This is a genomic window from Streptomyces sp. NPDC004031, assembly GCF_053604375.1.
Genome location: NZ_JBSGHL010000026.1, coordinates 1 through 103,967 on the forward strand (window position 1 = coordinate 1; position 103,967 = coordinate 103,967).

General features: G+C 72.7%; 85 protein-coding genes, 1 tRNA gene and 2 pseudogenes. 52 read left to right on the top strand and 36 right to left on the bottom strand.

What is annotated here, in order from left to right; all coding sequences use genetic code 11:
- The 8 genes from ACWERV_RS18495 to ACWERV_RS18530 form a co-directional block, all read right to left on the bottom strand.
- Positions 1-449 (bottom strand): 3'-5' exonuclease (locus tag ACWERV_RS18495; RefSeq protein ID WP_452934095.1); only part of this gene is annotated, 449 nt, incomplete at its 3' end.
- A complete protein-coding gene (locus ACWERV_RS18500; RefSeq protein ID WP_452934097.1) occupies positions 446-679 on the bottom strand; it encodes a hypothetical protein in 234 nt (77 codons plus the stop codon). The genes ACWERV_RS18495 and ACWERV_RS18500, both read right to left, overlap by 4 nt.
- A 291-nt stretch (positions 680-970) precedes the next feature.
- Positions 971-2,023, bottom strand: a complete 1,053-nt coding sequence (locus ACWERV_RS18505) for a serine hydrolase domain-containing protein (RefSeq protein WP_452934100.1) — start codon at positions 2,021-2,023, stop codon at positions 971-973.
- Between the two features lie 83 nt (positions 2,024-2,106).
- Positions 2,107-3,201, bottom strand: a complete 1,095-nt coding sequence (locus tag ACWERV_RS18510; protein ID WP_452934102.1) for a glycosyltransferase family 4 protein — start codon at positions 3,199-3,201, stop codon at positions 2,107-2,109.
- Positions 3,198-3,734, bottom strand: coding sequence for a dCTP deaminase (locus ACWERV_RS18515; RefSeq protein WP_452934104.1), 537 nt, complete (start codon positions 3,732-3,734; stop codon positions 3,198-3,200). Before ACWERV_RS18515 ends, ACWERV_RS18510 begins: the two co-directional genes overlap by 4 nt.
- Complete coding sequence (gene dcd / locus ACWERV_RS18520) at positions 3,731-4,270, bottom strand: dCTP deaminase (RefSeq protein ID WP_452934106.1); 540 nt, start codon at positions 4,268-4,270, stop codon at positions 3,731-3,733. Before dcd (ACWERV_RS18520) ends, ACWERV_RS18515 begins: the two co-directional genes overlap by 4 nt.
- A complete protein-coding gene (locus tag ACWERV_RS18525) occupies positions 4,251-5,471 on the bottom strand; it encodes a metallophosphoesterase (protein WP_452934108.1) in 1,221 nt (406 codons plus the stop codon). The genes dcd (ACWERV_RS18520) and ACWERV_RS18525 overlap by 20 nt, the downstream gene beginning before the upstream one ends.
- Entirely contained in the window at positions 5,468-6,808 is a 1,341-nt protein-coding gene (locus ACWERV_RS18530; protein ID WP_452934111.1) for a UDP-N-acetylglucosamine 1-carboxyvinyltransferase, read from the bottom strand. Before ACWERV_RS18530 ends, ACWERV_RS18525 begins: the two co-directional genes overlap by 4 nt.
- 172 nt (positions 6,809-6,980) lie before the next feature.
- Between ACWERV_RS18530 and ACWERV_RS18535 the strand changes: the two genes are divergently transcribed.
- From ACWERV_RS18535 to ACWERV_RS18560, 6 genes are all read left to right on the top strand, one after another.
- Positions 6,981-8,246 carry a helix-turn-helix domain-containing protein gene (locus ACWERV_RS18535; protein ID WP_452934114.1) on the top strand — a complete coding sequence of 422 codons (1,266 nt, stop codon included), beginning with the start codon at positions 6,981-6,983 and terminating at the stop codon, positions 8,244-8,246.
- Positions 8,243-8,788: a flavoprotein gene (locus ACWERV_RS18540; protein WP_452934116.1), complete on the top strand. Its 546-nt coding sequence runs from the start codon at positions 8,243-8,245 to the stop codon at positions 8,786-8,788. The genes ACWERV_RS18535 and ACWERV_RS18540 overlap by 4 nt, the downstream gene beginning before the upstream one ends.
- A gap of 48 nt (positions 8,789-8,836) precedes the next feature.
- Positions 8,837-9,403, top strand: coding sequence for an ATP-binding protein (locus ACWERV_RS18545; protein ID WP_452934119.1), 567 nt, complete (start codon positions 8,837-8,839; stop codon positions 9,401-9,403).
- Positions 9,400-9,675 carry a helix-turn-helix domain-containing protein gene (locus ACWERV_RS18550; protein ID WP_452934122.1) on the top strand — a complete coding sequence of 92 codons (276 nt, stop codon included), beginning with the start codon at positions 9,400-9,402 and terminating at the stop codon, positions 9,673-9,675. Before ACWERV_RS18545 ends, ACWERV_RS18550 begins: the two co-directional genes overlap by 4 nt.
- A 456-nt stretch (positions 9,676-10,131) precedes the next feature.
- Entirely contained in the window at positions 10,132-10,551 is a 420-nt protein-coding gene (locus ACWERV_RS18555) for a hypothetical protein (protein ID WP_452934124.1), read from the top strand.
- Positions 10,535-11,215 (top strand): hypothetical protein, encoded by a 681-nt coding sequence (locus ACWERV_RS18560; protein WP_452934127.1) that lies wholly within the window; start codon positions 10,535-10,537, stop codon positions 11,213-11,215. The genes ACWERV_RS18555 and ACWERV_RS18560 overlap by 17 nt, the downstream gene beginning before the upstream one ends.
- Positions 11,216-11,323: 108 nt before the next feature.
- On the opposite strand, the gene ACWERV_RS18565 is transcribed toward ACWERV_RS18560, so the two are convergent.
- The 5 genes from ACWERV_RS18565 to ACWERV_RS18585 form a co-directional block, all read right to left on the bottom strand.
- A complete protein-coding gene (locus ACWERV_RS18565) occupies positions 11,324-13,018 on the bottom strand; it encodes a relaxase/mobilization nuclease domain-containing protein (RefSeq protein ID WP_452934129.1) in 1,695 nt (564 codons plus the stop codon).
- Positions 13,015-13,683, bottom strand: coding sequence for a plasmid mobilization protein (locus tag ACWERV_RS18570; RefSeq protein ID WP_452934132.1), 669 nt, complete (start codon positions 13,681-13,683; stop codon positions 13,015-13,017). The genes ACWERV_RS18565 and ACWERV_RS18570 overlap by 4 nt, the downstream gene beginning before the upstream one ends.
- A 331-nt stretch (positions 13,684-14,014) precedes the next feature.
- Complete coding sequence (locus ACWERV_RS18575) at positions 14,015-14,779, bottom strand: DUF2637 domain-containing protein (protein WP_452934135.1); 765 nt, start codon at positions 14,777-14,779, stop codon at positions 14,015-14,017.
- Between the two features lie 102 nt (positions 14,780-14,881).
- Positions 14,882-15,577, bottom strand: coding sequence for an ATP-binding protein (locus tag ACWERV_RS18580; RefSeq protein WP_452934137.1), 696 nt, complete (start codon positions 15,575-15,577; stop codon positions 14,882-14,884).
- The gene (locus ACWERV_RS18585; protein ID WP_452934140.1) at positions 15,574-16,500 is read right to left on the bottom strand and encodes a hypothetical protein; all 927 of its coding nucleotides are present in this window, start codon (positions 16,498-16,500) and stop codon (positions 15,574-15,576) included. Before ACWERV_RS18585 ends, ACWERV_RS18580 begins: the two co-directional genes overlap by 4 nt.
- A gap of 690 nt (positions 16,501-17,190) precedes the next feature.
- On the opposite strand from ACWERV_RS18585, the gene ACWERV_RS18590 reads away from it, so the two are divergent.
- Together ACWERV_RS18590 and ACWERV_RS18595 are read left to right on the top strand one after the other, a co-directional pair.
- Positions 17,191-17,409 (top strand): excisionase family DNA-binding protein, encoded by a 219-nt coding sequence (locus ACWERV_RS18590; RefSeq protein WP_452934142.1) that lies wholly within the window; start codon positions 17,191-17,193, stop codon positions 17,407-17,409.
- Complete coding sequence (locus ACWERV_RS18595) at positions 17,409-18,614, top strand: tyrosine-type recombinase/integrase (RefSeq protein ID WP_452934145.1); 1,206 nt, start codon at positions 17,409-17,411, stop codon at positions 18,612-18,614. The genes ACWERV_RS18590 and ACWERV_RS18595 overlap by 1 nt, the downstream gene beginning before the upstream one ends.
- A gap of 395 nt (positions 18,615-19,009) precedes the next feature.
- Here the strand turns inward: ACWERV_RS18595 and ACWERV_RS18600 are convergent.
- Positions 19,010-19,083, bottom strand: a tRNA-Gly gene (locus ACWERV_RS18600).
- Between the two features lie 382 nt (positions 19,084-19,465).
- On the opposite strand from ACWERV_RS18600, the gene dcd (ACWERV_RS18605) reads away from it, so the two are divergent.
- On the top strand, positions 19,466-20,041 hold the full coding sequence (gene dcd / locus ACWERV_RS18605; protein WP_398173890.1) for a dCTP deaminase: 576 nt from the start codon (positions 19,466-19,468) through the stop codon (positions 20,039-20,041).
- 7 nt (positions 20,042-20,048) lie between these two features.
- Here dcd (ACWERV_RS18605) and ACWERV_RS18610 read toward each other — a convergent pair whose 3' ends face one another.
- On the bottom strand, positions 20,049-21,014 hold the full coding sequence (locus ACWERV_RS18610; RefSeq protein ID WP_452934148.1) for a Yip1 family protein: 966 nt from the start codon (positions 21,012-21,014) through the stop codon (positions 20,049-20,051).
- 97 nt (positions 21,015-21,111) lie between these two features.
- The gene (locus tag ACWERV_RS18615; protein WP_452934151.1) at positions 21,112-23,382 is read right to left on the bottom strand and encodes a (Fe-S)-binding protein; all 2,271 of its coding nucleotides are present in this window, start codon (positions 23,380-23,382) and stop codon (positions 21,112-21,114) included.
- Positions 23,383-23,775: 393 nt separating this feature from the next.
- On the opposite strand from ACWERV_RS18615, the gene dnaK reads away from it, so the two are divergent.
- From dnaK to ACWERV_RS18645, 6 genes are all read left to right on the top strand, one after another.
- The gene (gene dnaK, locus ACWERV_RS18620) at positions 23,776-25,644 is read left to right on the top strand and encodes a molecular chaperone DnaK (RefSeq protein WP_452934153.1); all 1,869 of its coding nucleotides are present in this window, start codon (positions 23,776-23,778) and stop codon (positions 25,642-25,644) included.
- Positions 25,641-26,333, top strand: a complete 693-nt coding sequence (gene grpE / locus ACWERV_RS18625) for a nucleotide exchange factor GrpE (protein ID WP_398173881.1) — start codon at positions 25,641-25,643, stop codon at positions 26,331-26,333. Before dnaK ends, grpE begins: the two co-directional genes overlap by 4 nt.
- A 44-nt stretch (positions 26,334-26,377) precedes the next feature.
- Complete coding sequence (dnaJ, locus tag ACWERV_RS18630; protein ID WP_398173878.1) at positions 26,378-27,568, top strand: molecular chaperone DnaJ; 1,191 nt, start codon at positions 26,378-26,380, stop codon at positions 27,566-27,568.
- A gap of 4 nt (positions 27,569-27,572) precedes the next feature.
- On the top strand, positions 27,573-28,106 hold the full coding sequence (locus tag ACWERV_RS18635; protein ID WP_452934157.1) for a heat shock protein transcriptional repressor HspR: 534 nt from the start codon (positions 27,573-27,575) through the stop codon (positions 28,104-28,106).
- 348 nt (positions 28,107-28,454) lie between these two features.
- Positions 28,455-31,070, top strand: a complete 2,616-nt coding sequence (gene clpB / locus ACWERV_RS18640) for an ATP-dependent chaperone ClpB (RefSeq protein ID WP_452934161.1) — start codon at positions 28,455-28,457, stop codon at positions 31,068-31,070.
- A gap of 198 nt (positions 31,071-31,268) precedes the next feature.
- Positions 31,269-31,814: a type III secretion system chaperone family protein gene (locus tag ACWERV_RS18645; protein ID WP_398173868.1), complete on the top strand. Its 546-nt coding sequence runs from the start codon at positions 31,269-31,271 to the stop codon at positions 31,812-31,814.
- A gap of 123 nt (positions 31,815-31,937) precedes the next feature.
- Here the strand turns inward: ACWERV_RS18645 and ACWERV_RS18650 are convergent, their stop codons facing one another.
- Positions 31,938-32,312 (bottom strand): VOC family protein, encoded by a 375-nt coding sequence (locus ACWERV_RS18650; RefSeq protein WP_452934163.1) that lies wholly within the window; start codon positions 32,310-32,312, stop codon positions 31,938-31,940.
- 148 nt (positions 32,313-32,460) lie between these two features.
- Here ACWERV_RS18650 and ACWERV_RS18655 point away from each other — a divergent pair, with 148 nt between their 5' ends.
- Positions 32,461-33,252: a vWA domain-containing protein gene (locus ACWERV_RS18655; RefSeq protein WP_452934166.1), complete on the top strand. Its 792-nt coding sequence runs from the start codon at positions 32,461-32,463 to the stop codon at positions 33,250-33,252.
- Positions 33,253-33,290: 38 nt separating this feature from the next.
- Here ACWERV_RS18655 and ACWERV_RS18660 read toward each other — a convergent pair whose 3' ends face one another.
- From ACWERV_RS18660 to ACWERV_RS18670, 3 genes are all read right to left on the bottom strand, one after another.
- A complete protein-coding gene (locus tag ACWERV_RS18660; RefSeq protein ID WP_452934169.1) occupies positions 33,291-33,689 on the bottom strand; it encodes a DMT family transporter in 399 nt (132 codons plus the stop codon).
- A 75-nt stretch (positions 33,690-33,764) separates the two neighbouring features.
- On the bottom strand, positions 33,765-34,085 hold the full coding sequence (locus ACWERV_RS18665; protein ID WP_398173855.1) for a DMT family transporter: 321 nt from the start codon (positions 34,083-34,085) through the stop codon (positions 33,765-33,767).
- Positions 34,086-34,211: 126 nt separating this feature from the next.
- Complete coding sequence (locus tag ACWERV_RS18670; RefSeq protein WP_398173852.1) at positions 34,212-34,658, bottom strand: MarR family winged helix-turn-helix transcriptional regulator; 447 nt, start codon at positions 34,656-34,658, stop codon at positions 34,212-34,214.
- A gap of 223 nt (positions 34,659-34,881) precedes the next feature.
- Between ACWERV_RS18670 and argG the strand changes: the two genes are divergently transcribed.
- Positions 34,882-36,336 (top strand): argininosuccinate synthase, encoded by a 1,455-nt coding sequence (argG, locus tag ACWERV_RS18675; protein ID WP_452934171.1) that lies wholly within the window; start codon positions 34,882-34,884, stop codon positions 36,334-36,336.
- A 102-nt stretch (positions 36,337-36,438) separates the two neighbouring features.
- On the opposite strand, the gene ACWERV_RS18680 is transcribed toward argG, so the two are convergent.
- Both ACWERV_RS18680 and ACWERV_RS18685 read right to left on the bottom strand, forming a co-directional pair.
- Positions 36,439-37,788: a YncE family protein gene (locus ACWERV_RS18680; RefSeq protein ID WP_452934174.1), complete on the bottom strand. Its 1,350-nt coding sequence runs from the start codon at positions 37,786-37,788 to the stop codon at positions 36,439-36,441.
- A 90-nt stretch (positions 37,789-37,878) separates the two neighbouring features.
- Positions 37,879-39,051 (bottom strand): pyridoxal phosphate-dependent aminotransferase, encoded by a 1,173-nt coding sequence (locus tag ACWERV_RS18685; protein ID WP_452934176.1) that lies wholly within the window; start codon positions 39,049-39,051, stop codon positions 37,879-37,881.
- Between the two features lie 469 nt (positions 39,052-39,520).
- Between ACWERV_RS18685 and ACWERV_RS18690 the strand changes: the two genes are divergently transcribed.
- From ACWERV_RS18690 to ACWERV_RS18740, 11 genes are all read left to right on the top strand, one after another.
- Positions 39,521-40,042 (top strand): DUF2617 family protein, encoded by a 522-nt coding sequence (locus tag ACWERV_RS18690; protein ID WP_398173840.1) that lies wholly within the window; start codon positions 39,521-39,523, stop codon positions 40,040-40,042.
- A 91-nt stretch (positions 40,043-40,133) separates the two neighbouring features.
- Positions 40,134-41,726, top strand: coding sequence for a polyamine aminopropyltransferase (locus ACWERV_RS18695; RefSeq protein ID WP_452934179.1), 1,593 nt, complete (start codon positions 40,134-40,136; stop codon positions 41,724-41,726).
- A 78-nt stretch (positions 41,727-41,804) separates the two neighbouring features.
- Positions 41,805-42,698, top strand: coding sequence for an SRPBCC domain-containing protein (locus ACWERV_RS18700; protein ID WP_452934181.1), 894 nt, complete (start codon positions 41,805-41,807; stop codon positions 42,696-42,698).
- Between the two features lie 97 nt (positions 42,699-42,795).
- Positions 42,796-43,599, top strand: a complete 804-nt coding sequence (locus ACWERV_RS18705; protein WP_398173831.1) for an aldose epimerase family protein — start codon at positions 42,796-42,798, stop codon at positions 43,597-43,599.
- Positions 43,600-43,662: 63 nt separating this feature from the next.
- On the top strand, positions 43,663-44,205 hold the full coding sequence (gene pyrE / locus ACWERV_RS18710) for an orotate phosphoribosyltransferase (protein ID WP_452934183.1): 543 nt from the start codon (positions 43,663-43,665) through the stop codon (positions 44,203-44,205).
- A gap of 245 nt (positions 44,206-44,450) precedes the next feature.
- Entirely contained in the window at positions 44,451-45,473 is a 1,023-nt protein-coding gene (fbaA, locus tag ACWERV_RS18715) for a class II fructose-bisphosphate aldolase (RefSeq protein ID WP_398173825.1), read from the top strand.
- 106 nt (positions 45,474-45,579) lie between these two features.
- Positions 45,580-45,993, top strand: a complete 414-nt coding sequence (locus tag ACWERV_RS18720; RefSeq protein WP_398173822.1) for a DUF3151 domain-containing protein — start codon at positions 45,580-45,582, stop codon at positions 45,991-45,993.
- A 288-nt stretch (positions 45,994-46,281) separates the two neighbouring features.
- Positions 46,282-47,169: a DUF3152 domain-containing protein gene (locus tag ACWERV_RS18725; protein ID WP_452934185.1), complete on the top strand. Its 888-nt coding sequence runs from the start codon at positions 46,282-46,284 to the stop codon at positions 47,167-47,169.
- 109 nt (positions 47,170-47,278) lie between these two features.
- On the top strand, positions 47,279-48,115 hold the full coding sequence (locus tag ACWERV_RS18730; RefSeq protein ID WP_398173816.1) for a tryptophan 2,3-dioxygenase family protein: 837 nt from the start codon (positions 47,279-47,281) through the stop codon (positions 48,113-48,115).
- Positions 48,108-49,361, top strand: coding sequence for a kynureninase (kynU, locus tag ACWERV_RS18735; RefSeq protein ID WP_452934187.1), 1,254 nt, complete (start codon positions 48,108-48,110; stop codon positions 49,359-49,361). Before ACWERV_RS18730 ends, kynU begins: the two co-directional genes overlap by 8 nt.
- A 3-nt stretch (positions 49,362-49,364) precedes the next feature.
- Positions 49,365-50,294 (top strand): alpha/beta hydrolase family protein, encoded by a 930-nt coding sequence (locus ACWERV_RS18740; RefSeq protein WP_452934189.1) that lies wholly within the window; start codon positions 49,365-49,367, stop codon positions 50,292-50,294.
- 347 nt (positions 50,295-50,641) lie between these two features.
- Here ACWERV_RS18740 and ACWERV_RS18745 read toward each other — a convergent pair whose 3' ends face one another.
- On the bottom strand, positions 50,642-51,316 hold the full coding sequence (locus tag ACWERV_RS18745) for a Crp/Fnr family transcriptional regulator (protein ID WP_031520125.1): 675 nt from the start codon (positions 51,314-51,316) through the stop codon (positions 50,642-50,644).
- A gap of 306 nt (positions 51,317-51,622) precedes the next feature.
- Here ACWERV_RS18745 and nth point away from each other — a divergent pair, with 306 nt between their 5' ends.
- From nth to ACWERV_RS18760, 3 genes are all read left to right on the top strand, one after another.
- The gene (nth, locus tag ACWERV_RS18750) at positions 51,623-52,459 is read left to right on the top strand and encodes an endonuclease III (RefSeq protein WP_398173805.1); all 837 of its coding nucleotides are present in this window, start codon (positions 51,623-51,625) and stop codon (positions 52,457-52,459) included.
- Positions 52,456-53,145: an NUDIX hydrolase gene (locus ACWERV_RS18755; RefSeq protein WP_452934192.1), complete on the top strand. Its 690-nt coding sequence runs from the start codon at positions 52,456-52,458 to the stop codon at positions 53,143-53,145. Before nth ends, ACWERV_RS18755 begins: the two co-directional genes overlap by 4 nt.
- Positions 53,146-53,274: 129 nt before the next feature.
- Entirely contained in the window at positions 53,275-54,474 is a 1,200-nt protein-coding gene (locus tag ACWERV_RS18760; protein ID WP_398175989.1) for a MarP family serine protease, read from the top strand.
- Positions 54,475-54,540: 66 nt separating this feature from the next.
- On the opposite strand, the gene ACWERV_RS18765 is transcribed toward ACWERV_RS18760, so the two are convergent.
- The 6 genes from ACWERV_RS18765 to ACWERV_RS18790 form a co-directional block, all read right to left on the bottom strand.
- Positions 54,541-54,720 carry a hypothetical protein gene (locus tag ACWERV_RS18765; RefSeq protein ID WP_398173799.1) on the bottom strand — a complete coding sequence of 60 codons (180 nt, stop codon included), beginning with the start codon at positions 54,718-54,720 and terminating at the stop codon, positions 54,541-54,543.
- 214 nt (positions 54,721-54,934) lie between these two features.
- Entirely contained in the window at positions 54,935-55,891 is a 957-nt protein-coding gene (locus ACWERV_RS18770; protein WP_452934194.1) for an alpha/beta fold hydrolase, read from the bottom strand.
- 13 nt (positions 55,892-55,904) lie between these two features.
- On the bottom strand, positions 55,905-56,411 hold the full coding sequence (locus ACWERV_RS18775) for a phage holin family protein (protein WP_452934197.1): 507 nt from the start codon (positions 56,409-56,411) through the stop codon (positions 55,905-55,907).
- Between the two features lie 83 nt (positions 56,412-56,494).
- Positions 56,495-58,015 (bottom strand): Na+/H+ antiporter NhaA, encoded by a 1,521-nt coding sequence (gene nhaA / locus ACWERV_RS18780; RefSeq protein WP_452934199.1) that lies wholly within the window; start codon positions 58,013-58,015, stop codon positions 56,495-56,497.
- Positions 58,016-58,324: 309 nt separating this feature from the next.
- Positions 58,325-60,283 carry an acetate--CoA ligase gene (gene acs, locus ACWERV_RS18785; RefSeq protein WP_452934201.1) on the bottom strand — a complete coding sequence of 653 codons (1,959 nt, stop codon included), beginning with the start codon at positions 60,281-60,283 and terminating at the stop codon, positions 58,325-58,327.
- Between the two features lie 88 nt (positions 60,284-60,371).
- The gene (locus ACWERV_RS18790; RefSeq protein WP_452934204.1) at positions 60,372-62,981 is read right to left on the bottom strand and encodes a bifunctional SulP family inorganic anion transporter/carbonic anhydrase; all 2,610 of its coding nucleotides are present in this window, start codon (positions 62,979-62,981) and stop codon (positions 60,372-60,374) included.
- 210 nt (positions 62,982-63,191) lie between these two features.
- Here ACWERV_RS18790 and ACWERV_RS18795 point away from each other — a divergent pair, with 210 nt between their 5' ends.
- Positions 63,192-64,757 carry a hypothetical protein gene (locus tag ACWERV_RS18795; protein ID WP_452934206.1) on the top strand — a complete coding sequence of 522 codons (1,566 nt, stop codon included), beginning with the start codon at positions 63,192-63,194 and terminating at the stop codon, positions 64,755-64,757.
- Here the strand turns inward: ACWERV_RS18795 and ACWERV_RS18800 are convergent.
- Positions 64,738-65,766 carry an ATP-binding protein gene (locus tag ACWERV_RS18800; protein ID WP_452934209.1) on the bottom strand — a complete coding sequence of 343 codons (1,029 nt, stop codon included), beginning with the start codon at positions 65,764-65,766 and terminating at the stop codon, positions 64,738-64,740. The two genes, ACWERV_RS18795 and ACWERV_RS18800, sit on opposite strands and share 20 nt — an antisense overlap.
- A gap of 106 nt (positions 65,767-65,872) precedes the next feature.
- On the opposite strand from ACWERV_RS18800, the gene ACWERV_RS18805 reads away from it, so the two are divergent.
- Positions 65,873-66,736 carry a Fic family protein gene (locus tag ACWERV_RS18805; RefSeq protein ID WP_398173775.1) on the top strand — a complete coding sequence of 288 codons (864 nt, stop codon included), beginning with the start codon at positions 65,873-65,875 and terminating at the stop codon, positions 66,734-66,736.
- Between the two features lie 398 nt (positions 66,737-67,134).
- Here ACWERV_RS18805 and ACWERV_RS18810 read toward each other — a convergent pair whose 3' ends face one another.
- Positions 67,135-67,980 carry an HAD family hydrolase gene (locus ACWERV_RS18810; RefSeq protein ID WP_398173772.1) on the bottom strand — a complete coding sequence of 282 codons (846 nt, stop codon included), beginning with the start codon at positions 67,978-67,980 and terminating at the stop codon, positions 67,135-67,137.
- Positions 67,981-68,418: 438 nt separating this feature from the next.
- Between ACWERV_RS18810 and ssd the strand changes: the two genes are divergently transcribed.
- From ssd to ACWERV_RS18845, 7 genes and pseudogenes are all read left to right on the top strand, one after another.
- Positions 68,419-69,525 carry a septum site-determining protein Ssd gene (gene ssd, locus ACWERV_RS18815; protein WP_452934212.1) on the top strand — a complete coding sequence of 369 codons (1,107 nt, stop codon included), beginning with the start codon at positions 68,419-68,421 and terminating at the stop codon, positions 69,523-69,525.
- The gene (locus tag ACWERV_RS18820; protein ID WP_452934214.1) at positions 69,522-70,673 is read left to right on the top strand and encodes a TadA family conjugal transfer-associated ATPase; all 1,152 of its coding nucleotides are present in this window, start codon (positions 69,522-69,524) and stop codon (positions 70,671-70,673) included. The genes ssd and ACWERV_RS18820 overlap by 4 nt, the downstream gene beginning before the upstream one ends.
- Positions 70,670-70,993 carry a hypothetical protein gene (locus tag ACWERV_RS18825; protein WP_452934216.1) on the top strand — a complete coding sequence of 108 codons (324 nt, stop codon included), beginning with the start codon at positions 70,670-70,672 and terminating at the stop codon, positions 70,991-70,993. Before ACWERV_RS18820 ends, ACWERV_RS18825 begins: the two co-directional genes overlap by 4 nt.
- The gene (locus tag ACWERV_RS18830; protein WP_452934219.1) at positions 70,983-72,815 is read left to right on the top strand and encodes a type II secretion system F family protein; all 1,833 of its coding nucleotides are present in this window, start codon (positions 70,983-70,985) and stop codon (positions 72,813-72,815) included. The genes ACWERV_RS18825 and ACWERV_RS18830 overlap by 11 nt, the downstream gene beginning before the upstream one ends.
- Before the next feature lie 108 nt (positions 72,816-72,923).
- Positions 72,924-73,184 (top strand): DUF4244 domain-containing protein, encoded by a 261-nt coding sequence (locus ACWERV_RS18835; RefSeq protein WP_452934221.1) that lies wholly within the window; start codon positions 72,924-72,926, stop codon positions 73,182-73,184.
- Between the two features lie 277 nt (positions 73,185-73,461).
- A complete protein-coding gene (locus tag ACWERV_RS18840; protein ID WP_398173757.1) occupies positions 73,462-73,788 on the top strand; it encodes a TadE family type IV pilus minor pilin in 327 nt (108 codons plus the stop codon).
- A gap of 56 nt (positions 73,789-73,844) precedes the next feature.
- A pseudogene (locus tag ACWERV_RS18845) lies at positions 73,845-74,051 on the top strand (Rv3654c family TadE-like protein); the annotation flags it as partial.
- A 183-nt stretch (positions 74,052-74,234) separates the two neighbouring features.
- Here ACWERV_RS18845 and ACWERV_RS18850 read toward each other — a convergent pair.
- Positions 74,235-76,709: a DEAD/DEAH box helicase gene (locus ACWERV_RS18850; protein WP_452934224.1), complete on the bottom strand. Its 2,475-nt coding sequence runs from the start codon at positions 76,707-76,709 to the stop codon at positions 74,235-74,237.
- A 184-nt stretch (positions 76,710-76,893) separates the two neighbouring features.
- On the opposite strand from ACWERV_RS18850, the gene bldG reads away from it, so the two are divergent.
- The 5 genes from bldG (at position 76,894) to ACWERV_RS18875 (ending at position 82,931) form a co-directional block, all read left to right on the top strand.
- Complete coding sequence (bldG, locus tag ACWERV_RS18855; RefSeq protein WP_031520166.1) at positions 76,894-77,235, top strand: anti-sigma factor antagonist BldG; 342 nt, start codon at positions 76,894-76,896, stop codon at positions 77,233-77,235.
- Between the two features lie 94 nt (positions 77,236-77,329).
- A complete protein-coding gene (locus tag ACWERV_RS18860) occupies positions 77,330-77,743 on the top strand; it encodes an ATP-binding protein (RefSeq protein WP_398173750.1) in 414 nt (137 codons plus the stop codon).
- Positions 77,744-77,993: 250 nt separating this feature from the next.
- Complete coding sequence (locus ACWERV_RS18865; protein WP_452934229.1) at positions 77,994-80,387, top strand: sodium-translocating pyrophosphatase; 2,394 nt, start codon at positions 77,994-77,996, stop codon at positions 80,385-80,387.
- Positions 80,388-80,662: 275 nt separating this feature from the next.
- Positions 80,663-81,256 (top strand): small secreted protein, encoded by a 594-nt coding sequence (locus ACWERV_RS18870; protein ID WP_452934232.1) that lies wholly within the window; start codon positions 80,663-80,665, stop codon positions 81,254-81,256.
- Positions 81,257-81,389: 133 nt separating this feature from the next.
- Positions 81,390-82,931: a DUF7059 domain-containing protein gene (locus ACWERV_RS18875; RefSeq protein ID WP_452934235.1), complete on the top strand. Its 1,542-nt coding sequence runs from the start codon at positions 81,390-81,392 to the stop codon at positions 82,929-82,931.
- A gap of 147 nt (positions 82,932-83,078) precedes the next feature.
- Here the strand turns inward: ACWERV_RS18875 and ACWERV_RS18880 are convergent, their stop codons facing one another.
- Positions 83,079-83,522, bottom strand: a complete 444-nt coding sequence (locus tag ACWERV_RS18880; protein WP_452934237.1) for a DUF2752 domain-containing protein — start codon at positions 83,520-83,522, stop codon at positions 83,079-83,081.
- Between the two features lie 247 nt (positions 83,523-83,769).
- Between ACWERV_RS18880 and topA the strand changes: the two genes are divergently transcribed.
- The 4 genes and pseudogenes from topA to ACWERV_RS18900 all read left to right on the top strand — a co-directional run.
- The gene (gene topA / locus ACWERV_RS18885) at positions 83,770-86,580 is read left to right on the top strand and encodes a type I DNA topoisomerase (RefSeq protein WP_452934239.1); all 2,811 of its coding nucleotides are present in this window, start codon (positions 83,770-83,772) and stop codon (positions 86,578-86,580) included.
- Positions 86,581-86,745: 165 nt separating this feature from the next.
- Entirely contained in the window at positions 86,746-89,892 is a 3,147-nt protein-coding gene (gene tmk / locus ACWERV_RS18890) for a dTMP kinase (RefSeq protein WP_452934242.1), read from the top strand.
- Positions 89,893-90,303: 411 nt separating this feature from the next.
- Positions 90,304-93,675, top strand: coding sequence for a BTAD domain-containing putative transcriptional regulator (locus ACWERV_RS18895; RefSeq protein WP_452934244.1), 3,372 nt, complete (start codon positions 90,304-90,306; stop codon positions 93,673-93,675).
- Between the two features lie 78 nt (positions 93,676-93,753).
- Positions 93,754-94,476, top strand: a pseudogene (locus tag ACWERV_RS18900) (DsbA family oxidoreductase); the annotation flags it as partial.
- 37 nt (positions 94,477-94,513) lie between these two features.
- Here the strand turns inward: ACWERV_RS18900 and ACWERV_RS18905 are convergent.
- A complete protein-coding gene (locus ACWERV_RS18905) occupies positions 94,514-96,439 on the bottom strand; it encodes a sigma-70 family RNA polymerase sigma factor (RefSeq protein WP_452934247.1) in 1,926 nt (641 codons plus the stop codon).
- 532 nt (positions 96,440-96,971) lie between these two features.
- Positions 96,972-97,766, bottom strand: coding sequence for a TetR/AcrR family transcriptional regulator (locus tag ACWERV_RS18910; RefSeq protein WP_452934249.1), 795 nt, complete (start codon positions 97,764-97,766; stop codon positions 96,972-96,974).
- Positions 97,767-98,076: 310 nt separating this feature from the next.
- Between ACWERV_RS18910 and ACWERV_RS18915 the strand changes: the two genes are divergently transcribed.
- Together ACWERV_RS18915 and ACWERV_RS18920 are read left to right on the top strand one after the other, a co-directional pair.
- Positions 98,077-99,528 (top strand): NAD(P)/FAD-dependent oxidoreductase, encoded by a 1,452-nt coding sequence (locus tag ACWERV_RS18915; RefSeq protein ID WP_452934251.1) that lies wholly within the window; start codon positions 98,077-98,079, stop codon positions 99,526-99,528.
- A 127-nt stretch (positions 99,529-99,655) separates the two neighbouring features.
- Positions 99,656-101,395, top strand: coding sequence for an ATP-binding SpoIIE family protein phosphatase (locus ACWERV_RS18920; protein WP_452934254.1), 1,740 nt, complete (start codon positions 99,656-99,658; stop codon positions 101,393-101,395).
- 149 nt (positions 101,396-101,544) lie between these two features.
- Here the strand turns inward: ACWERV_RS18920 and ACWERV_RS18925 are convergent, their stop codons facing one another.
- On the bottom strand, positions 101,545-102,834 hold the full coding sequence (locus ACWERV_RS18925) for an MFS transporter (RefSeq protein ID WP_452934255.1): 1,290 nt from the start codon (positions 102,832-102,834) through the stop codon (positions 101,545-101,547).
- Between the two features lie 126 nt (positions 102,835-102,960).
- On the opposite strand from ACWERV_RS18925, the gene ACWERV_RS18930 reads away from it, so the two are divergent.
- Positions 102,961-103,521 carry a MarR family winged helix-turn-helix transcriptional regulator gene (locus ACWERV_RS18930; RefSeq protein ID WP_452934258.1) on the top strand — a complete coding sequence of 187 codons (561 nt, stop codon included), beginning with the start codon at positions 102,961-102,963 and terminating at the stop codon, positions 103,519-103,521.
- Positions 103,522-103,967: the final 446 nt, after the last annotated feature.

The following is a 103,967-nucleotide window of genomic DNA, read 5'->3' on the forward strand; positions in this document are numbered from 1 at the left end:
GCCGCGGGCGCGGCGCTCAGGTCGGGGGTGAGGTGGGTGATGAGGGCGTCGAGGCTGTAACTGGGCAGGTCGGGGTGCGTGGTCTTGGCCAGGCGGAGGGTGTCCAGGACGCTGGTGGGGTGCCAGTCGGGGAGGTGGGCGGTCAGGACGCGGTGGTCGGTGTGGGCGTTGTGGGCGCAGATCCATGCGGTGCCGAGCAGGTCGTGGACGGCGCCGGAGACGTCGTCCCACGGGGGTGCGGTGGCGAGGCGGTCGTTGGTCAGGCCGTGAACGTGGGCGGCGCGGGGGGTGACGGGCCGGGGTGGGCGGATCAGCCAGGCCCCGGCGGCGGAGGTGTCGGGGCGGCCGTTGCGGATGGGGAGGGCGGCGACTTCGACCAGGTCGGGCGGGCTGGCGCCGTTTCCCTCGACGTCCACGACGAACAGGGGCGGCCAGGCGCTGTAGTTCACGGGGTGGTTCCGTTCTCCGCCGGGCCGGGCCATCCGATGGGGGCGCGTCCGTGCAGGCGGTGGTGGTGCGGCTTGCTGCGGTCGTGGCACTGGTAGCCGTAGCCGTGCTGGACGAAGTAGCAAGGCGGTTCGTCCAGGCCTTCGACGATGATGGCGCGTTCGTCGATCTCGACGGGGCCGGTTGTCCCGAGCGCCGCGTCGGCGGTCACCTGGGCGAGGTCCGGTCGCACCCAGTCGCCGGCGCAGCGCGCGATCTGTTCGGGTGGGCAGATGTCGCAGAGCTCGCGATGCCGAGTGACCGTTGTAGGCCGCCTCGCCATGCGCGTACGCCACCGCGCAGCTGGTCTTGCGGAACAGGGCTCCCCACAGAGCAGCGGCCTCCGAGGTGTGGAAATAAGCCAGGATCCGCTGCTCCGCCTGCTTGGACATGATCTTCCGGCGCGCGGTGTCGTTGTACGGCAACGGCAAGCCATTCGCGCCCAGATAATTCCCGACCCGGGCTGCGTAGTTGGGAGGGCGCGCTACCCGGCCCGGCGCTGAACCGGAAGCGCCAGCTCCCGGAACACATTGCGGATTTGCGTTAGGGGGGCGCGGTCGCGTGTGTGGAAGAGCTTGTTGGTGAGGAGGACGGCCCACTCTTGGTGGGTGGGGGAGACCCACAACGCCGTGCCGGTGAAACCGTAGTGGACCCAGGTGTCTTCGACCAGTGGGTCTGTGCCGGGGGCGGGGTGCCAGAAGAGGCCGCGGGCGGGGGTCAGGCCGCCGGTGTGGATGCGGAGGGAGTTCGTGATCCACGTCGGGCCGAAGGCCGCCTGTGTGGGCTTGAGCATGTGGCGGGCGAAGGTGGCCAGGTCGGTGGCGGTGGAGAAGACGCCGGCGATGCCGCAGACACCGCCCAGGAGGCGGGCGGAGAAGTCGTGGGCTGTGCCCTTGAGGTGGTTGCCGGTCTCGTCGTTCAGCTCGGTGGGGGCGCTGCGAGCCACTGACTCCGGTGAGAGTGGACCGAAAGTGGTCTCTGTCATGCCGAGGGGCTGCCAGATACGGGTCAGCGCGATGCGGTCGAGCGGGTCTCCTGAGAGGTATTCCGCCAGGTAGCCGAGGATGAGGGCTGCGCGGTCGGTGTACTCGACGGCTTCGCCGGGTTGGCGGTGGAGGGCTTCGTGGAGGACACCGTCGCGGACATCCTGGGGGTCGGTGCCGTAGAGGTTGCGCAGGTTGGCCCGTAGGGGGAGGCCGGCGGTGTGGGTCAGCAGGTGGTGGGCCGTGACTGGGCCGAGGGGGTGGCCCTTGACCTCAGGCCAGAAGGTACCGAGCGGGGCGTCGAGCTGGAGCTTGCCCGCTTCGACGAGAGTGCCGATGGTGGACCAGACGGCGAGGATCTTGGTGAGACTGGCGATGTCGAAGACGGTGTCCAGCCGCATCGGCTCGCCCGGCTCGGCCGGGTCGAGGAGACCGACCGCTCCGCTGGCCGTGGTGCCGTCGGCGTCGCCGACGGCCCAGACGGCGCCTGGGTAGACCTTGTCGCGTACGCCGTCGTCCAGGAGCTGGTGGATGCGGTCGGTATCGAGCGTCATGGTCTCCCCGTCGAGTGCTGGAGGTTGCCCTCCGGCCAGCGTAGTGAGACCGCGGAAGGCGGGTGGGCACGCCACGGCGGCAGTCAGTTCAGTTGCTTGCCAAGGTCGGTCAGGGCGGTAGCCGTGGCGCTGAGTGGGTAGCGGGCGGCGTTGGCGCGGCCCGCGGTGCGGAGGGCGTCGAGCAGACCGGGTGTCGTACGGAGTCGGGTGAGATCGCGCGTGAGGGTGGTGGGGCTGGTGAAGTCGGTCGCCATGCCGGTGGAGGCCAGGGTCTCGTCTAGGCCGGGAACGGGTTGGTAGAGGACGGGCAGCCCGCAGGCCTGGGCTTCGAGGGCGACCAGGCCCATGGCCTCGAACGTGGTCGAGGGCATGACCAGTACGTCGTGGTCGGCGAAGGCTTTCCACAGCTGTGGACGGCGGAGCCACCCGAGGTAGTGAACGTGCACTCCCAGGCGGTGCAGCAGCGGCGCCAGGGCCTGGAACTGGGTGGGCGGGGCCGCGATGCTCAGTTCTACCGTGGGCGTGGAGACGAGGGAGTGGACGAGAGCCTCGACGCCTTTCTCGGAGGTGAGGCGGCCGGCGTACAGCAGCCGTAGGTGGTCAGTGCGGCGCGGGCGTGGGCTCGCTGCCGAGGACAGGAGCTGGTCCGGGATGCCCCAGGGGATGAGTTCGATCTTTCGGCGGGCGATTCCCGGGGCGAGCGTGAGGAGTCGATCGGCCATCGCCTTGGTGGGGACCACGATGGCGTCCGCTGCTCTGGCGCAGTGCTGGAGGGCGCCGTGCTGGTCCCGGTACATCTCGGCGTAGAGGAGATCGGTGCCGTGGACCAGGGCGATCCGGCGGGCTGCGGGCAGCGCTCGGAGGAGGGCAGGGGAGGCTCCGAACGCGAGGTGGTGAAGGTGGAGCGTGCTCACGTCTGCCGGTTGAATAGCGCTCGCGATTGCGGCCCGCAGCCTCTCGACGTACGCGTCGAACGCCCTGCCTTGCAGACACTTGCCAGGGACGTTGAGGACGTTCAGCCCCTGCGGCAGCAAGGGTTGCTTCCCGCCTGACGCCAGCATGAAGGCGGCGGCAGGAACGAGGGGCTGGGTCCCCGTGTAGAGGTCGAGGAAGAGCTCGACACTTCCACCGGGGCTGGGGAAGGGCAGGTCCAGGAGAGTGGCCACCCTGGGGGTCATGACCGCCCCCCTGCGAGTTCCTCGTACAGCCGGGAGGTCTCGGCGCCCTTGCTGGCCGCGTACTTCAGGCCGTGCTGCCGGTAGCTCGCCGCAGCGCCGAGCGTGTGGAGGAAGGCCAGCTTGCCGAAGGTCATCCGGGGATAGACGCGCACCGGCACGGCCGCGCGGATCTCCAAGGTCCACCGGATGGCGTGGCCCTGGTGTCCGAGGGGTGCCGAGACGTGGACCCAGATGCCGAGGGAGCCGATGGTGCGGTTGCCGTTGAGCAACTGTGCGTATCGTTCCGAGCGGGTCTTCTCGTACGTGTCGCCGAGGTAGAGCACCCCTGGCCGCAGGACGAATCCGGAGGCCCCCAGGGGGATTTCAGTGAAGGCCGTGGGCCGCGCGGCGTCGAGAGGGCCATCGCAGGCGTGCAGGGTCTCGCCGAGCCGCCAGTCGTAGGCGTTCGGGGAGAGACGCATCGGGTCGAAGGGCTCGATGGCGATCTCACCCGCCGCGAGGGCCGCGGCAATTGCGGCCCCCGTGAGGATCACGAGGCGGCCCTCGGAGCAGGGACGAGGTCTCGCCAGTAGGCGGACGCCTGCGGACCGTCGGCGGACTGGTACTTACCCGCGTACGGGGTGATCGGGCCGACGGCGACGAAGAACATGATCTGCCCGATCTTCATGCCGGCGTAGACCCGCAGCGGCCTGATCGGGGACAGCATCAGTGTCCACTGACCATGGAAGCCGATATCCCCGATCGGGGCGGTGATCTCCACGAACAGGCCGAGGCGTCCGACCGAGGAGCGGCCGAAGAGCAACGGGACGAAGGTGTCCGAGCCGACTCGTTCGACGGTGTGGCCGAGGTAGAGCTGCCCGGGTTCCAGCACGTGTCCCTCGCTGCTGATCTCGACGTGGCGTGTGGGGTTGGGGCGGTGAGCGTCGAGGATGCCCTCGGCGTAGACGAGCAGGGTTGACCCGAGACGGACGTTGTAGCTGTTGGGATTGACCTGGGCGTGGTCGAAAGGTGAGATGCGTAAGCGTCCGTCGCCTGCGGCAAGGGCGATTTCAGGGCCGGTGAGGATCAAGGGAGGTCCCTTCGGTGAGGGCGTGCCGCACGGCCTGGGCGAGTGGAATGCCGGTCGCATCCGCGGGGGTGGCCAGGGCGTCGGCGAGGTAGCCGGTGGTCAGGATGGTTTGCGGGCGCTGTGGGAGCGGGACCGGGGCCGTGACGATCGGGCCTGCGTACGCCGTGATGTGGGCTGCGAGGGAATCCGGGTTGTCCTGAAAGTGATCGGGGACGGTCGCGCGTACGAGTTGGTTGTCGAACGGCTCGACGGCGAGGAGGTCGCCGCGCGTCAGGGTGTCGCTGAGCGTGGCGGTCCGCAGGGCGGTTTCGTTGAGCAGCACCGCGTCCGTCGTGGCCCCCACGCGGAGACGGTTCACCACGTCAGTCAGCAGCGCTCGACGGTCCAGGGCGGTGTGCCGGTACGGCGCGCTCACCGGACCCAGCGCCACGGAGAGCTGTCGCCCGGCAGCGCGGATCCAGGCTCGTACCGGTTCCAGTTCGTCCGAGAGCTGGGACGGTCCGGTGTCGGGGAATCGGGAGACCCGCGTGGCCCAGCCACGGTCGGACGGCTCGGCGCAGGCGTATCCGGCGCCGAGTTCGTATCCCTTGAGGACGGTCGTGTCGCCTACGCGGACGGGTCCGTACTGACTGTCGTGGCAGTGGCCGGCGAAGATGACGTCGATGAACGGGCACACGTGGGCGAGACGCAGATCCTCCTCGAAGCCGGAGTGGCTCAGCACGATCCAGGAGTCCACCTCCCCGTGCGCGAGCTGCAGTTCGCGGAGCGCGTGGGCCGGGTCGACCACGCGCTGGCCGACGCGTTGGGCGTACGGGATGGCGTTGAACGCCTGGGGGCCGAGTACGCCGGTCACAGCCGTCGTTCGGCCGCCGACGCGGCGGATGTCCACCGGGCGGAAGAGCCGCCGCCCGCCCGCCTCGTATGCGTTGGCGCAGACGGTGATGCGGTGCAGGTCGGATTCGAAGTAGTGCCGCCAGCCGTGGTTGCCGGGTGCGATCACGTCGTACAGACCGAGCAAGGTGGCCCGTTCAAGTGCGCCGCCGCCGAGCCGGTAGTAGCCGGTCCCCTCGAAGAAGTCGCCGCTGTCCACGATGAGGGCGTTCGGGCGGGTGGCGGACAGGTGGCGCAGCAGCGGTGTCACGTCGTCGAAGGCGGAGTGGAAGTCGGTGGTGGCGATCACGCATCGGAGCCGTCGCGTCATGGCGCGACCTCGCAGATGTCCGCGCCGAGCGACCGTAGTTTGCCCGGCAGGTCGGCATGACCGCGGCGGAGCTGTTCGAGGCCGCCGAGGGTGGTGATGCCGTGGGCGGTCAGTCCCGCGATGAGAAGAGCGGCTCCGGTGCGGATATCGGTGGTCTCCACACCGGCGCCTGTCAGCTGTTGCGGACCGGAGAACCGGCACTGCGTAGGCGAGAGCTCTTGGATGTCCGCGCCCATGCTGCGCAGCTGAGGGATCAGGTTGGCGTGGCGGCCGGGGTTGATCGTGTCCGCGAAGGCGTGGTGCCCGGGTACGCCGAGCGCCAGGGCCAGCAGGGAGGGTTCGAAGTCGGCGTCGAGGCCGTCAGGGGACAAGGATGCCGAAGCGTGCAACGGGCGCTCGACGAGGCTGATCTCCCGTGCGTCCACGACGAACGCGTCGGGCTCCTCCGTGATCGTGATGCCGGCTCGGCGCAGTTGTGCCACCGCGGGGGCGACGTCACGGCTCCGGATGCCCTCGATGCGGGCAACACCGCCGGTGGCGGCAACCGCGCAGGCCAGGGTTCCGGCCTCGATCTTGTCGCCCGGCACGGACCACGAGCTGGAGCCCTCCACCAAGTGGCGTGGCGGGACGAGCACGAGGAGTTCCCTGTGTGCGTCGCGGGTCCAGCCGATGGTCCCCAACGCGTCGAGTACGCCGAGCACCTCGGGTGAGAGGTTCGGCCTGGCCAGCCGCAGCTCGGTTCCGGAGACAACCGCGCGCAGGATCGCTGCAACCGTCGCTCCCCGGGAGCGGAACGGCAGGGCCACGGACACGGTGCCGCGATGGGCACGGGCCATTTCGACGCCGTAGCCCTGCTGATGACTCGTACACCGGTCGCCATACGCCTCATAGACCCGGAAGTGCTGCTCCATCCCGCGGTCGCCGATACGGCAGCCGCCGGGCCAGGGCAGACGTGCCTTCCCGTAGAGGGCGAGGAGAGCGGGGACCAGGTAGTACGAGGCCCGGATACGGCCTGCGGCGGTGAAGAGTTCGGAAGTCGTCCGCCTGATGCTGCCCGGCGCAATCAGCGCAGCGTTCCCCGGGGCCGGGCACCCGCCCACGTCGAGGCCGGCTTCTCGGAGGAGCGCGATCATGACGTGCACGTCCGTGCTATCGGGGAGATTGCTCAGACGTACAGGCGAGCGGAGCACGGCCGCCGCGGCCAGCAGCGGCAAGGCAGCGTTCTTCGAGCCGTCGACGGTCACTGTGCCGGTGAGCGGCGGGCCAGGGCGGATGGCGATGACTTCGGCGGCCGTGGTCGGCGCTGTGCCCCGGGAATTGAGGCGCTGCGGTTCCATGCGGGACCTCCAGGATGGGTATGGCTCACCACGAAACCGTCGCCCGTACCCGCCGCTCCACCTGACCTGCTGGTGCTGCATGGGTTATGCAGACCCCGCATGGGAGGTAGGCGGGGTGTTCCCGGGCTCTGTTCAAGGGGCAGGATCGGCGACGGCGGAGGGAGCCGCGCGCATGGTCGCAGAGCAGGACGAGGCGAAGAAGACCGGCGAGATCATCCGGCATGCGCGTGTGCTCGCGAGACGTTCCCAGACCGATGTTGCGGCTGCGCTGGGATACCACCAGTCAAAGGTCAGTCGCCTCGAACAAGGCAGAGGCACGGAGGATTTACGCGTGCTGCGTGCCGTCGCCATGGAGCTCCGCATCCCCTTGGAGATGCTGGGACTGGCGACTGCTCCCATCGCCGACAACGCTGATCGAGAGACCACAGAGGACATGCACCGTCGCACATTCCTTGCCGCGGGCGTCGCCACGCTCGCCGCACCTGCACCGTCCGCGATTCCGTACGGGGAACTCGTCCAGTCGCTTCTTCCTGGTGCCGTGCCGACGGTGAGCACCGACGAGGAGGGCCTACCTGAGCTGGCCAGCAGGATGAAGAGTTTGCGTGCCCTGTTCCTCGCCTGCGACTACGCCCGCCTCGAACTCCAGCTGCCCGCTCTCATCGGCGACCTCCGCCGTGCTGCCGTCGGCTCGTCGGAGGCGACTGGCATGCTGGCCGCCGCCTATCAGACCACCGCGAGCCTTCTCCTCAAGCACGGCGATCACGGCCACGCTTGGCTCGCGGTGGGTCGTGCGATGGCAGAGGCTGAGCGGTCAGGCGACCCGGTCGTGCTGGCTTCCAGCGTGCGCTTGCACGCCCATCTGCTGGCCAGGGAGCATCACACCGCCCAAGCAGTCACCTTGGTCCGGCACACCGTGGACCACATGTCGGGCTCGTACGACCGCCGGTCTCCCCGGCACCTTGCTGTCCTCGGGATGCTTCTCCTGCGGGGGGTGACGGCTGCAGGACTGGGCGGCGACCGCAGCTCCGTAAAGGACTTCCTCACCGAGGCACGTGAGGTCGCCGAGACGATGCCGGGCAGCGAGCCCGACAGGTGGTCCAACTTCAGCCTGACCAACGTCGAACTGCACGCGGTGAACGCGTCCGTTCTCCTCGGCGACGCCGGGCTGGCGCTCCAGGCCGCACGGCCGCTCATGCGCCGCCACATTCCGGTCCCGGAGCGACGGGCTGCGTTGTGGACGGATGCTGCCCGCGCGTACAGCCAGCAGGGCCGTCTCGCCGACGGCTATCAGGCGCTGCGGATCGCCGAGAGCTGCGCCGCCCAGGACGTACGCCGACCTGCCGTGCGGGAGCTGGTCGCCGACATGGCTGCGCGCGACCGGCGTCGTACGCTGCCGGAACTGCATCACTTCGCCCGTCGGTTGGGAGTGCCCGCGTGAGCGATTCGCCGAAGAGGCCGTTCCTTTACGTTGTCGTGTGCGCGGCCGGTGTGGCACCGGACGTGGGCACGCTGATCTCGGCAGCGCAGGACCGTGGCTGGGATGTGGGCGTTGTCGCCACGCCGCTCGGGCTCGGCTTCATCGATCAGGCGGTGGTCGAGGCAGAGACGGGGTACCCGATCCGGTCGGCGTGGCGGAAGCCCGGTGACGTCCGCCCGCTGCCGCCGGCCGATGCGATCGCGGTGGCGCCAGCGACCTACAACACGATCAACAAGTGGGCGGCCGGTATCTCCGACACGCTCGCGCTCGGCATCCTGTGCGAGGCCTACGGGATGGGCATTCCCACGGCCGTACTGCCCTACGTAAACAGCGCGATGGCCGCCCACCCCGCATACGGCGAGAGCCTGGCGCGGCTGCGCACGATGGGTGTCCTGATCAGCGGTTACGAACCGCACCCGCCGAAGTCGGGTGGGGGCGCGGACCGGTTCCGGTGGGAAGAGGCGCTGGAACTGCTCGCGCCGAGCGTCGCCGTCAGGGACTGACTCCCGGCGCAGGGGCGGCTCGCTCTGCGCTGCTTATGCACAGCGTGCATGGCCGACAGCTCTGTGTGCATGACGCGTGGTCCGCGGTACGGCTTCACCGCTTTGGTCTTCCTGAGACACGTCGATGGATACCAAGTGGGGAGAGACCTGGTGACATATTCGGGAAGCGGTGACGAGGCCCCGATCCTGGTGAGGCGGTGGCCGCGCAGCGCTCGGTGCGTGGGCGCGGCCCGGCAGGAATTGCGGCAGGAACTGGAAGCCTGGGGCCTGAGTCGGCTCGCGGCGACCGCTGAGTTGGTCCTTTCGGAACTCTTCGGTAACGCGGTCCGGCACGCGTGCCCTCCTCGTGGGCGCCAGATCGAGACGCGTTACGAGCGGGCGCTCGGCGGTGTGCGCATCGAGGTGCACGACGCCAACGAGAACTGGCCGGAGCTCCGGAAAGCGACCGCGGATGAGGAATGCGGACGCGGACTTCTTCTCGTGGACGTGCTCACCGGCTCGCGGTGGGGTGTGAGCGAGCGTGATGGCGTGGGGAAGCGGGTATGGGCTGTCGTTGCCGACGATGACGCCGACCCCATCGATTCCCCGGACGCTCAGCAGCGAGCGTCCCGGTGACCGAGAACAGCGCTGAGCGCACCGCGAGGAGACGGGTCCGGCCGCGGAGTCTGCACCAAGAGCCGGAAGCGGTGACATGGGCGAGGGAGAAGGCCGGGCTGACGAAACGGGCGCTCGCTGGCGAAATCGGCATCTCCGAGCAGTTGATGGGGGAGATCGAGTCTGGGTGGCGCAGCGCGACCCCCGCGAATCTGGCAAGGCTCGCAACAGCGTTGAACTGCCCGCTGGTGGTGCTGGAACGCAGGCGCCAATCTGCCGAGAGTGATCACTGATTTGAGCCTCGATTGGTCGGCGGCTGACGGAGGAGGTGGGTGGCGTCGTGGCCCGCAGCTCTGGGATGGGTGATGTTGGTCGCGAGGGTGGACTAGGGTATCGGCGACCGCGTGTGCGGCCTCCGCGCTGCGTTGCGTGCGAATGTCAATCACAAGCGGCAGACGTACCGGACGCGACGATCTTGGGCGCGGTGGTGGACACCATAGACACTCGCGCGTGAACCCGACGAAGAACAGCAGGTCGGCACACTGTGCGACTTGCGCAGCCTTCTACCCAGCGATGCCCGTGGGGCACGATAGTCCAACAGTGAGGCGGAGCACTCACTAACACATCTTGCGAAGTGCTGAGTTGCGCCTCCGAACTGAGCCCAGATCCAGAGAGCGGGATGAAGCGTTCCGGCTGTCGCCCCCCAGCACGCGGGACTACAGTACTGCGATCAGTTGGGGGGAAATGAAGTGGACGAAATGACGTTCGCGGCCACCACCGTGGCAGCGACCTTCCTCACCCAGGCATCCGAGGAGGGGTATCGGCGCGTCCGGGAGGCTGTTGGCCGCCTGATCCGGCGCAGCGTGCAAGAGCCCGAGGTAGCAGTTCATCTAGAGTATCTGGACCAACATCGGGCCGCCGTGGGGCAGGCCACAGCGAGTGATCGCGAGGCCGTCACCCAGGCCGCCGCCCTCGTATGGGCTCCGCTACTCGCACAGCTCGCTGAGTCAGAACCGGCAGCGTATGCAGAGCTGTTAGCTCTGGCCCGGCAAGACCGCAGGATCTCGGTGGTCAACCAGCACAACCATGGATCGGGCGCGTTCATTAGCGGACACGTCGAAGGCGGCCTCACTATCAACCATGGCGCAGGGCATGGCAGAGACGACTGACCCCCAGAGAAACGGCGCGCAGCACAACCACGGGCCTGGCGTGTTTATCGCCGGGGACGTTTACGGTGGAGTCAAAAACTACCAGTCGGGCGAAGACTATCGGGAAGCTGACGAATCCCAGGCGTCCCAGGAACATCAGCTTCACGAGAGCGAAGGCCCAAACGGGTATCGACTCGACGAAACAGAGCAGACGGGGCCAGGTGAGGCTTTGATCGGCTGGATCTTGCTCACTGCCTCACTGTTAGGGGGGTCCGGTTACTGCCTAGCGGCAGCTCTGCTTACGGACCGACTATCGATGGGTGACCGTGTCAGCGGTGTTATTGCCGCCCTGGGTTGCGCCTTCGGTGGGGTGATGACCTCGGCATTCGTCTTCGTCGCGCTCGCAGAAGTATGCGCCACGGGCACGGCCAATGCGACCGACTCGGCGAGGAAACGATGGGCGCAAGGACAGCGAACCGCGGCCCGTATGAACCTTCGGTACGCTGTTAAAACCGCCCGTGTCGCGGGCTTCAGTGCCGTCTTGGTCGGGTTCATCACGGGCCTCTTCGGATTCCTAGCCGTTGGAAAGAAGGCCGCAGACCGCGCCTATAGCGCTCGCGAGCTCGCGGCATCTCATATTTCCAAAGCGCGCTCCGCGCTGAGGGAGAACCCCGGCAGGGAGTGATTAGGTCCCGCCGGGGTTCATGCCACATCGGCCAACATGGGCGAAATCACCGACGCATGAACTGCCCGTTTGTTCTACTGGAGCGCAAACGGTGGGGGAAGCTGCCCATCAACGGTGACGGGAATATGGTGGTGGTTGGTGCGCGGGCATCGTCGGCTGCGCGGTCTCCGCGAGCGGACTCGAACCCGTCGGGATGGTGCTGCGGGCTTGAGCGGCGCGGGCTCGGGGGCTGAGTACGGGGCGTTGGGTGAGGCGTTGGAGGCGCCAGGTGAGGACTTGGGCAGGGGATCGGGCGTCGTCGAGTGCTCGTTGGTCGGCTGCTTGGCGGAGGAGATGGGCGGGGTCGTGGCCGGCGGTCCGGGCGTCGCTGAGGGCGGTGGCGAGGGCCGGCCAGGTGGGGTCGTTGAGGATCTGGTCGGCGTGGGTGGGGATGAATTCGCGTACTTGTTGGGCGTGGCGTTCAGCGGCTGCTCGTGGTGGACGACGGTCGGAGAGGGTGGCCAGGGGTACGGCTGAGGCCTGGGCGTAGGCGGTCTGCAGGTCGGTGAGGGTGCGGCGGGTGGCTGCGACTTGCTGGTCGTGGTGGTGGGCGGCGTGCCAGCGGCGGATGGCGATCAGGGCGAGGACGGCACTGTCGAGGAACATGGCGACGGCCGCTCCGTCGCTGGTCACGGGTTGCCTGGCGATGGCGTGGATGGCGCTTCGTAGGGCTCGGGCGTGTTGGTGGTCGGCTTGGATACGGGAGCGGCTGGCGCGTTCGAAGTCGAGGGCGGCCTGGCGGAGCTGGGGTCGCAGGTCTTCGGGTGCGTAGAAAGGGAGGGCGTCGAGGGCTTCGGCGAAGGCGGTGATGTGGGCTTGGGAGGCTGGGTCGTCGGGTTGGTCGAGGTGGTGGGGGATGCGTTCGGTGGCGGCGGTGGCCTGGTGCCAGGGGTTGGGCCTGCGGGTGCCGGTCGGTGGCGGTTCGGTTGCGGTGAGGCGGTTGCGGATCTGGGGGTAGGACAGGTCGGGGGCGAGGGTGGAGCCGGCGAACCAGATGGGATGGCCGTCGGCGTTGGTGTCGCCGTCGAGGGCGACTTTGTAGCCGCGGATGTCGCCGGAGGGCATCCGCAGGATCTCGGTCGTGATGCCGCTGGCGGTAAGCAGGTGGAAGAACTCCTCGGGGCTGGTGGAGACGGCGATGACGGTGCGGATCGTGGCGCGGAGCTGCTCGCGCGGCGTGCTCTGTCGGCCGGTGCGGTGGGCTTTCTCGGTTTCGGCGCGGGTGGGGCGTTTGGCGGCGGTGCCGTCGCCGGAGGTGACACGGCGCAGCCCGTAGTCGATCTCGATGCGGCGGGCTTCGGCTTGGGCGCGTTTGTAGGAGTAGGAGTCACGGGGTTTGCCGCCGTCTTGGCGGACCTTGGTGGCGAGGATGTGGATGTGGTCGTCGGCGTGTCGGACGGCGATCCACCGGCAGGCGCCGTCGTCGTCTGTCGGAGCGATGCCGGTGGCGGCGGTCATGCGGCGGGCGATGTCTGCCCACTGGGAGTCGGTGAGGACGGGATCTTCGGGAGCGGCGCGGACTGAGCAGTGCCAGACAGGCTTGTTGGGACGTTCGGCCGGATCGATGGCCTTGACTGGCAGGTCGAGGTAGGCGGCCAGTTGCTTGAACGTCGCTGCGGGGTTCCTGCCGGGGTCGGGCGCCAGGCCGTCGAAGGAGGCGACGAGGTGGGGGTCGGTGTGGGCCTCGTGGCCGCGGCCGGTTCGGTAGAGGTAGCCGATCGCACCGGCCGAGTTCGAGCCCGGCTTGTGGATGGAGGGGATCACGTGCGCTCGGTCAGAGCCTGGGCGGCCGCTTCGAGTCGGTCGGCGGCGTGTCGGACGGCGAGGAGCGTGGCCTCGGCGCCGATCGGGTCGCCGCCGGCGTTGACCGTGCGGGCGATCTGGTTGACGTTGTTGCCGACGCGGGCCAGGTCGGTTCGTGCGGCGACGAGTTCGCGGATGGTGCCGCGCAGGTCGAGGAGGTTCGCCGCTACGCGGTTGACGTCGTGGGCTGCGGCCAGGGCCGCCTGGGCCATGAACTTGGCGAGACTCGCGCCGGTGTGGTCGGCAGCGGCTTTCAGAAGGGCGCGCTCTGTGGCGCTGAGTCGGACGCTGACGGCTGCGCGCTGCTTGTTCTGACGCGTGCGGGTACGACGCTGCGGACTCGTACGCGGTGGGCTCGTCCTTGGTGTGGGGCTGCCTTCGGGCCCACGCTCTGCATCGGTCGCCCCCCGGCGGCCGGTGTCCTGCGCCACCCCCGGGGCGGAGGCTGCGGCGCGGGACGCTCCCCCGACGGGGGAGTGTCCCAGCGCACAACTTGCTCCGCCGGAGGCTGGGCGTTCAGTGCTGTACGGGCTGTTGAGGGGGCGGGCGGAGGCGGTACCGGTCTCGTCGCGGACAGGGCGGGTGACTGGGATGGGGATGGCGGGGGTTTCGTGGCGGAGGGGCATCGGGGCGCTCGTTTCGGCGAGGGAGGGTGTGTGGGTGGGTCGGGCCGGACGCTGCTGCGTCCCGGCCTCGTGCTGAGGGGTTGGGGCGCTGTGTTCCGTGGCGGAACGAGGCGAGGGGCGTCCGTTCAGTTTCAGAACACGGCTTCTGTTCAGTTACTGAACGGCCCGCCTGTTCAGTAACTGAACAGGGTGAGCTCCCCGCAGGCCGGGTTGAGAGGGCCCGTGGGCGGCGGTCCGGGGGTTTTCGCGCGGGGGACCGCCGCTTCGGGTGTTGACCGGTTGAGCGGACCAGGTGGGGCTGGTTCGCGGGTTGACCTGGAGAGACTTCCGGTCAGTGGCTGTCGCGTTCGCGGCGGAGTGTGGTGAGGAGCTGGGTGAGGCGGTCCTCACTGATGGTGTGGCCGGCGGCGCGGATGGTCTCGCGGACCACGGCGCGGGTGGGAGTTTCGTGCAAATGGAAGGCGGGGCAGGCGAGGACGAGGAGCTCGTCGAGTTCCGCGCTGGGCGGCCTGCCGATGCGGTGGACCGGGTGGGCTGTTTCGTGGCGTGTCGGGGTGAGTTCGGGGCGGGTGTGCTGGATCTCCTGCTCGGGGCCGACTGGAGTCTCGTGCTGATGCTCGGCGGTTTCGGGCTGGGTGACGGTGCCGGTCGTCGGCGGGGCGTTGTCGGCGCGGGTGATGAGGATGTGGAGGTGGACGGCTCCTGCGAGGGCGAGCGGGGCGATGGTGGACAGGATGCCGACGGTGGTGTCGTCCAGGTGCAGGCCGGTGGTGGGGGTCTGCTGGTTGAGGCGGATGGCATGGAGTGCGTTGGCCCAGACGCTTGCTGTGGTGGCGGTGGCGAAGAGGGTCCAGATGTAGAGGCGGGCGCGGAAGGGTGCGTCGCGCAGGACAAGGAGGGCGCGGACGCCGTAGGCGATGAAGCCGTCGATGATCAGGGGGAAGAGGTAGGTCAGGGTGGGGCGGACGTGGATGGCGAAGGCGATCTGCTGGAGGGCGTCGTAGGACAGGGTGCAGCCGGCGGCGCCGAGGAGCGTGACGGCTGCGCGGTCCCAGGCGGTTGCCTGGTGGGCTGTGGCGGGGGTGTTCGGGGGCATGCGGGGACTCCGGGTGTGGGCTGTGCTTCCGCGCGCGGGCAGGCGTCAGCGGAGGAGCGAGGCGGGGGCGTGAAGTGAAGGCGGGCTGCGGCCCGGGGCCGCTTACGAGGCGGCGGTGTGCCTTCTGCGGTCGTGGCCGGTGAGGATGACGCGGTCGGTCATCTCTGCGAGGCGGGAGGCGACGCGGTCGCCGACGGCGTCGCGCAGCTCGGCGACGGGCAGGTTGGTGGTGACCAGGGTCGGCAGGAGCTGGTTGTAGCGGTGGTTGACCAGGCGGTAGGTCAGCTCCTCCGTCCACGGGGACTGCTTGGCTGCGCCGAGGTCGTCCAGCAGCAGGAGCGGGCTACGCGCCAGGCGCCAGAGCTGCTGTTCGGCGTCGTTGCCCTGCTGGGGGCGTTGTGCGGCGTACAGGTCGGCTGCGGTGGTCGCCTCCCAGCGCAGCCGCACCCCGGCGGCGAGGAGGGCACGGACGGCCCCGTACGCCTGGTGGGTCTTGCCGGTGCCAGTGGGGCCGGCGATCAGCAGCGAAGGGCCGGTGCCGATCCCGCGCGTGCCGCCGGGGCCGGGCCTGCTCGCGGCGGTGACCTCGGCGACCCAGGCGGTGACGCGCGGGTGGTCGGCCATGGCGCCCTGGTAGCGGGGCGGGATGCGGGCGTCGGCCAGCTCCAGCGCGGTCACCGGCGCCGGGACCGGTGGCGCGGGCGCCGTGTCCGGGGCGATGCCCCGTGCGGTGAGGATCGCGGCGAGGCGGTTCACTGCGCCTGCGGCGGTGCTCGGTTCGCGGGTAGCGGTGGTCACAGGTCACCGCCGTAGGCGGCCTCGACATCGGCGGGGTTGGTCCACGCGCGGTGCGGCGGGCACGGGTTGCCCTGCGCGGGTGCGGCGTTCATGGCCTCGTTGACCAGGCTCGGCAGCACGCTCGGGCTCAGGCCCTTGATGCGGAGCCGCTCCAGAGCCGGGCGGATGTGGTCCGGGGAGATGCCTTCGCCTACGAGCTGGTTGACCGTCCGGCCCAGGTGCCCGAGGAACTGCCTCGGCGGGCGGTGCGCGCACGCGGCGACGTACTCGTCAAGGAGCTGCTTCGCCGAGACGGAAGGGCTGGGCGCGGGGGCGCTCGCGCCCCCCGAAGGAACAGATCCTAGATCCACGATCCTAGGTCCTAGATCCGGACGACGAGGACTCACGGAGGGCTCGGTGAGCCCTCCGTGAGCCCTCGGTGAAGCCTCGCCGAATCCGCTCTGACCTGCTGATTCGTGATTCGGCGAGGGCTCGCTGCTCTTTCGCGAGTCCTCGGTGAATCCTCCGTGAGGGCTCACCGCACCCTCACGGAGGGCTCGCTGCGTACTCGGTGACGCCTCACGGGCATCGGCCGTCCCGTCGTGGTGGGGGCAGGCGGGTGCGCGGACTCCGCTGGGGCGGTTGATCTTCTGGTGGCGGTGCCAGGTGACGACGTGGAGGTAGCGCTTGCCGTCGTCGCCTTCATAGCGGCAGACGAGGTCGGCGGCGGCGAGCTGGGTGAGGTCGTCCTCGACGCCGAGGGGGCCGTGGTCGGGGCGGAGCGACCAGAGCAGGCCGGCGATGACGGCGGGTTGGTCGCGGAAGCGGCCGTGGTCGTCGGCCTGGGTGAGCAGGCCGAAGAAGGTCCGCTCGGCCGACAGGGACACCGCGGCCAGTGACTCCGAGGCGAACGCCTCGGGCTTGATGGTGCGTATTCGGGCCATCCCTCAGCACCCCGCCTTCGGGACCGGGCGGCCGAAGGGGAGTGCGCGGCGGGGGCACGGGGTCATAGGGTGGGGCACAGAGCTCCTTGTCAGCGGGCCATGCGGGGTGGCAGCCCCGGCGTGCTGGCGGACCGTTCAGGGATGGGCGGACGGGGTTTCTGCTTCGGCCTCCGGCGTTCTCAGCGCCGGGGGCCTTTCTTGTTATGGACGGTGGGAACGACAGTTAAACCACACACCGTTCGAACAGTCCATACATTGCTCTGCTTTTCGAGAGAAGTCAGCGGGGAAATCCTTGCGGCGTATGGGCCGCACCGTAGCCGTAGATCACGGATCGTCCAAACCAGAGGTCGTGCCAGGTCAACGCTCTGTCGTGGAGTCCGTGTTGTCCGTTCTGGGTTAGTTCAGGGCTCATCCGGGATTCGGTGCTACCGTCCGGGCTGCTACCTGCTCCGGCAATTGCGCAGCCGCGTTGTACACCCGAAAATGCCGTTTCCCAAAACGCATTTCACGAGGTACAACATGACGTCCCCCCGAAAGCCCTCCACAGCTTCCGCCCATCCCTGAACCACCGGCCGGCATCACTGGGGCTGCCACCCCGCGCCGACCGGAGAAGGAGCCCTGTCTTGCGCCCGCCCGCTCCATCCCCGCACCACCTCCCCGCGCTGCGCGCCGCCGCGGAGGTGGTCGCCCGTGCCTGAACGCCTTCTGAACGTCGCCGAGGCCGCCGAGCGCCTCGGCACTGGCGAACGTTTCGTCCGCCGCCTCATATCCGAGCGGCGGATCGCCTTCGTCAAGGTCGGCCGCCACGTCCGCCTTTCCGAAACGACACTCGACGCCTACGTCCTCGTCAACACCGTCCAGCCGGTCACCCGCCGACGAGCCCGAGCCCACTACGGGAGGGCGGCCTGATGGGAAACACGAAAGGCACCAAGCGCCGCTTCGGATCGCTCCGGCAATACCGCTCCGGGCGGTGGACCGCCAGCTACGTCGACCCCACCGGCCTGCGTCGCAACGCGCCGGAGACCTTCGTGACCAAGACCGACGCCGAGGTCTGGCTCTCCCAAGTCGAGGCCGACCTCACTCGCGGGGACTGGACCGACCCGGATGCCGGAGCAGTCAACTTCGAGGAGTACGCGCTGCGCTGGGTCGACGAGCGCGGCCTCGCACCGACCAGCGACGAGCTGTACCGCCGCCTCCTGCGGCTGCACATCCTGCCGACCTTCCAGAACATGGACCTCGACGAGATCGCACCGGGTCGGGTCCGGGCCTGGCGAGCCGAACGGCTGGAGGCCACGGGCGCCACGACCGTCGCGAAGAGCTACCGCCTGCTCAAAGCGATCCTGGAGACGGCGACCGACGACGAACTCATCCGCCGCAACCCCTGCCGGATCAAGGGTGCGGGCAAGGAGGAAGCCGAAGAGCGTCCGGTGGCCACCGTCGAGCAGGTCGACGCGGTCGCCGAGGCCATGGGCCCGCGCTGGCGCCTGATGGTCTACTTCGCCGCCTACGGCAGCCTCCGCCCCGAGGAACAGGCCGAACTGCGGCGTACCGACGTCGTCGCACCCGAGGAGCCGGACGAGCTGAAGCGACGGCGGGGCGTGGCCCATGAGCCTGTGCTGCTCCGGATCAGCCGTGCCTCGCCGGAACTCACCACGGGGCAGCGTGCCACCGGTGACCCGAAATCCCGTGCGGGCAAACGTACGGTCGTCCTCCCAGGGTTCCTGACGGTCGACGTGCGAAGGCACCTCGACTGGTTCGCAGCAAAGGAGCCGGACGGCCTGCTCTTCGTCGGGGAACGTGGGGCCCCATTTCGCCGGTCGACTTTCGGTCGTAAATGGCGCAAAGCCCGTGCGGAAGTCGGCCTGCCCGACAATTTCCGCTTCTACGACCTTCGCCACACCGGAAACACTCTTGTCACCCAGTCGGGCGGCACCCTCAAGGACGCCATGGTTCGCGCCGGCCAGTCCTCGGAGAAGGCCGCCCTGATCTATCAGCACTCGACACTGGAACGCCAGAGGGAGGTCGCGGCCGGGCTCGACGAACGCGTCCGCGCCGAGCGCCGGGACGCGGGCGGCGACGATCCATCTGGTGCGGAAGTGGTGCGGCTGGCCTGACGCCCGCCTGGCCGGCAGTTCGGGGGTCGGCACGCGCCACGCGTCGGCCCCCGAACCTTGCCACCGCGACGCTCTGTGCTGGGCCTTGCAGGTCAGGTGACCATCCGGGGGGCGTCAAGTCGCCCTGTGCGTAGCGGTGTTGCTCGCCCGGCGACAGGCTTACGGGGAGCGCCGACCTCTACTGTCCGTAGCGGATGGGCACTTCGTTGTGTGACGCAGGTCACCGAAAGTGCGTCTCGGAATTCGAGACGAACCCGGTGTCGGTATTCGACGGACCGTTTGGCCCCGCCCTGCGGTCCCATTCGACCGCCAGATCTGGTGCGCAAGTGGTGCGCGACTGGCGAATTGGACTAGACAACAATTAAGCCCCAGGTCATTGACCTGGGGCTTAACAATGGAGCGGATGACGGGAATCGAACCCGCGCTCTGAGCTTGGGAAGCTCATGTTCTACCATTAAACTACATCCGCTGGAAAGCCGTCCCGGGGGAAGCTCCGTCCGTACTCTACCGCATCGGGCGTGGGGGCGGGGGGAGGTGGGGGGAGGGGTAGGTTGGGGTGGGGGTGTGTGGCTCTGGGGTGGGGGCGGGGGGATCCCCTAATGTGTGGGTTTGTCGGCCACGCGGAGTTGGGGAAGGGGCTACATGGAGCGCACTGTTCGTTGTGCGGAGGGGCATGTGTTCACCACCGGGTCGTTTCCGTTGCAGCAGTTGGGGGCTGAGCGATTGGGGCCGGGGCGGTTGGTGAGGTGTCCTCGGTGTGCGCGGCTGCGGCATGCGGTGCCGGTGGGAGAGGGTGTGCGCGGGGAGAAGTGAGGGGAGGGCGTCGCCTCCCCTTGGGTTAGGGTCGGTCTGTGCTTCTCTCAGACAACGACATCCGGAAAGAGATCGACAGCGGGCGCGTCCGCGTCGACCCGTTCGAACCGTCGATGGTGCAGCCCTCGAGTATCGACGTGCGGCTGGACCGCTTCTTCCGGGTGTTCGAGAACCACCGGTACCCCCACATCGACCCCGCGGTCGAGCAGCCGGATCTGACGCGGCTGGTGGAGCCCGAGGGGGACGACGCCTTCATCCTGCATCCCGGCGAGTTCGTGCTGGCCTCGACGTACGAGGTCATCACGCTGCCGGACGACGTCGCCTCGCGGCTGGAGGGGAAGTCGAGCCTCGGGCGGCTGGGGCTGCTCACGCACTCCACCGCCGGGTTCATCGACCCGGGGTTCTCCGGGCACGTGACGCTGGAGCTGTCGAACGTCGCGACGCTGCCGATCAAGCTCTGGCCGGGGATGAAGATCGGGCAGCTGTGCCTGTTCCGGCTGACCTCCCCGGCGGAGTTCCCGTACGGCTCGCAGCAGTACGGCTCCCGCTACCAGGGGCAGCGGGGGCCGACCGCCTCCCGGTCGTACCTGAACTTCCACCGCACCCAGGTGTGAACTCCCGCTAGATCAGGGGGAGTTTGAAGAGCATCAGCAGCGCGATCAGCTGGATCGCCGACGCGCCCAGCGCCTTCGGCCACGGCAGGTCGTGCGATTTCGCGACCATCGACGTCATGAGGGCCGCGCAGGCCAGCCAGGTGAGCCAGCCCAGCAGTTGGACGAAGCTGTTGGCGCCGCCCAGGAAGAGGGCGAAGAACAGGCGCGGGGCGTCGGTGACGGCCGTGACGAGGAGGGCCAGGCCCACCGTGGGGGCCCAGGCGCCGTCGCCGCCGAGCTGGCGGGCCATCGTGGTGGTGACCGCGCTGAGCACCAGGCCGCTCAGGGTGACGGCGACGGCCGTCATGAGCACGAGCGGGATGCTCGCGGACAGCGTCGCGCCGAGGACGTCGTGGCGGGCGCTGTCGAAGCCGAAGACAGCGAGCAGGCCGTAGCCGAAGGTCACGGTGAGGGCGGGGGCCCACATCGTGTGGTCGCGCATCTGCCAGAACGTCCGGCCGGGGCGCAGCACGATGCCGCGGAGCAGTTCCTTCCAGTGCAGCCGGGGGCCTACGGGCGGGGCCGCGCTCTGGCCGGCCCGGTAGGTGGCCACGTTGTCGTCGGCGCCGTAACGGTCGGGCCCGTAACCGTCGGGCCCGGGGCCGTCCCCGTAGCCGCCCTGCCCCGACCCGTACGCGTACGGGTCCGCGAGCTGCGCCGGCTCTCCCATCGTGAACGCCCGCGTGTGGCCGGGCGCGTCGTCGTACGCGGGGGCGGGCTCGAAGTACTCCGGCTCACCCGGCGCCGGATACGGCCCCTGCGGCCCACCGTAAGGAGCACCGCCGTAAGGAGCACCGCCGTGAGCGGCCCCCCCGTACGCGCCCTGCCCGCGGCCGCCGCGGGCCCGGGACGGCGGCGGCGGGGGCGAAGGCGGCGGGTAGCCCGCCGCGTGCGGGTCCTGCCCTCGTCGGTCGCGGTTCTCGTATCCAGCCACGATTCGAACGTACCCGCTGCCGCGAAAGGCCGGGCCCGGCGGGAAGCCGGGCCCGGCCTTTGCTGCCAAGCTGTGACACGCGCGCGGGCGCGGCCGCTCAGCCCGTCGTCGAGTCCGCTCCCGCGGCCGCCGCGGACGGCGCCGGTGCGGTCCTGACGGAGTCGAGCAGCAGTTGCGCGACGTCCACGACCTGCACGGACTCCTTCGCCTTGCCCTCGTTCTTCTTGCCGTTGACGGAGTCGGTGAGCATTACCAGGCAGAACGGGCAGGCCGTCGAGACGATGTCCGGGTCGAGGGACAGGGCCTCGTCGACACGCTCGTTGTTGATGCGCTTGCCGATCCGCTCCTCCATCCACATCCGGGCGCCGCCCGCGCCGCAGCAGAAGCCGCGGTCCTTGTGGCGGTGCATCTCCTCGCTGCGCAGGCCCGGCACCTTCGCGATGATCTCGCGCGGCGGTGTGTAGACCTTGTTGTGCCGGCCCAGGTAGCACGGGTCGTGGTAGGTGATGAGGCCCTCGACGGGGGTGACGGGGACGAGCCGGCCCTCGTCGACCAGGGTCTGCAGCAGCTGCGTGTGGTGGATGACCTCGTACTCGCCGCCGAGCTGCGGGTATTCGTTGGCGATGGTGTTGAAGCAGTGCGGGCAGGTCGCGACGATCTTCTTCGACGAGCGCGGCTTGCGGCTCGCGGCGACGGTCCTGCCGTCGTCGTCCAGCTCCTCGCCGAAGGCCATGTTGAGCATCGCGACGTTCTCGGCGCCGAGCTGCTGGAAGAGGAACTCGTTGCCGAGGCGGCGCGGCGAGTCGCCGGTGCAGTTCTCCTCGCCGCCCATGATCGCGAAGTTGACGCCCGCCATGTGCAGCAGTTCGGCGAAGGCCTTGGTGGTCTTCTTGGCGCGGTCCTCCAGGGAGCCCGCGCAGCCGACCCAGTACAGGTAGTCGACCGAGGTCAGGTCCTCGACGTCCTCGCCCACCACGGGCACGGGGAAGTCGACCTCCTTGACCCACGCCAGGCGCTGCTTCTTCGGCAGGCCCCAGGGGTTGCCCTTCTTCTCCAGGTTCTTGAGCATCGTGCCCGCCTCGGACGGGAAGGACGACTCGATCATCACCTGGTAGCGGCGCATGTCGATGATGTGGTCGATGTGCTCGATGTCGACCGGGCACTGCTCGACGCACGCGCCGCACGTGGTGCAGGACCACAGCACGTCGGGGTCGATGACGCCGTTCTCCTCGGCGGTGCCGATGAGCGGGCGCTCGGCCTCGGCGAGCGCGGCGGCGGGGACGTCGGCCAGCTGCTCGGGTGTGGCGCGCTCCTCGCCCTCGGCGTTCTTGCCGCCGCCGGCCAGCAGGTAGGGGGCCTTGGCGTTGGCGTGGTCGCGCAGCGACATGATCAGCAGCTTGGGCGACAGCGGCTTGCCGGTGTTCCAGGCGGGGCACTGCGACTGGCAGCGGCCGCACTCGGTGCAGGTGGAGAAGTCGAGGATGCCCTTCCAGGAGAACTCCTCGACCTTGGAGACGCCGAAGACGTCGTCCTCGCCCGGGTCCTCGAAGTCGATCGGCTTGCCCTCGCTGGTCATGGGCTGCAGGGCGCCCAGCGAGACCTCGCCGTGCGCGTTGCGCTTGAACCAGATGTTGAAGAAGGCCAGGAAGCGGTGCCAGGCCACCGACATGTCGGTGTTGAGGCCGACCACGATCGCCCATGTCATGGTGACGGCGAGCTTGACCATGGCGACGGCGTACACGAGGTTCTGCAGCGTGTCCGTGCTCAGGCCGCGGAAGCCCGCGACGAGCGGGTACGAGGCGAAGTACCCGGCCTCGTAGCCGTCCACGCCGTGCAGGGCGCCCTCCAGGCCGCGCAGCGTCAGGATCGCCACGCCGATGACGAGGATGACGTACTCGACGAAGTACGCCTGCCAGGCCGTGGAGCCGGCGAAGCGGGACTTGCGGCCGGCCCGGGAGGGCAGGCTCAGCAGCCGGATCACGATGAGGGTGATGATGCCGAGCGTGGTGAGCAGGGCGATGAATTCCGTGTACAGCTCGTACGGCAGCCAGTCGCCGATCACCGGCAGCATCCAGTCGGCCTTGAAGAGCTGGCCGTAGGCGTTGACGATCGTCAGGCCCAGGGTCAGGAAGCCGACCGCGACGAACCAGTGGGCGACGCCGATGACGCCCCACTTGTTCATCCGGGTGTGGCCGACGAACTCCCGCAGCATCGTGGTCGTACGGGCCGTGGGGTCGTTCGTGCGGCTGCCGGCCGGCACGGGCTTGCCCAGCCGGACGAACCGGTAGATCTGCGCGACGGCGAGGCTGAACAGCGCGACGCCGACCGCGGTGAGGACCAGCGACACGATGATCGCGGCGAGTTGCATGAGGGCTCCTCGGGCCTGCGCACGGTACGAACGGGAGGAACGGGTACGGGTTACCCGTAAGGGACGGCGTCCTCGTACCCGCGTACAGGGGCGCTCACTCTACTAAGCGGTAACTTAATCCGGTCCTGGCTGAGGTTACCCGGGAACGGGGGGCCCATAAAGCCGCACCACTGGTGATCTGTGTCGCGCGTCGCACAGGTGCCGCGCGGCCCTCCCATCCCGGGCCGGGCCGTCCCCGCTGCTGCGGCCGAAGCCGCTCCCGCTGCGGCGGCCAGGTGCGCGAGCCCCGCGCGGCTAAGTTGAGTCGCCCCGACTCACCTCTGTTGACATAGCCGCGGCCCTCGTGCACCCTTGAGTCAGTTCCACTCAAGTAGTCAGCAGGAGGAATCCACCATGGCACGTGCGGTCGGCATCGACCTGGGCACGACAAACTCCGTCGTCAGCGTTCTCGAAGGCGGCGAGCCCACCGTCATCACCAACGCAGAGGGCGCCAGGACCACGCCGTCCGTCGTCGCCTTCGCCAAGAACGGCGAGGTGCTCGTCGGTGAGGTGGCCAAGCGCCAGGCGGTCACCAACGTCGACAGGACCGTCCGGTCGGTCAAGCGCCACATGGGCACCGACTGGAAGATCAACCTGGACGGCAAGGACTTCAACCCGCAGCAGATGAGCGCCTTCATCCTGCAGAAGCTCAAGCGGGACGCGGAGGCCTACCTCGGCGAGAAGGTCACCGACGCGGTCATCACCGTCCCGGCGTACTTCAACGACTCCGAGCGGCAGGCCACCAAGGAGGCCGGCGAGATCGCGGGCCTGAACGTGCTGCGCATCGTCAACGAGCCGACCGCGGCCGCGCTCGCCTACGGCCTGGACAAGGACGACCAGACGATCCTGGTCTTCGACCTCGGCGGCGGCACCTTCGACGTCTCGCTGCTGGAGATCGGCGACGGCGTCGTGGAGGTCAAGGCCACCAACGGCGACAACCACCTCGGTGGTGACGACTGGGACCAGCGCGTCGTCGACTACCTGGTCAAGCAGTTCCAGTCCGGCCACGGCGTGGACCTGGGCAAGGACAAGATGGCCCTCCAGCGCCTGCGTGAGGCGGCGGAGAAGGCGAAGATCGAGCTGTCCAGCTCGACCGAGACGTCCATCAACCTGCCCTACATCACGGCGTCCGCCGAGGGCCCGCTGCACCTGGACGAGAAGCTCACCCGGGCGCAGTTCCAGCAGCTGACCAGCGATCTGCTGGAGCGCTGCAAGACGCCGTTCCACAACGTGATCAAGGACGCCGGCATCCAGCTGTCCGAGATCGACCACGTCGTCCTCGTCGGCGGCTCCACCCGTATGCCTGCGGTCGCCGAGCTGGTGCGCGAGCTGACCGGTGGCAAGGAGGCCAACAAGGGCGTCAACCCGGACGAGGTCGTCGCCATCGGCGCGTCCCTCCAGGCCGGTGTGCTCAAGGGCGAGGTCAAGGACGTCCTGCTGCTCGACGTCACCCCGCTGTCCCTCGGTATCGAGACCAAGGGCGGCATCATGACCAAGCTGATCGAGCGCAACACCACGATCCCGACCAAGCGCTCGGAGATCTTCACGACGGCCGAGGACAACCAGCCGTCCGTGCAGATCCAGGTCTACCAGGGCGAGCGCGAGATCGCCGCGTACAACAAGAAGCTCGGGATGTTCGAGCTGACCGGTCTGCCGCCGGCTCCGCGCGGCATGCCCCAGATCGAGGTCACCTTCGACATCGACGCCAACGGCATCATGCACGTCGGCGCGAAGGACCTGGGCACGGGCAAGGAGCAGCGGATGACCGTCACCGGCGGCTCCTCGCTGCCGAAGGACGAGGTCGACCGCATGCGGTCCGAGGCCGAGCAGTACGCGGAGGAGGACCACCGCCGCCGCGAGGCCGCCGAGACCCGCAACCAGGGCGAGCAGCTGGCCTACCAGACCGAGAAGTTCATCGCGGACAACAAGGACAAGCTCCCCGAGGACGTGAAGTCCGAGGTCGAGGCCGCCATCGCGGACCTCAAGGAGAAGCTCAAGAACGAGTCGACCGACGCCGACAACACCGCGTCGATCCGCGAGGCCACCGAGAAGGTCGCTGCCGTCAGCCAGAAGCTGGGCCAGGCGCTCTACGCCAACGCGCCCGGTGACGGCGCCGCCCAGGCGGGCGCCGGCGCGGCCGCGGGCGACCAGCCCGGTGCCGCGGACGACGACGTCGTGGACGCCGAGATCGTCGACGACGACAAGAGGGACGGTGCCGCGTGACGGAGGAGCCGAAGGGCTTCGAGCCGGAGCCCGACGTCCCTTCCGAGGCCGGTGACGCCAAGCCCGGCAAGGGCTCGGCGGCAGGCAAGGACTCCGGGACCGCCGACGAGGCGGCCCCGGGGGCCGGTGGCGGGGACGCCCAGGAGCTGACCGCACTGCGGGCACAGCTGGACCAGGTGCGCACCGCGCTCAACGAGCGCACCGCGGACCTCCAGCGCCTGCAGGCCGAATACCAGAACTACCGCCGCAGGGTGGAGCGCGACCGCGTCGCCGTCAAGGAGATCGCGGTGGCCAACCTGCTCACCGAGCTGCTCCCGGTGCTCGACGACATCGGCCGGGCGCGCGAGCACGGCGAGCTGGTCGGCGGCTTCAAGTCGGTGGCCGAGTCGCTGGAGACGGTCGCGGCGAAGCTGGGGCTGCAGCAGTTCGGCAAGGAGGGCGAGCCCTTTGACCCGCTGGTGCACGAGGCCCTGATGCACAGCTATTCGCCGGATGTCACGCAGACGACATGCGTGCAGATCCTCCAGCCCGGGTACCGCCTCGGTGAGCGCAATCTGCGGCCCGCCCGGGTCGCGGTCGCCGAACCGCAGCCGGGCTCCGGGAAGGCCGCCGACGAGACGGCGGACGACCGGGACGCGAAGGCGGACACGGCGGACGACGAGGAGAACGGTGGCCCGGAGCAGGGCTGACGGTGTAGAGAGAGCCTTCACGGCCGGAAGGAGGGACGCCGGGGATGAGCATCAGTAGGGACCTGCTGGAAAAGGACCTGTACAAGGTCCTCGGCGTCCCCAAGGACGCCACGGATGCCGAGATCAAGAAGGCGTACCGGAAGCTCGCCCGCGAGTTCCACCCGGACGCCAACAAGGGCGACGCCAAGGCGGAGGAGCGCTTCAAGGAGATCTCCGAGGCCAACGACGTCCTCTCGGACACCAAACGGCGCAAGGAGTACGACGAGGGCCGCGCGCTGTTCGGGAACGGCGGCTTCCGCCCCGGTCCGGGCGCGGGCGGCACCGGCGGCTTCAACTTCGACCTGGGCGACCTCTTCGGCGGCGGCGCCGGCGGCCAGGCCCCCGGCGGGGGCCAGGGCGGCGGCTTCGGCGGCGGGCTCGGGGACGTCTTCGGCGGGCTCTTCAACCGCGGCGGCGGCACCCGGGTGCAGCCGCGGCGCGGCCAGGACGTCGAGTCCGAGGTCACGCTGAGCTTCACCGAGGCCGTCGACGGGGCCACGGTCCCGCTGCGGATGTCCTCGCAGGCCCCCTGCAAGGCCTGCTCCGGCACCGGCGACAAGAACGGCACCCCCCGGGTGTGCCCGACCTGCGTCGGCACCGGCCAGGTCTCGCGCGGCGGCGGGGGCGGCTTCTCGCTCACCGACCCGTGCGTGGACTGCAAGGGCCGCGGCCTGATCGCGGAGAACCCCTGCGAGGTCTGCCACGGCAGCGGGCGCGCCAAGAGCTCGCGCACCATGCAGGTCCGCATCCCGGCGGGTGTCACCGACGGGCAGCGCATCCGGCTGCGCGGCAAGGGCGCCCCCGGCGAGCGCGGCGGCCCGGCGGGCGACCTCTACGTGGTCGTGCACGTCGGCAAGCACCCGGTCTTCGGCCGCAAGGACGCCAACCTCACGGTGACCGTTCCGGTCAGCTTCACGGAGGCGGCGCTCGGCGGCGAGGTCAAGGTGCCCACCCTCGGCGGCCCGCCCGTCACCCTCAAACTCCCGCCGGGCACCCCCAACGGCCGCACCCTGCGCGCCCGCGGCAAGGGCGCCGTCCGCAAGGACGGCTCGCGCGGCGATCTGCTGGTCACCGTCGAGGTGGCGGTGCCGGAGACGAGCGAGGGCAAGGCGCTCGACGCACTGGAGGCCTACCGGGAGGCCACCGCGGACTTCGACCCGCGGGCCGAGCTGTTCAAGGCGGCAAAGGGAGCGTGAACGGATGAACATCGACGGCCGGACGGACGGTACGGGGCCGGGCCCGCGCGGCTCCGGCACCGGTGGCGCACGCACTCCACGGGGTCCGGGGGGTGCCCCGCGCGGGCGCAACCCGTACCAGCTCACCGAGGAGACCCCGGTCTACGTCATCTCCGTGGCCGCCGAGCTGTCCGGGCTGCACCCGCAGACCCTGCGGCAGTACGACCGCCTCGGCCTGGTCTCGCCCGACCGCACGGCCGGGCGGGGCCGCCGCTACTCCGCACGCGACATCGAGCAGCTGCGCGAGGTGCAGCGGCTCTCCCAGGACGACGGCATCAACCTGGCCGGCATCAAGCGCATCATCGAGCTGGAGAACCAGGTCGCCGCGCTCCAGGCGCGCGTCGCCGAACTCACCGCCACGGTGGAGGGCGCGGCCGCGCTCATCCAGCAGCGCGAGGCGGCGGTGCACGCGTCGTACCGCCGCGATCTCGTCCCCTACCAGGACGTCCAGCACACCAGCGCGCTGGTGGTCTGGCGCCCCAAGCGCGACGGCGCGTAGGCGCCTGACGGCGCCGATTGGCGGAGGGGCTCGCCCCGCCGGGCACGGGCTGCGGGCTGCCCTCTGCGTAGGGCGTGCTTTTGAGGGGCGCGGGGAACTGCGCGAGCAGCCCCCGCCGGGGTGCGGGTCGAAAACCGACCCAAAGGGTCTCTTCGGTCCGATCCGGACCACCGCCCGGGGGGGTGGCTTGTCGCGCAGTTCCCCGCACCCCTCAAAACGCTCGCCCTACGGCGTAGCCGCAGCCTGAAGACGCGTGCCCCGCGGCGCAGCCGCGCCCGCAGCGCCGCCGCGCCCTCTGACGTGGGGCGGGCCAGAATGGAACAAGTACCCCGAGGAGGATCCGACCCCGTGGACGCCGAGCTGACGAACAAGAGCCGGGAAGCGCTCAACGCCGCCAACACCCGGGCGGTCTCCGAGGGCAACCCGGACCTCACGCCCGCGCACCTGCTGCTCGCGCTGCTGAGCGGCGCGGACAACGAGAACGTGCTGGACCTGCTGACCGCCGTCGGCGCCGATCCGGCGGGGCTGCGCACGCAGGCCGCACAGCTCGTCGAGCAGCTGCCGAAGGTGCAGGGCTCGACGGTGGCCCCGCCGCAGGCCAACCGCGATCTGCTGGCGGTCATCGCGGACGCCGCGGAGCGGGCCAAGGAGCTGGGGGACGCGTACCTTTCCACCGAGCACCTGCTCATCGGCATCGCCGTCAAGGGCGGCTCGGCCGGCGAGCTGCTCACCCGTCAGGGGGCCGACGGCAAGAAGCTGCTGGCCGCCTTCGAGACCGCCCGTGGGGGGCAGCGCGTGACCAGCCAGGATCCCGAGGGCACCTACAAGGCGCTGGAGAAGTACGGCACCGACTTCACCGCGGCCGCCCGGGAGGGCCGGCTGGATCCGGTGATCGGCCGCGACCAGGAGATCCGCCGGGTCGTGCAGGTGCTCTCCCGGCGGACGAAGAACAACCCGGTGCTGATCGGTGAGCCCGGTGTCGGCAAGACCGCCGTCGTCGAGGGCCTGGCGCAGCGCATCGTCAAGGGCGACGTGCCCGAGTCGCTGCGCAACAAGCGGCTGGTCTCGCTCGACCTCGGGGCGATGGTCGCGGGCGCGAAGTACCGCGGGGAGTTCGAGGAGCGGCTGAAGGCCGTGCTCGCCGAGATCAAGGACAGCGACGGGCAGATCGTCACCTTCATCGACGAGCTGCACACGGTCGTCGGCACGGGCGCCGGCGGCGACTCGGCGATGGACGCGGGCAACATGCTCAAGCCGATGCTGGCACGCGGCGAGCTGCGCATGGTCGGCGCGACGACGCTGGACGAGTACCGCGAGCGGATCGAGAAGGACCCGGCGCTGGAGCGCCGCTTCCAGCAGGTGCTGGTCGCCGAGCCGACCGTGGAGGACACGGTCGCGATCCTGCGCGGGCTCAAGGGCCGCTACGAGGCGCACCACAAGGTCCAGATCGCCGACTCCGCGCTGGTCGCGGCGGCGACACTGTCCGACCGCTACATCACCTCGCGCTTCCTGCCGGACAAGGCCATCGACCTGGTCGACGAGTCCGCGTCCCGGCTGCGGATGGAGATCGACTCCTCGCCCGTCGAGATCGACGAGCTGCAGCGTTCGGTCGACCGGCTGCGCATGGAGGAGATGGCGCTGCGCAACGAGACGGACCCGGCCTCCGTACAGCGGCTGGACAAGCTGCGCCGGGACCTCGCCGACCGCGAGGAGGAGCTGCGCGGCCTGACCGCCCGCTGGGAGAAGGAGAAGCAGGGCCTCAACCGGGTCGGTGAGCTCAAGGAGCACCTCGACGACATCGACACCCGGATCGACCGCGCCCAGCGCGACGGCGACTTCGAGACCGCCTCCAAGCTGCTCTACGCCGAGAAGCCCAAGCTGGAGGCCGAGCTGGAGGAGGCCACCCGGGAGGAGCAGGAGGCCGCGGCGCAGGAGACGATGGTCAAGGAGGAGGTCGGCCCGGACGACATCGCCGACGTCGTCGCCGCCTGGACCGGTATCCCCGCGGGCCGGCTGCTGGAGGGCGAGACGCAGAAGCTGCTGCGGATGGAGGACGAGCTGGGCCGCCGGCTCATCGGGCAGAGCGAGGCGGTGCGCGCGGTGTCCGACGCGGTGCGCCGCTCCCGCTCCGGCATCGCCGACCCCGACCGCCCCACCGGCTCCTTCCTCTTCCTCGGCCCGACCGGCGTCGGCAAGACCGAGCTGGCCAAGGCGCTCGCCGACTTCCTCTTCGACGACGAGCGGGCCATGGTCCGTATCGACATGAGTGAGTACGGCGAGAAGCACTCGGTCGCGCGGCTCGTCGGCGCCCCGCCCGGATACGTCGGCTACGAGGAGGGCGGCCAGCTCACCGAGGCGGTGCGCCGCCGCCCGTACAGCGTGGTGCTGCTCGACGAGGTCGAGAAGGCGCATCCGGAGGTCTTCGACGTCCTGCTCCAGGTGCTGGACGACGGGCGGCTCACCGACGGCCAGGGCCGTACGGTCGACTTCCGGAACGTGATCCTCATCCTGACCTCCAACCTCGGCAGCCAGTACCTGGTGGACCCGGCGCTCACCGAGGAGCAGAAGCGGGAGAACGTGCTGGCCACGGTGCGGGCGTCCTTCAAGCCCGAGTTCCTCAACCGGCTCGACGACACCGTGGTCTTCTCCGCGCTCAGCAAGGACGAGCTGCGGAGGATCGCCCGGCTGCAGACCGACCGGCTCGCCGCCCGCCTCAAGGACCGCAGGCTCAACCTGGAGGTCACCGACGCGGCGCTGGACTGGCTGGCCGAGGAGGGCAACGACCCGGCCTACGGTGCCCGGCCGCTGCGCCGCCTGGTGCAGACCGCGATCGGCGACCCGCTGGCCCGCGAACTGCTCGCCGGGGAGATCACGGACGGGCAGACGGTCCGGGTGGACCGCGCCGCGGACGGCCTGATCGTCGGCGCGGCCACCGGCTCCACCGGGCCCGACCTCGGCAAGTGACGGCCGGGCGGTAACCGGGTGACGGCCGGGTGAGGGCCGGGTGACGGCCGGGCTGTGGCCGGGCGACGGCCGCCGGCACCGCTCGGTGACGGCCGCTGCCGCCCGGTGACCGGCGCCGGGCCCGCGCACCCCTGGGGTTTCCCCCCGGGGGTGCGGATGAGGGAGGATGGCAGTCAGACGTCACGAAGGGACTTCACGGTGAGCATCGACCCGTCCTCGATTCCTGATTTCGGGGGCCAGCCGGACCCCTCGTCCGCTGGTAACAGCGGTGTGGTCATCCCCGACCAGGATCTGGTCAAGCAGCTGCTCGACCAGATGGAGCTGAAGTACCTGGTCGACGAGGAGGGTGACCTCGTCGCGCCCTGGGAGGACTTCCGCACGTACTTCATGTTCCGTGGCGAGGGCGAGCAGGCGGTCTTCGCCGTCCGGACCTTCTACGACCGTCCGTTCGAGGTCGACGACAAGGCGCAGCTGCACGAGGTCATCGACGACTGGAACCGCCGCACGCTGTGGCCGAAGGTCTACACCCACACCAACGACGACGGCGGGGTGCGCCTCGTCGGCGAGGCCCAGCTGATGATCGGGCTGGGCGTCGGCCTGGAGCACTTCGTCTCCAGCACGGTGAGCTGGGTGCGCGCGTCGATCGAGTTCGACAAGTGGGCCGTGGACACGCTGGGTCTGGCCAAGGACACCGACGAGGCCGCCGAGGGCGGCGACGAGTCCGAGGGCGGCGCCGAGGACTGACCCCTCGCCGCGTTCCGGGCAGAGCTCCCGGCAGCACCCCGAGCACCTACGGAAGAGCCCGGCCCCCCGTGCGGCCGGGCTCTTCCGCTCTCCCGCGCCGGCTGCGCGGTGACTCGGGGGACCTCAGTCGGACTCCTCCAGCACGGAGAGCACATTGCCCGCGGGGTCGGTGAACCAGGCGATGAGCGGGCCGCCGCCGCGGAAGATCCCCCGCTCGTCCGCGGGCAGCTGCTCGTAGCGCTCCAGGCGCACCCCGCGCCGCCCCAGCTCGTCCACGGCCGCCTCGATGTCGGGGACGGGGAAGTTGAGGACGGTGAACGTCGCAGGCGCGTGGTCCGGCTTGGGGTAGACCAGGACGTCCCGGCCGCCCGCGATGTGCAGTGTCAGCAGCCCGTTCTGCCGTGACACCTTCAGGCCCAGCGTGTCGCCGTAGAACGCCGCCGCGGCCTCGACGTCGTCCACCGAGAAGCCGCTGAACGCCTTCGTCGACTCGAACATGATCGCCTCCTGTAGGTCGTGCCTACGAGTGCAGACCGGTCGCGGACCGCGAAGTCATCGGTGTGCGGCACGGCGTGCGCGACTGGGTGGGCGACGGCGTGCGCGACCGCGTGCGCGGCGGCGCCGGGCAGGAGGAGAATCCCGGCCCATGGCCATCGATTACCGCAAGCCGCCCCGGATCGACTACCGCAAGCGCCCCCGCCCCGCCGCGGCCGGAACCGGCGGTCCCGCCGTCAGCCTGGAGAAGGTCGCCGCGAGCGCCCCGGGGCTCGTCAGCCTCTTCAAGAGCGCGGCCGTCTCGCTGGACAAGCACCGGGTCGGCGGCGAGCGGGCGGCCGTCTACCTGGTGCTGGACCGCTCCGGCAGCATGCGGCCCTACTACCGGGACGGCTCCGTGCAGCACCTGGCCGAGCAGACCCTCGCGCTCGCCGCCCACCTCGACGACGACGGGGTGGTGCCGGTCGTCTTCTTCTCCACCGAGGTGGACGGCACGGCCGCGATAGGCCTCGACGACTACCGGGACCGCATCGGCCCGCTGCACGACTCCATGGGCCACATGGGCCGCACCAACTACCACCTCGCCATGCAGGAGGTCATCGACCACTACGAGCGAAGCGGCGCGTCCGACCCCGCCTTCGTGGTCTTCCAGACCGACGGGTCGCCGACCTCGAAGGCCGCCGCCGAGCACGTGCTGTGCGTGTCCGCGCGGCTGCCGATCTTCTGGCAGTTCGTGGGCTTCGGCGACGACGAGTTCCGCTTCCTGCGCAAGCTCGACGACCTGCCGGTGCCGGGCCGCCGGATCGTCGACAACGCCGGCTTCTTCGCCGCGGGCAGCACCCCGAAGGCGCTCTCCGACACGGAGCTGTACGACAGCCTGCTGCGTGAGTTCCCCGACTGGCTCACCGCCGCCCGCGCCGCGGGCGTCCTGCCGGAGGTGTGACCGGAACGCCGTGACCGGAACGCCGTGGCCGGTACGGCTCAGCGGTCCGCGCCGACCTCCTGCGGCGCCGCCACTGCCTGCCGGGACGGACGCGGCCGGTCGGCGAGCTTGAGCCACACCACGCCGACGATGATCAGCCCGAGCCACAGGGCCTGCGGGGTCGTGAGGGTCTCGTCGAAGAAGACGGGGCCCAGCAGCGCGGCACCGGCCGAGCCGATGCCCGCCCAGACCGCGTAGCCGATGCCGACGTCGATGGCGCGCAGCGCGACGCTCAGGGCCCACAGCGTCAGCAGGAAGAACATGACGGCGACGAGCGACCAGAGCACACGGGTGAAGCCGTGGCTGCCGCCCACGGAGAGCGCGTAGCCGATCTCGAACCCTCCCGCCAGGAGGAGGACGAGCCAGGGGTTGGCGGCGGAACGGCCGGTGTCGGACATCAGCCCGGGTCCTTTCGTGGGTGGGCGCGTGCGGGAGCGGGGGGGAGGGGGTGGGAGCGGGGGCGGGCGGGAGCGTTACGCGGCGCCGCTGAGCTGGAGGCCGACGACGCCGGTGATGATGACGGCGATGCCGAGCGCCTTGCGCCAGTCCAGGCGCTGCTTGAAGAGCGCCGCGCCGAGCAGGGTGATCCCGACCCCGGCGACGGACGTCCAGACCGCGTAGCCGACGCCGACGTCGAAGGTCAGCAGCGCCCGGCTCAGGAGGTACGTCCCGATGGCGCCGCTGACCAGGGTCACCGCCGTCCACCGGCGGTTTCTGAACCCCTCCGCCTTGCCGGCGGCGATGGCGACGACGACCTCGAAGATGTCGGCGACGGCGAGGTAGAGCCATTGCATGGCGGGTCCTTTCAGCAGACGGCCTCAAGGCCCGAGGCTGGTATTTGATTGTACATGCATTCTTTTGCTCGGCGGGGAGACGCCGGAAACCTGCCTGAGGCTTGTGTGAGGGGCCCGCCGGGGCGGTCAGGCGCCGCCGCGCAGCGCCTGGACGGTGGGGGACAGGGAGGGGGCGCCGTCCGCGGTGTCCAGGGCCGAGGTCAGGACCTCGCCGTACGTGCCGCGGGCCGAGGCGTAGCGTTCCCGGCCGGCGTCGGTGATCACCGCGTAGACCCCGCGCTTGTCGTCCGGGCACAGGTCGCGGACGGCGAAGCCCGCGCTGTCCAGCCGCCCCACCAGGCGCGTCACCGAACTCTGGCCGAGGCCGACCTTGTCGGCGAGGTCCTGCATCCGCAGTTCGCCCGCGGGGGAATCGACGAGGCACTCCAGGGCGCGGAATTCCGAGAGCCCTATGCCGTGCCGGCGCTGCAGGGCCTGGGTGAGCTGTCGCTCGACGTAGGCGTGGAGGGCGAGGACGCCGCTCCAGGCGGCCTGGTCGGAGGTGGTCGCCGGGGGGTGAGGAAGTCCGGTCATCGGGGGGCTCCTCTCGGCGGACAGTACGCAGCAAGATACATGTTCATACAACATTCGGGCGGGCGTCTTCATGCCGGGACCGGGGGCGGGGCCGGGGACGCGCCTTCGCGCCGGGCCCGGGGTGGGCCTTCGCTCCGGGCCCGGAGTCGGGGTCGGGCGGCTGTGCGAGGGGTCCCCCAGAAGGGGCTTTGCATGAGCATGCGTTGGTGTGCATAATATTTCCATGTCCAAGGTCCTCACCTCCCTCCCTGTCGGCGAGCGCGTCGGCATCGCCTTCTCCGGTGGCCTCGACACGTCGGTCGCCGTCGCGTGGATGCGCGACAAGGGCGCCGTCCCGTGCACCTACACCGCCGACATAGGCCAGTACGACGAGCCCGACATCGCGTCGGTGCCCGGCCGTGCCAAGGCCTACGGCGCCGAGGTCGCGCGGCTGGTCGACTGCCGTGCGGCGCTGGTCGAGGAGGGCCTGGCCGCGCTCACCTGCGGGGCGTTCCACATCCGCTCCGGCGGGCGGGCGTACTTCAACACCACCCCGCTCGGCCGTGCCGTCACCGGCACCATGCTGGTGCGGGCGATGCTGGAGGACGACGTCCAGATCTGGGGCGACGGCTCGACCTTCAAGGGCAACGACATCGAGCGGTTCTACCGCTACGGCCTGCTCGCCAACCCGCACCTGCGGATCTACAAGCCCTGGCTGGACGCGGACTTCGTGACCGAGCTGGGCGGCCGCAAGGAGATGTCGGAGTGGCTGCTCGCCCACGAGCTGCCCTACCGCGACAGCACGGAGAAGGCGTACTCCACCGACGCCAACATCTGGGGCGCCACCCACGAGGCGAAGACCCTGGAGCACCTGAACACCGGCGTCGAGACCGTCGACCCGATCATGGGCGTGCGCTTCTGGGACCCGTCGGTCGAGATCGCCACCGAGGACGTGACGATCGGCTTCGACCAGGGCCGCCCCGTCAGCGTCAACGGCAAGGACTTCGCGACCCCCGTCGACCTGGTGTCCGAGGTCAACGCCATCGGCGGGCGGCACGGCCTGGGCATGTCCGACCAGATCGAGAACCGGATCATCGAGGCCAAGAGCCGCGGCATCTACGAGGCCCCGGGCATGGCGCTGCTGCACGCGGCGTACGAGCGCCTCGTCAACGCGATCCACAACGAGGACACCCTCGCGCAGTACCACGCCGAGGGCCGCCGCCTCGGCCGGCTGATGTACGAGGGCCGCTGGCTGGACCCGCAGGCGCTGATGATCCGCGAGTCCCTGCAGCGCTGGGTCGGCGCCGCCGTCAGCGGCGAGGTGACCCTGCGGCTGCGGCGCGGCGAGGACTACTCCGTCCTCGACACCACGGGCCCGGCCTTCAGCTACCACCCGGACAAGCTGTCCATGGAGCGCACCGAGGACTCCGCGTTCGGCCCGGTCGACCGGATCGGCCAGCTCACCATGCGCAACCTGGACATCGCCGACTCCCGCGCCAAGCTGGAGCAGTACGCGCAGCTCGGCCTCGTCGGCTCCGGCAGCCTCGCCATCGGCCCGGCGCAGGAGCCCGCGCCCGGCCTGATCGAGACCATGCCGGAGCTGTCCGAGGGCGGCGCCGAGGTCATCGCCTCCCGCGGCGAGCCGGAGCCCGACGACGCGCTGCTGGACCGCGCGGCGATGGAGTTCGGCACCGACTGACCCGCCCGGTCGCGTCCCCGGCCCGGCCCCGCACACGGACGACGTGTGCGGGGCCGGGCCGTTGCCGGTCAGCGGCCGCCCCCGGTCAGTGGCCGTTGCCGGTCAGTGGCCGACCCGGACGGTGGCGCTCGCGGTGGCTGCCGTCAGGTGCGCGTCCCCGGCGTACGTCACCTGGTAGGTGACGGCTCCGGCGGCCCGCGGTATGTCGGTGACGGTGAACGTGCCGTCGGCGGCCGTCCTGACGGCCGGCAGCGGTGTGCCCGCCGGGTGCGCCGCGTCGATCCGGCTGACCTGCACCGTCTGCCCCCCGGTGTACGGCGACGGGCCGCCGAGCGCACCGGTCAGGGTGACCTTCGCGTGCCGGTGGACGCGCGCCGGGCCGGAGACGGTCAGACCGGCCGCCGCCTGCGCCGGGTTCTGTATGACGTGCAGCACCGGGTCCGCCCCGTACGGATCGGCGCTGATGGCGAACAGCGTGCTGTCGTCGGGCGTGACGGCGAGCCCCGCGTCCGCCTGGAAGGTGTCGAGGGCGACGGGGTAGGACGCGACCGCGCTCGGGTTGCCGGGCGCGAAGACGAAGACCTGGTCGCCGTAGTAGTTCTCCGACCCGGCGAACACGGTGCCGTCCGCGCCGAGCGCCACCGCGTCGGGGTAGGTGTCGGTGCCGTACGCCCCGTCCGGGCTGAGGTCCGCGACCGTGAAGACCTGGTGCTCGTACGGCGCGCCGCACGCGGTGATCACGTCCTTGCCGTCCGCGGTGATCGCCAGGTCCGCCAGGAAGCTGCTGACCGTCGGGGAGGTCAGGGAGAGCTGCGCGTGCAGCGTCCGCGCGCTGCGGCCCGAGACGTCGTAGCTGGCCAGCGAGGCCGGGCTGAGGCCCGGCTGCCCGGCCACCAGCTTCCCGCCCGGCGTGGCGGCGAGCAGCGGGGCGCTGTACCAGCTGTCGCCGGTGGCCTGGAGGGTCACCACGGCGGGGTCGGCGGCCGGATCGACGGACCCGATCCCGCCGTGCGCGGCCTTCCCGTAGCCGAACCAGAGCTTGCCGGCGCTCCACACCACCGACTCCGGATCGCTGCCCGCCCCCGTCCCGTAGCGGGCGGTCTCCGCGAGGGTGCCGGTGTCGATGGCCGAGATCGCGTCCGCGTCCCCGAGCGCCGCGTACACCGTGCCCCCGTCCGGCGACAGCGCCAGCCCGTCGGCCCCGTCCTCACCCTCGATCGTGCCGACCGTCCGTCCCGCGTAGTCGGTGACCAGCACACTGGTCGAACCCGCCCCGCCACTGATGAACAGGTGCTGGTGCACAGGATCGACCAGCATGTGCGCGTACTGGGCTATGGGCAGCGGGACCGCCGTGGAACCAGTCTGTGCGGAGGCGGACGACGACAGACCGAGCGACGCGAGCCCGGTCGCGAACACGACAGCCGTGACCTGCGTAATGCGCTTGGTGCGCATGGGACTCCTGACTTCCGGTAGGTGATGGCCACTCAGATTCGAGCGCAATCCGAGTAGACCACCTCCCACTGACAGAGCCAGGAGCGGTCCTCAGCCCCCGAACGCCTTCCGCAGGCGCTGGGCCGCGTCGGTGAGGACCTCGGGGCGTTTGCAGAAGGCGAAGCGGACCTGGGTGCGGCCGGCGGTGGGGTGGTCGTAGAAGACGGAGTTGGGGACGGCGACGACGCCGGCGCGTTCGGGGAGGGTGCGGCAGAAGGTGAGGGCGTCGGTTTCGCCGAAGGGGGCGATGTCGGTGGTGACGAAGTACGTGCCCTGGGGGGTGTAGACGTCGAAGCCGGCGTCGCGCAGGCCGTCGGACAGCAGGTCGCGTTTGGCCTGGAGGTCGGTGGCGAAGGCGTCGTAGTACGCGTCGGGGAGGGCGAGGGCCTCGGCGACGGCGTACTGGAACGGGCCGGAGGCGACGTAGGTGAGGAACTGCTTGGCCGTGCGGACGGCGGTGACCAGGTCGCGGGAGCCGGTGACCCAGCCGACCTTCCAGCCGGTGAAGGAGAAGGTCTTGCCCGCGGAGGAGATGGAGACGGTGCGGTCGCGCATGCCGGGGAGGGTGATCAGGGGGGTGTGGCGGGCGCCGTCGAAGGTGAGGTGTTCGTAGACCTCGTCGGTGACGACGACGAGGTCGTGTTCGACGGCGAGGGCGGCGATCGCCGACAGTTCGGCGGGGGTGAGGACCGTGCCGGTGGGGTTGTGGGGGCTGTTGAGGAGGAGCAGGCGGGTGCGGGGGGTGACGGCGTCGCGCAGGGCGTCGAGGTCGGGGCGGAAGTCGGGGGCGTGCAGGGTGAGGGGGACGCGGACGCCGCCGGCCATCGCGACGCAGGCGGCGTAGGAGTCGTAGAAGGGCTCGAACGCGATGACCTCGTCGCCCGGTTCGAGCAGCGCGAGCATCGCCGCCGCGATGGCCTCGGTCGCGCCCGCGGTGACCAGGACCTCGGTGTCGGGGTCGAACTCCAGGCCGTAGAAGCGGCGTTGGTGCCCGGCGATCGCGGTGCGCAGCTCGGGCACGCCCGCGCCGGGCGGGTACTGGTTGCCGCGGCCGTCGCGCAGCGCGCGCACCGCGGCCTCGCGGACCGCCTCGGGACCGTCGGTGTCGGGGAAGCCCTGGCCCAGGTTGATCGCCCCGGTGGCGGCGGCGAGCGCGGACATCTCGGCGAAGATCGTCGTCCCGAGGCCTTCCAGCCTGCGGTTCAGCAGCGGCCTGGCGTTCATCTGTCGCACCGTCCTCGGAAGTGATGCCCTGCGCGTGGCGCCCTGCGCCAGACGATACGGGGCGGGTCCCGCGGCGCGCTGCGGCGCCGCCCGCCGGGCCGTGCCGCTATACCTCAAGTTCCTTGATCCTGTGGCGGGTTGGACGTACTCGCGGGTGTCGGTGGCCGGGGGCGTCAGGGTGGATCCGGGTGAACACGTGACCCCGTGGGCGCTCCAAGGGATGGAAAGTGCGCACAGATCGGTAAAAACGCTGAAGGTGGCAAGTGATTCATGATTCCGTAGTTCTCGGACCCATTTCGAGGGCTTCGGCGGGGACCTCCGGAGGCTGCGCAGACTCCTTCCCTGGCTTCGCCGGCTCCTCGCGTCGCCGGGTCCAGGACCCCACGTGGGCACGAGCCGATGCGCGCCCGCCCCGTTGCCGGGCGCGACCGGCCCATGACATTCCACTGCGTGCTTGCGGAGCCGACCCATGCTCACCACCCTGCAAACCTCCTACACCGACACCCGCGCGGGCGACCTCGCGTGGTGTCTCGGCAAAGACCCGCTACCCGCGCTCGCCGTGCTGAACGTCGAGGTCGGGGACGGCCGCCGGCTGCGTGCCAAGGTCGAATTACGCCTGCTGGGCGCCTCCCACCAGGTCCTGGTGGACGCGGACGGCGGTGACTGCTCGGAGACCGTGGCCTGCATGGCCGGCAGCCAGGCGCCGCTGCCCTTCGGGGTGGCCCGCCGGGTGGGCGCCTGGGACTACGAGTTCGCCGCGCGCATCGAGACGCTCTCGCAGGGCTCGTTCGCCGGCCGCGCCCAGGAACTGCTCGCGCTGGTCGCCGACCACCCGCACGGACTCGCCGGGACCTTCCCGGGCGACCCGCACGCGTTCACCGCGATGCTCGTGCAGTACGCCGACGGGGGAGTGCGCTGGCGCACCTGGCACGCGTATCCGCAGGAGGGGCGGCTGGTCACCACCAGGACCCGGGTGAACGCGCTGGCCTGACCCGAACGATGCCCCCGGCACGCCCACGGCCGCCCATTTTGCACTCCTGTGGGTGACCGGCGACGGCTCCACACTGACATAGCGTGCACTCATGATCGACCAGCGCCACCGCAGCGAACTCCCGCGCCTCGCACCGCGGTTACCGGTGACGGCCCAGGCGGCGAGGGCGCTGGTGCTCACCGCCGTCTTCGTGTGCGCCGCCTGCGGGCTGGTCTACGAGCTGGAGCTCGTCGCGCTCGCCTCCTCCCTGCTGGGTGACTCGGTCACCCAGGCGTCGGTGATCCTGTCGGTGATGGTCTTCGCGATGGGCTGCGGGTCGTTGCTGGCAAAACGGTTACGCTCCCGGGCCGCCGCCGCGTTCGCCGCCGTCGAGACCGGACTCGCGCTGATCGGCGGGCTGTCGGTGATGGCGCTCTACGCGCTCTTCGCCTGGTTCGGGCACGCGAGCGCGCCCATAGTCGGCTGCGCCTTCGCCATCGGTGTCCTCACCGGGGCCGAGGTGCCGCTGCTGATGACGCTGGTGCAGCGGGTACGGCGGCAGGACGCGGGCGGCGCGGTCGCCGACCTCTTCGCCGCCGACTACGTGGGCGCGCTCGTCGGCGGGCTCGCCTTCCCGTTCCTGCTGCTGCCGCACGCCGGGCAGCTCACCGGCGCGCTCGCCACCGGCGCGGTCAACGCGGTGGCCGGCGGCGCGACCGTGCTGTGGCTCTTCCGCGCCGACCTGACGCGGCGCGCCCGCGGCTGGCTGCTCGTGGTGAACGTGCTGGTCCTCGCGGTCCTCGCGGGCGCCGCCGCGGTCGCCGGGCCCTTCGAGCGGGCCGCCCGCCGCGAGGTGTACGGCGGGGACGTACGGGTCGCCGAGCAGACCGGCGTCGAGGAGATCGTCCTGACCGGCGGCGACACCCCGGGCCGTCCGCTGCGGCTCTACCTCGACGGCCGGCTGCGGGTCTCCGGCGACACCACCGCCCGCTACGCCCAGGCCCTCGTCCACCCGGCGATGAACGGCACCCGCACCCGCGTGCTGCTGCTCGGCGGCGGCGACGGCCAGGCCCTGCGCGAGGTGCTGCGCTACCCGGATGTCGGCGTCGTCACCGTCGTCCAGCCCGACGCCGAGCTGCTCCGGCTGGCCCGCACCGACCCCGGCCTCAGCCGCGTCAACGGCCACGCCTTCGCCGACCCGCGGGTGCGCACCGTCACCGCCGACCCCTTCGACTGGCTGCGCCACGGCCGCACCACCCCGTACGACGTGATCGTCGCCGACCTCCCGGACCCGGGGACGACGGCCAGTGCCAAGCTCTACTCGCAGGAGTTCTTCGGACTCGCCGCCCGCGTGCTGGCCCCCGGCGGGCGGCTCGCCGTGCACGCCGGGACGGCGGCGGGCACCGCGCACACCTTCTGGACGATCGAGGCGACCGTGACCGCGGTCGGGCTGTGCAGCACGCCGTACTGGCTGCCCGCGGCCGTCCCCGGCACGGCCCTCACGCCCGTCACCGCCGGTGCGCCCGACCGGGCCTACCTGCTCGCCGCCCGCACCGCGCCGCCCGCCCTGCGGCTGCCGCCCGGCACACCGTCCACCCTCACCCCGCGGGCGCTGCGGCAGGCCGCCCGCGCCCCGCTCCCGACCCGCCCGAGCAGGGCGCTGCCGCCCTCGACCCTGCTGCGGCCGCGCGTCCCGACCGGCTGAGCCGGGCGGTCCGGTTCCCGCAGAAAGTGCCGGGCGCGGGAGCGTCATGCTCCGGGCAGGGTGGGTAGGCTCCGCCGCATGGAGCATGAGTCGTTCGTTCCGGGGATGACCACGGCGCGCATGGTGCAGGCCCTGCGCACGCCGGAGGTGGTGTCGGCCTGCCTGCCCGGCTGGCAGCCGGACGCCGACGCGGGCGAGGGCGGCGCGGCGGCCGCGGGCACCGCCGCCGGTGCCGCCGCGGGACGGCTGCGGCTGCGGGTGGGCGGATCCACGATCACCTACCGCGGCACGGTCGCGGTGGACGGTACGGGACCGGGCTTCACCCTGACGGCCGCGGGCACCGAGGTGCGCGGCGGGGGCGGTGTGACGGTCGCCGCCGAGCTGGTCGTCGTCGCGGCCGTGCAGCCCGAGCCCGGGGTGACGGTCGTCTGGCGGGGCGAGGCGGCGGGCCAGGGGCGGATCACGACGTTCGAGCCCGCGCTCGTGGAGGCGGCCGTACGGCGGCTGCTGGACCGTTTCTGTACCGACCTGGCCGCGCACGCGCCCGACGCCGCCGAGCCGGAGCAGGAGCAGGAGCCGGGTGCGCCCGACGCGTCCGACACGGAGGCCGTCCCCGGGGCCGGGCTGGACGCGGACCCGAAGGCCGACGTCGTGGACGACGACGGCGAGCCCGTGCCGGGCGGCGCCGAGCTGGAGGACTTCGACCTGGTCGAGGTCGAGGTGGAGGTCCCGGAGAGCGCCGCCGCGCTCGACGACCTCGTGCCGCCCGCCGAGGCCGCGCACGCCCGCCGGACGATGATCGGGCGCAGCGCCGAGGAGGTCGACCACGCCCCGCCGCGCGGCCGCTACGCCCCCGTGCCCGCACCCGACAGCCCCTCGGCCGCGGCCACCCTGCGCTGGGCGGCCCCGGTCGCGGCGGCGCTCGTCGCGTCCGCGGTGGTGGTGAGCCGGGCGCTGCGCCGCCGCGGCTGAGCCGGGGCGCGGCGCGTACGGGGCGTCAGCTCGGCGGCACCACCCGGCTGCGGGACCATAAGTGAACGTCAGGGGGCCCGCCCGCTAGGCTCGTGACGTGGAGAATGAGACGAAGCTGACGGCGGGCGACGCCGAACTGACCTTGGAGCCCGGGAACGGCTGCCGGATCGCCTCCCTGAAGGTCGCCGGGACGGAACTCCTGCGCCAGGGCGACCGATTCGGCGCCTTTCTTATGGTGCCGTGGGCCGGCCGCACCGAGAACGGGGCCTTCCGCAACGGCGGCGTCACCCACCAGCTTCCGGTGGACGCGCCGCCGCACGCCATTCACGGCACCGTGCGGCACCGCGCGTGGCAGGAGGCGGCCCCGGCCACCGAGACCACCGCGTCGTTCCACACCGAGCTGACCGACCCCTGGCCCTACCCCGGCCGGGTCACCCACACCGTGGAGCTGGCCCCGCATTCGGTGAAGCTCACGCTGAGCGTCGAGGTCGCCCCGGGCGGCGACTCCTTCCCGGCGCAGGCCGGCTGGCACCCCTGGTGGAACCGCAACCTCGGCAAGGGCGGCCAGGACGTCGAGCTGGCCTTCCGCGCCGACTGGCAGGAGGAGCGCGGCGACAACCACCTGCCCAACGGCAACCGTGTCACCCCCCGCCCCGGCCCCTGGGACGACTGCTTCGGCATGCCCGACGGCGTCGATGTGACGCTCACCTGGCCCGGCGAGCTGCGCCTGGAGGTGCAGAGCCCCGCCCAGTGGGTCGTGGTCTACGACGAGCAGCCCGAGGCGGTGTGCGTCGAGCCGCAGTCCGGCCCGCCGAACGGCCTCAACACCACGCCGCGCCTGGTCACCCCGATCGACCCGCTGGAGATCACCACCACCTGGAGCTGGCACCGCATCGGCTGACCTGCCTGGCGCACGCCGGATCCGGTGCGGCGGGCCGGGTCCGCGGGCCGGATACTGGTCGGCATGAGCGACGACGTACGCAGTGCACTGCTGCAGCAGATCCAGGACAAGGCCGTGGTGCACGGCAAGGTGACCCTCTCCTCCGGTATCGAGGCCGACTTCTACATCGACCTGCGCCGCATCACGCTGGACGGCCAGGCCGCCCCGCTGGTCGGCCAGGCGATGCTGGACCTCACCGCCGAGCTGGACTACGACGCGGTGGGCGGGCTGACGCTCGGCGCGGACCCGGTCGCCGGGGCGATGCTGCACGCCGCAGCGGCGCGCGGGAAGCGGCTGGACGCCTTCGTGGTGCGCAAGGCCACCAAGGCGCACGGCATGCAGCGCCGGATCGAGGGCCCGGACATCGCGGGCCGCCGGGTGCTGGTCGTCGAGGACACCTCGACCACCGGCGGTTCGCCGCTGACCGCCGTCGAGGCGGCGCGCGAGGCGGGCGCCGAGGTCGTCGCCGTCGCCGTCATCGTCGACCGCGGCGCCGAGCCGAAGGTTACGGAGACGGGTCTGCCGTATCTCGCGGTGTATTCGCTGGCCGACCTCGGACTGTACTGAGTGGCGGCCGCCGTCGGCCCGTGAAGGGCCCGGCGGCGGCCGAGCCTCGTTGCGTACACCTCTCGAAAGCGCTGTGACCTGCGGTTTCGCCGTGCTTGGGGTGTTTCACGTGAAACACCCGGCCGCGTGCGGGGGATACCGCCCGCACCGAGGTGGTGTATCCGTTCGAGAATGGGAAGATAGGGCCGACGATGACGTCGCCACGCCTAGCACCACCACCCCGCGGAATCTGAGGAGCGGAAACGATGCCCATCGCTACCCCCGAGGTCTACAACGACATGCTCGACCGGGCGAAGGCGGGGAAGTTCGCCTACCCGGCCATCAACGTCACGTCGTCGCAGACGCTGCACGCCGCGCTGCGCGGCCTGGCCGAGGCGGAGAGCGACGGCATCATCCAGATCTCCACGGGCGGCGCGGAGTTCCTCGGCGGCCAGTACAAGAAGGACATGGTGACGGGCGCGGTCGCGCTCGCCGAGTTCGCGCACGTCGTCGCCGAGAAGTACCCGGTCACCGTCGCCCTGCACACCGACCACTGCCCGAAGGACAAGCTGGACGGCTACGTCCGCCCGCTGCTGGCCATCTCGCAGGAGCGCGTGGCCGCCGGCCGCAACCCGCTCTTCCAGTCGCACATGTGGGACGGCTCCGCCGAGACCCTGGACGACAACCTCGCCATCGCCAAGGAACTGCTGGCCCAGGCGGTCAAGGCCAAGATCATCCTGGAGATGGAGATCACCCCGACCGGCGGTGAGGAGGACGGCGTCTCGCACGAGATCAACGAGAGCCTCTACACCACCGTCGACGACGCCTACCGCACCGTCGAGGCCGTCGGCCTGGGCGAGCAGGGCCGCTACCTGCTGGCCGCCTCCTTCGGCAACGTGCACGGCGTCTACAAGCCGGGCAACGTCGTGCTGCGCCCGGAGATCCTCCGCGAGCTGCAGGACGCGGTGGCGCAGAAGTACGGCAAGGCCAACGCCTTCGACTTCGTCTTCCACGGCGGCTCCGGCTCCACCCAGGAGGAGATCGACGAGGCCCTGGAGAACGGTGTCGTCAAGATGAACATCGACACCGACCTGCAGTACGCCTTCACCCGGCCCGTCGCCGCGCACATGTTCTCCAACTACGACGGTGTGCTGAAGGTCGACGGCGAGGTCGGCAACAAGAAGGCCTACGACCCGCGCGTGTGGGGCAAGTCCGCCGAGGCCGGCATGGCCGCGCGTGTCGTCGTCGCCGCCGAGAACCTGCGGTCCGCGGGCAACAAGCGCAAGTGACCCCCGCCGGTACGCGCCTCGCGTACCCGTGAGGGCGACGCCCGACAGGGACCTCCGGCACATGCCGGGGGTCCCTTCGCACAGCGGCTCGGGCAGACTGGAACCCATGGCAATCCACGAGAACCTGCTCGGGGGCCCGGCCCCCACGCACCTGCCCGACGACCCCGGGCCGCGCGAACTGCTCGCCTCCGGCACAGCCCCCGCCGATGTCGCGGCCAAGTACCCGGCCTCCTCGCTGGCCTGGGCGCAGCTCGCCGACGAGGCGTTCGAGGGCGGCCGGGTCGTCGAGTCCTACGCCTACGCCCGCACCGGCTACCACCGCGGACTGGACGCGCTGCGCCGGGCCGGCTGGCGCGGCCACGGCCCGGTGCCCTTCGAGCACGAGCCCAACCGCGGCTTCCTGCGCGCACTGCACGCCCTCGCCCGCGCCGCCGGGTCGATCGGCGAGCAGGAGGAGTACGAGCGCTGCACGGCATTCCTACGGGACAGCTCGCCGACCGCCGCCGACATCCTGGGCTGAGCGCCCCGGCGTCCCGGGCCGACCACCCGGCCCCGGCTCCCGTTCCGCCCGCCGCCCCCCCCGCGGCGCCCGTTCGCTCCCCGGACACGTCCGGGGCCAATGTGACGGTACTGCCACAGATGGGGGGCACTCGGTCGGTCCACGTATCTGTGTGCGATTGTTGGCGCGATTGGTTGTCGTTCGCACGCACATATGAGGGCGTGTCCGCAGGCAGCGCGAGGTGCGCCACAGGGAGCCGGGTCGGGGCCCGGCGGTGGCCCGCCGAGCTGCCCGTTCGCAGGGGGAACCGTGGCAGGACCGGACAGGCGGAGTCGGCATGGGCGCCGGCGTGCCAAACAGCGCGCCTCCATAGCGGGGCCGCTCGCGCTCGCCGCCGTACTGGTGGTCGGCGCCACCGCCGGATACGCCGCGTGGCACAAGTCCCGCGCGACCGAGGGCGGCGCGACACTCGACACCGGCATCGTCACCACGACCACGCCCCCCACCTCCGGCACCTCGGCCAACGGCGACCGCAGCACCTCGCCCGAGACGACCACGACCAGCCCCAAGGCCTCGAAGAAGGCGCCCAAGCCGCACGTGTCGGCGACCACGAGCGCGCCCCCGGCCTCGGTGCCCAAGCACGGCACCGGCACCTTCAGCGTCGCCCGAGCCACCGGCAGCGCCTCCGGCCACGGCACCATCCGCCGCTACAAGGTCGAGGTGGAAGGCGGGATCTCCCTCTCCGCGACCGACGCCGCGCACGAGATCGCCGTCATCCTCGCCGACCCGCGCGGCTGGACCGCCGACGGCCACGACGGCTTCCAGCTGGTCTCCTCCGGCCCCGCCGACTTCGTCATCAAGATCGCCACACCCGACACCGTGGACCGCATCTGCGGCGCCGCGGGCCTGGACACCGGCGGCGAGGTCAACTGCGACGTCGGCGCCACCGTCGTGGTGAACCTCAAGCGCTGGATGCTCGGCTCGCCCGAGTTCGACGGCCCGATCGCGGGCTACCGCGCGCTCATCATCAACCACGAGGTCGGCCACCGCATCGGCCACCACCACGAGGGCTGCCCCGGCCCCGGCAAGCCCGCCCCGGTGATGATGCAGCAGATCAAGGGCCTGCACGGCTGCGTCGCGAACCAGTGGCCGTACGACTCCCAGGGCCACTACCTCTCCGGGCCGCCGGTCGCCTGACGGGGCCGCGGCGCGCCGCGACACGGCCTGCCCTTGCCGGATGAGCGCGCACCGCCGATGATCGCGGCGTGGCCCGGTGATCCCGGGTACCCGCACACGGAGGTACACCATGTCCGACCACCCGACCGACGAGGCGGCGACCCCGAACCTCTCGTTCGAGGGCAGCACACCGTACGAGGACTACGTCCAGGCGTCCGTCCTCACCCATCTGCAGCACCCCCTGTCCGACGAGCCCGGCGAGCTGGCCTTTCTGGTCACGACCCAGGTCATGGAGCTGTGGTTCACCCTGCTGGTGCACGAGTGGACCACCGCCGCCCGCGCGCTGCGCCAGGACGACCTGCCCGCCGCGATGGCGGCGCTGCACCGCAGCCTGCCCGAGCTGGAGTCGCTGAACGCCTCCTGGAAGCCGATCGCGCACCTCACCCCGGGGCAGTTCAACGCCTACCGCTCCGCGCTCGGCGAGGGCTCCGGCTTCCAGTCCGCGATGTACCGGCGGCTGGAATTCCTGCTCGGCGAGAAGTCCGCGTCCATGCTCGTCCCGCACCGCGGCACCCCGCGCGCCTATCGCGAGCTGGAGAAGGCGCTCACCGAGCCGAGCCTCTACGACGAGGCGCTGCGGCTGCTGGACCGGCGCGGCTACCGCATCCCCGCCGCCGTGCTCGACCGCGACCCGACCGTGCACTACGAGCCGCACCCCGAGGTCGAGGCCGCCTGGCAGCGCGTCTACGCCGCCTCCGACCAGGACACCGACCTCATCCGGCTCGGCGAGACCCTCACCGACATCGCCGAATACGTGTGGCGGTGGCGCAACGACCACCTGGTGGCCACCCGGCGCGCGATGGGCGCCAAGACCGGCACCGGCGGCTCCGCGGGGGTGGCCTGGCTGGAGAAACGTGCCACCAAGAACGTCTTCCCCGAGCTGTGGACGGCCCGAAGCCATGTCTGAGCCCACCGCACCGTCGCCTGCCGCCGCGGCCGACGCCGCCGCTGCCGACGACCTGGCCGCGCGCGCCGCCGAGCTGGACGCGGCCGACCCCCTCGCCGCCGTACGCGACCGCTTCGCCCTCGACGACTCCACCGTCTACCTCGACGGGAACTCGCTGGGCGCGCTGCCCCACGGGGTGCTGCCGCGGCTCGGCGACGTCGTCACCCGCGAATGGGGCGAGCTGCGCATCCGCTCGTGGGAGGAGAGCGGCTGGTGGACCGCCCCCGAGCGGATCGGCGACCGTATCGCGCCCCTGGTCGGCGCCGCCGCCGGCCAGATCGTCGTCGGCGACTCGACCAGCGTCAACGTCTTCAAGGCGCTCGTCGCCGCGATCCGGATGGCCCGGCCCGGCCGCACCGAGATCCTCGTCGACGCCACCACCTTCCCCACCGACGGCTACATCGCCGCCTCCGCCGCCCGGCTCACCGGCCGCACGGTACGGGCCGTGCCGCCCGCTGAGATCGCCGCCGCGGCCGACGAGCGCACGGCCGCGGCGCTGGTCAACCACGTCGACTACCGCACCGGGCGGCTCTACGACCTGCCCGGCATCACCGCCGCGCTGCACGAGGCCGGAGCGCTCGCCGTCTGGGACCTCTGCCACAGCGCCGGGGCGCTGCCCGTCGGGCTCGACGCCGCCGAGGTCGACCTCGCGGTCGGCTGCACGTACAAATACCTCAACGGCGGGCCCGGCTCGCCCGCGTACCTCTACGTCCGCCGCGCCGTCCAGCCGCTCTTCGACTCGCCGCTGCCCGGCTGGAACTCGCACGCCGACCCCTTCGAGATGGCCCCCGGCTACCAGCCCGCCGACGGCGCCCCGCGCGGCCGCGTCGGCACCCCCGAGATCCTCTCGCTGCTCGCCCTGGACGCCGCCCTCGACGCCTGGGACGGCGTCGACATCGCCGCGGTGCGCGCCAAGAGCCTCACCCTCACCGACTTCTTCCTCGGCTGCGTCACCGCCCTCGTCCCGCCCCGGCTCGTCGAGCCCGTGACCCCCGCGGGCCACGCCGAACGCGGCAGCCAGGTCTCGCTGCGCTGCGAGGGCGCGGGCACGGTGATGCGCGAGCTGATCGCCCGCGGTGTCGTCGGCGACTTCCGCCGACCCGACATCCTGCGCTTCGGCTTCACCCCGCTCTACACCCGGCACGCCGACGCCCTGCGGGCCGCCCGTACGCTGGCCGACGTGATCTCCGCATCCGGGGCGGCCTGAGCGATGACCGCCCGGAACCCCGCCGCACCACGGCCGGAAGTGGCCGCCGCCACCGCGGCCGCCGCTGCCGCCGAGGAGGCGTCGGCCTTCGCACACCCCGCCGTCCCCCCGGACGCCACCGCGGCGTACGGGGAGCACCCCGAGCAGGTCGTCGACTTCTACCGGCCCACCCCGGGACGCGGGGACGGGCGGGGCGCGCCCCTGGTCGCGCTGCTGCACGGCGGAGCCTGGCGGGCCCGCTACGACCGCGCCCACCTCTCGCCGCTGGCCGCCCACCTGGCCCGGCACGGCTTCGCGGTGGCGTCGGTCGAATACCGCCGCGGCGCACCCCCGCAAGGCGCCCAGGACGGCACCGAGGCGCCCGTGGCCGGGCGCTGGCCCGAGACCTTCGACGACGTCGCCGCCGCCGTCGACGCGCTGCCCGCACTCGCACTCCGCACCCTGGGCGCGGACACGGTGGACCCGCGGCGCTTCCTGCTCGGCGGGCACAGCGCGGGCGGTCACCTCGCGCTGTGGGCCGCCGCGCGGCACGTCCTGCCGCCCGACTCGCCCTGGCACACCGACACACCTCCCCCGCTGCGGGGCGTCGTCGCCCTCGCCCCGATCGCCGACCTCACCACGGCGATCCGGCTGGGCGTGTGCTCCGACGCCGTGCCCCAGCTGCTCGGCGGCCCCGACCACCTCGCCGCCCGGCTCCCGCACGCCGATCCCGCCGCGCTGCTCCCCACCGGTATCGCCGTCACCATCGTGCACGGCACCACTGACAACGAGGTCCCCCCGGCCGTCAGCCGCGCCTACGCCGAGGCGGCCGCCGCCGCGGGGGAGGAGGTCACGCTGGCGTGGCTCCCCGGCCGCGGCCACTTTCCCCTCATCGACCCGGCAAGCCCAGCGGTGTCGGCTGTCGCCGACGAGCTCGACCAACTCGCCTGGTAGCGCCCTTCACGCACGGGGCTGCCCCCACGCCCCGGGTTGCCACCCGAGGTGCCGTTCGCGACCGTCCGCCGCCAGTGGGCTGGTCGCGCAGTTCCCCGCGCCCCTGGTGTGTCCCCCCACGCGGCATGCGCATTCCCCCTGCGGGGTACACCTTGTCGGCCGAGGGCAAGCGTTTCCCGGGGCGCGGAAAACTGCTCAGCCCCCCGCCGGGGGGAAGACACCGTGGCCACGCGAGGTGGCAATCACCTCAGGGGCGCGAGGAACTGCGCGACCAGCCACGATGGTGAGAAGGTCGCGAGGGCCACCGCAAGGCACCGCCCGGCGCGTTCGAGGGTCAACCTCAGCGGTCAGCGACTGCGCTTCGCCAGGCGCTCGACGTCGAGCAGGATCACCGCGCGGGCCTCCAGGCGGAGCCACCCGCGGCCGGCGAAGTCGGCGAGCGCCTTGTTCACCGTCTCGCGCGACGCGCCCACGAGCTGGGCCAGCTCTTCCTGTGTCAGGTCGTGCACGACGTGGATGCCCTCTTCCGACTGGACGCCGAAGCGGCGGGAGAGGTCGAGCAGGGCCTTGGCGACGCGCCCGGGGACGTCGGAGAAGACGAGGTCGGACATGACGTCGTTGGTCCGCCGCAGTCGGCGCGCGACCGCGCGCAGCAGCGCGGTGGAGACCTCGGGCCGGACGTTGAGCCAGGGCTGGAGGTCGCCGTGGCCGAGGCCCAGCAGCTTGACCTCGGTGAGCGCCGTGGCGGTCGCCGTCCGCGGGCCGGGGTCGAAGAGCGACAGCTCGCCGATCAGCTCACCGGGTCCGACGACGGCCAGCATGTTCTCGCGGCCGTCGGGGGAGGTGCGGTGCAGCTTCACCTTGCCTTCGGTGACGACGTACAGCCGGTCCCCGGGGTCGCCCTCGTGGAACAGCGAATCGCCACGCGCGAGCGTGACCTCGGTCATGGAGGCGCGCAGTTCAGCGGCCTGCTCGTCGTCGAGCGCCGCGAAAAGCGGGGCACGGCGCAGAACGTCGTCCACGAGCTCTCTCCTTGTCGACATCGCTGGGTTGTCCCCATGATGCATGACGTATCAAACAGTGCGATCAATCACAAGGATGTCTTATCAGGGGCCGGAGGAGTGCCCCGGGGGGCCGATTGGGGGCCGCCCGCCCCGCCCTCGGCGGCCGAACGAGTGGGCCCGCACCCCGTTTTCCGCTCTCAGCGAACACCGTCGGCGGCGGGTCGGCCGCCCCGCGTGCGGTCCGCGGCGGCCCGCGCCGCGCCCGGCGGCACGGGCTCGCGGGGATCACCGCCGGGTGTCGGTGGCGGCCCGTAGTCTGGCGGCATGGCGACGAGGAGTGGCGCGGCGAGCCCGGCCCCGGCCGGTGCGGCCGCGGTCAAGAAGAAGGCGAAGGTCGCGCAGACGCACACCGGGCTCGTGCGGCAGGCCCGGCGGATCAACCGTGAGCTGGCCGAGGTCTATCCGTATGCCCATCCGGAGCTGGATTTCGAGAATCCCTTCCAGCTGCTGATCGCCACCGTGCTGTCGGCGCAGACCACCGACCTGCGGGTGAACCAGACGACGCCCGCGCTGTTCGAGGCCTATCCGACGCCGGAGGCGATGGCCGCGGCCGATCCGGTGGAGATGGAGGAGATCCTCCGGCCCACCGGCTTCTTCCGCGCCAAGACGCGCTCGGTGATAGGCCTGTCCGCGGCGCTTCGCGACGATTTCGGCGGGGAGGTGCCCGGCCGTATAGAGGATCTGGTCAAGCTGCCCGGCGTCGGCCGCAAGACCGCCAACGTCGTCCTCGGCAACGCCTTCGGGGTGCCTGGCATCACCGTGGACACGCACTTCGGACGCCTCTCGCGGCGCTTCGGGTGGACGACGTCGGAGGATCCGGAGCAGGTCGAGAAGGACGTCGCGGCCCTTTTCCCGAAGTCGGAGTGGACGATGCTGTCGCACCGCGTCGTCTTCCACGGCCGCCGCATCTGCCACGCCCGCAAGCCCGCGTGCGGCGCCTGCCCCATCGCGCCGCTGTGCCCGTCGTACGGGGAGGGCGAGATGGATCCGGAGAAGGCGAAGAAGCTGCTCAAGTACGAGAAGGGCGGCGCGCCCGGCCAGCGCCTCAAGCCCCCGCCGGGCTACCCCGGGCAGCCCGCGCCGCCGCTGGCCGCCTCATGACCCAGGCCCGGGGCGCGGGGGCGGACGTGCAGGTCAGCCGGGAGGGCCTGCCCGGCTGGCTCGCCCCGGTCGCGGACGCGGCGGAGCGGATACGCCCCGAGCAGCTCAGCCGCTTCCTGCCCCCGGCCTCGGGCGGGCGGCAGTCCGCCGTGCTCATCCTCTTCGGTGAGGGCCCGGAGGCCCCGCACGGCCCCGATCTGCTGCTCATCGAGCGCTCCGCCGCCCTGCGCTCGCACGCCGGGCAGCCGTCCTTCCCGGGCGGCGCGCTCGATCCGGAGGACGGCGACCCGGAGGGCGCGGGCCCGCTGCGTGCCGCGCTGCGCGAGGCCCGCGAGGAGACGGGCCTCGATCCGGCCGGTGTCCAGCTCTTCGGTGTCCTGCCGCGCCTCTACATCCCCGTCAGCGGCTTCGTCGTCACCCCGGTGCTGGGCTGGTGGCGTGAGCCTAGCCCGGTCGGCGTCGTCGATCCGGCGGAGACGGCCCGGGTCTTCCGTGCGACCGTCGCCGATCTCACCGATCCGGCCAACCGTGCGACGCTCACCCATCCGAGCGGCTTCCGCGGCCCGGCCTTCCTGGTGCAGGACGCCCTGGTGTGGGGGTTCACCGCGGGTCTGATCGACAAGATCCTGCACTACGCGGGCTGGGAGGTCCCCTGGGACCGGGAGCGGACCGTCCCGCTCGGCTGACCCCGCCCGCGCCGCTGTCCTGCCGACGGCCCGCCCGGGGGCGCGGCGCGGCGGATCGTGCCGGAATCCGGCTGCCCTGCTGCTCCGTACGCTCCCGCGCGCTCAGGTCGCCATGAGACCGTGTCCCTCGTGAACGTGCTGGACTTCCTGCTCATCCTCGCCGCTGTCTGGTTCGCCGTGGTCGGCTACCGGCAGGGCTTCGTCGTCGGCGTCATGTCGGTCGTCGGCTTCGTCGGCGGTGGCCTCGTCGCGATCTACCTGCTGCCGCTGCTGTGGGACAAGGCGACCGGTGACGCCACCCCGGGTTCGGTCGCGGTCGTCACGGCGGTGGCGATCGTCATCGTGTGCGCGTCGGTGGGGCAGGCGTTCACCACGCACCTCGGCAACAAGCTGCGGACGAAGATCACCTGGTCGCCCGCCCGCGCGGTTGACGCGAGCGGCGGGGCGCTGGTCAACGTGCTGGCGATGCTGCTGGTGGCCTGGCTCATAGGCAGTGCGCTGGCCACCACCGCGCTGCCGACGATAGGGCGCGAGGTGCGCTCGTCGAAGGTGCTGCTCGGGGTGTCGCGGGTCATGCCGTCGCAGGCCGACACATGGTTCGACAACTTCAGCACCACGCTGGCGCAGAACGGCCTGCCGCAGGTCTTCGGCACCTTCGGCGCCGAGCCGATCACCTCGGTGCCCGCGCCCGATCCGGCGCTGGTCAACAACCCGGTGGTGACCACCGCGCGGCGCAGCATCGTCAAGGTCGTCGGCACCGCCCCGGGCTGCGGCAAGGTGCTGGAGGGCTCCGGCTTTGTGTTCGCGCCGGGCAAGGTCATGACGAACGCGCACGTCGTCGGCGGCGTCTCCGAGCCGACCGTGCAGGTCGGCGGCAAGGGCCGGCTGCACGACGCGAAGGTGGTGCTCTACGACTGGCAGCGCGACATCGCGGTGCTGGACGTGCCCGGCCTGGACGCGCCCGCGCTGCGCTTCGCCACCACCGACGAGCACAGCCGCGACGACGCGATCGTGGCCGGCTTCCCGGAGAACGGCGGCTTCGACGTGCGGGCGGCCCGCGTGCGCGACCGCATCATGGCCAACGGCCCCGACATCTACCACCGCGGCACCGTCCACCGCGACGTCTACTCGCTGTACGCGACCGTCCGGCAGGGCAATTCCGGCGGGCCGCTGCTCACCCCGGACGGCAAGGTCGCGGGTGTCGTCTTCGCCAAGTCGCTGGACGACTCCAACACCGGCTACGCGCTGACCGCCGACGAGGTCGCCCCCGACGCGAAGGCCGGGCTCACCGCGGACCGGCGGGTGGACAGCGAGAGCTGCGCGCTGTGACAGCTGTGCGGGGCCGGGTGGCGGCGGAGGGGGCGTCCCTCCGCCGCCACCCGGCCCGTGCGGCGGTCAGCCGCGCGGATGGCGGAGCCGGGCGCCGACCCAGCGGGCGCGGCGCCGGAGGATGTGCGGAATCCCCAGCGGGGCCTCGCCCGGCGGGAAGAGGTCCATGGGCGCCGTACTGCTGACGGCGGCGGGGGTGCTTCGGCGAGTACGTGACCCATCACGGTAGTCGTGCGTCCAACCCATACCGAGCTACGTGCCCGCCCCCGTTGGTCCGTAATCGCCGTTTGGTGGTCCTGTTGGCCTATGCGTCCGGCAATCCAAATGACCATGAGCTTGTCGTATCGGACGTGTCCCGGCGTGTCGAGCCCGGTTCATGGACGGGTGCCCCGGAACCACGGACGGATGCCGCGCGCTCACGTACCGCCACGACCGCGCCGACCGCCTCCCGGGCGGCGGCTCAGCGGTCCGGTTCGGGGTCCCGCAGCCAGTTGATCAGCTCGGCGGAGAAGGCCGCCGGGTCCTCCTCGTGCGGGAAGTGCCCGAGCCCGTCGAAGAGCCGCCAGCGGTAGGGCGCCTCGACGTACTCCCCGCTGCCCGCCGCGCTGCCGGTGCGCAGCGCCGGGTCCAGGGAGCCGTGCAGATGCAGCGTCGGCACCCTGACCGGCCGCTTCATCCGGCGGTTGAACTGGATGCCGTCCGGCCGGGCCATCGACCGCACCATCCACCGGTAGGGCTCGATCGAGCAGTGCGCGGTGGACGGGATCTGCATCGCCTGCCGGTAGACCTCGACGGCCTCCTCGTCCGGCAGCGAGGGCCCGGACCACTGGGTGATCAGCTCGCCGACCAGCGCCGCGTCGTCCGCGACGAGCTGCCGCTCGGGGATCCACGGCCGCTGGAAGCCCCAGATGTACGCCCCGGCCCGGCTCTGCCGCAGGTCGGTGAGCATCGCGGTGCGCCAGCGGCGCGGGTGCGGCATCGAGACGACCGCGAGCCGCCGGACGAGCTTGGGCCGCATCGCCGCCGCCGTCCAGGCGAGATAACCGCCCAGGTCGTGGCCGACGACGGCGGCGTCCGGCTCGCCCAGCGAGCGGATCACCCCGGTGACGTCGAGGGCGAGGTTGCCCGGGTCGTAGCCGCGCGGGGTGCGGTCGCTGCCGCCGACACCGCGCAGATCCATCGCGACCGCGCGGAAACCGGCGTCGGCGAGTGCGGTGAGCTGGTGCCGCCAGGTCCACCAGAACTGCGGGAAGCCGTGCAGGAGCAGGACCAGCGGACCGTCGCCGGCCTCCGCGATGTGGAAGCGGGCACCGTTGGCCGCGACATCACGGTGGGTCCACGGGCCGTCCGGCCGGATCACCGACGCGCTCGACCCGCCCATGGTCCACGGATTCGCGGGGCGCTCGGCGGAGTTCATGCCCCAGAGCGTGTCACATCTTCGCCTTCACCGGGGCGTCCGCGGGGGGCAGCACGCGTCCGGAACGTGACGATTCGGTGGCGCCGCCGCGCAGCGCCGCGCCGTCCGCCAGCCCGCGCGGACGGGGCTTGGCCTTCTGCAGCACCGCGGCCGTCTGCTTGGCCGAGTTGATGGACCGCTCCGGCTTCTTGACGGCCTTGAAGCGCAGCACGCCGATCGCGCCGATGAGCAGCGCGAGGAACACGTACGCGCCGAAGACGATCAGGAACGCCCAGCCGGTGGTGATGCCGAGCGCCTTCAGGCCCCATGCGGCCGCCAGGCTCAGCATCGGCACGGAGAACAGCGCGAGCGCCAGCGCGGCGACCATCGCGCCGCTGCCGATCGCCACCCGCTTGGCGTCCGCCCGCAGCTCCGCCTTGGCCAGCGCGATCTCGTCGTGCACCAGGGCGCTCATCTCCGCCGTGGCGGCCGCGAACAGCTGCCCGATGCTGCGGCTGTCACCGTTGTGGGCTGCGCTCATCGCGTCGTCCTCCGTCGTTGTGTCGTCCACTGTCGAGCGGCCCGTTCCGTGGCGGTTCGACCGTCCGCTGTCCCGATCATGCCTCAGATCGTGTCAGGTCCGCTGTCGTGGCGGGCCAGTTGGGCGAGCCTGCGGTGCTCGGCGGCCTTCGCCTCCAGGATCTCGGCCATCCGGAGGTGGTAGGCGGGGTCGCCCGCCTCGTAGACGTCCGGGACGCCGTCGCCGTCCTCGTCGCGCTCCTCGTCCTCCGCCAGCCGCCGGTAGGTCGTGTCGCGCAGCTTGAGCAGAACCGAGGCCAGCAGCGCGGAGACCACCGAGCCGACCAGCACCGCCGCCTTGACCTCGGCGGTGAGCGCGGGGTCGGACGCGAAGGCCAGCTCGCCGATCAGCAGCGCCACGGTGAAGCCGATACCACCGAGCGCGGCCAGCGCGAAGACGTCCGGCCAGGTCAGGTCGGGGTTGAGGGTCGCGCGGGTGAAGCGGGCGGCGGCCCATGTGCCGCCGAAGATGCCCACGGTCTTGCCCGCCACCAGACCGAGCACGACGCCCAGCGTCTCCGGTTGGGTGAAGACGCCGGACAGGGCCGTCGCCGACACCGCGACACCGGCGTTGAAGAGCGCGAAGAGCGGCACCGCGAGCCCCGCCGACAGCGGCCGCAGCAGGTGCTCGACGTGCTCGGCCTGCGAGGGCCCGGCCGCGGTCGCGCCCGCGCCCGTACCGGCACCCGCGTCCGTACCGGCGTCCGGACCCGGTCCTCGCCCCGTTCCCGTTCCCGGTCCCCGGCGTGGGGTGCAGCGCAGCATCAGGCCCATGGCCACGCCCGCGACGGTCGCGTGGATCCCGCTGTTGAGCGTCAGCGCCCACGTCACGAGGGCGAGCGGCACATAGACGTACCAGCCGCGTACCCGGGCGTGCAGCAGCACCCAGAACAGCACCAGGCACGCGGCGGCGCCGACCAGGGCGGCCACGTTGATGGTGGAGGTGAAGAAGATCGCGATGACCAGGATCGCGCACAGGTCGTCCACGACGGCCAGGGTGAGCAGGAAGGCGCGCAGGGCCGCGGGCAGCGCGGTGCCGATGACGGCGAGCACGCCGAGTGCGAACGCGATGTCGGTGGCCGTCGGCACCGCCCAGCCGCGCAGCGAGCCGCCGCCCGCCGCGGCGGTCACCGCGTACACGCCCGCCGGGACGGCCATGCCGCACAGCGCCGCGACGACGGGGAGGGCGGCGGCGGAGGGGGTGCGCAGCTCGCCGGTGACCAGCTCCCGCTTGAGCTCGATGCCGGCGACGAAGAAGAAGACGGCGAGCAGGCCGTCCGACGCCCAGTGCGCGACGGAAAGGTGCAGTCCGAGGGCGGCGGGGCCGATGGGGTGGTGGACGGCGGTCTCGTAGCCGTGCCCGGCGGTGTTCGCCCAGATCAGGGCGGCGGCCGCGGCCGCGAGGAGCAGTACGCCGCCGACGGTCTCCGCGCGCAGGGCGTCGAGGAGGGCGTTGCGCTCGGGGAGCGGGAGGCGGCCGAGCAGGACGGCGGGGCGGCGGCGCCGCGGCTCGGGCACGGGCGACCTCCTGGGCGCGTTCAGCGGCGGCACCCTTCGTAGGGGCATGCTTGCCCCGTCCGCGGGTCCGCGTCGCCCTCCCAGCCTGCCCCGGACCCGCGGGCGGCGAACCCTTGTGCTGGCCCGGACGGGGGAGGGGCGCGCGCCCGGGGTGGTGCGAGCGGCGCGGTGCGCGCGGGAGGGGCGCGGGGGCGCGCGCGGCGGGCGCGTACGGCGGTGCGTGCGGCGGCCGGAGGGCGGGGCGGGGAGCGGGCGGGGGGAGGGCGGAGTGGAGCCGGGGAGCGGGCGGGCGCGGCAACGCCTGAGGGCGCCCCGCCGGTCACTCGGCGGGGCGCCCTCAGGGCGGCAGCGGCAGCGTCAGTCCTCGCTGGCCGCGCTCGGCAGCTTCGTCTGGATCAGGTCCATCACGGAGGAGTCGGTGAGCGTGGTGACGTCACCCAGCTCGCGGTTCTCCGCGACGTCCCGCAGCAGGCGGCGCATGATCTTGCCGGACCGCGTCTTCGGCAGCTCGGAGACCACCAGCACGCGCTTGGGCTTGGCGATCGGGCCGAGGGTCTTGCCGACGTGGTCGCGCAGCGACGCGACCAGCTCGGCGCTGTCCTCCGCGGAGCCGCGCAGGATCACGAAGGCGACGATGGCCTGCCCCGTCGTCTCGTCGGCGGCACCGACGACTGCCGACTCGGCGACCTTCGGGTGCGACACGAGCGCCGACTCGACCTCGGTCGTCGAGATGTTGTGACCGGACACCAGCATCACGTCGTCGACCCGGCCGAGCAGCCAGATGTCGCCGTCGTCGTCCTTCTTGGCGCCGTCGCCCGCGAAGTAGCGCCCGGGGAAGCGGGACCAGTAGGTGTCGAGGTAGCGCTGGTCGTCGCCCCAGATGGTGCGCAGCATCGACGGCCACGGCTCGGTCAGCACCAGGTAGCCGCCGGAGCCGTCGGGCACCTCGTTGCCCTCGTCGTCCACGACGGTGGCGGCGATGCCGGGCAGCGGGGTCTGCGCCGAGCCGGGCTTGGCGGCGGTGACGCCGGGCAGCGGGCTGATCATCATCGCCCCCGTCTCCGTCTGCCACCACGTGTCGACGACCGGGGTCTTGCCCGCGCCGATGTTCTCGCGGTACCAGACCCACGCCTCGGGGTTGATCGGCTCGCCGACGCTGCCGAGCACGCGCAGGCTGCTCAGGTCGAACTTCGCCGGGATCGCGTCGCCCCACTTCATGAACGTGCGGATCGCGGTGGGCGCGGTGTAGAGGATCGTCACACCGTACTTCTGCACGATCTCCCAGAAGCGGCCCTGGTGCGGGGTGTCCGGGGTGCCCTCGTAGATCACCTGGGTGGCGCCGTTGGAGAGCGGGCCGTAGACGATGTACGAGTGCCCGGTGACCCAGCCGATGTCGGCGGTGCACCAGTAGACGTCCGTCTCGGGCTTGAGGTCGAAGACGGCGTGGTGGGTGTAGCTCGCCTGCGTCAGGTAGCCGCCGGAGGTGTGCAGGATGCCCTTCGGCTTACCCGTGGTGCCCGAGGTGTAGAGGATGAACAGCGGGTGCTCGGCCTCGAAGGCCTCCGGGGTGTGCTCGGTCGACTGGCGGCCGGTGACCTCGTGCCACCACAGGTCGCGACCCGCAGTCCAGGCCACCTCCTGCCCGGTGCGGCGGACCACCAGCACGTGCTCGACCTGCGGGGTGCGCGCGACCGCGTCGTCTATGGCGGGCTTCAGCGCGGAGGGCTTGCCGCGCCGGTAACCGCCGTCCGCGGTGATGACCAGCTTGGCGTCGGCGTCGTCGATACGGGACGCGACGGCGTCGGCCGAGAAGCCGCCGAAGACGACGGAGTGGGCCGCGCCGATCCGCGCGCAGGCCAGCATCGCCACGACCGCCTCGGGGATCATCGGCAGGTAGACCGCGACCCGGTCGCCCTTGCCCACGCCCAGCTCCGCCAGCGCGTTCGCGGCGCGGCAGACCTCGTCCTTCAGCTCGGCGTAGCTGATCGCCCGGCTGTCGCCCGGCTCGCCCTCGAAGTGCAGGGCGATACGGTCGCCGTGGCCGGCCTCGACGTGCCGGTCGACGCAGTTGTACGCCACGTTCAGCTCGCCGTCCGCGAACCACTTGGCGAACGGCGGGTTCGACCAGTCCAGCGTCTGGGTCGGCTCGGTCGCCCAGGTCAGCCGCCGGGCCTGCTCCGCCCAGAAGCCCAGCCGGTCGGCCGCGGCCTGCTCGTACGCCGCCGCGGTGACATTGGCGGCGGCGGCCAGCTCCGCAGGCGGCTCGAAGCGCCGCTCCTCCTTCAGCAGGTTGGCCAGGCTCTCATTGCTGCTCACGCCAGCTCCTTGTCAGGGTCTCCCAGATGTCCCGCCACTACCTCACCAGTCCGCGGGGCACCCTGACAAGGGTTCGCCCGGAAGTGGTTTAGACCTTTGTGGTCAGTCCGTACGCCGCCGGGCCGTCGCCATCCGGCGCCGTCGGCGGTACTGCCGGGGGCGCCGGGGCCGCGGCCTCCGCCACGGGTGCGGGGTCGTGCGAAAGAGGTGCGGGGTCCGGCCGTACTGCGGTGAATATGCCAGAGGCGCGATCGAGCAGATACGCCTGGGCCTCGCCCACGTGGAAGTACATCCCGTGCAGCTGGAGCCGCCCGTCGGCGATGCGGCGGGCCACCCCCGGGTGCGCTGCCAGGTGGTCGAGCTGCTGCACGACATTGGCCAGGCTGAGCGCCTCGTGGTCGTCCGCGACCGGGCGGTCGGCCAGCGCCGCCCCGCCGTCCGCGCCGCCGGGGCCCCGCGCCATCCGGGCCAGGCTCGGCCGCCCGTGCCGCAGCCAGCGGGCCAGCGGGGTCTGCGCGTCGGGCTCGCGCGGCTCAGGGGGCCGATGCGGCTCATCCGGCTGATCCGGCTCGCGCGGCTCCTGCGGTGGGGCCTGCGCGTCGGGTTCGTGGGCCGAGGCCAGCAGCGCCGCCATCGCCCCGCAGCCCGAATGTCCGCACACGGTGATGCTGCCGACCTCCAGCACCTCCACCGCGTACTCGACGGCGGCCGCCACCGAGTCGCAGGAGGCGTCCGAACCGGGTGGCGGCAGCAGATTGCCCACATTGCGCACCGTGAACAGATCGCCCGGCCCGCTGGAGGTGATCATGCTCGTGACCAGCCGGGAGTCGGCGCAGGTGAGGAAGAGCTGGGTCGGCCGCTGGCCCTCGCGGGCCAGTCGCGCCAGCTCCTCGCGCACCAGCGGCGCCGTGTGGCGCTGGAAGGCGCTGACCCCGCCGAGCAACTGCCCGCCGCCGGCGGCCTGATGGCGCTCGGGGCGCGTGCAGTGGTGGTTGCGCCAGGGCGTCCAGGGGCGGCACGCGTGGGTGGGCGCCGGCTCGCGCAGGGCGCGGCCCGCCCCGTCGCCGAGCGCGACCCGGCCGCCGCGGCCGCGGTACCGCGCGCACCAGCCGCGCAGTGCCTCGGAGGCCGCGTGGTCCATGAACGACCCGTCCAGCTCCACCGCCACCTCCGCCCCGTCCGGTACCTGCGCGAGTGCCCGCGTCAGCCGCGGCACCGCGAGAAAGGTCAACTGCCCTGTCACGCGTACCCGTACCCGCGCACACGCCTCCTGCACCTTTTCCCGGCTTTCTTCTTTTTCTTCTGATTTATCGCTTTTTAGGCTTTCTTTGATTTCCCTGGCATATTCCTCGGCGACGGTGACGGTGACCCGGGTGTGCGTCAGCCGCCGCAGGGCCAGCACGACGGCCACCGCGATGCCCGCCGCCACGCCCTGGAGCACGCCGAGGACCACGACCGTGCCCAGCGTGGTCGCGTACACCGGGAATTCGCGGTGCCGCCGCACATGGCGGATGTGAGCGAAGCTCACCATGCGCACCCCGACCAGCATCACCAGCGCCGCCAGCGCGGCCAGCGGGATCGCCTCCAGCGCGCCCGCGGCCAGCCCCGCGCACGCCAGCACCCACACGCCGTGCAGCACCGTGGCCCGGCGCGTCCGCGCGCCCGCCGCGACATTCGCCGAGCCGCGCATCGCGCCGCCCGCGATCGGCAGCCCGCCCAGCAGACCTGAGACCACGTTGGCCGCGCCCTGCCCCAGCAGCTCGCGGTCCAGCCGGACCGGTGGGGTCTGCGCCGCGGGCTCCCGGGCGGCCTGCAGGGCGTCCACCGCGAGCGCCGACAGCAGCGATTCCATGCTCGCCACCAGCGTCACCGTCAGGACCACCGCGACGACGCCGAGGACCGGCCCGTCCGGCATCTCCGGCAGTCCGGGCGCCTGCCACGCGGGCAGCTCCACGCGCGGCACGGACAGCCCCGCGGCCGCCGCCGTCGCCACCGCGACCGCCGCGAGCGGCGCCGGGACCGACCCCAGCACGCTCCCCGCGCGGCCGCCGATCCGCTCCCCGAGCCGGTCGCGCAGCCGCGGCCAGCCCAGCAGCACGGCGACGGTGACCGCCCCGACGAGCGGTGTGACGGGATGGCTGTCCGTCAGCTGGCCGGGCAGCGCCGCGATGTTGGCGACCGCCGAGATCTGCGGGCTGCCGCCGAGCACCACATGCAGTTGGCCCACCGCGATGACCACGCCGATACCGGCGAGCATGCCGTGCACGATGGCCGGGCTCACCGCGAGCGCCGCCCTGGCCACCCGCAGCACGCCCAGCAGCAGTTGCGCGAGCCCCGCGAGCACGGTGACGGCGCAGGTGGCGCGCCAGCCGTAGCGGTCGACGAGCCCGGCGGTGACCACGACCAGGCTGGTGGCGGCCCCGCTGACCTGGAGCGGCGCGCCGCCGAGGCTCCCCGCGACGATGCCGCCGACGACCGCGGCGACCAGGCCGGCCTGCAGCGGCGCGCCGGTGGCCAGCGCGATGCCGAGGGAGAGGGGGACGGCGATGAGGAAGACGGTGATCGAGGCGGGCAGGTCGCCGGGGGTGCGGGCCGGTCGGGTGCGGGCCGCGGCGGGGGCTGGGGCCGGGGCCGGGGTGCGGAGTTTCAACTTCCCGTCTCCTTCGGTGGGCGGCGGGACTCGGTGGCGCAGCGTCATCACTCACTACTGCCAAGAGGCAGTAAAAAGACGGTAATGGATCGAATGCGGAGAGTGAAGTGCGGAGGTTGACCCGGCAGCTTTTTTACGTCTATCGAGTGATTTGAATGATGAAACGGCCCGGCGGAACGGGCGCGGAGGGTGAGCGTGCCAGCGTGGGTCGGCGTGTGGCCACATGACGCCGACGCCCTGCCGCGATGCGAGGTACGAATGCACTCCGTACGCAAGCCGCTCCCCGCTTCCCGTGCTCGCCGCGCCCCCGCGGACCGGGCCGTTTGTGCCGCCGTCCGCGCCGCCGGAGCCGTCCGGGGCGGTTCCCCCGCGCGGCTGCGCACCGCCGCCGCGCTCGCCGTGGTGCTGGCCCTGGGCGCCGCTGCCTGCTCGTCGTCCGCCGGGTCGGGCCTGGACGGTCCGGCCGGTCGCGGGTTCGAGGGGGTGCCCCAGGTCCCGCCGGTGCTGCGGCTCATCGGCGACGGCTCCACGGCCGACACCGGCGCCCAGCCGCGTCAACCCGACGCCCGACGGCTGGGCGCGGGGGAGCGGCCGCCGCAGTTCGTCGTCTTCTCCTGGGACGGCGCCGCGCAGGACGACCGGCGGCTGCTGTCGTACGTCCGCGAGTTCGGCGAGCGCGACGGCGCCGCGATGACGTACTTCGTCAGCGGCGTCAGCCTGCTCCCCGCCGTGCACGCGGACCGCTACGCCCCGCCCCGGCACCCGCGCGGCACCTCCGACACCGGCCTCCCGGCCGACCCGGCGACCGTCGCCGACACCGTTCGCGAGATGCGCCTCGCCTGGGCGGACGGCAGCGAGATCGGCACCTCTTTCAACGGGCACTTCTGCGGGCCGGACGCGGGCGCGGCCGTCGACACCCCGAACACCCCGGGCACCCCGGACGGCGCCGACGGCGCTGGTGGTGACGGGCCCGACACCGCGTCCGGCGGGTGGACCGCGGCGGAGTGGGGCGCGGAGATCCGGCAGGCCGCGGACCTCACGCGGCAGTGGAAGACGAACACCGGCCTGTCCGCGGCCGATCCGCTCCCCTTCGACTACGCCAAGGCCGTCGTCGGCGGCCGTCCGCCGTGCCTGTCGGACCCGGCGGGCCTGCCCGCGGCGGCCGTGGCGGCGGGCTTCCGCTATCTCGCCGACCCGACCCCGCAGCCGCAGGTGTGGCCCGCGAAGTCCGGCGGCCTGTGGCGTTTCCCGCTCCAGGAGGTGCCCGTACCCGGCCGGGACACCGAGACGCCCGCCTCCGACCAGGGATTCCTGTCGGTCCAGTCCGGCACTCCGGTCGCGGGCGCCCAGGATCCGCAGGCGAACGCCGCATGGCAGGAGCAGATGCACGACGGCCTGATGGCCGGTTTCACGCGCGCCTACGAGGGCAATCGCGCACCGCTGGTCGTCGCGAGCCACCTGGAGTCGTGGAACGGCGGGGCCTACCTCAAAGCCGTCGAGGACACCGTCCGGGACGTGTGCGGCAAGCCGGACGTGCGGTGTGTGTCCTTCAAGCAGCTCGCCGACTGGCTGGACGCGCAGGACCCGAAGGTGCTGGAGCGGCTGCGCGGCCTGGACGTCGGGCAGGCCCCGCGGGGCGGCTGGCCCGCGCTGATGCGCCCGACGCCGTCACCGAGCGCGGTGGAGGAGGGCGCGCCGGAAGGCGGCGCGGCGGCGGGCGCGGATCCTGCGGGTCCTGCCGGTTCTGCGGGGTCAACCGGTTCTGCGGGCGCGGCGGGTTCTGCGGGTCCTGCCGCCGAGCCCGTCAGGCCGGGTGCACGCTGAGCGACTCGCCGCGGGCGGCCGCCGGTACGGTCCCCAGCAGGCTCTCGTCGAGGACGAAACCGGGGTCGATCTGCGCCGCGAGGTCGGCCCCCGTCTTCGAGTTTCCCCAGCTCTCCGCGTTCTTCCTGTGGAAAAGTGCCATCTGCTGCGTGTAGCGCCGCCAGTCGCGCCGCTCGTACGCCGCGTCCGCCCGCTCGTGCATGGTGTGCAGCGCCCGCCGGTTGACGTCCTCCAGCTGCTCGAAGCGCGGCGGGCGGCCCTTCTCCATGGCCCGCACCCAGTCCGAGTGCCCGACCGTCACCAGCAGGTCGTCGCCGACCTCGGCGCGGAGGAAGGCCAGGTCGTCCGCGCCCTGCACCTTGTTGCCGATCACGGCGAGCGCGACGCCGTAGTCACGTGCGTAGTCGCGGTACTGCCGGTAGACGGCGACGCCCTTGCGGGTCGGTTCGGCGACCAGGAAGGTGAGGTCGAAGCGGGTGAACATGCCGGAGGCGAAGGAGTCGCTGCCCGCCGTCATGTCGACGACGAGGTATTCGTCCCGGCCGTCGACAAGGTGGTTCAGGCACAGCTCCACCGCGCCGACCTTGGAGTGGTAGCAGGCCACGCCGAGGTCGGACTCGTTGAAGGGACCCGTCACCATCAGCCGCACCGCGCCGCCGTCCAGCGCCACGGGGTGGGCGCAGGCCGCGTAGACGGGGTTGTCGTCGTCCCCGGTGAGCCGCAGCAGACGGGAGCCGGGGCCGGGCGGCGTCGTCTTGATCATCGTCTCGGCGGAGGCGATCCGCGGGTTGGCGCCGCGCAGGTATTCCTTGATCTGCGGCAGGTGCGCGCCCAGCGCGGGAAGTGCGGCGGCCTCGTCCTCGCCGAGGCCGAGCGCCGGGCCGAGGTGCTGGTTGATGTCGGCGTCGACGGCGACGACGGGCACCTGCGAGGCGGCGAGATGGCGGATGAAGAGGGAGGACAGCGTGGTCTTGCCGCTGCCGCCCTTCCCGACGAAAGCGATCTTCATGTTCGCCAAGAGTAGTCGGATGACTACGCATGTTGTCCAAACGGAGTGGGCAAGGCCACTCGTTCGTGGTCGTTTGCCGTGTCGCGAGGTGCGTAGGGTCTTGGGCATGGCTACGAACGCTGCCCAGTCCGCCGCCGGGGAACTCTCGGCGACCGACCCGCTCGCCGCCCTCGGCACCCTGCCGGGCGTGCCCGAGGCGGTCGACGCCGTGCGCCGGGCAGTGGACGCGGTGTACGGCCACCGGGTGATGCGCCGCAGGTCCGACGAGGTCACCGCGGAGGCCGCGCTGCGCGGTGCGCGCGGCTCCGCCGCCCTGGCCGGCGCCGACTGGCCGCTGGAGGAGCTGCGCCGCCGCAGCGACTTCTCCGCGGACGAGCAGGCCCGTACGGTCGGCGCCGCGCTGCGGCTGACCGCCGAGGCCGGCCAGCTGCTCGGCGTCTGGCGGCGCTCGCCCCTGCAGGCGCTGGCCCGGCTGCACCTGGTGGCGGCGGGCGGCGCTGCGGCGGACACCGCCGTGGGACGGCCGCGGCTGGCCGGGGAGCCGGTGGACGAACCCCTGGTCGGCGCCGCGGAACTGGACCTGCCGAAGCCGCCGGAGGTCACCGCGCGGCTGGACGGCCTCACCGCGCTGCTGCTCGCGGGAACGTCGGCCCCCGCGCTGGTCGTCGCGTCGGTCGTCCACGGCGAACTGCTGAGTCTGCGCCCCTTCGGCTCGTTCAACGGACCCGTCGCGCGGGCCGCGGAACGCATCGTCCTGGTCGGCACGGGACTGGACCCGAAGTCCATCTGCCCGGCGGAGGTCGGCTACGCGGAACTGGGCGCGGCCGCCTACCTCGCGGCCCTGGAGGGCTACGCCTCGGGCACGGCCGAGGGCATGGCGGAATGGATCGCCCACTGCGGGCGGGCGCTGGAGCTGGGCGTACGCGAGAGCGTCGCCGTCTGCGAGGCGCTGCAGCGCGGCGCGGCCTGAGAACGCCCGAGGCCGACGCCGGAGACATGGACGGCGCCGGGTACGGCAATGCGGCGGCACCCTGAGGTGCCGCCGCTGGCACGTCGGCCCGGTGACCAGTGCGTGCGCGATGTCTGCCGTGATCAGGGCGGGGTCTTCGCCCGCTGCCTGGTACGGCTGACCCGGTTGGCGGGTCGGCTGCGCGTGGGTGCCCGGCTTCCGTGCTCGGTCCGTGGGGCCTACTGCTGTGAACTGCGGTCTTCCTCTCGGAAGTCCGTGGTCTCGCGGGCCGCTACGTCCTTTCTACCCCCGACCGTGCCCCGGTGGAACCCCCGGCTCCACTTCTTTACTTTTCCTGCCATCGCCGACAAACGGGACATGACGACCCCGGGGTGCGGTGGTCCCGGGGCCGGGCGGTCTCAGGACAGGACGGCCGGGCGGCGGCGCCGGGCGGCGAGCCAGACCAGCCCCGCGGTCGCGGCGGCGGCACCCACCGCGGCGGCGGCGAGCACGGGGGCGGACGGCATGGGCAGGGAGGGGATCCGCTGGTTCAGCCGCACCGGGCGGTTGAAGGTGAGCGCGGGCCACCCGCGGGCCACCGCCTCCTTGCGCAGTGCCCGGTCGGGGTTGACCGCATAGGGGTGGCCGACCGACTCCAGCATCGGGATGTCGGTCACCGAGTCGCTGTAGGCGAAGGAACGCTCCAGGTCGTAGCCCTGCGAGCGGGCCAGCTCCTCGATCGCCTCCGCCTTCGCCGGGCCGTAGACGTAATGCTCGATCTCGCCGTTGTAGGCCCCGTCCTCGACCACCATCCGGGTGGCCACGACGTGGTCGGCGCCGAGCATCTCGCCGATCGGCTCGACCACCTCGGAGCCGGAGGCGCTGACGATGACGACGTCACGCCCGGCGGCGTGGTGCTCCTCGATGAGCGAGGCCGCCTCGTCGTAGATGATCGGATCGATGAGGTCGTGCAGGGTCTCGGCGACGATCTCCCGCACCTGCTGGACATTCCATCCCTTGCACAGATCGGACAGGTATTTGCGCATGCCTTCCATCTGGTCGTGATCCGCACCCCCGACCAGGTACACGAACTGGGCATATGCGGTGCGCAAAACCGCCCGCCGGTTGATGAGACCGCCCTGGTAGAAGGACCGCCCGAAGGCGAGTGTGCTGGACTTGGCGATCACGGTCTTGTCGAGATCGAAGAAGGCCGCGGTGCGCGGTGGCAGGTGGTTTTCCACGTGACGAGCATAGGCAACCACCATTCGGCGTAAGGTCAGGCGCGTGGGTTTGCTCTCGAAGGCCATCGGGTACACCATGGAAGTCACGGATCGTTCGCGACCGTGCTAACCCGGTCTGGCTCCTCCCCCCCCGAGTCGGACCGTGGGGACGACCCCCGCTCTCCCCCCCGGCGGGGGTCGTCGCATGTCCGGACCCGTTCTGCCGCTCTCGGCCGGGTCCCGCGCCGTCCTCGATCACAGCAGCCTCCGCTGTCCACAGGTGGGCTCCCCTGGGTACGACGCGTGACGGTCCGTAATCGTTGTGAAGTCGGCGTGAAGTCACCTGTGTGAGTGACGAGTTATCCACAATCGTCGAGTTGTCCACAGTTTCCGACCAAGATCATCTCAATTCCCGCTTCTCGCCCCAAGCTGATGTCAGCGGTGCACACCGGTGCCCCGCAAGGCAAGCGAAGGGGAAGAGAAATGTTCGGTTCCACAACGTCCGGACCGCGTCACGACGGCCTCGAAGGGTGCGCCGGACCTCTGATTGTCACGGAGGATGAAAGCCTCCTCGACGATCTGCTACGGCTGTGCGCCGCCGCCGGCTCGGAACCGGAAGTCGTCTTCGGGGCGCCACCGCGCGCGCCGAGTTGGGAAGGCGCGCCGCTGGTCCTGGTCGGCGTCGAGTCGGCAGCCCGGATCCGCGGGGTCCCGCGCCGGAACGGCGTCCTCCTCGTCGGGCGGGATCCGGACGACGCGGAGGTGTGGCGCACCGCCCACGACGTCGGGGCCGACCACGTTCTGCTGCTGCCCGACGCCGAAGCCTGGCTCGTCGACCGGCTCGCCGACATCGTCGAGGGCGTCGGGCGGCCCGCCCTGACCGTCGGGGTGGTCGGCGGCCGCGGCGGCGCCGGCGCGAGCACCCTGGCGTGCGCCCTCGCGGTCACCTCCGCGCGCGCCGGGCGGCGCACGATGCTCATCGACGGCGATCCGCTCGGCGGCGGCCTCGACATCCTCGTCGGGGCCGAGCGCAACCGCGGACTGCGCTGGCCCGCGCTCGCCAACTCGCGCGGCCGCGTCAACAGCGCAGTCCTGGAGGAGTCCCTGCCGCGGCTGGACGCGCTGAGCGTCCTCAGCTGGGACCGCGGCGAATCCGTCGTCATCCCGGCCCCCGCCATGCGGTCGGTGCTGAGCGCCGCCCGGCGGCGCGGTGGCCTCGTGGTCGTCGATCTGCCGCGCCGGATGGACGACGCGGTGGCCGAGACGCTTCAGCAGATCGACATCGGCCTGCTGGTCGTGCCCGCCGAACTGCGCGCGATCGCCGCGGCCACCCGGGTTGCCTCGGCCTTCACGATGGTCATGAAGGACCTGCGGGTGGTGGTCCGCGGTCCCTTCGCCGACGGGCTCGACGGGCGTGAGACGGCCCGGCTCGTCGGACTGCCGCCGGCCGGCGAACTGCCCCCCGAGCGCGGCCCCGACACCCTCGGCAGCAGCGGGCCCCCGGGGTCCTCGGGCCGCGGTCCGCTGGCCCGCTTCTGCACCGCCTTCCTCGCCGCGGCCCTCACGGACGACGGGAGCGTGGCGGCATGACCACGCCCCTGCTGGACGCCGTACGCCTCCGCCTGGCCGAGCACGGCGGCGAGGCGACACCCGCCAGGGTCGCCGCGGCGCTGCGCGCGCAGGGCCGCCTGCTCGGCGACACCGAAGTCCTCCGGGTCGTTGGCGCCCTCCGCTCCGAACTGGTCGGCGCGGGCCCGCTGGAGGCGCTGCTCGCCGACCCGGAGGTCACCGACATCCTGGTCAACGGCCCCGAGGAGGTCTGGACCGACCGCGGCCGGGGCCTGGAGCGCGCCCCCGTCCGCTTCCCCGACACCGCCGCCGTCCGCCGGCTCGCCCAGCGCCTCGCGACCACCGCGGGCCGCCGGCTCGACGACGCCCGGCCCTGGGTCGACGCCCGGCTCCCGGACGGCACCCGGCTGCACGCGGTGCTGCCACCCGTCGTCGTCGGATCCCCCTGCCTGTCCCTGCGCGTGGTCCGCTCACGCGCCTTCACCCTCGCCGAACTGGTCGCCGCCGGCACCGTGGACGCCGAGACGGCAACCGTGCTGCGCGCGGTGCTCGACGCGCGGCTGTCCTTCATGATCAGCGGCGGTACGGGCTCGGGGAAGACGACGCTGCTCAGCTGCCTGCTGGGCCTGGTCGATCCCGGGGCGCGCATCGTCCTGGCCGAGGATTCCGCCGAACTGCGCCCCGACCACCCGCACGTCGTCCGGCTGGAGGCCCGCCCGCCCAACCAGGAGGGCGCCGGTGAGGTCACGCTGCGGGAGCTGGTGCGCCAGGCGCTGCGCATGCGGCCCGACCGGCTGGTGGTCGGCGAGGTGCGCGGAGCCGAGGTCACGGATCTGCTCAGCGCCCTCAACACGGGCCACGAGGGCGGCTGCGGCACGGTCCACGCCAACGCCGCGTCCGACGTCCCCGCCCGCCTGGAGGCCCTCGGCTCCACCGCGGGCCTGGACCGGGCGGCCCTGCACAGCCAACTGGCGGCGGCCCTCTCCGTGGTGATCCACCTGGCCCGCGACAGGACGGGACTGCGCCGCGTCGCCGAGATCCACGTCCTCACCCGCGGCGCAGACGGCCTGGTCACCACCCTCCCCGCCCTCCACGGCCCCTCCACCCCCCTGACCCGCGGCCCCGGCTGGCCCCGCCTCGCGGCACTGTGCGCCGGGAGCACGTCATGACCGCGCGGGGTGCGCTGCTGCGGGTGGCGGTGCGGTGGCGGGCGCTGGGCGCGGAGGGTGCGCTGGGTGCGCTGCTGCGGTTGGCGGTGCGTCAGGCGGCTGCCGGGCGCGGTGGTGTGGCCGGGGTACGGCCGTGGGTGCGGGTCGCGGTGAGGCGGTCGGCGGCCGAGTGGGTGCCGGGGGCGGCGGGGCGTGCGACCGCTCTGCGCGAGGCGGCCCGGCAGTGGGCGACGGCTCCGTGGGCCACGGCTTCGTGGGCTGAGGCGCGGCTGCCGGTGGCGCGTGCGGGTGAGTGGTTGGCGGTGCGTCATGGTGGGTGAAGGGCAGGTGGTGTGGGCGGTGGCGCTGTGTGCTGCCGCGTTGCTGGCCACGGGGCTGGAGGGTGGCGGGGCCCGGCGGCGGGCGCGCCGGGTGTTCGGAGGGGACGGCGCGCGGGCCGCCGGTCGCGTGGGGCCGGGGGAGTGGCTGCGTGCGGTGCTCGCGGAGCTGCCAGGGCGCGTCGAGAGGTACGCCCGCGGTGGGCCCGAGCGGTGTGCGCGAGTCGCCCGGGTGGTCCGGCGGGCGGGGCCGGAGGCACTGTGCGTGCCGGTCGGCGCCGTGCTGGCGGTGCTGACACGTTCGGTGCTGCCGTTGCTCGCCGGAATCGCCGCGGTGCCGCTCGTGGGGCGGGCCTTGCGGAGGCGGGCACGCCGGGCCGCAGCCGAACGCGGGGCGGCGGCCGTCGCGGCGCTGTGCGCTGCGCTCGCCGGTGAGCTGCGCGCGGGGCGACCGCCGCACACCGCGCTGGGCGAGACGATCGGAACCGCCGGGTGGCAGCGGACCCCCGAACTGTCCGGAGCGGCCCGCCTGCTGCTCTCCGCCGCCCGCTTCGGCGGTGACGTTCCCCGGGCGCTGCGCGACGCCGCCACGCCGTCCGCGGGCACGGAGGGCCTGACCGCGGTGGCCGCCTGCTGGCAGGTCGCGGTGGACGGCGGTGCCGGACTGGCCGCCGCGCTGGACCGGGTGGCCGCGGCCCTGCGGGCCGAGGCCGACCAGCGTGACGACCTGCGGGCCCAGTTGGCCGGTCCCCGCTCCACCGCGGCGCTGCTCGCGCTGCTCCCGCTCTTCGGCGTGGTCCTCGGCGCGGGCCTGGGCGCCGATCCCGCCCGGGTGCTGCTCCACACTCCCGCGGGCCTGCTGTGCCTCCTCGCCGGGGGCGCCCTGGAATGGGCGGGGCTCGTCTGGACGGCGCGGATCATGCGCGCGGCCGAATCCCCGGCGGCGGGACCGAAACACCGCGGCGGTCCGCCGGAGGAGCCGCGCCGCCCGGCGGAAGCGCGCTCCCGGAGGACGGGCGGCGCGGATGCTCTCGCGGTCGGGCTCGTGGGAGTCGGCGGGGTTGTCCACAGCCTGGGGACAACCATGGTGGCGGCGGTCGCGGCGGGCGGCGCGGTGGCCGCCGGTCTCGGGCGCGGACGGCGGAAGAGGGCGAGGCGGCTCGTGACGGTGCTCGGCGGGCCGCCGGTGCGCCGGGCGGCCGGTGGTGCGGCGCGGCCGTGGGGAGCAGCGCTCGCGGCCGGGCTGGTGACGGGGGTGGCCGTCGGCGGGCCGCTCGGCGTGCTCACGGGGCCGGCCGCCGCCCTGGCGGCCAGGTGGTGGCTGCGGGGCCGCCTGCGCGCGGCAGAGCGCCGTGCGGCCACCGCTGACCCCGGCGCCGGACAACTGCCGCTGTGCGCCGACCTGATGGCCGCGTGCCTGGCCGCCGGGGCGACACCAGGTGCGGCGGCGGGCGCGGTGGGCGGGTGTCTCGGCGGGCCGCTGGGGGCCGCGCTGATACGAGCGCAGTCCGAAGTGCGGTTCGGCGGGGATCCGGTGGAGTGCTGGCTGCGCTTCGGCGTCAGCGGCGGGCCCGCCGCCCGCGAGCTGGGCCGGTGCCTGGCCAGGGCGTCCACGACGGGCAGCGCGCCGGTGGCGGAGATGGCCCGCCTCGCCGCCGAGTTGCGCGCGGCGCAGAGCCGTACCGCGCAGGCCGCGGCCAGACGGGCGGCGGTGCTGGCCACCGCCCCGCTGGGCCTGTGCTTCCTGCCGGCCTTCCTGCTGGTCGGGGTGGCCCCGGTGGTGATCGGCCTGGCGGGCACGGTCCTCGGCCCCGCCGCGCCCTGACCTGACCGCGACCCGACAGATCACCCATGAGCGGGGGGCGTGGTTCCGCACGCCCTCGTACACGTCCGGGATCACCCGGAGAAGCCCAAGAAACGGGAGGAAAAGGAAATGAGCATCGTCAGGACGTCACCCTCGCGGACGGCGGTCCGGCCGCGACCGGACGGGAGGAGCCGGGCGGCGGCGTGGTGGAGGCGCCGGGCGCGGGCGTGCCGCGCGGCGGCCGAGGCGGGGATGAGCACGGCGGAGTACGCGGTCGGGACGATCGCCGCGTGCGGCTTCGCCGCCGTGCTCTACAAGATCGTGACGAGCGGCCCGGTGCGGACCGCTCTCACCGGGGTGATCACGAAGGCCCTCCATGTGCCCTTCTGACACCTCCTCGAAGCCGGGTGCGGCCGTGCGGCCGCACCCGCCCTCGGGCCCGCGCTCCTGCTCGCGCTCCGGCTCGGCGCCGGGCGGGACGGTTCCGGGGCCGGGCGGCCACGGCGGCACCCCACCCGGTCCGCGGCTCGCTCTGCCGCCGCTCGCGGGTCCGCCGGGCCCGGTGGCCACCCGGCGGCGGCCGAGCCGGGAAGGCGCCGCAGGTGCCGTGCCGCCGTGGGCGGGACGGGTGGTCAGGGCCCGCCGCCGGGCCGGGGACCAGGGATACGTGACCGCGGAGACGGCGGTGTCGATGCCCGCGCTGGTCCTGGTGGCCGGGACGCTCATCTGGGGTCTCATGGCCACGGCCGCCCAGGTCATGTGCGTGGACGCGGCACGGGCCGGGGCACGGGCGGCGGCCCGGTCGGAAGAGCCCGCCGCCGTGCTCCGGGCCGCGCGGGAGGCGGCGCCGAAGGGCGCGCGGGTCAGCGTGCGGCGGGCGGGCGACATGGTGACCGTGCGGGTGGTCGTCCCGCCACCGCGCTTCCCCGTCGCGCTCGGGGCCCAGTCCACCGCGCTCGCCGAGGATTCCGTGGGCGGCGGTGAGGGACCGTGACCGCGCCGCCGCAGGAGCGCGACCGGGGCTCGGCCACCGTCTGGTCCCTCGGGATCATGGCCGTACTGCTCACGCTCTTCGCAGCCGGGCTGCTGCTCGCGCACGCGGTCGTCCTGCGCCACCGGGCGGGCGCGGCCGCGGACCTCGCCGCCCTCGCGGCGGCCGATCACGCTCTGGACGGCAGGACGCACGCCTGCGCGCTGGCCGCCCAGGTCGCCGAGGCCCAGGGCGCCCGACTGACAGCCTGCGCGGTGACCGGCGAGATCGCCGACGTGGTGGCCGAGGTCGGCGGAGCCCGCGTCCGATCCCGCGCCGGCCCGGCCGCCACCCCGGAGACGGACCCACCCCCGGGCCCTGGCGTATCCGCCGCGGACGTGCTGGCTGACGGTGTCGCCCGGGTCCGGTTCCGGGCCTCCGTGCCCAGGGTCCCCAGCGGGCGTACCGCACTAACCGCCCGGCTCGGCCTCGGAGGTGTGCCCGGGGCGGGGCGCGGCGGGCCCGTCCCCGCCGCCGGAGGCTTCGCCCGGGTCGTCCGCGGGGCGCTGCGGGGTGGGGGCGTCCGGTGGGGCGGAGGACAGGAGGGAGGTCAGGAGGCGGAGGGAGGCGGCCTTGTCGAGCGGGTCGTTGCCGTTGCCGCACTTGGGGGACTGGACGCAGGACGGGCAGCCTGCGTCGCACTCGCAGGCGGCGATGGCCTCACGGGTGGCGCTGAGCCAGCCGCGCGCGGTGTGGAAGGCGCGCTCGGCGAAGCCCGCACCGCCCGGGTGGCCGTCGTAGACGAAGACGGTGGGCAGCCCGGTGTCGGTGTGCAGCGGAACGGACACACCGCCGATGTCCCAGCGGTCGCACGTGGCGAAGAGCGGGAGGAGGCCGATGGAGGCGTGCTCGGCGGCGTGCAGCGCGCCGGGCAGCTCCTCCGGGAGGATGCCGGCGGCGTCCAGCTGGTCGTCGGTGACGGTCCACCAGACGGCCCGCGTGCGCAGCGTGCGCGGCGGCAGGTCGAGCCGGGTCTCGCCCAGCACCTCGCCGGTCACCAGGCGTCGGCGCAGGTACGAGACCACCTGGTGGGTGACCTCCACCGACCCGAAGTGGATGCGGGCCGCGCCCCACGGCTCGTCCACATCGGTGGACAGCACCCGGATGGACGTGGTGTCGCGGGCCATCGTCGAGTAGGACGGGTCCGCACGGGTCACGAGGGCGACGGAGTCCTCCAGGTCCAGGTGCTCCACCACGTAGGTGCGGCCCTGGTGCAGGTGGACGGCGCCTTCGTGCACGGCGGTGTGCGCCGAGGCGGCGTCCACCGTGCCCAGCAGCCGCCCGGTGGCCGACTCCACGACCTGGACCGGCTTGCCGCCCGCGCCGCGGATGTCGGTGAGGTCGGCCGCCCGCTCGCGGCGCGTCCAGTACCAGCCGGTGGCCCTGCGGCGCAGCAGCCCCCGCCGCTCCAGCTGCGGCAGCAGCGCGGGCGCCTCCGGGCCGAAGAGCGGCAGGTCCTCCTCGGTGAGCGGCAGCTCGGCCGCGGCGGCGCACAGGTGCGGGGCGAGGACGTAGGGATTGTCCGGGTCCAGCACCGTGGATTCGACGGGCTGCTCGAAGATCGCCTCGGGGTGGTGCACGAGATACGTGTCGAGCGGGTCGTCGCGGCCGACCATGACGGCGAGCGCGCCCTGCCCCGACCGCCCGGCGCGCCCGGCCTGCTGCCACAGCGAGGCGCGGGTGCCGGGGTAGCCGGCCAGCACGATGGCGTCCAGGCCCGAGATGTCCACGCCCAGTTCCAGCGCGGACGTGGACGCCAGGCCCAGCAGCCGGCCGGAGTGCAGATCGCGTTCCAGGGCCCGGCGCTCCTCCGGGAGGTAGCCGCCGCGGTAGGCGGCGACCCGGCGCGGCAGCGCGGAGTCGATCTCGGCGAGCCGCTCCTGGGCGATCACCGCGACCAGCTCGGCCCCGCGCCGGGAGCGGACGAAGGCGACCGTGCGCACCCCCTGGAGCACCAGGTCGGTGAGCAGGTCTGCGGATTCGGCAGTGGCGGTCCGCCGGACCGGCGCGCCGTGCTCGCCGGACAGGTGCGTCAGCGGCGGCTCCCACAGCGCGAAGGCGAGTTCGCCGCGCGGCGAGGCGTCGTCGGTGATCTCGGCGACCGGCAGCCCGGTGAGCCGGGTGGCCGCGCGCGCCGGGTCGGCGGCGGTCGCGGAGGCCAGCAGGAAGACGGGCGCGGCCCCGTAGCGGGCGCACACCCGCCGCAGCCGGCGCAGCACCTGGGCGACGTGCGAGCCGAAGACACCGCGGTAGGTGTGGCACTCGTCGATCACGACATAGCGCAGATGGCGCAGGAAGGAGGACCACCGGGCGTGCCCGGGGAGGATGCCGCGGTGCAGCATGTCCGGGTTGGTGAGCACGTAGGTGGCGTACTGCCGGACCCACTCGCGCTCCTCGACGGGCGTGTCGCCGTCGTAGACCGCGGGCCGCACCGCCGTGCCCAGCGGGGCGGCGAGCGCTGCCACGGCCCGCCGCTGGTCGGCGGCCAGCGCCTTGGTGGGCGCCAGGTACAGCGCGGTCGCGCCCCGCCCCCCTGCGCCCGGCGCGTCGGCCCCGTCCAGCAGGGCGCTGAGGACCGGCACGAGGTAGCCGAGCGACTTGCCCGAGGCCGTCCCCGTGGCGACGACCACCGACTCGCCGCCCACCGCCAGCTCGGCCGCCCGTGCCTGGTGCTCCCACGGCAGGCGGATCCCGGCGGCCTCCACCGCCGCCACGACCTCCGGCCGGATGCCGAGCGGCCATGAGGCATGACGTCCGACCCGCGGGGGCAGGTGCTCCGTATGGGTGATGCGCGCGGCCCTGTCCGCCCCCGTGGCGAGCCGCTCCAGAGCGGTGCGGGGGGACGGGCGCCCGTGCGCCGACTGCGGAAGATGATCCTGGGCCATCGGCACTCAGTGTGTCACCGGCGTGACGGACAAACGCATGAAGGCGTCGTGCTGGCCCGCTGTGAAGTGATTGAATGCCATCGCGGCTGAGGGCCCTTCCCCTACCTTCGGTGGGAGAAGGCTCCTACTCCTCGGTGGGGAGGCCCCTGGGGGAGTCGCGTCGATGCAAGGTGCTGGAGGATCCGTGGACCTGTCCCTGTCGACCCGAACCGTCGGCGATCGCACGATCGTCGAGGTCGGCGGCGAGATTGATGTGTACACCGCGCCCAAGCTGCGCGAGCAGCTGGTGGAGCTCGTGAACGACGGGAGTTACCACCTGGTCGTGGACATGGAAGGGGTCGACTTCCTCGACTCCACCGGACTGGGCGTCCTCGTCGGCGGGCTCAAGCGGGTGCGCGCGCATGAGGGATCGCTGCGTCTGGTGTGCAACCAGGAGCGCATCCTGAAGATTTTCCGTATCACCGGCCTGACCAAGGTGTTCCCGATCCACACCTCGGTGGACGAGGCCGTCGCGGCGACCGACTGATTCTTCGCCCGAGCGAAGGGGTCCCGGACGGGTACACCGTCCGGACCCCTGTGATGCCCGTGTGATGTCTGCCCATGGAACCGAGGGGGAGGCCATGCCCACCGTAGAACTGCTCTTCAGCGCCCAGCCGGAGCATGTGCGCACAGCACGGCTCGTGGCGGCTGCCGTGGCGCGCCGGGCGGGGGTGGGCGAGGCGGCTCTCGACGAGGTGCGGCTCGCGGTGGGCGAGGCCTGCAGCCGTGCCGTGGGCCTGCACCGCAGCAACGGCGTCGAGGCGCCGGTGCGGGTGATGCTCAACGAGGACGAGAAGACGTTCTCCATCGAGGTGGCCGACGAGGTGCCGGGCAACGCCCACGGCTCCTCGCCGGACTCCGGTGGCGACGAGGCCGCCGACGACGAGGGCGAGATGGGCCTGGCCGTGATCAGCGGCCTGGTCGACGACGTGGAGGTCATCGAGGGCGCCGCCGGCGGAGTCATCCGCATGAGCTGGCCGACCCCCTCCGCGTAAGGCCGTCCGCCGGAAGCCCCTCCGCGGCGGAACCCGCGTAACGCCCGTGCGGGACGGAAAACGCGTCCGATTGGCCGGATGCGTCATTTACGGCAGGAATTCCCGACCGATCCCGACGCGCACCCTTTTTTGATCTTTCGCGGCTCCCTACAATCCGCTCATCGTGCTCAGCTCGCCTGAGCGTCGCGGTTTTGTCGACTGTCGAGCCGTAGGAGCCGCACGCCCATGCGCCAAACGTCAAGGAGGACGAATGGCGGGGCTATTCACCCCTCGGACGCTTGCCGCGGATCCGATACCGGTACTGACGGACGGAAACCGGCTGCTCGTCTGGATCATCGCGGTGGTCGCACTCGCGGCCCTGGCACTCGCCGCGGTGCTGGTGCGTCAAGTGCTCGCGTCGGACGAAGGTTCCGACGCCATGAAGAGGATCGCCGCTGCCGTGCAGGAAGGCGCCAACGCCTACCTGGCACGGCAGTTCCGTACCCTGGCGGTCTTCGCCGTCGCCGCGTTCTTCCTGCTCATGCTGCTGCCCGCGGACGACACCTCGCAACGTATCGGCCGGTCGATCTTCTTTCTCGTCGGCGCCGTATTCTCGGCGATCACCGGATACGTCGGAATGTGGCTCGCGGTACGCAGCAATGTGCGGGTCGCCGCGGCGGCGAGAGCGGCGACCCCGGAACCCGGAGAACCGCCCGCCGATTTACGCGACGTGTCGCACCGGGCCATGAAGATCGCATTCCGCACGGGTGGCGTCGTCGGAATGTTCACCGTCGGACTCGGACTGCTCGGCGCGTCCGCGGTCGTACTGATCTACAAAGCCGACGCCCCCAAGGTGCTGGAGGGATTCGGATTCGGCGCCGCGCTGCTCGCGATGTTCATGCGTGTCGGCGGCGGCATCTTCACCAAGGCCGCCGACGTGGGCGCCGACCTGGTCGGCAAGGTCGAGCAGGGCATCCCGGAGGACGACCCGCGCAACGCCGCCACGATCGCGGACAACGTCGGCGACAACGTCGGGGACTGCGCCGGCATGGCGGCCGACCTGTTCGAGTCCTACGCCGTCACCCTTGTGGCGGCACTCATCCTCGGCAAGGTCGCCTTCGGCGACGCGGGCCTGGCCTTCCCGCTCCTCATCCCCGCGATCGGCGTACTCACCGCGATGGTCGGCATCTTCGCCGTCGCGCCCCGCCGCTCCGACCGCAGCGGTATGACGGCGATCAACCGCGGATTCTTCGTCTCCGCGCTCATCTCGACGGCCGGTGTCGCCGTCGCCGTCTACACCGCGCTGCCCTCCTCCTACGCCGACCTGCACGGCGTCGGCCCGGACATCACCGGCCACGGCGGCGACCCGCGCGTGCTCGCGCTCGTCGCCGTCGTGATCGGCATCGTCCTGGCGGCGCTGATCCAGCAGCTCACCGGCTATTTCACCGAGACCGCCCGGCGCCCGGTCCAGGACGTCGGGAAGACCTCGCTCACCGGCCCGGCCACCGTGGTGCTCTCCGGCATCTCGCTCGGCCTGGAGTCCGCGGTCTACTCGGCGCTGCTCATCGGACTGTCGGTCTACGGCGCCTTCCTGCTCGGCGGCACCTCGGTGTGGCTCGCGCTCTTCGCGGTCGCGCTCGCGGGCACCGGACTGCTCACCACCGTCGGCGTCATCGTCGCCATGGACACCTTCGGCCCCGTCTCCGACAACGCCCAGGGCATCGCCGAGATGTCCGGCGACGTCCACGGCGAGGGCGCGCAGGTGCTCACCGACCTCGACGCGGTCGGCAACACCACCAAGGCCATCACCAAGGGCATCGCCATCGCCACCGCCGTGCTCGCGGCGACCGCGCTGTTCGGCTCGTTCAAGGAGGCCGTCGACACGGCCGTCGGCAAGGCGCATCCGGGCGCGTCCGACGCGCGCTGGCTGTCGCTGGACATCTCGCAGCCGAACAACCTGGTCGGGCTGCTGTTCGGCGCGGCGGTCGTCTTCCTCTTCTCCGGCCTGGCCATCAGCGCCGTCTCCCGCTCCGCGGGCGCGGTCGTCTACGAGGTGCGGCGGCAGTTCCACGACCACCCGGGGATCATGGACGGCACGGAGACCCCCGAGTACGGCCGGGTCGTCGACATCTGCACCAAGGACGCGCTGCGCGAGCTGGCCACGCCCGGCCTGCTCGCCGTCCTGGCGCCGATCGCGGTCGGGTTCGGCCTCGGCATCGGCTCGCTCGCGTCGTACCTCGCGGGGGCGATCGGCGCGGGCAGCCTGATGGCGGTCTTCCTCGCCAACTCCGGTGGCGCGTGGGACAACGCGAAGAAGCTGGTCGAGGACGGCCACCACGGCGGCAAGGGCAGCGAGGCGCACGCGGCGACCGTCATCGGCGACACCGTGGGCGACCCGTTCAAGGACACCGCCGGTCCGGCCATCAACCCGCTGCTGAAGGTCATGAACCTGGTCGCGCTGCTCATCGCCCCGGCCGTGGTCAAGTTCAGCTACGGCGTCGACGCCAACGCGGCCGTGCGGACCGTCGTCGCGGCGGTCGCGGTCGTGGTCGTCGTCGGGGCCGTCTACGTGTCCAGGCGCCGCGGTGTCGTCATGGACGCGAGCCCCGGGAGCGCCGGGAGCGGCGGCGCCGAACGGGTGGGGGACGCGGCGAGCCCGGCCTGACGCACCACCACCCGCACGCCCCCTCGAAGGGCCGTGCGACACGCCCGGCGGTCCTCGGGCATCACGTGAGTTCTGCCACACCGTCAGCCCCGCGGCGGGTCCCGGCATCCGGCCGGGCGCCCGCCGTACGGGCAGGTCGGCGATACCGTGCCCGGCCTTGCTACGAACGGCTTGAATTGCGGACGAATGAGCGCGAAGTCCCCGCCGGATTCGTGGTCGCCACCCCCTCCCCGTGTAAGTTCCGGGGCCGTGACGCCACGGAAGGGACCTGAACGGTGAAGCTGAACCACGGACGCCGCGCCGCGCTGTCGGGCGCGGCCGTGCTGCTGGCGCTGACGCCGCTGTCGGCCTGCTCCAGCGACGACACGGGCAAGAAGCTCGACACCTGGGCGCAGGGCGTGTGCGACCAGACCGCGGCGCAGACGAAGAAGATCAACGACGCCAACACCTCGCTGACAAAGGTCGACAGCGGCGGCAAACCGCAGGACGTGCAGTCCGCCGACTCCGCGGCCTTCCAGCAGATCTCCGACGCCTACAAGTCGCTGTCCGGCATCTTCGACGCCGCGGGCCCGGCCCCCGGCGACAACGGCGACACCTTCCAGCAGAACGCCGTCACCTCCTTCAGCGGGCTGTCCACGCAGTACGCGGCTCTCAAGAAGCAGGTCGACGGGCTGGACACCACCGATCAGGCCAAGTTCGCCGCGGGCCTCCAGGGCGTGTCGGACTCCTTCTCGAAGGCGACGACCGACGGCGACAAGGCGCTCAGCGCGCTGCGCGAGGGCGACCAGGGCAAGGCGCTGGCCAAGCAGCCCGGCTGCCAGAGCGTCCCGCAGTCCCCGTCCACGGCCCCGACACCGACCGTGTCCTAGCCGTCCTAGCCGTCCTAGCCGTCGTCACCGTCGCAGCCGTCGTACGGCCTGGGGGCGCCGCGGGCCGCACGAGGCGGACCTCCGCCGCCGTACCCGGCGGTCCCGTGGCCCGCAGCCGCCCGATGACGCGACAATGGCCTTCGTGACGACGCCCCGCCTCCCCGCCCCCGACAGCGCAGCCGCTCTGCGCGACGACCTGCTCGCCGCCGACTTCACCGCCGACGGCTGCCTCGACCTGCTGGGCGCCGTCGGCTACGCGGCGCTCTCGCGCGCCGAGACCGTCCCCGCGCTGCGCGCCACCCGTGGCGGAAGCCCGCTGGAGACCCTGGTCCGGCTCTTCCTCCTGCAACGCCCCGCCCCGTACGGCCGCGTCCGTGTCGCGCTGCCGGGGCTGGACCGCTACGTCGCGGACGGCTGGCTGGTGCGCGACGGCGACGAGATCCGCGCCACGGCGGATGTGCGCCCCTACGCGGGTGACGGCGGCGCGGACTGGTGGATCGTCTCCGACCTGGGCTGCGCGGTCGGCGGCGCGGGCGGCATCGGCGGTACGTCCGGCGGGCCCGGCGGCTCCGGCGTGGACCGCGCCGACCTGGTGCTGGGCGTCGGCGGCGCCTCCACCACCCTCGCCGGGCTGACCGTCCGTGAACCCGTGGGCAGCGCCCTGGACCTGGGCACCGGCTCCGGCGTCCAGGCCCTGCACGCCTCCCGACACGCCACCCGCGTCACGGCCACCGACGTCAACCCGCGCGCCCTGCACTTCGCCCGCCTCACCCTCGCGCTCTCCGGCGCCCGGCAGCCCGACCTGCGCCGCGGCAGCCTCTTCGAGCCGGTCGGCGACGAACGCTACGACCTCGTCGTCTCCAACCCGCCCTTCGTGATCTCCCCCGCCGGCCGCTTCACCTACCGGGACGGCGGAATGGGCGGCGACGACCTGTGCCGCACCCTGGTGGAGCAGGCCGCCGACCACCTCACCGACGGCGGCTGGTGCCAACTGCTGGCCAACTGGCAGCACATCGAGGGCCAGGACTGGCGCGAACGGCTGGTCCAGTGGGTGCCGCGCGGCTGCGACGCCTGGATCGTGCAGCGCGAGGTGCAGGACGTCGCGCAGTACGCCGAGTTGTGGCTGCGCGACGGGGGCGACCACCGCGACGACCCGGCGGCGTACGCGGCCCGTTACGACGCCTGGCTGGACGACTTCGAGCACGCCAAGGTCGGTGCCGTCGGCTTCGGCTGGATCACCCTGCGCAAGACCGGCTCCGAGCGGCCCGCCGTCACCGCCGAGGAATGGCCGCACCCGGTGGAGCAGCCGCTCGGCCCGCACATCGCGGACTGGTTCGCCCGGCAGGACTTCCTGCGCCGCCACGACGACGCCGACCTGCTCGACGCCCGCTTCACCCTGGCCCCCGAGGTGGTGCAGGAGCAGGTCGGGATGCCGGGTGCGGAGGACCCCGAGCACGTCGTGCTGCGCTCGGGCCGCGGTATGCGCCGGGCCACCGAGGTGGACACCGTGGGCGCGGGCTTCGCCGGGGTGTGCGACGGGACGCTGCCGGCCGGCCGCATCGTGGACGCCATCGCCCAACTGCTGGGCGAGGACCCGGTGGTGCTGCGGGACCGCACGCCGACCGCGATCCGCATGCTGGTCGAGCAGGGCTTCCTGGAGCCCGTCACGCCATGACGCGGAGCCCCTGACACCATGACGCGGAGCCCCCGGCGCCATGACGCGGAGCCCCTGACGCCGTGTCGGGAGGCGCGTGGAGCCGTGGCGGGGACGCCGTCACGGCGGTAGGGCGCCGCCGGAGCGCGGGGGCGTACGCCGGTGCGCTCAGCGCAGGTTGCGTACGACCCCCCACGCCACCAGCACCACCACCAGTGCCGCCGCCCCGCGCGGCCCCACCCGAACACGCCACTGCCGCCCCCGCAGCGCCGCCCACGCCCAGCCTCCGAAGGCGGCCAGCAGCAGCGGCGTGCAGAGCAGCAGCAGCGCGTTGTCGTGGAAGGCCCGGACGGGGTCGGCGTGCAGCAGGTCGTACGCCGTACGGGTGGCTCCGCACAGCGGGCAGAGCAGGCCGGTGGCCCAGTTGAAGGGGCAGCGCGGCAGCCAGTGGCCCGGCTGGTGCGGATCCGTGCGGTAGAGATACGCCGCCGCGGCCGTCCCGGCGGCCAGCGCGCCCAGCGGCGCCGCCGCCCGATGCCGTACGGCCCGCCGCACCCCGCCACCGTCCACCCCGGCACCTCCGGTCCGCAGGGACACCTGCCCGGCACCCATCCTGGCACCCCGCCCGCGCCCCGTTCCGGCCGCCCGCCGCGCAGGTACGCATCCGGCCACCCGCGCCGCGGCCCGCCGCGTCCGCGCCGCCCCCTTCGGCTCTGACATGACCCGTCCATGCGGCAGACAGACCGCTTGTCGGGTTACCGTTCGGATGGCGTTGTTGACTTTTCCCGTTTGACACGGGACCGGGAGGTACGGTCACACTCCGCAGCGTCACCCCTTCGAACCGGAGAGAAGAGCGAAGTTGTCCCCGACCCGCGAGACCGCACCGGCCGGCCGTCGACTCGTCATCGTCGAGTCGCCCGCCAAGGCGAAGACGATCAAGGGCTATCTCGGCCCTGGATACGTCGTGGAGGCGAGCGTCGGGCACATCCGCGACCTGCCCAACGGGGCCGCCGAGGTGCCGGCGGAGTACAAGGGCCAGCCGTGGGCGCGGCTCGGCGTCAACGTGGACAGCGACTTCCAGCCGATCTACGTCGTCAACGCCGACAAGAAGGCCCAGGTCAAGAAGCTCAAGGATCTCCTGAAGGACTCCGACGAACTCTTCCTCGCCACCGACGAGGACCGCGAGGGCGAGGCCATCGCCTGGCACCTCCAGGAGATCCTCAAGCCCAAGGTGCCCGTGCACCGCATGGTCTTCCACGAGATCACCAAGGACGCCATCCAGGCCGCGGTCCGCAACCCGCGCGAGCTGAACAAGCGCCTCGTCGACGCGCAGGAGACCCGCCGCATCCTCGACCGTCTCTACGGCTACGAGGTCTCGCCGGTGCTGTGGAAGAAGGTCATGCCGCGGCTGTCGGCCGGCCGCGTGCAGTCCGTCGCCACCCGGCTCGTCGTCGAGCGCGAGCGCGAGCGCATCGCCTTCCGCTCCGCCGAGTACTGGGACCTCACCGGCGTCTTCACCACCGGCCGGGCCGGTGACGCGAGCGACCCGTCCACGCTCAACGCCCGGCTCGTCTCCGTCGACGGCCGCCGCGTCGCCCAGGGCCGCGACTTCGACGCCTCCACCGGCGCCCTCAAGCCCGGTGCGACCGTCCTCCAGCTGGACGAGCCCGCCGCCCGCGCACTGGCCGCCGCCCTCGCCGACGTGCCCTTCGCCGTCCGCAGCGTCGAGTCCAAGCCCTACCGCCGCTCGCCGTACGCGCCCTTCCGCACCACGACGCTCCAGCAGGAGGCGTCGCGCAAGCTGGGCTTCGGCGCCAAGGCGACGATGCAGGTCGCGCAGAAGCTGTACGAGAACGGCTTCATCACCTATATGCGTACGGACTCCACCACGCTGTCGGAGACCGCCGTCACCGCCGCCCGCGCGCAGGTCACCCAGCTCTACGGCGCCGACTACCTGCCCGACAAGCCGCGCACCTACGCCGGCAAGGTCAAGAACGCGCAGGAGGCGCACGAGGCGATCCGCCCCTCCGGCGACCGCTTCCGCACCCCCGCCGAGACCGGCCTGACCGGCGACCAGTTCCGGCTCTACGAGCTGATCTGGATGCGCACGGTCGCCTCGCAGATGAAGGACGCCGTCGGCCAGTCCGTCACCGTACGCGTCGCCGGCACCTCCACCGACGGGCGCGACGCCGAGTTCAGCGCGTCCGGCAAGATCATCACCTTCCACGGCTTCCTCAAGGCCTACGTCGAAGGCGCCGACGACCCCAACGCCGAACTCGACGACCGCGAGCGCCGCCTGCCGCAGGTCACCGAGGGCGACGCGCTCACCGCCGAGCAGATCGACGCCGACGGCCACTCGACCAAGCCGCCCGCCCGCTACACCGAGGCGTCGCTGGTCAAGGAGCTGGAAGAGCGCGAGATCGGCCGCCCCTCGACCTACGCGACGATCCTCGGCACCATCCTCGACCGCGGCTACGTCTTCAAGAAGGGCACCGCGCTCGTCCCGACGTTCCTGTCCTTCGCCGTCGTCAACCTGCTGGAGAAGCACTTCGGCTGGCTCGTCGACTACGACTTCACCGCCTCCATGGAGGACGACCTCGACCGCATCGCCCGCGGCGAGGCCGAGTCCGTGCCGTGGCTGCGGCGCTTCTACTTCGGCACGGAGGAGCCCGACGCGGCCCCCGCCGCCTCCGCCGCGAACGGCGACGGCGACCACCTCGGCGGCCTCAAGGAACTCGTCGAGGACCTCGGCGCGATCGACGCCCGGGAGATCTCCTCCTTCCCGGTCGGCGACGGCATCGTGCTGCGCGTCGGCCGCTACGGCCCCTACATCGAGAAGGGCGAGCGCGGCGAGGACGACCACCGCCGCGCCGACGTCCCCGACGACCTGCCGCCCGACGAGCTGAGCGTCGAATACGCCCAGGAGCTCTTCGCCCGCCCCAGCGGCGACTTCGAACTCGGCACCGACCCGCACACCGGCCGCCCCATCGTCGCCAAGGACGGCCGCTACGGCCCCTACGTCACCGAGGTGCTGCCCGAGGACACCCCGAAGACCGGCAAGAACGCGGTCAAGCCGCGCACCGCGTCGCTCTTCAAGTCGATGTCCCTCGACACCGTCACCCTGGAGGACGCCCTCCGGCTGATGTCCCTGCCGCGCGTCGTCGGCACCGACCCCGACGGCGTCGAGATCACCGCGCAGAACGGCCGCTACGGCCCGTACCTCAAGCGCGGTACGGACTCGCGCTCGCTGGAGACCGAGGACCAGCTCTTCACGATCACCCTCGACGACGCCCTCGCCATCTACGCCCAGCCCAAGCAGCGCGGCCGCGCCGCCGCGAAGCCGCCGCTCAAGGAACTCGGCACCGACCCGGTCAGCGAGCGCCCCGTCGTCGTCAAGGACGGCCGCTTCGGCCCGTACGTGACCGACGGCGAGACCAACGCGACACTGCGCCGCGACGACGACGTCGAGACCATCACCCCGGAGCGGGGCTACGAACTCCTCGCGGAGAAGCGGGCGAAGGGGCCCGCGAAGAAGAAGGCCCCGGCGAAGAAGAAGGCCGCCGCCCCGGCGAAGAAGACCGCGGCGAAGAAGGCCGCGCCCGCGGCGAAGAAGACGGCCGCCTCCGCGAAGAAGGCCGCCGCGAAGAAGGCCGCGCCGCCCGCGGAGTAGCCGGTGGCCGCCTCCCGGCGGTGGCGGGCCCGTGGCCGCGCCGCCGGACGGACCGGGCGTGCGACCGCGGCCTTGAACGGGCGCCCCGCGGTGCCGGCGGGAGGTTGTCCACAGGGGGTGACGGGGGGACCCCGGCGGTGAGGGGTGGGGCGATAGGCTGAGGGAATGACGCCACCCACCCCGCAGCCGCAGCCCGCTGAGGTCTCGCCCGCGTTCGCGGACGACCTCGCCGCGGATTCGCGCGACCGCGCGGTCCGCGCGCTGCTCAGGATCCCGCCGTTGCGCAAGCTCTGGAACGCCCAGATGACCGGCGCGGTCGCAGACCGCCTCGGCCTGCTGGTGCTGATCTGGCTGACGGTCCAGGCAGCAGCCGGAGTCGGAGCCTTCGGCGGAGGCTACCGCGGGGTCGCCTTCGCGACCGCCGCCGTCTTCGCCGCCCGGCTCGTGGCGACGCTGCTGTTCGGCGCGGTGCTGCTCGGCCCGCTGTCCGCCGCCACGACGGAGGGCGGTCCGCTCGACCGCCGCTGGACGATGATCGGGGCCGACGGCGTACGCCTCGCCCTCTTCATCATCGCCCCGCTGTGGGTGACATGGACACCGGGCAAGGCGTACGTCTGGCTGCTGGCCACGGTCTTCGTCACCGGCGCGGCCGAAAGGCTGTGGGCCGTCGCGAAGGACGGCGCCGCACCCGTGCTGCTGCCGCCGCCGGGGGACACCTCGGTGCGGCCCGCGCCCGACCACCTGGCCACGCTGCACCGCCTCGACCTGCGCACCAGCTTTGTCGCGCTGCCCGCCGCGGCCGCGGCCATGGTCGTCATCACCCTCGTCAACACGCTGATCGCAACCGGCATCAACTGGTTCGACCTGCACCAGGTCGCGCTGTCGTCGTACGTCGCAGCGGGCCTGTTCTCGTCGTCGATCGCCGTGCTGTCCGCGCTCGAACTGCCCTCGGGCACCGCGGCCCGGCCGCGCTCGCCCCTGGAGGGCCTGCGGCTGCCGAAGGGTCCCGCGGGCGCCGAGAACGGCAGGACCGGCGTGCTGCCGCTGCTGGTGCTGTCCACCGCGGCCGTCGCCGGCGCCGTCGCCGCGGCCGTCTCCGTGGCGGTGCTGCACGGCGCGGCCCTGGGCTTCGGGCCCACCGGCTTCGCGCTGCTGGTCCTGGTACTGACCGCGGGCACGGTCGCCGGCATCCGGCTCGCGCCCCGCGTCCTGCCGGGCCTGTCCCGCCGACGGCTGCTGCCGCTCGCGATCGGCCTGACCGGCATCGCCCTGCTGCTCACCGGCCTCGTGCCCGACCCGACGACGATGCTGCTGCTGGCGCTGCTGGCCGGCCTCACCGCCGGGGTCAGCGCCAACATCGGGCACACCCTGGTCGAGCTGGAGGCGGAGGAGAGCCGCCGCGCCCGCACCACCGAGCACCTCCAGGCCGTCGCGCGCGCCGCGCTCGGCGTCGCCGCGATCTGCGCGCCGCTGCTGGCCGCCGCGATCGGCCCGCACCGCATCGACAACGGCCGCTTCACCTTCGACCACGCGGGCGCCGCCTACACCCTGATGCTGGTCGGCGCGCTGCTGCTGCCCGTCGCCGCGCTCGTGCTCGGCAAGACCGACGACCGCCGCGGCGTACCGCTGCGGCGCGACCTGCGCGAGGCGCTGCGCGGCGCCGACCCGGCGACCGCGCCCGCCGCGACCGGCTTCTTCATCGCCGTCGAGGGCGGCGACGGAGCGGGCAAGTCGACGCAGGTCGAAGCGCTCGCGAGCTGGATCCGGGCCAAGGGCCACGAGGTCGTCGTCACCCGCGAGCCCGGCGCCACGGCCGTCGGCAAGCGGCTGCGGTCGATCCTGCTCGACGTGTCCTCCGGCGGCATCTCGCACCGCACCGAGGCGCTGCTCTACGCCGCCGACCGCGCCGAGCACATCGACACCGTCGTGCGGCCCGCGCTCGAACGCGGCGCCGTCGTCATCTCCGACCGCTACATCGACTCGGCCGTCGCCTACCAGGGCGCCGGGCGCGACCTCGCGCCCACCGAGATCGCCCGGATCAACCGCTGGGCCACCGAAGGGCTCGTCCCGCACCTCACCGTGCTGCTCGACGTCACGCCCGAGATCGCCCGCGAGCGCTTCACGGAGGCGCCCGACCGGCTGGAGTCCGAGCCCCCGGAGTTCCACCAGCGCGTCCGCGCCGGATTCCTGACGCTCGCCGCCGCCGACCCCGGCCGCTACCTCGTCCTCGACGCCGGCCAGGACCCCGAGGCCGTCACCACGCTCATACGGCACCGGCTCGACGAGCTGCTGCCGCTGTCCGAGCAGGAGATCGAGGCCCGCGCCGAAGCCGAGCGCAAGGCCGCGGAGGAGGCCGCGCGCCTCGCCGCCGAGGAAGCCGCGCGCAAGGCCGAGGAAGAGCGGCAGGAGCGCGAGCGCCGCGAGCAGTTGGAGAAGCTCCGCCGCGAGGAGGAGGAGCGCCGCCTCGCCGCCGAGGAGGCCGCCCGGCAGGAGATCGCCGAGCGCAAGGCCGCCCAGGAGGCGGAGGAGGCACGCAGGCGCCAGGAGGAGGCCGACCGGCTCGCCGCCGCCGAGGCCGCCCGCATCGCCGCGGAGGAAGCCGAGCGCGAGGCCGAGCAGGCCCGGCTGAAGCAGCTCGCCGAGGAGCAGGCCCGGCTGCGCGCCGAAGCGGAGGCCCGGCGGCTGGAGAAGCAGCGCAAGGCGGAGGAGGCGCTGCTGCGCGCCGAGGCCGCGCGTGCGGCGGAGGCCGAGCGCAAGCCGGAGCCCGAGCCTGAGTCCGAGCCGGAGTCCATGCCGGACGACGCGACGACGGTCGTCACGCCGGTCGTGCCGCCCGAGCAGCCGGAGGGATCCGACAGCTCGTCGGACGAGACGACGGTCATGCCCGCGGTGCAGGAGCCGTCCGAGCGCGGCGCCGACTCCGGTTCGGACGAGACCACGGTGCTGCCCGCCGTGCGGGACGAGCCGAAGCGGGATGAGCCGAAGCGGAACGAGCCGAAGCGGGACGAGCCCAAGCGCGACGAGCCGGAGCGTGGGGGGTCGTCGGACGAGACGACCACGATGCTCCCCGCGGTGCAGGAGCCCGGCCCGCCGCCGCCCGTTCCCGGTACGGCACGGGACAGCGACCCGGCGGACCGCGTCCCGCCGTGGCTCTTCCGCCCCGAGACGTCCGAGACCGAGCGCACCCGCGAACTCCCCGCGGTCCGCCGCCCCCGCCCCGACTGGGCCGAGGAAACACCTCTCGACGACCTCCCCACCCTCGCGGACGAACTCCTCGGCCCCCACGAGGACGACGACCCCCGTCCCCGCTAGCCCCTGCGGGGTGCCGGGCGCGGTCACGCCTCCCGCTGGAGGTGGCTGCCCCGGCGCCCTGCGGGCGCTGCCCCGTCCTGACGCTGGCAGCGCTCTGGGCGCCGAGGTCGGCCCTCCTGGCTGCCGGGCTCTGTCGCGCCGGGATCGTCTGCGGGTGGGGGCTGGTCGCTCCGTTCTCCCCCAGGCTCCGCCCGGGGGTGCCCCCACGCGCCCCTGCGGGGCGCTGCCCGCCCCGTCGGGGCGCGGGCTCCGTCGTACTGGGCGCGCGGGGGGCACCCCGGCTAGAGCATGGGGGGAGGGCGCTGCGCGTCCCGCCACGGCGTACCCCGCCAGCAGGCGCGGAGCGCAAGCAGCCCCCGCCCATCCGCCGCGCGCGGCGGATGGGCGGGGGAGAGAAGGGAGAATGCGGGAGTGCGCTATTTCGTGCTGGGGGTCACCGAGGCGAGGCGGGGCGACGGCGTTCCCGTCGCGCTGGGCGGCGGGCGCGTGCGGGCGCTCGCGGCCGCGCTGGCGCTCAGCCCGGGTCGTCCCGTCCCGACGGACACCCTCATCGAGTACGTGTGGGCCGCTGACCCGCCCGCCGACGCGACCGGCGCCCTCCAGGCACTCGTCGCCCGGCTGCGAAAGGCGCTCGGCCGGGAGGCGGTGACGTCCGAGCCGGGCGGCTACCGCCTGGCCGCCGAGCCCGACGCGGTCGACCTCTTCGTGTTCGAGCGGCTGGTCCGGGAGGCCGAGGACGCCCTCGCGGCGGGCGATCCGCGGCTCGCGTCGGAGGTGCTGGCCCGCGGCCTGGCCCTGTGGCGCGGTCCCGCGCTCGCCGACCTCCCGGAGCGCGCGGTGTCCGCCGCCCGCCCGGAGGCCCTGCGGCGTACCGCCCAGCGGCTGCGGGTGGACGCGGAGCTCGCGCTCGGCCGCGCCGCGGACGTACTGCCCGAACTGCGCGAGGCCGTCCTCGCCTACCCCCTCGACGAGGCCTTCCGCGTACAGCTCATCACCGCGCTGCGCGCCACGGGCCGGACCGCGGACGCCCTCGTGGCCTTCGAGGAGGCCCGCGAGACCCTCGCCGACGTGCTGGGCGCGAATCCGGGCCCGGAGCTGCGCGCCCTGCACGCCGACCTACTGCGGCAGGGCGAGCCGCCAGAGCCGGGCCCCCGGCGGGAGACCGCCAGGCAGCCGCGGCCCGCGGGCAACCTGCGGGCCCGCCTCACCAGCTTCGTCGGCCGCGAGACCGACCTGCGCGACCTGGGCGCGGAGATCGCCCGCGCCCGCCTCGTGACGCTCACCGGCTCGGGCGGTTCGGGCAAGACCCGGCTCGCGCAGGAGGCCGCGGAGGCGGCAGCCGCCGGGTTTCCGGACGGCGTGTGGCTCGCGGAGCTGGCGCCGCTCGACGACCCCGCCGCGATCCCGTACGCGGTGCTGAACGCCTTGGGCCGCCGCGACGCCCATGTCCTGGGCGCGGGGCCGATGCGCCCCGAGCCGTACGGTGAGGACCCGGTGGCGCGGCTGCTGGAGCACTGCGCGTCGCGCCGCCTGCTGCTCGTGCTGGACAACTGCGAGCATCTGATCGGGGCGGCGGCGACGCTCACCGCCGAGCTGCTCGCCGCCTGCCCCGCCGTCACGGTGCTGGCCACCAGCCGTGAGCCGCTGGGCGTTCCCGGCGAGCTGGTCCGCCCGGTCGAGCCGCTGCCGCTGCCGACGGCCCACCGCCTCTTCGCCGAACGTGCCGCCGCCGTCCGCCCCGGCGCGGCCCCGTACGCCCAGGGCGCCCCGGTCAACGGCGCCCCGGCCGACGGGAGCGCGGCCGAGGACGAGGCGGTGAGGGAGATCTGCCGGCGCCTGGACGGGCTGCCGCTCGCGATCGAGCTGGCCGCCGCCCGGCTGCGGGCGCTCACCCCGCAGCAGATCGCGCAGCGGCTCGACGACCGCTTCCGGTTGCTGACCAGCGGAAGCCGCACGGTGCTGCCGCGCCAGCAGACGCTGCGCGCGGTCGTCGACTGGAGCTGGGACCTGCTCACGGAGGGCGAGCGCGGCGCCCTGTGCGCGCTGAGCGTCTTCGCGGGCGGCTGCACGCTGGACGCCGCCGAGGCGGTGTGCGGCCCGGACGCGCTGGAGACGGTCGCGCAGCTCGTCGACAAGTCCCTGGTCGTGGCGGACCTGCGGCAGCCGGAGAACGGGAACGGCGCTGCCGGGGAGGGCCCGCAGGTCCGCTACCGGCTGCTGGAGACCATCCACGAGTACGCCGTCGAACGCGCCGCCGCGCGCCCCGCCGAGCTGGCGCGCGCCGCCCGCGCACACACCGCGTACTACCGCGACCTCGCCCGTGCCGCCGACGACCAGCTCCGCGGCGCCGACCAGCTGCACTGGCTGGAGGTGCTGGAGACCGAGCTGGACAACATCCGGGCGGCGCTGCACCGTGCGATCGAGGCGGGCGACGAGCCGGACGCGCTCGCGATCGTGCTGGCCATGGGCTGGTTCTGGTGGCTGCGCAACTACCGCGACGAGGCGGACGGCTGGCTCAGCCGCGCGCTCGCGCTCGGCGGGGCCGCGCCCGAGGATCCCGAGGACCCGCTGTATTGGCAGCGCACCGACGCGTCGATGGTGCTCTTCTTCGTCAAGAGCGACCAGGCGTCCGAGGACCAGTTCGCCACCCCGCAGTGGCTCGCCCTCGCCGAGCGCCTGGAGCGCGCCTACCGGGACGGCGGCCCGCACGCGGCCCGTTTCCCCGGCCTGATCTGGCCGTTCACCGCGTACGTCGTGCACGGCGGCCCGGAGGAACTGCTCGGCGGCACCCCGGAGATCCGCCGCAACGCCGCCGACGTCGTCGCCAACTGCCGCGCCTACGGCGGCGACTGGGAGCTGGCGACGGCGCTGCTGCTGCACACCCACATGGCCGTCGACTCGCCCGGCGGCCTGCCGGAGGCGGACGCCGGGCGCGCCGAACTCGCGGAGCTGACCGGGCGGCTGCACGACCGCTGGATCCTCGCCCAGGTGCACGGCGCCGCCGGTGAGATCGCGATGGCCCGCGGCGACTACCGGGCCGCGCGCGCCGAGCTGGAGGAGGCCCAGCGGCTCGGCTCCGAGCTGGGCGCCTTCGCCGAATCGGCCTTCCTGCTCGCCCGGACGGCCGAGATCGCCCACCGCGACGGCGACGACGCCGAGGCGAACCGGCTGCTCGCCCGCGCGGAGGAGGCGGCCGAGCGCTACACCGTCTGGGACGCGCGCACCTATGTGCACTACCTCGCGGGCGTCATGCGGCTCCGGGAGGGCGATGTGTCCGGGGCCCGCCGGATGTGCGGGCTCGCCACCGGGCACATCGCCGACGGCACCCCTCCGCCGGTCTTCCACGCGCTCCTCGCGGGCCTGTCCGGACGCGTCACCGTCGCGGAGGGCCGCCCGCGCGCGGCCCTCACCGAGCTGGACCAGGCGCTCCGGCTCGCCCTCGCGGCGGGCGGCACCGAGCTGGTCGTCGGGGCGGTGCTGGACGCCGCCGCCGAGGCGCTGTCCGCCGCCGGTGACGCGTACTCCGCGGCCCGGCTGCTGTCCGCCGCCGACACCGTACGGGGCCCACTGCCGCGCAGCGTCCCCGAACGCGAGACCGCCGCCGCGATCGCCGCCCGTACGGCCGACGTCCTCCCGCCGGAGCGGCTGGCCGAGGCGCGGGAGCGGGGCGCGGCGCTCGATCCGCAGACGGCGGCGGACCTGATCACCGCCCTCGCGGTCGAGCCCGCGGGGCCGGTGGACCCGGCGGGTCCCGCCGGCAGCGAGGACCGCGCCGGGGAATAGCCGCGGCGGGCGGCGGCCTTATGCCCTTGAAGCTTCAAGGAATACTGGAGCGCGGCCGCAGCCCCCACCGGAAGTGAGAAGACCGCAGTGAAAGTCGAGATCTACAGCGATATCGCCTGTCCTTGGTGCTACGTGGGCAAGACCCGCTTCGAGCGCGCACTTGCGGCCTTCCCGAAGGCGTCCACCGTCGAGGTCGTCTACCGGCCCTTCCAGCTCGACCCGTCCGCCCCGCACGAGCCGCGCCCGCACCACGACGTGCTCGCGGCGAAGTACGGGCCGCAGGCCCGCGCCATGGACGCGCGCGTCACGGCGCTCGGCGCCGACGAGGGCATCACCTTCGACTTCGACACGGTGCTGGAGAACAACTCGCTGCTCGCCCACCGCCTACTGCGCTTCGCCCTCGACACCTACGGCCCCGACGTCCAGACACGCCTGAAGGGCAGGCTCATGGCCGGCCACTTCGGCGAGGGCCTCGACATCGGCGACCGCGCGCAGCTCGCCGACACCGCCGTCGCCGCCGGACTCGACCGCGACGCCGTCACCGCCTTCCTCGCGGGCGACGACCTCACCAAGGAGGTGCTCGCGGAGATCGACGAGGCCCGCGCACTCGGCATCACCGCCGTGCCGACCTTCGTCTTCGAGGGCAAGTGGGCCGTCCAGGGCGGCCAGGAGACGTCCGTCTTCCTCCAGGCGCTCGAACAGATCTCCCGCGAATCCGCCGCCCCCGCCGCGGAGGACGCCGACTCCTGCGCCGACGGCGCGTGCGCGGTCCCCGCACCGGGGGAGCCCTCCGAGAGCTGAGCCTCGCCGCCGGTTCGCCGACCCGCGCGGTGACGCGCTACGCGCAGGTGAGCACGGAATCCGCCCAGTCCGCGAGGCCCGTGCGGGCGTGCGGCGAAGCCTCCGGGGTGACGGTCAGGGTGATCGTCGTACGGCCGGTGAGCGGGACGTGAACGGGTACGGCGGGGTCACCGGCGTGCAGGACCGGCGAGGTCCAGAGCCGTCGGCCGTCGCCGTCGACGGCGAACCGGACGCCCGACCGCAGCCCCCGCCCCAGGTCGTCCACACCCGCCATCGCGTCGTACGCGACGCACGTGCGGTTGAGGTCGATCGTCACGGACGAGGGCGCGTGCACGCTGATGCCGTGCGCGTACCTCGTGCCCGCGATGCGGAGCCCCCAGCGGTCCCACCACCAACTGCCCGAGGCGAGACCGCCGAGGCGGATCGTGGGCTCGTCCTGGGTGCCCGGCAGACCGCTGATCCCCAGCGAGTTGACCTTGTACGCGACCGGGGCCGCCGTCGGCTCGGGGGAGGGCGGCGGCGTGGTCGGCTCGGTGGGCTTCGGCGTCGGCTTGTGCGTCGGCCTTGGCGCGGGCGGCGGGGGCGCCGGGTGCGTCGCGGCGGGCTTCGGCGGCGGCGGGGTCGTCCGCACGGGCGCCGGGGGCGGAGGCGGCTTCGGCGCGGGCTTGGGCTGCGGCTCCGGGGAGGGTGGCGGCGGGCTCGTCGCCGCGGGCGCGGCGGGCGGCGCCGGAACGGGCGGCTTGGCCTCCGGTTTCGGCTTGCCGTCGCCGCCCGCGGTGAGGGCGAAGGCAGTCGCGGCGGCGGCCACCACCACCGCCGCCGCGATGCCGATCTTGGCGGGCAGCCCGAGCCCCTCGCTCGCGGCACCGCCCGCAGCGGCGGATCCGCCGGAGCCGGAGCCCGCGGCGGCGGCCGCGGCCCCTCCCGCGGCGCCCACCGCCGCCGCACCCCCGGCGACGACCGTGACCCCCGCGGCCTTGGCGGCGTAGACGGCGGCGAACCAGCCGATGTACGCGACCGGCAGCAGCCCCTTGAGCGTCGAGTTGAGGTCGGCGAGTTCGAGGGACGCCGCGGCGCAGCGCTCGCAGTCCTTCAGATGGCGGTTCAGCTCGCGGTCGGCGCGCATCCGCAGGCCGCCGCGCGCGTGCGCGCCGAGCCGGTCGGCGTACCGCGCGCAGTCCCCGGCCCGGGTGAGCGCCGAGCTGACGTGCGCCTGCAGATACGCCTGGCGCAGCCCCTCCCGCGCGCGGTGCGCGAGAACGGCCGTGGCGTTCGCGGTCAGCCCCAGCAGCGGCGCGATGGCGCTGGGCGACTCCTCCTCGACCGCGGTGTGCCACAGCACGGTCTGCCAGCGCTCGGGCAGCGTCCGGAAGGCCTTGATCGCCAGCGACCGCTCCGCCTCCCGCATGGCCCGCACATCGGCGGCCGGCTCACTGGCGACGGCCCCGCCGCCCGCACCCTCCGCGGTGACGGCGAAGACGGCGAAGTCCTCGACGAGCTGCTCGCGCCGCGCGCTGCTGCCCCACGACGCGGCGACCCGCCGCACCGTGGTGAGCAGGTACGCGCGCACCGCCGACTGCGGCCCGCTGCCGCCCCGGATGGCCTGGAGCGTACGGGCGAACACCTCACCGGTCAGGTCCTCCGCGGTGTGCGCGTCACGGCAGCACGTACGGGCGTACCGGCGTACGGCCTGGGCGTGGCGCCGGTAGAGCTCCTCGTACGCGCTGTCCCGGCCGGCCCGGACCTGGTCGACGAGCTCGGCGTCGGAGCGCTCCGGCTGCTCGGACTCCGCGCTCGCGCCGCCCGGCGCGTCGTCCGACGTACCGTCAGCCGCGTGGCGCTGCGCGGCGAACCCCGGTTCCGGACGCGCCGCCGGGTCGCGCTGACCCGGGACCCTGCGCGGCGCCTCCTCGCCGCTTTCCGCGGCAGCGGAGGCACTGGTCTCGCCGTTGGCCTCATCCACGCGCCAAGCCTGGCACAACCGGGACCCCGCGGGCCCCGGCCCCGTACGGAACCACCCTTCCGTGGGCGATCGTTCACGGTTCCTCCACCACCCCGCGGGGCGGCACTTGCCGCGCTGGGCAACCGTTAGGGGCGCGCATGCCGCGCCGGGCACCCGTTTCGGGCTGCGCGTGCCGCGCGGGGCAACCTCCGGGCACGCGCATGCCGCGCCGGGCACCCCCAGGGGCGCGGGGAACTGCGCGCTCAGCCCACCACCGGCCGGTGGTCCGGAGCGGACCGAACTGCCCCTTCGGGCCGGTGACGACCCGCGCCCCGGTGGGGGCTTGTCGCTCCGTTCTCCCCCAGAGCTCCGCCCGGGAGGTACCCCCACGCGCCCCTGAAAAACGAGTGCCCGGCGCGGCAGCGCAAAACGCTCGCCCCACGGCGCCGCCGCACCGGAGACGCGTACCCCGCGCAGCAGCGCAACCGCAGCGCCGCCGCACCGGAAAACGAGTGCCCGGCGCGGCAGCGCGAACCGCCCACCCCGCGAGGGGTCAGCGGGAGCGGAGGCCCTCCAGGAGGATGTCGAGCAGCCGCGCCGAAGCCGCCGCCTGCTGCGCAGCATCCGGCAGGGACGGCGCCGCCGTCGCGATGACGAGCAGCACGTCCGCGACGGACACGTCCGCCCGCAGCTCGCCCGCGGCGCGGGCCCGTTCCACGAGCTGGCCCACCACGTCGAGCAGCGTGCGTATCCCGTCCTGCTCCTCGACCGCGTCGACCGCGTCGACCGCGTCGCCCGCGTCGCCCGCGACGGGCGCGGGGCTCGGGGCCGGGACCGGAGCCGGGGCGGCGGCGGAAGCGGCGTGCTCGCGCAGCACCCCGGTGAGGACCGTGTCCTCACCGGAGCGGGCGCGCTGCTGCGGCACCCGCGCCGCGTCGTCCTCCGGGTTGTCGTGCGGCTGCACCCGCAGCACCTGCGGCGGCAGCAGCCGTCCCGCGCCGGAGGCGACGGAGGTGCGCAGGAAGCGGGCCAGTGCGGACCACGCCTCCTCCTCCTGGCCCAGCGCGGCACGCGCCTGTTCGGTCAGCCGTGCGGTCTCCTCCTCGGCGATCCGCCGGACGAGGACGTCCTTGCTCGGGAAGCGCCGGTAGACGGTGCCGACCCCGACGCGGGCGCGCCGGGCGACATCCTCCATCGGTGCCCCGTAGCCGAGTTCGCCGAAGACCTCACGGGCGGCGCGGAGCACGTGCTCCAGGTTGCGCTGGGCGTCCACCCGCAGGGGTGCCGCCCGGCCCGTACCCCCGTCCGCGGCCGCGGCAGATGTCAATTTTGCGTACTCGAGATGCATATGTGTCTCCCCCGGTAATCCGAATGTCTCCCCCCGGAGACTCCCCACCCTTAAAGATCGTGCCCGCGCGTCAGCGCGCGGCACTACGAGAAACGAACATAGTTGAGGCTGCGTCAAGAATGAAGGGGGTGTGATCCGTGGGACAGGAGATCGTTCCGCGCGAGGGCGGGGCGGCTTCCCGCGTCTGCGGCGTTTGCCCGATGATCACCCCACTCGGGCGAGGGCTCCCGGCCTGCGGGGACGCCGGTTCCGGCGAATCGCGCCGTCCGCCCTGTGGACAAACGGCGTCCACCCATTGCGTCATGGAGCAATGACGACGGAGTCGGCGGCCATGGCCAGGGCAAGCACACCGCGCATTCTTGTGGTCGGCGGTGGTTATGTCGGCATGTACACGGCGTTGCAGCTCCAGCGAAAGCTGCGGCTGAAACACGACGAGGCCGAGATCATGGTCGTCGAGCCCCAGCCGTACATGACCTACCAGCCGTTTCTCCCCGAAGCGGCCGCCGGATCGATCTCCCCGCGGCATGTCGTCGTACCCCTGCGCCGGGTCCTGGACCGCTGCCGGATCATCGCCGGTGAGGTCCGCTCGGTCGACCACGACAAGCGCGTCGCGGCCGTCGTCACGCCCGCGACCGAGGAGGAGGGCGGCGGCGCCACCGAGATCGGCTATGACCAGATCGTGCTCGCGCCCGGCTCGATCTCGCGCATCCTGCCGGTGCCCGGCCTGGCCGAGTACGGCATCGGCTTCAAGACCGTCGAGGAGGCCATCGGGCTGCGCAACCACGTGCTCGAACAGCTCGACATCGCCTCCTCCACGCGCGACGCGGACGTCCGCGAGGCGGCCCTGACCTTCGTCTTCGTCGGTGGCGGCTACGCGGGTGTGGAGGCGCTCGGCGAGCTGGAGAACATGGCCCGCTACGCCCTGCGCTACTACCACAACGTCCGCCCCGAGGACATGAAGTGGGTGCTGGTCGAGGCCACCGACCGCATCCTCCCCGAGGTCGGCGAGCAGCTCGGCCGCTACGCCGTACGGGAGCTGCGCGGCCGCAACATCGACATCCGCCTGGAGACGCGGCTGGAGTCCTGCGAGCACCGCGTCGCCGTCCTCTCCGACGGCTCCCGGCTGCCGACCAGGACGGTGGTGTGGACCGCGGGCGTCAAACCCGCGCCGCTGCTCGCCGCGACCGGCCTGCCGCTGGACGACCGCGGGCGGCTGCGCGCCGACGCCACCCTGCGCGTCACCGGGCGCCCCGGCGCCTGGACGGCAGGTGACGCGGCCGCCGTCCCCGACCTCACCGCCGACCGCGAGGGCGTCCTGTGCGCGCCCAACGCCCAGCACGCCGTCCGCCAGGCCAAGGTGCTGGCCCGCAACATCACCGCCGAGCTGCGCGGCGAACCGCTGACCGACTACCGCCACAAGTACGTCGGCTCGGTCGCCTCGCTCGGCCTGCACGAGGGCGTCGCCCTGCTCTACGGGCGCCGTTTCACCGGGTACCCGGCGTGGCTGATGCACCGCGCCTACCACCTCAGCCGGGTGCCGACCGCGAACCGCAAGTCCAAGGTGCTCGCGGAGTGGATCCTGTCCGGCCTCTTCAAGCGCGAGATCGTCTCGCTCGGCTCCCTGGAGCATCCGCGCGCCGAGTTCGAACACGCGGCGGGGCGCGACGGCGACACCCCCGGCGGTCCCGCGGGTCCTGGCGGCGGCCGCGGCGGCGGCCCGGACGGTCCGACCCGCGGCGACAGCGACCCGCCCCGGGCGTGAGCGCCCCCGCTCGCGCCGGGCGCACCACGGCGCGATTCCCCCGCAGGCCCACATTCGGCCACACTGGACGGGTGACGACCCGTGCGGCAGCACCTGCAAAGAGTGACAAATACGAGGAATCGGACGTTTGAACCTCACGCGTTGGAGCGCCCGGCTCCCCGGAACACAGCGACGCGGAGCCGTCCCGGCGGCCCGCGGCAAGACCGCCGACCCCGCTGCCGCACCGGCGGGCAACGCGGCAGGCGGCACCGAGACCGCCCCCGCCCCGGCCGGCCACGCCGACCCCTCCGCAGCAGGTCACCCCGGCACCCCGGCCGCCGGGCAGGACCTGCCCGCCGCCCTCGACGGCGCCGGGGCGGCCGTCGCCGCGATGCTCAGCCAGCTGCCCGCGCTCATCGCCGTCACCCACGGGCCCGACCACACCGTCGGCTTCGTCAACGACGCCTACACCGACGTCTTCGGCCCCCGCCCCACCGGCACCCCCGCCCGCGACGCCCTGCCCGAACTCTCCGAGCTCGGCCTGCTCCCGCTCATGGACCAGGTCCACCGCAGCGGCCGCCCGCGCACGGTCAAGGCCCGCAAGGTCACCCGGGCGGACCACGCCGCCGTCACCCGTCAGGGTTACTTCACCTTCACCTGCACCCCCGTCCACGCCGACGACCCCGACCCCGCCCGCCGCGGCGTCCTCGTCTTCGCCGCCGACGTCACCGACCAGGTCCAGTCCGCCGAACGCCTCCGCGAGAGCGAGCGGCGCATCCACGAGACCGCCGTCACCCTCCAGCGCAGCCTGCTGCCCCAGCAGCTCGAACAGCCCGACGACCTGCGCCTCGCCGCCACCTACCAGCCCGGCGGCACCGACGCGGCCGTCGGCGGCGACTGGTACGACGTGATCACCCTCGGCGCCGGCCGCACCGCCCTCGTCATCGGCGACGTCATGGGCCGCGGGGTCCGCGCCGCCGCCGTCATGGGCCAGCTCCGCACCGCCGTACGCGCCTACGCCCGGCTCGACCTGCCCCCGCACGAGGTCATCCAGCTGCTCGACGGGCTCGCCGCCGAGATCGACGCCACCCAGATCGCCACCTGCGTCTACGCCGTCCACGACCCCAGCGAGGGCCGCCTCGCCTACGCCAGCGCCGGCCACCTCCCGCTCCTCATCCGCCACCCCGACGGCACGGTCGAGCGCACCGACGAACCCACCGGCCCCCCGCTCGGCACCGGCGGCTGGACCCACAGCTCCGCGACCGTCCCCTTCGGCCCCGGCTGCACCGCCGTCCTGTACACCGACGGCCTGATCGAGCGCCGCGGCGAGGACATCGAGGACGGCGTCACCACCCTCATGCGCGCGCTCGCCGGCGCCACCGGCGCACCCCAGGTCATCTGCGACCGCCTGCTGCGCGCCCTCGGCGTCACCGGCCAGCACGACGACGACGTGGCCGTCCTCGTCCTCCAGTACCCCGACCACACCGGCCTCCCCGACGGCGAGGTCTTCCGCAACGCCTCCCTCGACCTGCTCGGCGGCATCGAGGCCGCCCCGCGCGCCCGCGCCTTCGCCACCGGCGTCCTCGCCTCCTGGCGCTTCCCCGTCGAACTGCGCGACCTCGGCGTCCTCGCGGTGAGCGAACTCGTCGCCAACTCCCTCAAGCACGGCACCCCGCCCATGCGGCTGCGGCTGCGCCGCACCGACCGCCGCCTGGTGATCGAGGTCACCGACGGCGACGAGCACCTGCCGCGCCGTCGCCGCGCGGAGCCCGCCGACGAGGCGGGCCGCGGCATCTCGATCATCGCGACGATCGCCACGTCCTGGGGCTCCCGCCGTACGCCCGGCGGCGGCAAGGCAGTGTGGTGCGAGTTCGCCCTCCCGGGCTGAGGTGCAGGGGTCCCGCGGCTGCGCCGCAGGGCACCCGTTCTTCAGGGCGTGAGGAGGGTGCGCCTGCCCCTGCCGGGCGAGCGTTTTCAGGGGCGCGTGGGGGAGGTACCCCCACGCGCCCCTGAAGTGCCCCCTTCGCAGAGGGGAGGTCAGCCCATCGGGACCGGTTCGGGGGCCGGGTCGGACGCGGGGTGGACGGCCACCACGCGGGAGCGGTGCGGTGCGTCCTGCTCGGCCGTGAGCGCGCGGCCCAGCCGCACGGCGAGCACCGAGACGGCGAGCGAGCACCCGACGAGCAGCACCACGTACACGTCGTACGCCCGCGCCGCCGCGATGAGCCCGCCCACCGCGGGCCCGATCGCCAGCGCCAGCTGCTTGACCAGCGCGAACGCCGCGTTGTAGCGCCCGACCATGCCCTCGGGGGCGAGATCGGCGACGAGCGGCGACACGGTCGGCGCGAGCATCGCCTCCCCGAGACCGAACAGCGCGTACGTGCTGATGATCGCCACGACGGCCACCGCGTGGTGCCCGTGCAGCAGCCCGGACGCCCCGGCGACCAGCCAGGCCACGGCCCAGACCAGGCCGACGACCGCGATCACCGCGCTGCGCCGCCGCCGCTCGACGAGCCGCAGCACCACGAACTGCGCCAGCACGATCGCCGCCGTGTTCGCGGCCAGCGCCACACCGAGCATGGCGGGCGAGATCCGCGTGACGGTCACCGCGAAGGCGGAGAGCCCCGACTCGAACTGCCCGTAGCACGCGAAGAACAGCACGAAGCCGAGCACGCACAGCAGCACCATGGCCCGGTGCCGCAGCAGCACCCGCCAGCCCCCGCCGGAGGCACCCGGCACCCGCTCGTCCGCCGCGGCGGCACGCGGCAGCCGCACGGTGGCGACGACCGCGCCGAGCACCAGGAACATCGCCGCCTCGATGGCGAAGAGCCGGATGAAGGACGACGGGTGCGAGGTGTCGACGATCAGCCCGCCCATGAGCCCGCCGACGCCGAGCCCCAGGTTGGCCAGGAAGAACTGCGTCGCGAACGCCCGGGACCGGGTCGCCGGCGTCGAGCACCAGACGATCATCGTGGCGAGCGCGGGCTGCACCACGGAGATACCCGCGCCCAGCGCGCCCGCGGCCGCGATCACCACGGCCTCGCTGCCGGACAGCCCGAGCCCGAGCGACCCCACGGCCGCGAGCACGGTGCCCGCGACGGCGACCGGTACGGGCCCGCGCCGGTCGATGGCGCGCCCGGTGAGGGGCAGCACGAAGAGCGCGGCGACGGCGAAGGCCGCCAGCACCACGCCCGCGACCCCGGCGCCGAGCCCCCGCACCTGCGAGACGTACACGAAGGTGAAGGGCACGGTGAAGCCGTTCCCGAACGCGCTCAGGGCGTTCCCCAGCTGGATACGGCGCAGCGCGGCGCCCATGGCGGTGGTCATGGCTCTCCCTCCGGGTGGTCCCGATCGGTACGGCTTCGGTTCGAAGACTTGACGACTAAAGTTCGAAGCTAAAGAGTACATGCCGAAGGGCTTTAGAGCAAAGCCTTTCGTGCCATACTCGGGAGCATGACCTCAGCCGCAGGCTCCGCCGGGGCACCCCAGGAACTGGACCTCGACGCCCAGATCGCCGCCTACCAGCGCGAATTTCCCGAGGTCGACCCTCAGGTCGAGAAGGTCGTCACCGCCCTGGGCCGGCTCAACCGCCGGATGAACGTCGCGTACGGCCGGCAGCTCGTCGACCTGGGCATCAGCAACGCCGAGTGGGAGGTCCTCAAGGCCCTCGTCGTCGTCGGCACCCCGTACCAGCTGGGCCCCGGCGACCTGGCCAAACGCCTCGGCCTCACCCCGGCCGCGATGACCCACCGCATCGACCGCCTCGTCACCGAGGGCCTGGTCACCCGCGAACGGGACGAGGCCAACCGCGTCCGCGTCATCGTCGAGCTGACGGACGAGGGCCGCGAGAAGTGGCTCCAGACCATGCGCATGGCCGCTGCCTTCGAGGACGAACTCCTCCAGGACCTCACCACGGCCGAACGCGCCACCCTCGGCGACATGCTCATCCGCCTCCTCCGCCGCGTCGAGACCAGCCAGCCCGACGCCGGCGGCCGCCTGGAAGACCTCGACTGACCGTCTTCCTCCACCCGGGAGACCGCCCGCCGAGGGCCCTGACCACCGGGGGTTGACACACCCGGCAGGCGTGCGTAAAGTTCTTCGGGTTGTCCGACGTGAGCGCCGATCTCTGGTCGGTCCCCGGACAGCCATCCCGCAGGAACCATCTCGATTCGACCGCGTCGACGGCCGTTGTGCCGTCGTCCTCGCTGTCGTCCCGTGATGTGTTTTTACGGAATGCAGGCAGGCTTTCGCCCGACCGGCCGATTTGGCCGGAGCGAACGAAGTCCGCTAAAGTCTCACTCGTCGGAAGGGCCGAACAGCCCGAAAGACAAACCCCGCTGACTGGGGGTCAGGCACTGGAAAGCGTCTGATAGAGTCGGAACACAACGAAGGGAAAGCCCGGAGGGGCCGGTGAAACGGTCTCGAAGGAAGCTTCCGTTCCTTGAGAACTCAACAGCGTG

What these genes read in the sequence shown, in the direction of transcription:
- ACWERV_RS18505 (WP_452934100.1), bottom strand. Translation starts at nt 2,023, where the DNA reads ATGACGCTCGATACCGACCGCATCCACCAGCTCCTGGACGACGGCGTA.
- ACWERV_RS18510 (WP_452934102.1), bottom strand. Translation starts at nt 3,201, where the DNA reads ATGACCCCCAGGGTGGCCACTCTCCTGGACCTGCCCTTCCCCAGCCCC.
- ACWERV_RS18525 (WP_452934108.1), bottom strand. Translation starts at nt 5,471, where the DNA reads ATGACGCGACGGCTCCGATGCGTGATCGCCACCACCGACTTCCACTCC.
- ACWERV_RS18530 (WP_452934111.1), bottom strand. Translation starts at nt 6,808, where the DNA reads ATGGAACCGCAGCGCCTCAATTCCCGGGGCACAGCGCCGACCACGGCC.
- ACWERV_RS18535 (WP_452934114.1), top strand. Translation starts at nt 6,981, where the DNA reads ATGGTCGCAGAGCAGGACGAGGCGAAGAAGACCGGCGAGATCATCCGG.
- ACWERV_RS18545 (WP_452934119.1), top strand. Translation starts at nt 8,837, where the DNA reads ATGGCCGACAGCTCTGTGTGCATGACGCGTGGTCCGCGGTACGGCTTC.
- ACWERV_RS18560 (WP_452934127.1), top strand. Translation starts at nt 10,535, where the DNA reads ATGGCAGAGACGACTGACCCCCAGAGAAACGGCGCGCAGCACAACCAC.
- ACWERV_RS18570 (WP_452934132.1), bottom strand. Translation starts at nt 13,683, where the DNA reads ATGCCCCTCCGCCACGAAACCCCCGCCATCCCCATCCCAGTCACCCGC.
- ACWERV_RS18575 (WP_452934135.1), bottom strand. Translation starts at nt 14,779, where the DNA reads ATGCCCCCGAACACCCCCGCCACAGCCCACCAGGCAACCGCCTGGGAC.
- ACWERV_RS18585 (WP_452934140.1), bottom strand. Translation starts at nt 16,500, where the DNA reads ATGGCCCGAATACGCACCATCAAGCCCGAGGCGTTCGCCTCGGAGTCA.
- ACWERV_RS18595 (WP_452934145.1), top strand. Translation starts at nt 17,409, where the DNA reads ATGGGAAACACGAAAGGCACCAAGCGCCGCTTCGGATCGCTCCGGCAA.
- ACWERV_RS18615 (WP_452934151.1), bottom strand. Translation starts at nt 23,382, where the DNA reads ATGCAACTCGCCGCGATCATCGTGTCGCTGGTCCTCACCGCGGTCGGC.
- dnaK (WP_452934153.1), top strand. Translation starts at nt 23,776, where the DNA reads ATGGCACGTGCGGTCGGCATCGACCTGGGCACGACAAACTCCGTCGTC.
- dnaJ (WP_398173878.1), top strand. Translation starts at nt 26,378, where the DNA reads ATGAGCATCAGTAGGGACCTGCTGGAAAAGGACCTGTACAAGGTCCTC.
- ACWERV_RS18635 (WP_452934157.1), top strand. Translation starts at nt 27,573, where the DNA reads ATGAACATCGACGGCCGGACGGACGGTACGGGGCCGGGCCCGCGCGGC.
- ACWERV_RS18650 (WP_452934163.1), bottom strand. Translation starts at nt 32,312, where the DNA reads ATGTTCGAGTCGACGAAGGCGTTCAGCGGCTTCTCGGTGGACGACGTC.
- ACWERV_RS18655 (WP_452934166.1), top strand. Translation starts at nt 32,461, where the DNA reads ATGGCCATCGATTACCGCAAGCCGCCCCGGATCGACTACCGCAAGCGC.
- ACWERV_RS18660 (WP_452934169.1), bottom strand. Translation starts at nt 33,689, where the DNA reads ATGTCCGACACCGGCCGTTCCGCCGCCAACCCCTGGCTCGTCCTCCTC.
- ACWERV_RS18665 (WP_398173855.1), bottom strand. Translation starts at nt 34,085, where the DNA reads ATGCAATGGCTCTACCTCGCCGTCGCCGACATCTTCGAGGTCGTCGTC.
- ACWERV_RS18670 (WP_398173852.1), bottom strand. Translation starts at nt 34,658, where the DNA reads ATGACCGGACTTCCTCACCCCCCGGCGACCACCTCCGACCAGGCCGCC.
- argG (WP_452934171.1), top strand. Translation starts at nt 34,882, where the DNA reads ATGTCCAAGGTCCTCACCTCCCTCCCTGTCGGCGAGCGCGTCGGCATC.
- ACWERV_RS18680 (WP_452934174.1), bottom strand. Translation starts at nt 37,788, where the DNA reads ATGCGCACCAAGCGCATTACGCAGGTCACGGCTGTCGTGTTCGCGACC.
- ACWERV_RS18685 (WP_452934176.1), bottom strand. Translation starts at nt 39,051, where the DNA reads ATGAACGCCAGGCCGCTGCTGAACCGCAGGCTGGAAGGCCTCGGGACG.
- ACWERV_RS18690 (WP_398173840.1), top strand. Translation starts at nt 39,521, where the DNA reads ATGCTCACCACCCTGCAAACCTCCTACACCGACACCCGCGCGGGCGAC.
- ACWERV_RS18695 (WP_452934179.1), top strand. Translation starts at nt 40,134, where the DNA reads ATGATCGACCAGCGCCACCGCAGCGAACTCCCGCGCCTCGCACCGCGG.
- ACWERV_RS18700 (WP_452934181.1), top strand. Translation starts at nt 41,805, where the DNA reads ATGGAGCATGAGTCGTTCGTTCCGGGGATGACCACGGCGCGCATGGTG.
- pyrE (WP_452934183.1), top strand. Translation starts at nt 43,663, where the DNA reads ATGAGCGACGACGTACGCAGTGCACTGCTGCAGCAGATCCAGGACAAG.
- fbaA (WP_398173825.1), top strand. Translation starts at nt 44,451, where the DNA reads ATGCCCATCGCTACCCCCGAGGTCTACAACGACATGCTCGACCGGGCG.
- ACWERV_RS18720 (WP_398173822.1), top strand. Translation starts at nt 45,580, where the DNA reads ATGGCAATCCACGAGAACCTGCTCGGGGGCCCGGCCCCCACGCACCTG.
- ACWERV_RS18730 (WP_398173816.1), top strand. Translation starts at nt 47,279, where the DNA reads ATGTCCGACCACCCGACCGACGAGGCGGCGACCCCGAACCTCTCGTTC.
- kynU (WP_452934187.1), top strand. Translation starts at nt 48,108, where the DNA reads ATGTCTGAGCCCACCGCACCGTCGCCTGCCGCCGCGGCCGACGCCGCC.
- ACWERV_RS18740 (WP_452934189.1), top strand. Translation starts at nt 49,365, where the DNA reads ATGACCGCCCGGAACCCCGCCGCACCACGGCCGGAAGTGGCCGCCGCC.
- nth (WP_398173805.1), top strand. Translation starts at nt 51,623, where the DNA reads ATGGCGACGAGGAGTGGCGCGGCGAGCCCGGCCCCGGCCGGTGCGGCC.
- ACWERV_RS18755 (WP_452934192.1), top strand. Translation starts at nt 52,456, where the DNA reads ATGACCCAGGCCCGGGGCGCGGGGGCGGACGTGCAGGTCAGCCGGGAG.
- ACWERV_RS18765 (WP_398173799.1), bottom strand. Translation starts at nt 54,720, where the DNA reads ATGGGTTGGACGCACGACTACCGTGATGGGTCACGTACTCGCCGAAGC.
- ACWERV_RS18770 (WP_452934194.1), bottom strand. Translation starts at nt 55,891, where the DNA reads ATGAACTCCGCCGAGCGCCCCGCGAATCCGTGGACCATGGGCGGGTCG.
- ACWERV_RS18775 (WP_452934197.1), bottom strand. Translation starts at nt 56,411, where the DNA reads ATGAGCGCAGCCCACAACGGTGACAGCCGCAGCATCGGGCAGCTGTTC.
- nhaA (WP_452934199.1), bottom strand. Translation starts at nt 58,015, where the DNA reads ATGCCCCTACGAAGGGTGCCGCCGCTGAACGCGCCCAGGAGGTCGCCC.
- ACWERV_RS18790 (WP_452934204.1), bottom strand. Translation starts at nt 62,981, where the DNA reads ATGACGCTGCGCCACCGAGTCCCGCCGCCCACCGAAGGAGACGGGAAG.
- ACWERV_RS18795 (WP_452934206.1), top strand. Translation starts at nt 63,192, where the DNA reads ATGCACTCCGTACGCAAGCCGCTCCCCGCTTCCCGTGCTCGCCGCGCC.
- ACWERV_RS18800 (WP_452934209.1), bottom strand. Translation starts at nt 65,766, where the DNA reads ATGAAGATCGCTTTCGTCGGGAAGGGCGGCAGCGGCAAGACCACGCTG.
- ACWERV_RS18805 (WP_398173775.1), top strand. Translation starts at nt 65,873, where the DNA reads ATGGCTACGAACGCTGCCCAGTCCGCCGCCGGGGAACTCTCGGCGACC.
- ACWERV_RS18810 (WP_398173772.1), bottom strand. Translation starts at nt 67,980, where the DNA reads ATGGTGGTTGCCTATGCTCGTCACGTGGAAAACCACCTGCCACCGCGC.
- ssd (WP_452934212.1), top strand. Translation starts at nt 68,419, where the DNA reads ATGTTCGGTTCCACAACGTCCGGACCGCGTCACGACGGCCTCGAAGGG.
- ACWERV_RS18820 (WP_452934214.1), top strand. Translation starts at nt 69,522, where the DNA reads ATGACCACGCCCCTGCTGGACGCCGTACGCCTCCGCCTGGCCGAGCAC.
- ACWERV_RS18825 (WP_452934216.1), top strand. Translation starts at nt 70,670, where the DNA reads ATGACCGCGCGGGGTGCGCTGCTGCGGGTGGCGGTGCGGTGGCGGGCG.
- ACWERV_RS18830 (WP_452934219.1), top strand. Translation starts at nt 70,983, where the DNA reads ATGGTGGGTGAAGGGCAGGTGGTGTGGGCGGTGGCGCTGTGTGCTGCC.
- ACWERV_RS18835 (WP_452934221.1), top strand. Translation starts at nt 72,924, where the DNA reads ATGAGCATCGTCAGGACGTCACCCTCGCGGACGGCGGTCCGGCCGCGA.
- ACWERV_RS18850 (WP_452934224.1), bottom strand. Translation starts at nt 76,709, where the DNA reads ATGGCCCAGGATCATCTTCCGCAGTCGGCGCACGGGCGCCCGTCCCCC.
- ACWERV_RS18860 (WP_398173750.1), top strand. Translation starts at nt 77,330, where the DNA reads ATGCCCACCGTAGAACTGCTCTTCAGCGCCCAGCCGGAGCATGTGCGC.
- ACWERV_RS18865 (WP_452934229.1), top strand. Translation starts at nt 77,994, where the DNA reads ATGGCGGGGCTATTCACCCCTCGGACGCTTGCCGCGGATCCGATACCG.
- ACWERV_RS18875 (WP_452934235.1), top strand. Translation starts at nt 81,390, where the DNA reads ATGGCCTTCGTGACGACGCCCCGCCTCCCCGCCCCCGACAGCGCAGCC.
- ACWERV_RS18880 (WP_452934237.1), bottom strand. Translation starts at nt 83,522, where the DNA reads ATGGGTGCCGGGCAGGTGTCCCTGCGGACCGGAGGTGCCGGGGTGGAC.
- tmk (WP_452934242.1), top strand. Translation starts at nt 86,746, where the DNA reads ATGACGCCACCCACCCCGCAGCCGCAGCCCGCTGAGGTCTCGCCCGCG.
- ACWERV_RS18910 (WP_452934249.1), bottom strand. Translation starts at nt 97,766, where the DNA reads ATGCATCTCGAGTACGCAAAATTGACATCTGCCGCGGCCGCGGACGGG.
- ACWERV_RS18915 (WP_452934251.1), top strand. Translation starts at nt 98,077, where the DNA reads ATGACGACGGAGTCGGCGGCCATGGCCAGGGCAAGCACACCGCGCATT.
- ACWERV_RS18925 (WP_452934255.1), bottom strand. Translation starts at nt 102,834, where the DNA reads ATGACCACCGCCATGGGCGCCGCGCTGCGCCGTATCCAGCTGGGGAAC.
- ACWERV_RS18930 (WP_452934258.1), top strand. Translation starts at nt 102,961, where the DNA reads ATGACCTCAGCCGCAGGCTCCGCCGGGGCACCCCAGGAACTGGACCTC.